Here is a 114,733-nt window from a genome sequence, read left to right on the forward strand (position 1 = left end):
GGATCGGCGACGAGCAGATCGGTGGGCTGATCCGCGGTGAGCGGATCGGGTGGGAACGGCTACGCGCGGCGATCGCGCAGGCCAAACCCCGATTGCCGCGTGATCACGGGCATCTGGCCGCACTGGACGCCTCGTATTCGTATCTGCGGCAGTTCACTCCGGCGGTGTTGTCGACGGTGCGGTTCGCCGGCGGGACCGCGGCGACGGAGTTGTTGATCGCGGTGCACATGCTGCGCGAGTTGAACGCGACCGGCGCCCGCAAGGTGCCTGAGCAGGCTCCGGCCGGGTTCGTGCCGACGAAGTGGCGCGGCTACCTCGACGAGGCCCGCAGATCCGGTAGCGCCACCGCGTATCGGCACTACTGGGAGCTGTGCGTGCTGCTCGGATTGCGGGACGGTCTGCGCAGCGGGGACGTGTTCGTGCCGGGATCACGCCGCTACGCCGACCCGGCCGCCTACCTGCTCACCTCGCAGCAGTGGGAGCCCCAGCGGGACGAGTTCTGCCGCCTGGTCGGCAAATCCGCCGACCCCGCCCAGGCCTTGGCCGCGGCGACCGACGAACTGCACACCGCGGTCGCCGAACTGGAGACGGTCCTCGCGGGTGGTGACGGGCCCGTGCGCCTCGACGAGGCCGGGGATCTGGTGATTTCGCCGTTGACCGCCGAGGACGTCCCGGCCGAGGCCGTTGCGTTGAAAGCCGAGCTCACGGAGATGTTGCCGTTCGCCCCGATCGTGTCGCTTCTCATCGAGCTGGACAAACGCACCGGCTACCTGGACTGCTTCACCCACGCGAGCGGGAAACAGGCCCGCACACCGGAACTCAAACGCAACCTCATCGCGGTGCTGCTCGCATACTCGACCAACCTCGGACTGACGCGGATGGGTGAGGCGTGCGGGATCTCCTACGACATCCTGGCCTGGACCTCGGAGTGGTATGTGCGCGAGGAGACACTGCGGGCGGCGAACCTGGCCATCATCGACTACCACCAACGCCTGCCGCTGACCACGGTGTTCGGCGCCGGAACCCTGTCCTCGAGTGACGGGCAGCGGTTCCCGACGCGAGGGAAGTCGATCACCGCCCGCGTCTTGAGCCGCTATTTCGCCAACGAGGGACTGTCGACCTACACCCACGTCACCGACCAGCACGCCACCTACGGCACGAAGATCATCGTCACCACCCGCCGCGAGGCCCACTACGTGCTCGATGAGATCCTGGGCAACGCCACCGATCTCCCGATCACCGAACACGCGACCGACACCCACGGCGTGACGCTCGTGAATTTCGGGTTGTTCGACCTGCTCGGGATGCAGCTCTCGCCCCGCATCCGGGACCTGGGCCGCATCACCCTCTACCGGCCGGGTCCGCGCGCCGAGGCCGAGGCCAGGTTCCCGCGCACGGGCCCGTTGATGACGCGCAAGCTGAACACCGAGTTGATCGCCGAGCACTGGGACGACCTGCTCCGGTTGGCGGGGTCGTTGAAGTTCGGGCACGCCACCGCCTCGCTGCTGGTCGGGAAGCTCTCGGCCTCGGGCCGCCAGAACTCGCTCGCCGCGGCGTTGAAGGAATACGGGGCGCTACGCAGGACGATCTACGCCGCGAAATACCTCGCCGACCCCGACTATCGGCGCAAGATCTCGCGTCAGCTGAACAGGGGCGAATCCCTGCACGCCCTGCGCCGCGACCTGCTCTACGCCCACGAGGGCATGATCCGCGCGCGCCACCTCGACGGGCAGACCGAGCAAGCCTGGTGCCTGACTCTGGCCACCAACGCCGTGATCGCCTGGACCACAGAGTATTACGGCCTCGCGGTGGAGCAGATGCGCCGCGAGGGCCGCCGCATCGACGACGACGTGCTGGCCCACATCTCCCCGGCGCACAGCGAGAACATCAATTTCTTCGGCGCGATCGAGGTCGACATCGACGCCGAACTCGCCGCACTCGGACCGACCGGATATCGGCCGTTACGGGTGCGAGACACCTTGTTCTGACCCCCGATTCGACGGTGCGGTGTGTCCCCCGCGGTCTTGGTGATCGTGGCGCGGTGGGGGTGGTTCACCGGTGGATGGGTGTGGTGGGTAGGACGTCGGTGTCGGTGGAGACGGTGCGCGCGGGTGGTGGGCGTCGTTGTCGGGTTCGTGGTCGTGGCGGCGGGTCGGGTTCGTAGACGGCGGGGATCTGGAGGGTGACCGGGTCGGTGACCGGTGTGGTTCGCACAAGGTCGACGGGGTCGGCGTTGCGGGGGTGGGCGTCGTCGAGGACGGGTTCGCCGAGGCCGACTTTCTGTTGGATGCGTTTCATCCAGGGTGGGGCCCACCAGCAGTCGTCGCCGAGGAGTTTCATGGTGGCCGGAACCAGGAGCATGCGCAGGACGGTGGCGTCGATGATCAGGGCCGCGATCATGCCGAAGGCGATGTACTGCATCATGACCAGGTCGGAGAAGGCGAACGCGCCGACGACGACGAGCAGGATCGCGGCGGCGGCGGTGATGATGCGTCCGGTGTGGGCGGTGCCGATGCGGACCGCTTCGGTGGTGGAGGCGCCCTGGGCGCGGGCTTCGACCATGCGGGAGAGCAGGAACACTTCGTAGTCGGTGGACAGGCCGTAGATGATGGCCATGATCACCACGAGCACGGGTGCGGTGATCGGTTGCGGGGTGAAGTTCAGCAGGGTCGCGCCGTGACCGTCGATGAATATCCAGGTCAGGATGCCGAGGGTGGAGCCCAGGCCCAGCGCGCTCATGAGCGCGGCCTTGATCGGCAGGACCAGGGAGCCGAAGGTCAGGAACATCAGCACCGTGGTGAGCAGGACGACCAGGGCCACCATCCACGGTATCCAGAACAGCAGCGCGTCGATGCTGTCCTTCTGCAGCGCGGGGACACCACCGACGAGCATGCGCACGGAATCGGGCTGTTCGAGGGCGCGCAGGTAGTCGATGGTGAGGCCTGCGTCGTCGGAGTCGGTGAGCGCGGCGGTGGTACGGAACACCTCGGCGTCGGTGGTCGAGCGCGAGGGGACGCCGAACGGTGCGGCCAGACCCGGCGCGGTGTTGGCTTGTTTCCACAGTGCTCCGATGGCGGCGGTGTCGGCGCCGCGGAACACCAGTTCGATCGGGTCGGATTTGCGCAGCGGGAACAGGTGGTCGAATTCCTGCTGCGCCAACCGTGTCGGGTTGTCCGGCGGCAGATACTTCTCGCTCAACCCGCCGAAGACCAGATTGCCGATGGGCAGGATCAACAACACCAGCCCGGCCACGATCGGGACCGCGACCTTGATCGGATGCCGCATCACCGCACGGGTGCTGCGTCCCCAGAATCCGTTCTCGACCTCGTCGGCGGATTTGGTCTTGCGGAAGCGTTTGATACCCAACAGGTCCACGCGCGGGCCGAGGACCGCCAGGATCGCGGGCAGGATCGTGATCGCGGTCAACGCGGCCATCGACACCGTCGCGATCGCGCCGTAGGCGATGGATTTCAGAAACCCTTGCGGGAACAGCAGCATGCCCCCGAGGCTGGCGATGATCATCGCCGCGGAGAAGACCACGGTGCGGCCCGCGGTCATGACCGTGCGGCGCACGGCGGCCGGGGTGTCGTAGCCCTCGGCGAGTTCTTCGCGGAAGCGGCTGACGATGAACAGTCCGTAGTCGATGGCCAGACCGAACCCGATCATCGAGACCACCGCGGAAACGAAGGAATTGACCTCGGTGAACTCGGTCAGCAATTTCACGATGCCGAACGCGCCGAACACCGTGAGCCCGCCCACGATCAACGGCAGCGACGCGGCGACGAGTCCGCCGAAGATGAAGAACAGCAGCACCCCGACCGCGGGGAAGGCCAGCAGTTCCATCCGGTGGATGTCGGAGGCGATGGTGTCGTTGAGCGCTCCGGCCACCGGCTGCAACCCGCCCACCCGCACGTCGACGCCGGGGATCGCGAAGGCGTCCTTCACCGCGCGGTAGTTGCGGACCATGGTGGTGTCGTCGTCGCCGCGGATCGCGATCGCGGCGAAAGCGTGCTTCAGATCCGCTGTCGCGACGCGTGATCCGCTGATCTTGCCGGTTTCGGTGCGCCAGTAGGCGGCATTGATCCCGGAGATCTGCTCCGGGAACCGCTTCGGCAGACTGTCGAGGCTTTCGACGACCTTGCCCGCGAACTCGGGGTCATCGACCGTTCTGCCTTCGGGGGCTGTGTAGAGGACCAGGACATCGCCCTCGTGGTTACGCCCGAACGCCGCGTCGGCCACCTGTGCGGCCTGCGAGGACTCCGCGGTCGGGTCGAACATGCCACCCGAACTCAGACGGTCGTCTAGTCCGGTCCCGTACCAGGCCAGCCCGAGCAACGCCGCGGCCACCATGCCGATGACCACGAACCGTACGCGTGAGACCAGAGCACCCCACCAGGCGAACACTCAGCCCACCACCCCACCACGGCGCGCACGTACCGATTGTCGAGCGCCCTCCCCTCGCGTGGTTCTCCCGATCCGCACCTGCTCGAAATCGCCTTCGTGCATGAGGCCGACATCCTTTCCACGTGGTGGTCCCACCCGATGTGCCTCACCGCCAACGGCCCCCACCAGCGCCGAGTTCCCCATACCAGCGATTCTCAGGAGAAAATAAGGCCCCCCACCCACGCGGAAGTTCGGGTCGAAAACGGTCGTTTATGACCCAGATCCGGCCCGCCGTTTCGTGTTCGCGAACCCGCAGGTCGCCGAGACCTCGAATCGGGTCAGAACTCGTGTGCGGAATCTATGAGACGAAACCGGACGTGTCGGCCCTTTATGGGACAGTTCCGGGCATGGCTCGGTTCGGATACGCGCGGGTCTCCACGCGCGGACAGAAAGACGACTCCCAGATCGATGCGCTCACCGCCGCCGGATGCGAAAAGATCTGGATCGACAAGGCATCCGGGAAACTGGCGCGCCGCCCGGAGTGGGACAAATGCTTCGACCACCTCCGTCGCGGTGACGAACTCGTCATCACCCGGCTCTCACGCCCGTTCCGATCGGTCCGGCACATGACCGAACTCGCCGCCGCCCTCGACGAACGCGGCATCGACCTGGTCGTACTCAAACAAGGCATCGACACCACCACCCCCGCCGGACGATTCCTGTTCCACGTCATCGCCGCCATGGACGAGATGACCGCCGACCTCATCAGCGAAGGCACCCTCGAAGGACTCGAATCCGCCCGCGCCCGCGGCCGCGTCGGCGGACGCCCTGCCGCGCTGATCGGGTTGCAGGTGATCAAAGCGCGAGAGATGTACGACGAAACCGACGACCACGGCAAACGCCGCTACACCGTCGCCCAGATCGCCGAAACCTTCAGCGTCTCCCGCAAAACCATCTACCGTCACCTCGACCGAGACCATCCATAACCATCCCCGGTGTTCTCGTCCGTCTCCGGACGGGCTTCTCCGACAGGAAAGTCCGGCGGCCGTCAACGATCCCTGATTGCACGACGTGGTTCAGGCTGTGAGCAGACGCAGGCCGAGATCTAGGGCATCGAGTCCGGCGAGGCCACGATTTCGCTCCGCCCACCGGCCCGAGGCGAGGTCATCGCCGAGGGTTCGCACCGCCCGCTGCTCGGCCTCTCGCCCGACCCGCGTCCAGGTCGACACCGCCCGGCGCACATGATCCTCCAGATACGCTTCGGGCCTGCGCCAGTACGCCTCGAACAAACCGTCGGTGCAGTCCCACGGAACAGGCACGGGCTCAGCGATGGCGCCGATCGCCTCGGTCATCGCGGCGATCGCAGGAAAGTCCGCGAGGAGATCACCGAACTCGGGCAGGTAGTCGCGGGTCAACCAGAACCGGTCCTGCCATCCGGGCTCGCACGCGTCGAAAGTGAGCACGACCACGCGGCGAGCCACGCGCCGCATCTCGCGCAGCCCACCGAACGGGTCACTCCAGTGGTGCACGGTGGACACCGCCATCGCCGCGTCGAAGGACCGGTCGGCGAACGGAAGGCTCTCGGCGCGGGCAGCCACACACGGCGCCGTGCCCGCGGGGCGTTGTGCTCGCATCACCGCCGACGGTTCCACCGCGGTCACGTCCCGGTCGGCCGGCTCGTAGGACCCGGTGCCCGCCCCGACGTTCAATACCGTCCGAGCGTCCCCGAGCGCTTCCCAGATCTGCGCGGCGATACGCGGGTCGGTTCGCCGCGTCGCGGTGTACGCGCCGCCGATCGTCTCGTACAACCGTGCGCCGATCATCTCCAACTGTTCCTCCGCGCTCACCCTGATTCCCTCCGCCCGTGCTCGGAGTTCTCTATCGATGGCAGCCACCATCGCATCGGTGCGCTCGCGCTGCTCCAACAACAGGCCACGCAGTCGACGCAGGTGCGCGACCGCGTCGATGGACGGGTCGTCGACCAGAACCGCGACCTCCCGCAGCCCGAAACCCAGGTGCCGGTAGGCGAGTACCTCACGCAGTCGTTCCACGTCGCTCGCCGAGTAGGCCCGATACCCGGCCGCGGTTCGCGCCGACGGCCGAACGAGCCCGATCTCGTCGTAGTGATGCAGTGTACGAACGCTCACACCCGCCAACTCGGCCACACGCCCCACGGTCAGATACTCCTCCACGGAACCGACTATGCAGCCTCACGCGACGTCAGGGTCAAGCACCTCGCAACCCGCCCCCGACCAACCAGCGTGAACCCCGAACCAACGGACTGAACAGCAATTACGTCAAACCTCGTTGGATTTTCGGCGAGTTCTACCGCGACCCCCTGAACTGCCATCATCGAGTGGCATGCCGGATCCCTGATGATGTCGGTGGCACGACGTAATGTGGTGCAGCTATGACGGATATCAGCATGCAGGTCGAGCACTTCGGTGGCTCCGGCCGCAATAAGAACGCACTGCCAGGAGAGCGGCCCGACCATCTTCCTATCGCCGCCAAGGTCTGGGACATTTCGGCCCAGTACGGCTACGGCTCGACGGGGAAGACGGTCATCGAGGCGCTCTACCAGGCGGTGAAGGATCTAGAGACCGAAGTCCAACAGCTACGCGCCTAATCACCGCGCGAATCCCGCGTCCAGCCGCCCCTCGGGACTGACTTCTCCGCTCGGGTCGGGGGAGCCGATCGTAGCCGCTGACCAGCAGATAGAGATAAAGCCTCCGCGAATCGCGGAGGCTTTATCTGCTATCGGGAAAAAGTTAAACCCGCCCCCAGAGGGAGCGGGTGGTATGGCTCGATCATGCCTCATACATCGCAACGATGCAAACACAGAACCCGAGATGTTCAGCACGGTTCACGAGGTCATCCAGCACATCAAGGAAGAACGGACGTCTCTACCAGGGTGAGGGCTTGGTGAGGTGGCCCACCGTGGCGGGCAGCTGAGCCGCTGTGTAGTCGGGCGCGGTGAACTGATACCACCAGTGGCCTCCGACGCCGTCGGAGGGAGCACCCGCCAGCTTGGCCGCGGGGTAGCCGCTGCCGGGGTGGATCGTGCCCACCGGGACGCGGCGCCGCGCTTCCCGAACCGGGAAGGCCAGATCGCTGTCGTTGCTGATGACCACCGCGGCGTCGACGGCGTTGGTCAGGATGTCGATGAGCAGATGCGAGGCCACGTTGACATCGGAGCCCTTCTCCTCCCGGCGGGCGATCGAGACCATGAACGTCGCGTTCGGGTCGTCGACCCCGTTGCCGTTCTTCACCATCAGCGGCCCTCCGGGACGAGCCAGCACCGGCGTCTTCCCTCCAGTCGCCAACGGCGCCCTGGCGACCCGGTACACGTAGTTGCCCAGCGACAGCTCGTCGATGGACTTGGCCTGCTGCAACGCCCGGATGTAGGTGTCCTGCTCATGCTGGCCGACAGGGTTGTCACGCCCGCTGATCCGCGCGGTGCAGTAGACCACCCGACTCACCGCCGCCCCGGACCAGCCGGACCGGGCCGCGACGACGTTGGTCGCGAGCCGGCGTAGATCCAGCCACCGCCAACCGGCGGTGCCACGGCCGCACTGGGTCCGCGCGCCGTAGTAGAGATTGAAGCCGTCGATGTAGACACCCACTCGCATGGAGAGCGACCCTACCGAGATGTCGGCGACCAGAATTCGAATGACGTGTCATTATAGAACACGTGTTCGATAGCGAGTGGACGCCGGAATACCAGGTCGACGGCGTCACCGTCGACGACCCGCTGCGCCTGTACCAGGTGCGCGGCGGCGGCTGGGTCTGGCCCTCGCCACGAGCCTGCCGCAACGGACACCCGCTCGGGGCGAACCGGGTCCTGGTCGGGGCGCACCCGTGCATGCACCTGCGCGACCAGTACGGGCGCGCCCACCACCGCACCCACGAATGCGTGGCCTGCGGCGCGGTCATCTACACACCGGTCACCCCGGACTGCGATCACCCCGGCATGACCGACTGACCACACGAGGGCAGGTGCCGCCGGGCTCGCCGCCGTCGCCCCGGGTGCCCGTAGACCACATACAGCGCGATCCGCGTCCGCGCGGCCGCCCACCGACCGGCCACATCCCCCGATGTCCCCTGCTCGCCCATGCCCGGTGATTCGGCGCCGCCCCGACGCGAGATCTCCTTCACCGGCCGCCGCGGGTGAGTCGGTGTCGGCGGCGGCGTTTCAGGTGTGCCTTTTCGGCGCGTATCGCCTGGAAGACCGGTGTGCCGGCTACGCGTTCGCAGCACACCCGCCGGGTGTGAGCGTGGGTGTGACTTCGACCCGGTCACGAAGGGGGTACAGGCCCGGGTACCCAGGGGTGCACCCCGCCCCCTGCCCCGGGGACCCCCTTGCCCTCCCACGGCCCCTCAAGTCGGCGATATTCGATCGCGTCGGGATGGTGCAAAGGTGTGTCGGGTTCGGTGTGGGCGCGCGGCGTTGGTGGAGACGGTGTCGACCGGGGGTACCTCGAAACCGTTGGCGCGCATATCGTCAGGTGATCCACTCTCATCTGCCCCTGGGGGACCATGATGCTCGACTTCGAACAGCGCTACGGACTCGTCATCGCCGATGTCGAGAAGCTCGGGCACGATCCCGACATCGGTCGGATCGCTGAACTGCGTGAGGAACTCGAACGCCTCGAGCAGGACGTGGCGCGCGCCCGCGACCTGGCCGCCGAGCGTCGTGCGGTCCTGCGTGAGACCGGCCATCACGCGCGGACTCTGCTCGACACCGCGGCCGATCGCGCGAAACGGGTCCGCGCCGAGCGGCGCGCTCACCGGGACCGTGAGATCCACGCGGTCCTGTACCCGACTGTCCTTGGTCCTGAATCCTCGTCTCTCGCCGACGTTGTCCGTGACTACGAGCGCGGTCTCCGGGAGACCGACACGTGGGGACGCTCTGCGCGGCCGGACCGCGGCCGAGAGCGGTAGAGCACCCCGCGTGGGCGTTTCAGGACCGTAGGCGGCGTATCGGTGCGACCAGTCGCGCCCATCGTGACTCGGGCGCGCTCGAAACGCCTGGTCCCTGGGTTGGGTCCGGTGGCCAGGCGTCTCGTGGGCTTCACGCACGAGGGTGTCCCAATCGAAATCCGGGTCGCCCGCCGCCATCCTGCGCAGCATCGCCAGCGAGGCCGTCTTACCGGTGGTCGCCCCGCCGAGCAGCATGTGCGCGCGGGTCCGCACCGCCGACAGGCCGCGCCTGACGTGCTCGGCGAGTTCCTCGTCGGGCATCCCTTGTGCCAGCGCTTCGAACAACCGCGCGTAGTCGCTCTCGCACCAGATCGTTCCCGCGCGTTCCCGCTCTGTCCCCATACTCGAATGATGCACGCCGGCAACGACATTCACGGGCGACAACGCGCGGAGTGAACACCCATGGAGCCGGATATTTTCCGGTTGATCCCCGGTTCCGCCTTATCCGGAGAAACTTCGATCTTGATAGACCGAAGATCGTCCGGAAATCAGCGGGTGCCCCGAGATGCGGAACAGCCCCCGGCGTTCGTGCGGCCGGGGGCTGTTCGATACTCGGTATTTCGGGGGCTACAGCAGGTCGGGGTAGAGCGACCAGTGCAGGGCGCCGCTGGGGATGGTGTAGCGCAGGAACGGGTGTCCGCAGTCGCAGCAACATCCGATATCCCACCTGCCGGTGGTGATGGTGGCGCTGGGGCGGGTGGCCTGGGCGAGTTTGAGGAAATGGCGGCGGCCGTGGGTGCGGCAGCCGGGGCCGAGGAGCTGTTCGGCTTCGGCCCGGTTGTCGGGGCAGCGGCCGAATCCGGCCGATCGGCGCATCAGCAGGAAAGCCGTGAGCTCGTCGCTGTCCAACAATGCCCGCATGAAATCCGGGTCGAAGACCGACGGGCGGGCCAGACGCGGATCGAGGCGCCGCATGTCGGGTTCGAGCGGGTCGGTGGTCGCGCCGACCCGCAGCGCGGCCTCCACCGCGACGTCGAGGAGGTGCCCCCATTCCAGGACGACGAAGGGGCGATTGGAGATATCGGATGTCATCGGATGTCCTCGATTCGGAGCAGGGCGTCGGCGGTGTGCACGGTGTGTCCGGATCTGCCGGTGCGGGGAGTCCAGTTGTTGAGCCGTTGGTATCCGCAGGCGCGCAGGAGGTTGTCGGCGGCGGTGATGTCGACCGGTGCGCTCGGATCGGTGTGGTCGAAGGTCAGCGATTCCCACCAGCCCTCGATGTCGCGGCCGACGATCGTGCCGTCGCCGTTCTCGCCTTCCCACGGGTCGGATTGGAACAGGTCGATCACCGGCCCGCCGTCCGCGTCTAGGCGCGCGCAGATGAAGACGTAGACGACTTCGTCGATGGTCACCGCTCGACCTCCGATCCCGTGCGGCGCATCGAATGCCGTGCCGGCGCGGGTGAGGACGGTTGCGCGGCCCGGTCCGCGCGGTTGGCGCACTTACCGCTGTTGCCGCGCGGGGCGCGGGCGTTGGCGACGGCGCGACGTTGAGCGTTCTGGTCGTCACGCTGGGTGACCGCGGCGTAGGTGCGTGCCTCCCACCGCGTTCTGCGTTCAGCGGCGGTGATCCCGAACTGTCCGGCTTGGCGGGCGTTGTCGTCGATCACCCGCCGCACTTTGAGTTTGGTGTCGCGGTCGATTCCGGCGTCGACGAGGGCCTGGCCGAGCCGATCACGCTTCTCGACGTAGCCCTTGCGCTCGTTCTCGACACCGGTGACGGCGCCACCGGCGACGACGTGGATGCTGTCCGCGATCGAGGACACCGCCCCTTTCACCGCCTGGACCGCTTCGCTGTCGACCGCGCTGCTGGCCTCGATCAGGTTCGTGACCTGTTCGCGGGTGGCCTTGGCCAGTTCCGCGCCGGGCTCGTATCCACGTTTGGCGTCGACCTCGGCTTTGCTGCGCTCGTCGACCCACATCACCTCGGGCAGCTGTGTTTCGTCGGCGATCCGGCCGGTGTCGATGTCGGTCAAGGTGGCGAGGATCTGGCGGCGTTCCAGATCGTGCAGGCCCTTGCCGGTCTCGGCGATCGTGAGCAGCTGCTCACGGCGGGTGGCCATGCGCTCGACGCGCTCACCGAAATCGTCGCCGACACCGACCAGCTCCAGTGGTCGGTCGTAGACGAAGTCGGCCTCGGCCAGATAGTCGGCCTCGCCGCGCTGTTCAGCGGCGTCCATCGCGTACAAGGCCAGTTCACCGCGGATGTGGTCGCGGTCGACGTAGCCGGGCCAGATATTGACGTCGAACGGGTGCCCGGCGACGATCGCGCGCCCGACCTCACGTGCCGCGTCCTGATCTTCGCCGGTCATGACCGAGATCTCCTCGGCGAGGATCGCTGCGGCGGCCTTCGCGGCGGCCTCGCTCCCGGTGGTCCTGGCATAGGCGAAGTGGTCCAACAGTTCCGGAACACGAGTGCGGGCTTCCACGCCGGGGTCGACCATGACCGGGGTATCGAGCAGGTCCACGCCCTCGACCTGCTCGCGCAGGTAGGCGAGGGTGAAATCGACGGCCGCCCGGTCGGTCTCGGACATGCGGACCTTGCCCAGCTCGGCGCGCAGATCCTCGTAGCGGTAAGGCTCTCTGTCGATGTAGACCTGCGCCTGGTCGCTGTCGAAGTACTGATCCGACCAGGTCGCCATGACCTCACCAACGGCGGTCTTGACGCCGTCGGGCAGCGCGGCGCCCGCGACGGCCTCGACCATCGCCATCTCGCGGACCCGCACCGCGCGGGCCTCGGCCTCGACCTGGGCCGTGTGACCGTCGAGCTCCGGATCGATGCTCACGCTCAGCTCGTCGACATCGACGCGCACACCCCACCAGGCCAACTCGGCGGTGAGCTCCTCGGCCTTGATCGCGGCCACCTCCGAGGCTTCGCGCCACGTCAGCGCCTTCGCGAGCTGGAGGGCCATCGCGTCGCGATTGCTCCCGACATCGACGCGCAGCGCTCGCTCGTCGCGGTCGAGCGCGGCCTCGACATCGGCGGCCAGGGCGTCGGCGGCCGCGAGACTGTGTCCGGCGGCGGCGTCCTCGGCGTCCAACAGCTCCTCACGCCGGTGACGGGCCTGGTTGACCGCGACCACGGCGTGCAGCTGCGCGACACGCTGGCCGTGCCCGAGTGCCGGGGTCACCGGATCCGCGGCCGTCACCGACATGTCGTCCTCGATGTCGATGACCACACCACGCGACCGGTACAGCGTCACGAGGTCGTCCAGGCGCTCGTCGGCGATCTCGAGTTCGCCATGCCAGCCCGAGGCCAACGCCAGCGCCGCAGCTTCGGTGCGCGGGCCCGCGCCGACCGGGTCCGGGCGCAGCGCCCGCTCGGCGGCGTCACGCTGGGCGGCGACGTAATCGAGGTCCCCGCCGCTGGTGGTCTGGTGGAAATCGATATCGCGGCGGATCCGATCACCTTCCTCGATCGCCGCCCTCGCGGCCGCCAGGTGATCGACCGGACCGGACCGGGTGTCGTCCAGGGCATCGCCGACATCGGCCCTACCAGCGCGGACCACCCGGTCCTCGGCCGCGATCGCGGCCTCCAGCCCGGCTTCGGTCTCAGCGATGCTCGCCATGATCGAGACATCGAACGCGCGATGGTCGACCACCGGTCGGTCCTCGCCCGCGATCGCGGCCTCCAGTCCGGCTTCGGTCGCGGCGATGCTCGCCACGATCGACTCACCGAGAAGGTTTCCCTGCTCGTCACGGGCGCGGATCGCGGCGCCGTCGGCGTCGTAGGCGCTGTTCATCCGGTCCTCGTCGAATGGCTGATTCATGCTGTCTTCTCCCTGAATGTTGTTGGGGGATGGGTGGTTTCCGGTCCAGGTAGGGCCGGGGTCGACCTCGACATCGAGGTCCGCGCGTGTGATGCCGTGGCGTTCGGCGGCGCGGGTCTGGTGCTCGCGGACCGCTTTGGCGACCGCGAGCAACTGAGCGGGAGTGGGGATGCCGTTTGGGTTTGGCCAAACGGGTGTCGTAGAGGTAGGCGGTGATCTCGCGGCCGTAGCGGCGCCGCGACATCCGCGCGACGGGTTCGTGCCCGCCGGGCGACAGGCCCACCGCCCGGAGTTGACGGCGGGTCTTCAGATGCGGGGGCGCGGCCATCCACGGATAGGTGTCGAGCTGCGGGGGGTGTACTGCGGTCATCGGATCGAGAAGCAGGTCAGAGGCCCTGGTCCGGGCCGCCCTTTCCCTTGTCCTTGCCGTTGCGGTTGTGGCCGTAGCGCATTCCGTCACCGGGGCTTGTGGTCCGCGGGCCGCGCTTGGGGGCTTGGGCGGCGGCCGCGGGCGGGGTGGCGAAGCTGGCGTCGGCGGCGACGCGTTCGGCGACCTGGTCCTCGTCGAGGCCCGCGGCGCGGAGCTTGGCGGCGAGTTGCTGCTGACGTTGGGGGCTGTCGTAGTCGACCGCGTCGGCGGCGCGGGCGATCACGACCGCTTCCCGGCGATCGGCCCACTTGCGGGTGGTGTCGGCGCCCGAGCGGTGCGCGGCGCGAGCGACCCCGCTGGTGCGGTCGAGGTGATCGCCCACCCTTGCCCGTACCTCCTGCGACACCCCGCCGGCTTCGAGGATCTGTTCCAGGTCACGGCGCTGTGTACGTTCCGCGGTGTAGGCGATGCGCTCCGAGCGGGCGATATCGACGGTGGCCACGGAGCGGTCGTCGGCGAACAGTTGCTCGGGCAGTTGTGTCTTGCCTGCCTCGATATCGTCGAGAACGGCTTTGATCTGGTCTTTTTCGAGGCTGTGCAGGCCCTCGCCGTTGGTGAGGGCTTCCTTGATGGCGGTGCGGTGCCCGGCGGCCTGTCTGCGCAGCGCCGCCGCGTCGGCGGCGGTGAAGGAATCGGCCTCGACCGCAGCGTGCTCGGCGGCCGGGGCGAGTTTCGCGTAGGCGTGCAGGTGTTCGCCCAGTTCGTCACGGTCGACGTGGGAAGGCCACATCCGGGGATACATCTTGGCGGGGTTGGCGCGGATCGCTTTGCCGCGTGCCCGCGCGGCGTCCTGGTCCTCGGGGGTCAGGACCGCGACCTCACGCGCGAGTTCTTCGCGGACTTTGTTGGTGGGCGCGCCTACCCGCAACTGCTCCTGGTAGGTCTCGAGCAGCCGATCGATACGCGGTTTGGCCTCCTCGCCCGGATCCACCAGCGGGCGCGGTGCGCGGGCGAGTTCCTCGGCCGCGGTGACCGTGGCGGGGTTGTCGAGTTCCTCGTCGCCGATCACGGCCGGGGCGCCGAAGTAGGTAGCGACGAACCGGATCTTGGCCTGCCCCTGCTCGGAAGCCTTCTTCTCCTTCAGTTTGCGGGTCAGCTCGGCGAGCTGGGCGGGTGTCGGGTCGGTGCGCCAGGACTGGATCGCCGCGTACAACTCGGCCTTGGCGGACTCGTCCAGGTCGATCTCGGCCGCGACGACCGAGATCATGTGGTCCTGGGTCTTGCGAGTGCGGGCGGCTTCGACGCGGGCCTGCTCGGCGGCCAGCAGATCCGCCAGAGCCGCGTCACCGTCGACGCCGACCTCACCGGTGCCTGGGTTGATCGCGATCCCGAAACGGTCGCGGATGTGGTGGGTCAGGTGCCCCATCTCGGAGGAGGCGACCTTGCTGGAGTCGGCCCAGGTCGCCGCGTCCGCGAGCGCGAACGCCAGCTCGGTGCGCGAGGCTTTGCCGTATCCGGCCTCGCGCAGTTTCCGTAGCCGGGTCTCGATCGCGGCACGTTCCGCTGCCAGGCGCTGTTGTTCGGCGACCCGGTTCTTGTGGTCCTCGTTGGCGTGGTACAGCGCGGCGGCCGCGCGCTGCTCGGCGACCTTGGTGGCCATCAACAGCATCTGCTGCATCAGCAGCTTGGAGAACGCCGACCACTCGCGGTGGATGTGGTCGACCTCGTCGGAATGGCCTATCGAGGGGGAATCGAAGTGCTGGAGCAAGGACTCGCCGGGCATGGGTAGGTCTCCTTCGGGAGGTACTGCGGTGGAGTGGGTTTCCGGATCGGGTGGCGGCTCGAACTCGACGTCGGGCGCGACGGCCACCGGCGGCGCCGGTCCGGGCGCGGCCTGGTGGTCGGGTACGGCGGCCAGGGCGCGGGTGTAGGGGTCCAGGTGCGGGATCGGTACCAGATCGGCGACCCGATGACCGGCGCCCAGATGGTCGGTGAGGTCCTTGCCTTCGGCGGCCCGCACCACCCGCACCCGTTCGACCAGGCCGTCCAGGGTGGCCATGACCCGGTCGGCGCGGTGATAGCCGGGAGCGTCGACGTCGGCGACGATCACCACCGTTCGCGCACCGCGCAGATGCTCGGCGTGTTCGGGTGACCACGCTGACGCGCCGCCCGCGTTGGTGGTCGCGACCAGACCGGCGTTCGCGGCGTTGATCGCGTCCTTCTCGCCCTCGACCAGGTAGATGGTTCGCCCGGCCTCGATCGCGTTGCGGACCTCGGGTGCCCGGAACGGGATCTTGTCGAAACCGGTGTGCTCCCAGCCGTTGTGGGCCGGGTTCCAGGCGCGTTGGGAGAACGCCTTGTCGCGGCCGCCTTCGAACTCGGCTTCCTTGCGGATGACCTCCCCGGCGACGGTGCCGTCGGCGCGCACGTAGGTGTAGGTGTCGGTGGCCTTCCACGGCGAGAGCTGTTCACCCAGCTCACGTTTGGGCTTCTTGGCCGGGATGCCCGCGGCGCGCAGGGCACGGTCCGAGCGCGATTCCTGCCGCACCGTCGGGCGTGCGAGCGGGCGGGCCCGCCCGGTGCCGCGCTGGATCGGGGTGTCGTAGAGGTCGCGCACCGTCAGCCCGATCGCTTCGAGCACCAGTTCGTCGTCACACCCGGCCTGACACCGCACCTTGGTTCGTTTGGCGTCGGCCAGGTACTTCACCGACAGCGACGGGGTGTGATGGCCGCCGTCGCCTTCGTGGATCGGGCAGCAGTACTTGGTCCATGTCCCGGCGGGGCGCCCGAACCCCACCACCTGTTCCAGCGCGCCCGTGACGCGCGCCCACGACCCCTGCTCCGGATCGCCTGCGGGCGCGGCCATTACGGGAACTCCCGCACGATGACCCGGCGCGGCTGCAACGATGCTGTCGGCAGGTGCAGGGAGGTGACCGTCGACGGGTCGGCTTGCGGGCGGTGGTCCTCGTCGAAGCCGTCGGGGAACTTGATGGCTTCGGGGATCTCGACCACCGGCAGCGCCTGCAGGCGGCGCTTGTGGCCGTCGCTGGGCGTGCAGTATTGGAACGGTCCCTTGTCGGGGTCCATGAGCTGTTCCATGGTCGGGACGGCGTGGTGCAGCCACCACACGCTCATCTCGACCCCGTCGCCCTGGCGCATCCGCTCGAAGGCCCGCCACAACGCGCCGAGGCGGGCGACGGCTTCGCCGTGGTCCCACCACATCGGGCACCAGCGCAGGTACCTCTCGCTGCCCTCCTTGACCACCTCACGCCGATACAGCTGCGCGAGGAACTGGGAGACGAACAGCTCCAGGTTGCGGTACTTGAGCTTCGCGACCGGGTCTTCCTCTGGCTGCGGTGCCACCGCTTCGACCGCAGCGCGGACCGCCGCCGCGCGCATCTCCTCGGCGATCGGGTCGGTGAGGACCTTGTCCAGCACGCCTTTGGCGATGAGCTTGGCGGCCTCACCGACCTGGGCGTCGATCGCCTTGCCGACCGCGCCCGACAGTTTCTCGGTCAGCTCGACCACATCGGGGATCTCCACCTCACCAGCGGCCGCGCCGGTTGTGGTGGTGGGGTTTTCGGTGGCGCTCATGCGGTCCTGCCTTCCTGACCGGTGGAGGACACGATCCGCAGCGCCGGGCGCCCGGTCGCGTACTGGTGGGATTCGGCGACCTTCGCCAGTTCGGCGGCGATCTGTGCGGCGTAGGGGCGGTCCATCCACGGCACGGTCTGCCCGAGAGTCGGCCGGTTTCCGGAGGTGAACACCACACACCGGCCGCGAGGCAGGGCCGCGAGATCCGACGGATGCAACGTGATCTCGGAAGTCCGAGACGTCGAGGACGACCGCGAATCCTTCGACCTCGACACCGACGTCGTCAGTTCGTAGTGCGGTCCGATCAACTCACTGCGCGCACGGAGGAAGGCTTCGTCGTCCAGGCCGCCGCCGATCACCTTGATGTTGGCCGCCGACCACAGCATCCTCATGCCGTCGACACCCCAGCAGCGCTCACCCTGAGCCCACGACTGCAAGATCGTCATCACGACCAGACCGCGAGAACCGAAGTGGGAGTACTGCTTGGGCAGGTCCCGCCAGCGCACGATGTTGGCGGCCTCGTCCAGCACGATCGTCAACGGCACCGGCACGCGGCCGCCGTGGCGCACGCCCTCGGCCTTGCCCGCGCCCGCGACCGCCGCGCACAACGCGGTCACCAACGGCCCCGCCGACGCGGGGCCTTCCTCGCTGAGCGGGTAGAGAGTGTCACGCGAACGCACGAAGTCGGCGACCTTGAACGCGGTACGCGGCGGCTCACCCTGCGTGGGCGGGCACACCCACCGCTGGATCGCGGAGAACCGCAGGCAGGCCGCCATCTTCTTCGCTGTCGAGAAGACGCCGCCCCTTTGCTTATCCGGGGCACCGTACTGGTCGCGCAGGCTCGCGGCCGCGAGGACGTATCCGGCGTTCTGCAGGATGTCGACCGGGGCGTCGTCCGACGATTTGGTCACCCACCGGAACACCTGCGTGATCGGCTTCTTCGCCACCGCGGCGGCCAGGATCAACCCTGTGAGCAGGGACTCGCCCTCCGGTTCGAAGAACGCGTCTCGCGCCGTCGACTCGTTGCCGGCCGAGAAATGCGCGGCCAGCTCCGCGGCGCGTTCCTCCGCGCCGTCGCCGCCGTCCTCGCCCAACACCCAATCGGCCGGATCCCAATACCACGAGCACGGCTCGGCGGCCACGCCTTGGGGATCGAACACCCACGCCCGGCGACCCTCGGTCGAACGCAGGACCCTGGTCGCGTCGACCACGTCACGCTTGTTCGAGGTGGCCACCACCGCGCCGACGGCCTCCATCACCGCCGGAATCACGCGACTGGTGGACTTGCCGGTACGCGGACCCCAGATATCGAGGTGCAGATCCTCATACGAGCCGTAGAGCGCCTGACCATCGGCGACCGACAACGCGATCAACACACCCGGCGCGTCACCCTCACCCAACTGCACCTTCAACGCGGCGGCCTTGGCCGCCACCGCCGCACGAGTCAGCGAGGCCAGATCCTTGCCCTTGGCCAGGAACTTCGCCTGCGAGTCGATCGCCTCACGCTTGATCCGGCCACGGTCACGGTAGAGCTCAGAACACTTGCGGCACGCGGCTTTCCACGCCCACACCGACCCCACCACCGTCACCGCCGAACCGAGGACCAGGGTGACCGCGCCACCGGTCGCGGCACCGGTCCAGTGCAGGTCACCGGTCGCGAGGTTGATCGCCATCGTCAACGGGTTGACCGACACGTCCTGATCGGGGCCACCGTAGAGGGCCTCACCGATCCGGATACTCGCCCCGACCCCCTCACCGACGCCGAACCCGGCCGCGGTGAGAATCGGGAACCGCCACGACTCGTCGAAATCCATACCGCCACCACGCGGCTGCTTCACACTGCGATCCATCACGCAGCTCCTTCCAGTCGAATGGGCCGCGCGGTACGGACGACCTCGGCCAACGCCGCCGCCGCTTCCTCACGCAGCGCCTTGCGCGGAGACACACCCCCACCGGTCAGCGGCGGCATCGGCACACCAGCGGTGATCGAGTACGACAACCGACCCGCCAGCACCTCCGGAATCGCCCAAGCCGCGCACGCCGCCAGGCGCGGGCATCCCGCGCAGATCGCCTTGGCTCGCGCGTCCGCGTCGGGCTTGCGGCGCGAGGGAAAGAACACATCCAGCGGCACACCCCGACACGCCCGATCCGGGAACGTCGTCGGATCCGGCAACACCGTGCCGCTCACCGCTGCTCACCCCCGACCGTCACCGTCGTCGGGATGGTGGGGCGGGCGCCGCAGAACGGCTCACACGGGCCGATCACCCGAGTCGTGGACGGAGACGTCGACCCCTCGCTCGACGGGAACATGGCCACCACCGCGACCAACACCGCCAAACCCGCCAGCACGACGGCCGCGACCAGCACAGCCATCCCACCGACCACGCCCGATACCGACGCCCCGCCCCCGACCGGGACATACACATCAACCACACGCTCACGCCTGCGGGCCATCACGCCGCCACCCCCACCGAACCAGCGACACCGCGGGCGACGGCCTGGTCGTGTTCGGCCAGCGCCGCACCCAGGCCCGCCCACAACACGCGAGCGTCCGAGATGTCCAGCGACAACACCGAACCCGTGTGATCGAGAGGAATCCGAATACGCGGCGCGTAGGAAGGATCACCGGCCACCGGAGACGGCGAATAGAACACCCCACCCACCGCCACCTCGGGCAACACGGTCAGAAACGACGCCGACATCACGACACCACCACCGGCAGCGCCGCGAACCCACGAGCTTCAGCCGCGGTCAACCCCAGCAGACCGGCCCACCGCTGCACCTCCGGCCGATCCGGAGCCACCGCGATCTTCATCGCCGCCCGAGCCTGCTCACGGGTCAGCGTGCGACCCGGCAGAAAATCCACCACCCACAAGTCCTGCCCGACGTAGTCCGCGTGATGAGCGGTCGCCTCACTGACCAGGTGCCCAGCGGCTTCAATGACGGCCGGGATGGTCGGAGATGCCGCGCGACGCCAGGTCGCGCGGTCCCATACGGAAGGAATGATCATGACAACTCCCCTGGTTGTAATAGAAGTACCTCTATTGCAACATCGGGGGTTATATTCGTCAATAGAACCAGATCTATTTTCCTGTGGGTGTGAAGATTCTGGTTATGGCTACTCTTATTGACCTACGGTGAGAGAGCCGGAGAGAAAGGAGACACGGCGAGATGGCCATCAGCGGTTACCGCGACCTGGCGGCGAGCCTTCGCACCTCGATCGAGGAGGGCGAGTATCCGCCGGGCTCGACACTGCCGAAGCAGGCGGATCTGGCCGCGCGCTACGAGGTCAACGTCAAGACGGTCCGACAGGCGGTCGGTCTGCTTGAGGCTGAGGGATTGGTGACGCCCATCCGGCGCCGCGGCACAGTTGTACGCGAGCGCCCGCCAATGCGGCGACTCGGTATAGGGCGGTACTCGAAAGCTAAGTGGAAGTACGGCGATACCGTCGCCTTCGTCGCCGATCGTGAAACCTCCGGCCGGGCCTGGAAGCTCACAGACCAGACGCAGACGGTGCGCCTCGTCGACGCGGACTCTGAAGTCGCCCACGCGTTCGGCATCGACCAGGCCGCGCCGGTCTACGAACGCGCGCGCCTCGTCAAGGACGGCGAGCAGCCGACCCACACTCTCACCAGCTACTACCTTCCTGAGCATGTCGAGGGGACGCCACTGGTCGATCCCACTCCTGGCCCGGCAGGCCGGGGCGGCGGGTTCGCGGTCTTGACCCTCCAGGGCTACGAGCCCGACCACATGAGCGAAACGATCTTCGCCCGAATGCCCACACCTGATGAGACCGAACTGCTCAACCTGCCCGCCGGTGAGCCGGTCATGGTGCTCATCCGGCAGACCTACACCGCCGACAACACCCTGATCGAGTTCGCGCGCGGCATACACGCGGCGTCCAGATTCGCCTGGACCTACGACTTCCAACTCCCCGACTAGAGAAGGAGACCCACATGCGCTCGACGACGTTGCCCGACGACCTCCGCGCGGCGGTAGAAATCCTCTGGGACTACAACCAACTTGACCACGAGGCCCGCCCGGTCGACCTCGGCGTCGGCCTGGGCAGCCACGACCTCGGCGTGGCAACCCACACCGCCGACCTCTACAACCAGGGCATCTTCCCGAAGATCGTCTTCACTGGAGCAAATGCCCCGACCACCGTCGAGCGGTTTCCACGCGGGGAGGCCGTGCACTATCGCGAGCACGCACTGGACCGTGGAGTGCCCGACAGCGCGATCTTGGTCGAGCCGAAAGCCACGAACACCGGCGACAACATCGACTTCACGCGGACCCTGCTGAAGGACTACGGCCTGCTCGACGGGATCCACTCGGTCATGCTGATCTCCCGGCCCTACCAGCAGCGGCGAAGCTACGCCATCTGCCGAAAACGCTGGCCCGAGGTGGAGGTGCTGTGCTCGTCGCTTCCGCTCCCTCTCAATGAGTACATCGCGGGCATCGGCGACGTAGACCGCGTGATCAACATGCTTGTCGGCGACACCCAACGCATCTGGGTCTACCCCGAAAAAGGCTGGGCCATCAGCCAAGACGTGCCCTATGACGTCCAACACGCGTACCGCCAGCTGGTCGAGGCGGGGTACACCAGCCGTCTCTTGGCGGCATGAACGAGAAATTCCGCTCCACCAGACCATTCGAGCTGGGATGTTGTATCTGGCAGGGAGACACCCAAATTGGGTGCCTCCCTCCCCGGCGTGTCGACTCTGCATCTGACGCGAAATGGACTAGTACTAATCGACATGGCTAGGACGCGCAAACTCCCGGTGACAAAACCTATTGGAACGAACCTGTCGTTCGAGGTGCTGGACGCCCTGGACGCTGCCGTCGCGGAGCGTGGGCTCAGCAAGCGAGCGCTGTTCGAGATCGCGCTGCGGCGCGAACTCGGGCTCCCGCCCTACCCCGGTGACAACGGACAGGAGGAGCTACCGATCTCAGCCTAACCGCGGAAATCCGCAGTCGAACGCGGAAAATACCCCATAACGAGCGAAGGCCCCCCAGTTGGCGCTGGGAGGCACTTCATGGCCCTCAAGGACCTACGCTTTGGCAAGCGGTTCTAAGGGTAGCAATACAGCGAATTCGCTTCAAAGGATCGCGGCCGATGTAGTCGGTCACGATTTCGAACGAGCAGACGCGTCGCTACCCTTCCCCGACAAAACCGCAGCTCCAGCGAGTGAGACTCCGGAGCTGATGTTCGCCGCGCTCGCGCCACTGTTGGCCGCGCGGCCGCGGATGCGCGTGTTGAATCCGCGTTCCAACACCTCGCAGCGCACTCGGAGCTTGACGCTGACGCGTCCGGCCTGGCCCGCTGCGGTGCCGATCTACGATCCGGCGCGGCTGACCACGATGCTCGCGCTGGACTTCGACTCCAAACGCCACGGCGCGCCCGCGGTCGAGCGGGATGTCGCCAAGATGACGGCCTGGCTGCGTGATTGCGGTGGCCGATGGATCAGCGACCACAATCCCGGTAACGGCGGCCGCCACGTCCTGGTGCTCCTGGCCCGAGGTGAGTCCTACCGGCGCGTGAACATCGAACCGGTGATGCGGCTGCTGGCCAACCGGCTGCCCACGCTGGACATCTCCCCGATGCTCAACGAGAAGACCGGCTACATCACCCCGCCCGGATCGGCGACGAAGGACGGCGGTTCCCGGCTGCTGGACGGCCCGCTCGCCGCCGCGATCGACGCGTGCGCCTCCCGGTCCGAGCCTGGTGTCATCGCGCGGCTGCGGCTGCTGCTGGGCGATTCCCTGCAAACCTCCCCCGCACCGGCCCCGACCGTCCTCGACACTGTTCCCGCCGACCTGTGGGAAGGCACGGGCACCGACGCTCGGCTGCGACCGGAATGGCAGCTACGCTCGGAGATCCCTTCCATCCCTACGGCTTTCGCCGTTCTGGGCGCCATGCCGAGCGACGGCCGGTACGGGAGCCGGACCGAAGGATGCCAGTCCGTGCTGGTCCACGCCGCGCTGCGCGGCATGTCCCTGACCGATGTACAGGCCCGCGTGTACTCCGCCGACGCCGACGCATGGAGCGGTCTGCGCGCCCGCTACGACAACGACGGGCACCGCGCGGCCGCGCATCTGCGCCATGACTGGAGCAACGCCTGCCACTGGACATCACGACATGTCCAGTTGTTGCGGTATCCCGGACACAGAGAACAAGTAGTGCGCACGCCCCCCGGGGGGACTGGAACGATCTCTGCTCGAGATACCCCGTACTCACGGTGGCTCACCTCGGCGACGAGCTGGGTACACGCGAGTTTCCCCGGGACGTCCTACCGGTGGACAGTGCTTACAGTGTTCCAAGCCCTCGCTTACGCCGCCTGGCTGACCAAAGACCGAGGCGGAGACGGAACACCACTGGTGGGGGTCGGTATCCGGTCACTGGCCCTGCACGCCGGGCTCATGCCGGAAACGACCGTGGCCGACGTGCTGGCCAGGATCCGGGACATGCCCGGCGCCCCCATCGACCGCGTACGCCAGGCCGCCGGGACGCTCGCAGATCTCTACTCCCTGGTCCCCGCAATGCGCCCCGATGCCCTCGACACCGCGATCGAACCCACCGACCTGTCCCGGGTGTGGATCGAGCCAGTCCACGACGCCTGGCGCGTCCTGGGACCACACCACCGCGCCGTCTACGAACTGATCACCCGCACCGGCCTACGCCGCCGCGCCGACCTTGCCGCGGCCGCACGCATCCCGACCAGCACCGCCGACGACACCCTTGCCGCACTCAAACGCGCCGGACTCATCGTCTCCACCGGGCGCGGCATCTACGGCCCCGGCGCCGTCGGCCTCGACGACATCGCCACCGCTCACGGCCTGCCCGCCGAACGGGCCCGGCGACTTGCCACCTACCTGCGCCAACGCCGCGAATGGCGCACCTGGCTCGAAATCCGCCACGGCGCAGTCCCCGACCCCGGCCCGATCGAACCCGCCGACCTCACCGCACCCTGGGATCTCGATACTGAACTCGACGAGGCCATCTGGACAGCCCAACTCGCCACAGGACCCCCAGACCCTCTCACCGCACATTCGATGCCCGAGGACGGCGATAGTGGCCCTGAGCGTGACGACGACGCGGTCGCGCTGGCGCTGCTGATCGCCGAACTCGGAGCCACACCCATCACCTCGAACTAGGGACGGCATCCCTGTGGTGGCGGATCTTTACCGCGGTAAAGACGAGGGAACCTGACAGCTGGATATCGCGCAAGAAATGCGTACTGACCCTCACCCCCTGAATAAGGCCGATGCGCTGTTCAGCGGCAGAATCGCCACTTAGGTGGCAAGTTCGCCGAAACCTACTCCTGTCGTATGACGTACCCGGCGATTTGGACATGCTGGGGCTATACGGCCCCACCGAGTGGCGGGGTTCCGGTGCCCTTCCGGGGCGAACACAGGAGTAAGTCGCATGAGCACACCGTTCGGCACCCCCAACACCCCGCAGCGGCCACAGAGTGATCATTGGATCGCGCTGTTGGTCGCGCTCGATCTGGCCGTTGTCGCGGGACTGCTCGATAGCTGGTCAGCGGCGGTGAGCGTGTTCGCCGCTGCGGTGAGCCTGTTCGCTGCCTATCGGGAGTCGCAGCTCTGATCCAGGCTTTCTGACCGCCGATACACCGCATCTCGGCCGATATCGGTGGTCAGGCAGCCTGTTGATGTCCGCTAGCGGAACATTCCGCGCGGATGCCAGACCCCCGAACTATCGCCGATCGGTGATCAGCTCGTCGGCGAGTTCGGCGAGCTGAGCGGGGGCGAGATAGTCCCGAAGCGCCTGAGCGAGCACGCCGGGATTGGGCTCGAAGCGCCGCAATGCCTTGGTGATGTGAGGTGCGCTCGCAGGCTGGGTCTTGGGGTCCCGGCGCGGGACAGCGGAGTCTTGCGGCTGATCCTGCTTGCCGCTGTCGCGCTCCTGGGCCGCCTGCCAGGCCGCGACCTGATCCTCGCGAGGTACCTGCGCGAGGCTGCGGGCGAGGCGTACCGCGAGTTCGCCCTCGCGCAGGGCGGTCTGCAACTCGGGTGCGAGTTTCAGCAGCGCGCGGCGCTGCGACACCCAGCCCTCGGTGCGGTTGAGGCGCCGCGCCGCTTCCCCGGCGGTCCCACACTCGGCGACTAGCCGGTCGACGGCTTCGGCTTCCTCGAGGACATCGAAGTCGCGGCGCCCGATGTTCTCATCGATCGCTGCGGTCAGCAGCGAGATTCGATCGTGGGCGACTTCGTCCTTGACGACGAACTCCAGCTCGGCGCACCCGTATTTCGCCGCGGCCGCCAGACGCCGGCAGCCGTTGATGACCACCCATCGCGCGGCGCCGACGTCTTCGGCGTCGTCCGGAAAGAGTGCGAGGTACGCGGCGCGGGTCACCACCAAGGCGGGCTGCAGTTGGTGCGTCTTGATCGACGCGAGGTCGGTCAGATCCCCGAGATCGCGGCGTGGGTTTCGCGGATTGGCGACCAGATCCTTCAGTACCGCCTTGGTGGGCGGCCCGGCCGGGCGCGGTGTTCTCTCGTCGACGGGGGAGTGCTCCCCGACCGCGCTAGCCAGTGAGGCCAAGCTGGTCCGTCGTCCCTTCGCCGGAGCCATCAGCGGCCACCGCCGACCTGCAGCTCGAGAGCGAGCTTGTAGAAGTCCTCGCGGGCCTGCATCGCCACCCGGTTCGCCGGATACTCGGTCACCGTCAACCCATCCGCCGAGGCGCGGGCATGGATCTTGTAGCGGCGGATCACCGTCTTCGCGAGCGGCCACTTGTTGGCACGCACGAACTCTTTCGTCTGATCCAGATCGGCCGTGCCGTCGCGGGGATCCCAGTTGTTGATCACCACCAGGTAGGGGATACCGCGCGGCTCGATGACCTTCCGGATCGTCTGCGCGGTCGGATCGAAACTGAGCGGCTCGGTCGTCATCGGCACCAGCACGAACTCGACCACATCCAACACCGCCCGCAACGCGTCCGCGGCCTCACCCCGCCCCAGCGGATCACCGCTCGTGCCGTCCTCGGACAGATCGATCCAGCCTGGTGTGTCGACATAGACGTGATCGATGCCCGGCAGATGCGGCAGTTTCCGCAGACCGTCGAGGTCGTCGTGGGCTTGGACGATATGGAACGGCAACTCGTTCAGGCGCGCCGCCCACCACACCGCCGAGCCCTGCGGGTCGATCGAGACCGCGGCTACCGGCGACGTCGCTTCCGGATCCCCCGACTCCCCACCCAGTACATCGGCGGTGACCGCCGCCAGATTCACGGTGATCGTCGACTTCCCGACCCCGCCCTTCTGGTTCATGACAGCAAAAGCTCGACCCATCTCACAACCTCCGTGCGCTTCGCCCCCAGATTCGCCCTGGGAACTACTTCGGATTCGGTCGCAGCATAAATGCCCACCCGCACTATCGCGCGGTCACCAGCGATAGACGCGCCGAAAGACGCGGTCTTTACCGCGGTAAAGACCCCCGGCCGTCGAGGCTGCACACACCGAAACCGTCGATGCCGCGATCAACGCCACCTCGACGCTGCAGGACACGCGCCGCTCACCAACGCGTCCTCAAGCAACCTCGCGTCCGCGAAACCAACGGACAGACTGCCTCGGCGCTTCCTGTGCGCTCCTCACGACCGGTACAGCTGCCACCTATCAGCCGAATCGGCCGGTACCAGCGCGCAACCGTCGAAAGCGAGACCTCACCCGGTGAGGCGGCCCATTCGCGGCGCGGATACGTCCGGTGAGCCGCCGTACGGGCATTAATGGCAATGGGTTCTATTTGCATTAATGAATACGTTTATCGTTTTAACGTAATTACATATATTTTTAACGTTGAAATGTAAAACGTTTTAGGATAGAATTGTGGTATGGACGAAGATTTCGAGCAGATCCCCGCCGATCGCGCCGCGACCGAGGTCGAATCCCAGCGGACGTGTCAGTTCCCGGTCGCTTGGGACGCCGAGATCGGCGATTTCGTGCGGGCGGGGCACCCGTTGCCGCCGGTCGAGGGGCGCGGTCGGCGCGCGGAGTACTGCGGGCAGGACCACGTCGACCCGGACGGGACCGTGCGTCGTCACGACCGGGCGACCGCGTTCCAGCGCAAACGCGACCTCAAGGCGGCGGCCGGGGTGGCGGGTGCGCGTCCGGAGCGGCCCGCCGGTCGGCCGGTGACTTCCGCGCGGTCGTCGCTGGCCGAGCTGTTGGCCCAGTTCCAGATGGTGGCCACCAACAGTCAGAAGGAATCCACGCGGCTGCTCGGGGAGGCTCAGCGGATCGTGGCCACCGCCGGTGACCCCGACTCCGCCGCCGCCGAGGTCGGTGCCGTCCGCCGCGACGCCGAGGCCCGGATCGCGGCCGCGAACGCCCGCGCCGAGGAAGCCGAGGCCGAAGCCGCGACCGCACGCCGGGAGCTGGCTCGCGCCGAGGAGGACAAAGCGCTGGCCGAAGGCGCGGCCGAGGACGCGCTCGCCGACCGCGACGCCCACCAGGCCGACGCCGAGGAAGCCCGCATCGAACTGGAGCGGGTGCGCAGCGAGTCGGCCGAGCGGATCCGCGCCGTGGAGGCACAATCACAGGCGGAGATCGCCGCGGCGACCCGGGCCGCCGCCGAGGCCGAAGGCGACCGCGACACCGCGATCGAGGCCCGCCGTCGCGCCGAGTCCGGCCTGGCCGCTGCCGAGCAGGCCGCCGCCGACGCCCGTACCGAAGCTGACCGGCTGCGCGGGGAGATCCGCGAGATCCGTGAACAGGCCCGCGCCGAGCGCGAGCAGCTGCGCGCCCAGGTCGATGAGATCCGCACCGAATCCGGCGCCCGTGCCGAGGCCGACCGCGAGGAGATCCGCGCCCTGCGTGAGGAACTGGCAACCAGCCGCGCCGAGGCCCGCGCCGACCGTGAAGCGCTGCGCGCCGACCACGTCGCGGAGATCGCCCGCATCCAGGACGCCCACGACACCCAGATCGCCACCCTGCGCGCCGCGCTCGACACCGCACGACGCACCACCGATGAGGAAGGCAACTGATGTTCCGCACGAAGAAGACCCCGCCCACCGCGCACCCGCCCAGCGGTGATGTCGCGGCCTTGGCCGAGCAGCTCTCCACCGCGCGCGGGCGGCTGGAACTGCTCGGCGGTGACGCGGCCGACGTCCTGGCCGAGGTCCCGTCCGAGGCCGAGCTCGCCGAGACACGCGAGCTGGCCGAATGGCGGCGCGCGCAGCTGCGCGAGGCCGACCGCGCGGAGTTGGCCTCCCAGCTCACCGCCGCGGCGAAGATCCGCGACGCCGAAGCCAAGATCCGCGACGCCGACATCCGCGACGCGGTCGGCGCCCGGATGGCGTTGGCCGATCAGCGCCGCGCTGACAGCCCCGCCTCGACGATCGCGGAACTGCGCCGCTACGGGCAGGGCTTCCGCTACGGCGGCGCGGTCGTCATCGCCATCGGCATGATCTGGTCGGCGGTCAACGTCCAACAGAACATCGCCCCCGGCGGTCCCGGTGACCCGATGTTCTGGGTGAGCTACATGGTCGAGGCGATGATCTCCGGACTGCTGGTCATGGTCGCGGTCGGCACCGCCAAACACCGCGAAGCCGCCGGGCTCGAACCGTCACCAGGGCTCAAGTGGGCCGAGTTCGGGCTCTTCGCGCTGACCTTCGTCCTCAACACCTACCCGTACCTGGCCGCGACCCACTGGTACCAGGCCAGCCTGCACGGCGTCGCTCCCGGGCTGATCGGCGGCGCGTTGTGGATCATGCACTACCTCGGCCGCGACAACACCCGCTCCCGCGAGATCGTCGCCCACCGTATCGGCGACGACCTCGCCACCCAACTCCCCGACCTGCGCGCCCTGCACACCCACACCGTGCGCACCGTCACCACGACGGCCCCGCAGGCGCCCGCTGTCGACCCGCTCGCCGAATTCGAGGCCGAGTTCGACCCCGCACTTACCGCACACCAGTCCACAAGTGCGGGCACTGGTGCGGGGGCGAGCGCGGCCCCGCACTCGCGGCCCCGCACCACGCGAGAGGAGTTGGACAGCACTCCCGTAGCGGACACAAGTGCGGGAAGTGCTGCCACCCCGCACCACGAAAGTGCGGGGGCCGACAACGCCCTCACCGAGGCCATCCCGCACCAGCCGACCGAGGACAGTGCGGCCCCCGCCGCACCGGTGACCGAGGAGGCCCCCGCACTAGCCAGCACCGAAACCAGCACCACCGCGACCAGCGAGGACACCGTCGAGGAGTCCGGTAGTGCGGGGGAAGTGCGGGAGGAAGTGCGGGCCGCTCGCGGGCCGCGTTCCCGCACCCCGCACCCCGCCCGCACCACTAGTGCGGGGGCAGTGACACCGGCGAGTGCGGGGCCACGCGCACAGACCGCACTCGCGCTCGCGACGCCCGAAAGTGCGGGCGATAGTGCGGGGGCCGAGAGCCAAGTGCGGGCCTCGCTGCTGCCCCTGGCCGAGCAAGTGCGGGGCCGTGGTGTCGGCGCACGGATGTCGATCGAGTCCGTGGTGCGGGTGCTGGAAGCCCTCGATCGCGGCGCCAGCGTCAACGGCGCGCACACCGCGACCGGTGTACACCGACGCACGGTCGAGCGGATCCGCGACACCGCCGCGGTTGTCATCGCCGAAGCCGCCGACGGTTCCGGTGGGCGCGTGATCGAGCTGCGCAAGCACGACCGGTAACACCACGGGTCGAACAGCGACGAGGACCCCGGCGGATCGTAGCCGCCGGGGTCCTCGTCTATCTGGTGACGTAGGCCCTGGAAGCACGAACTATCCAGGGATCACGCCACCCCGAACTCTACCCACGCGGCAGCCGCCAACAGCTTGCGGGACACCGAGCGCTGGGCGCTCGCGAACGAGGCGCTACCGGAACATTCCGCGCTGATCTTCTGCACCCTCGATCAGGAATACGGAGGGGGAGGTACGAAATCGATCGGCCAGCGTGTGCTGTCACCATGCACCACACGGGTCAGGTTCGTGCTGCCCAGTTTCGCGCCGGTCAGGTCCGCGTGGATCAGGTTCGCGCTGCCCAGGTCCGCGTGGATCAGGTTCGCGCCGTTCAGGTTCGCGCTGCCCAGGTTCGCGCCGGTCAGGTCCGCGTAGGTCAGGTTCGCGCTGCACAGTTTCGCGCCGGTCAAGTTCGCGCCGGTCAGTTTCGCGCTGCCCAGGTTCGCGCTGCCCAGGTTCGCGCCGGTCAGGTTCGCGTGGATCAGGTTCGCGCCGCCCAGTTTCACGCCAGTCAGGTCCGCCTCGCTCAGGTTCGCGCTGCTCAGGTTCGCGTGGCCCAGGTTCGCGTGGCCCAGGTTCGCACCGGTCAGGTTCGCGCGGGTCAGGTTCGCGTGGTCCAGGTTCGCGCCATTCATGATCACGTCTCTCAGGTACGCACCGTCCAAACAGAATCCGGCGAGATCGAGGTTGCCGAGATGGCATTCCGGAAGCGATATCTGATCCAAGCTGATGGCCGTGAACGCCCAGGACTTCGGGTCGTTGTCTGGACGGCGGCGGCGTTGAGTGAGGATGCCGACGATGGTTTGCCTGATTTCGCGTTCGGACAGGTCCGGATTCTTCGGATCGGTGGCGGCGAGGAAGGGGACACGTAGGTACCACTGGAGCAGGTTGATGCAGACCTGGCGTTCGTCGTCCTCGCCGAAGGCGTGCCAGTCGTCGGCAAGCGCGGTCAGCGCGTAGACCCCGGCCTGGCGGATCGCGGCGGATTCGTGGGCGATCTGCGTGGCCACCGCCGTGTAGCGGTCCCGCAACGCTGATTCCCGTGCACGGCGGGAGTCGTCGCGGTGCCGTTCGCGTTCTCGCTCCAGGTCGATCTGGTGTCGTTCGCGTTCTCGGGCCGTGTCGTCCTTGTGATGGATTTCGGCCTGGTCACGACTGTTTTGACCGTTGCGGTAGGCCAACACGCCCGCAGTGAGCGCACCGGCGCCAGCCAGGAACGTCGCCAGCGGTTGGGAGAACCCGTTGGCGATTCCGAACGCCGTTGCTCCGCCGCCCACCACGACCGCCAGACCCAGCCAGGTCGACCGTCGGCGCATCGACACCAGACCACGACCCGAACCCGTGGATGTATCCCCCTCAGACATAGGCAAGACCGTATCGGGGGGTCTAGGAACACCGCCGCGGAATGCTCCTGTAGCGCGCCCATGTCCGGCCGGGCCGCCGACAGCTACGTCCGATCCGGAGTCCGGTTATCCGGTCGGTGCGGTCTCGATCGGAAGGCGACTGCCGCCTTCCGATCCGCTACTCTGGGGTCATAAGAACAGGAGCAAGCTGGAATTTAGGTGCCCTATCGGGTACCCCACCCGTTCGGGTGGTCGCTGCGCTGGGCATGTTGGGAGGCTGCGGATGGCAGGGGAGTCGCCGGATCTGCGGGCGCGTGTACGGCGCGCGCGGCAGGCGAATGTGGCCGGTGGCCGCACGCGCCGGTGCGTGGTGAAGCTGACCGAGGACGAGCACGAGGACCTCACCGCGATGGCGGCGGCGGTGGGTATGACGGTGCCGCGGCTGTTGGTCGAGTCGACCTTCGAACGCGAAGGTGTGGAGGGTGGTCCGGGCGCGGTGGCCGCGGTGCGGGAGGCGTTGTTGGCGTTCGCGGATCTCGATACGGAACTTCGGCGGGTGGGCAACAACCTCAACCAGTTGACCCGCTACTCCCATCAGGAGCGAGACTTCGCCGAAGGTGTCGAGGTCGCGTTGGGTGCGGTGGTGCGGGTGTGTCTGCACCTGGACGAGGTCGCGCGCGCGATGGTGGGCAAGGGTCCGGCGGTGACGGAGTTGTCGATGCCCGATGTCGATCACCCTGTCCAAGCCGCCGGTGATGGTGATGTCGGTGGTGGGTGGGCCGACGCGGTCGATCCGGTCTGAGCGGGGTGGTGCGGCGATGATGCCGAATATCTCGAAGGGCGCCGACATGGTGGGCTTGGTGCGGTATCTGGCCGGTCCGGGCAAGTTCAACGAGCACGTGAATCAGCGGGTGATCGCCGGGGACATCGTGTCGGTGAGCGTGTTCGGTGGCCGGATCGACATGGAGCGCGGTGCGGAGTTGGGTCGGTTGTTGGACAGTTCGCGGATGACGGTGCTCAAGGGCGCGCCGGTGCTGGTGACTTCGTACAAGAAGGCCCGCGCGTTGATGGCCGAGGGGATGTCGAAGAAGGCCGCGTACGAGGCGGCGACGTCGGATGAGCACGTCTTCCACTGCTCGCTGGCGCTGGCCGCGGACGAGGGTGAACTCACTGATGAGAAGTGGTCGGCGGTCTCGCGAGACTTCTTGACCGAGATGGGGTTCATCGGCCGTGAGGACGGGACACCGGATGTGCGGTGGGCCGCGATCAGGCACGGGCTGTCGAAGAACGGCAACGACCACGTCCATCTCGCGCTGAGCGTGGTGCGTCCGGACGGGAGCCTGATCGACACTTACCGGGATCTGAAGCGGTCGCAGGCTGTGGCGAACATGCTCGAGCACAAGCACGGGTTGCGGGTTTTGTGGTCGCGGGAGGAGGGCGGGACCGAACGCGGAACCAAGCCCGGCGAGCGCCGATTGGCGGCCGAGCGGGGTTCACCGGCCACCGATCGGGAGCTGCTGGCGCGGGAGGTGCGCGCGCTCGCGGCGGTCGCCGATTCCGAGGCCGAGTTCGTCGATGGTTTGCGTGAGGCCGGGATCATGGTGAAACCGCGGTTCGCCAAGGGCGGGCACACGGTCACCGGATATTCCGTGCGGTACCTACCGTTCCGAGCGCAGGACACCGACGCCGAGCGGACCTCGCTGTGGTACGGCGGCGGATACCTGTCCAAGGACCTCACCTTGGCGGCGCTGCGGTCACGGTCCGGGTGGGAGACGACCCCGGAATCGCGGGACGCGGCGATGGTGCGGTGGCGCGCCACCATGACGACTCGGTCGGGGCGCTCGTACGCGCCGGATCCGGTGTCGGATCGTGAGGCGATCGCCCGGTTGGGGCAGTGGTCGGCCTACATGCGCACCATCCCCGACGGCGACCGCGACGCCTGGGCGAAGGCGGCGGGTGAGACCGCGGGGGTGTTCGCGGCCGCGAGTATGAGTACCGAGGCCCGTCCGGGTCCGCTGAATCAGCTCGCCCGTCAACTCGCGCGCGCGGCGCAAACTCCCGCGCATCAGCGTGATCCGCGCCCACGACGCAACAACTCCGATGTGCGGGCGGTGTCGCGGATGCTGCGCTCGATGACGTCGAAGACCGCCGGGGACATCGCGGTGGTCGAGGCGATGATCGATTGCCTGCTCACGGTCATGGACATGCTCTCGGCGACCGAACGCGCGAACGCCGCGGCGGCGATGGCCACCCAAGCGCGCCAAGCGTTGACCGAGATCCATTTACGCGCCGCCGGGGTCGACCCTAACCGCGAATACGTGACCGCGGTCGGATCACCGGGCTGGGCGGCTCACGCGCGGGCGAAGGTCGTCACCGACCGCCCCGCCGACAAGGTGCGTCAGGTCGAGAAGATCGAAACCGTTGCCGGACAGTGGGGACAGCGGCGCATCGCGCTGCAGATCCCCGGCGCCCGCGAGATCGACGAGTTCGGCCACATCATCGAACCCGCCGAACCGCAAGCACCCGCACACGCTGAGCCGGTACGCACCGATTCGACGCGGACCGAACCGGTGGCCGCCGCGGCCCCAGTGTTCGAGGAACCGGTGTCGCCGTTGCGGCGGTGGGCGGCCAAGGCCGCAGCCGAGCAGAGCGAGCTCTACACCAGATTGAGCAGATACCAACCCGATCCGGCCGAACCACACGAGCACGACGACACGACCGACACTGTCGACCAGACCCAGGAGACCGAGCAGGACTGGGAGAAGTTCATGCCCCCGCCCGGTCGCCGACCGGATCGTGGAACCGGACTCGAACGCTGACCAGCCGGTCTCAGAGCCCGTACCCGTGACCGGAACCGTGAGACGGTCCGCCACCGAGTCCCGGCCCGGGGTGGGGACCGGAGTCGAATCCGGTTCCCAGAGTGGGCCGTCGGCGGGCCTTGGTGACCGCGCGTCGTACTCGTGCGTCGCGGCGCTGCCCGGCGCCCGCTGCTGCGGGTTGGTTGTCGGCTTCGGCGCGGGCGTAGTCCTCGGCGGCACGGTCGAGGTCGGTGAGCTGATCTCGACGTTGGATCTCTGCGCGTGCGGCCCGCAGGAACGGGTCGTCGATCGCGGCGCGGACGGCGTTGTCGATCTGGCTGGCGCGGGCGGCGGCAAGCGCGTTGGTCGCGGCAGTGATCTCGGTGTCGCGGCCCTGCTGGTCGTCGGCGTCGGCGAGGATCTTCTCCCACGACGACCCCACCGGGGGTGGAGCGTCGAGACGTAACCGGTCGGCCTCGGCGCGGGCGGCGTCGAGTTCGCGTCGGGTCTGTTGGTGGGCGTGTTCGAGTGCGTCGATGTGGTCTTGTCGTTCGGCGCGGGCACGCCACCTGATGCGGTGGGTGGTGTCGAGTTCGTGTCGGGCCTGGGTGATCTCGTCGGCTTGGTCGCGGTAGGTGGCGCGCAGAGCGTCGAGGGCGGTGATGGCGGGTCGGGCGCGGCGGATCGCGGCCGCGTCGCGGTCGAGGCGCTGATGGCGTTCACGCACCGCGTCGAGGTCCTGTTCGGCGCGGCGGACGCTCAGGGCGGTGACCACACCGACGCCGCCGTCGGTGTGGGAGTGGAAGGGGCGGTGGGTGGTGATCTGGGCCAGTTGCGCGTCGCTCATGCGGCGTAGGTCGTCGGGGCGGGTGCCGCGTAGCCGCTCGCGGGCCCGCGCTAATGCCGCTTCCCGTTCCTGGTCGCGGGCCGTGACCGGTGGTGTCGGTGGTTCGGGCGCCGGTGTGGTCGGCGCGGTGTCGAGTTGCAGGACCGCACCGGGGAGTTCGCGTGGGGGTTCGGGTGTGGGGGTGTCGAGGGTTTCGGTCATGCGCCAGCGCAGCGCGGCCGCGGGTTGTTCGGCGGGCAGTTGCCGTTCGTCGTGGGCGGCGCGTACCGCGGCAGGGATGTCGAGGCCGGTGGTGTCGGCGGCGCGGGAGAACTCGCGGGCCAGGGTGGGCCAGTACGGATCCGCCGCGATCCGGGCATCGACGGTGTCGATCAGTGGTCGCCAGCGTCGGGTGTAGGCGTCGCGGTTCCCGACCCGGTCTGCGACGGCTCGGTCCAGGCGTTGTTGTTCGCGGCGTTGGGCGAGCGGGTACCGCGCCGGGCCGGTGGGTCGGCGGTCGAGATCCGGAACGCGGTGCGCGGCGCGCCAGATCGCGAGTCCGCCGGTCAACGCGGGATCGGCGCCGTGAATTCCGCGTGCCCACAACGGCACCCGGTCGCCGTCGGCGGTGCGGGTGTGGTCGGCGATGGTGGTGGCCATGGCGCGGATCTGTGCGGCGCGTGCCAGCAGGTGCTGGTGTTCGGTGTCGGGGAGTCCGGCGGGGATCGCGGGCAGCCACGGCAACGGAGGGTGCCCGCGCTGGGAGTGGCGTCCGGTCGCGTCGATACGCCAGTCGAGCACTGCGGCCGGGTCGGCGGCGGTGTCGAGTTCGCGCACCGCGACGGCGGCGGTGAGCGTCGCGAGCGGATCGTGGCCGGCGAGGTCGAGTAGCGCCAGGTGCGCGCGCAGCACCGGCCACGCTTCGGCGTCGGTGATGTCGGGGACGAGGCTCTCGGCGCGGGTGGCGTATTCGGCGAGACGGGCGGCGCCGACGCGGGTTTCGGCGAGATGGGTGACGGCGTGCTCGTATGACTCGACCGCGTCCGCGAGCAGCAGGTGCGGGTCCTCGGCGGCGCGTTCGGAGGTCGTGGCCGAGACCTGGGTGCCCTCCCGTGCGAGGACGCCGGTGAGCAGGTCGAGAGCGGTCGGCGGGTGGATCGCCTCATAGGTGTGGGCGGTGTGTTCGTAGACGGCGGTCGCGGTGCCCAGGTAGAGGTGGTTGCCGGTGCGGCCGCGGGTCAGCATCACATACAGCTGGGCGCGGGACTCGCGTCCGGTGAGTACTCCGTGGCAGCGGTCGACGGTGATGCCTTGGGCGGAGTCGATGGTGGTGGCGTAGCCGAGTCCGACGTGCGCGCGGACGTAGTCGGCGGGCAGGGTGACCCGGCGTCGGGAGCCGATGTGGGCGGCGGTGATCGCGCCGTCGGCGTGCACGGTCCGTACTTCCCACCGGTATCCGTTGCGGACGTAGTCGGTGTCGGAGATCCGCAGTTTGCGGTTGTTGAGCCGGGTCGCGATGACATCACCGACGCTGGCCGAATGCCCGTCGGCCAACAGGGTTTCGGGACCGAGGATCTCGCCGTGGCGTTCGGCGCGAGCGAGGCGTTCGGTGCGGGCAAGCGCGTTCAATTCCGAGACCAGGGCGCGGGTCGGGGCGAGCATCGCGGCGTCGTGGCCTCGAGCGTGGTCGGCGCGCCAGGCCCGGAACGCCGCGGCGACGTTCTCGGTGAGGGTGCCGACCCGCACACGGTGATGGTCGAAGTAGTAGGCGAGCCCGGCCGGATCACCCCCGCGCAGCGCCAGGCTCGCGGCGGCTTCGCCGGGATCGGCGAAACGCATCACCTTCGTCAACGTCGGCGCTTCGGTGGTTTCGACGATGTCGCGCACGATCCCGCCCGCGGCGACCGAGGACAGTTGCCGGTCGTCGCCGATCGCGCGGACCGTGGCACCGCGTTCGGTCAGGAATGTGATGGCGGCGTCGAGTGTGCGGGTGGAGACCTTCGCGGCCTCGTCGATGATGACCAACGTGCGTTCGTCGATGTCGGGGAGTCGTTCGGGGCTGTGTTCGGCGAGGGTGAGCAGCATGTCCACGGTGGCCGCGGGCACACCGGACTCACGGGCGAAAGTCGCCGCCGCCGAGGCGGTTGGCGCGATCCCGAACGCGTTGCCGCCCTGGGCGGTCCAGGCGTCGACCAGGACCCGCATGGCGGTGGTCTTGCCGGTCCCAGCCGGGGCGACCGCTGCCATGAACCGGCGCCCCGAAGTGGCGCAGGCGAGCACGAGTGCGCGTTGTCCGGGGTTGAGGGTGTGCCCGTTGGCGGCGTATTCGACCTCGGCCACCTCGATGGCGGCCGCTGGGATAGCGCGCCCACCGTCGAGTCGCGCGGCGGCCAGCAGGCGTTGTTCGGCGGCGACGATAGCGTGGGAGGTGTATTTGGTGGAGTGAGCGCGGGTGTAGATGCTGACGCCGTCGGAGCGGGTCAGCCCCGGCACGCGCGGCATCGGTTCGTCGTCGCGGCGGATCGACAACCCCTCACCGAGGGCGTAGGCGACGGTGTCGGGAAACATGTCGTCCCACGCGTTCGGGTCGATCCGGCCCCGCACCTTGCGCACGGCTTCGGCGCTGATGTGGTGGATCTGCCAGGTCGCCCGCTCCCGCGACACCGTCTCGACGACCTCGGCGGCGATGTCCTCGGCCTCCACAGGTTCGCGCCGCGGCGGCTCTTGGGAGAGCATCGCGCGGACCATGCCGTTCACCGCGGCCGCGCTCTTAAGGACGCGGCGGGCCTGCATCATCCAGTCGGTGCGTTGTTCGTCGCGGGTGCGCGCGTGGTGTTTGCCGCCGCGGGTGGACAGGGTCGCTTCCTCGTCCATGCGGTGCAGCTCCTTCGGCGACGGCTCGCGCCCGTGCCGAGCCTGGAAATCGGCGATCATCACGTCCTTGCGGGCCTGGATCTCCACATCGCGGGTCGACCACTCCACGGCCAGACGCTCGTCGAATCCCGCGAGTTCGCGGATCGGTCGTTTGTCGGCGTCCAGACCGTCGCGTTCGACGAAACGGATCCCGCCGAGCATGGTCTCGAGATGGTGTTCCAGGCGGGTGTTGTAGATCTCGGAGGCGGTGACGGCGTGCTGGTAGATCATCCGCCCGTCCAGGGCGCCCCACTCACCGGTCTTGCGGTGGACCTTGTTCGAGATCACCACGTGGGTATGCAAATCCGGATCACCCGCACGGGAATCGCGGTGGTCGAACATGGTGGCGATCAGGCCACCCACCTCCACCTGAGCCACGCCACCAGCCCCGATACGGGTGTAGGTCGCGTTCAACTCCAGGAAACCCAGCGCGTCGACGATCGAGGCCAAGTGGGCGGCCTCGATCGTCTCGGCCACCGGCCTCGGCGCCAGCGCCCACAGCGCCGACACCGACTTCACCGGCGAGAACGTCAGATCGAATCCGGCGATCCGCTTCGAGGACGGCCGCAACGCTTTCGCCACCCACGACGACAGCTCTTCCTCGTTGCGGTGTTCGTGGCCGTGCTCGGCGACGAACATCCGCTGCGCGACCTCGGTGGCGATGTACTCGCGGTCGGTCTCCGGAATCGGCGCATGCGCGTCGCGGCCGCGCTCGGCATTCCAGGCTTCGTAGGCGCGACGCTTCTCGGCGCGATAGGAGAACTCGTCGACCGACGGTTTGATGAACGGCATCCCGATACGGGCCTTGACCTTGATCGCGTGCGCCCGCGCCGTCCGCGCCGTGAAGCCCTCCGCGCGTTTGGCCGCGACCTCATCGGCGATCAGCTTCTCCGCGTTCGGGTGCAGGCCGCGCCCGAACAGCGCCCACATCTGCGATTCGGTGACCTCCTCGCCCTCGAAGATCGCGTCGAGGATCTCCTCACCGCCGGTGTCGAAGACGGTCAGATCCGCCAACCCCGAACCCCACCAGCGGCCGGGGGATTCTCCGCGTTCGGAATAGTAATCGGCCAGCGCCTGCTCACCGCGGTCGTTCGCGTCGTGAGTGGCGATATTGCGCACGTAGTACTCGTAGCCGTCGCCACTCGCGATTTTCGCCAGTGACATCACCCCAACCACCGTACCCCGCAGTCGGTTTCACTGCCCCGAACTCGGACTATCGACGGAAAAGCGACAATCCGGAACGGATGTGACCTGAGTGCAAGAGGTCTGCTGTAAATCTGTGAATAAGCAGGTGAGGGAGGGTGTGGAAGCGGTTGCGAGAGACGGCGAGTGGATATGTGGACAGGTATGGAGAGTGTAGTGGTGGTGGAATGTGAAGGCGTACAGAATGTGTGTGAAACAGGTTGGTGGATAGGTCAACTGGAATCGGTAGGGGAATGCGCTTCTGCTGCGCTCGACGCCGGTCGCGTCGTCGTGTGCCCGCATTCGGGCGTGCCGTTCGGGGTGTAGATGATCGCGTCACAGGCCCGACAGATGTGCGTGCGATGGTGACCCCTGATCGCCAGGCAGGCGGCCGCGCCGACCAGAACCCGGTTCGCCCCAAGACGGTGACCGTTCGGGCACATCCAGGGTGAAGGCTCGGCCCAACCACCGCCGGGAACCTGATACAGCCGCCCCGGCTCGACCCGCACACCCCGCAAGCGATACTCCGGAACCCACTGTTGTTCGCACATGCGTTCGAGTCTGACCGGTGAACAATGACGTGACAACAACATCCGGAATGTGTCGGCGCCTTCGACGCGCACCGGATGCCGGATACGCTTCACCTCACCGAGACGATGGCGATGCCGACCGGCGCGGCCGGGGGTGAAAGAGGGGGCGACCGTGGTGATGCCGCAGTACCGCTACGCCTGCGCCAAATGCGCGTACGGGTGGCACGACACCCCGTACTGCCCCGGCGACGTCGGCAAGCTGGCGTACTCGACCATGTCGATGATGGACGCGGAATACGAGATCCGCCGACTCGAGAAACAAGCGCGACAACGCCGCGGCGAGCCCGAACCCGTGCTCAGCCCGTGGCGGTTCCGCTGGTGGTGGATCCCGCTGGGCATCACCGTCTACATCGTCCTGCTCATCCTCATCTGACCCGCGAGGATTCCGGTTCCCGACACGGAATCGAGGTGGCGTCGCGCGTCGACGCACTGCTTCCGGCGCTCCATCCACGAACCCCGGACCGACCCCTCGACCGACGGGCGGCCGTGACCCTGGATTGCCCCCTGGGCTAGGGGGTGGCCTCGCTGGGTTGTGGGATGCCGAGGTGCTCGTAGAGTGCGGTGAGGTGGCCCTCCAGCGCGGTGACGCGGCCGCGTAGGGTCGCGACTTCCTCGTCGAGGGTCGGGGTCGGTGTGGGTGGGGTGCGCACGAAGCTGCCGACGCCGTGGTGGGTCTCGATCAAACCGGCTTGCTGGAGTTCGGTCACCGCGCGTGCCACGGTGTTCAGCGCGACACCCCACTGGTCCATGAGTTCGGCCTTAGTGGGGATCTGGTCGCCGGTCTTGTACTCGCCGCGCTCTATTCGTGCGCGCAGGTCGGCGACGATCTGCGCGTACCGGGGCTGGTTGCTCACCCGCCCAGTATAGGTAGACCACCAGTTGATCATGTCAACTGATTCACTCTTGATTCTGTCGATTGACCGTGGTGCACTTGAAGGGTGTTCGTCATCGAAAGGCAAGGGTCGCAATGAGTCTGCGCAGCACGGTCTACTTCGCCGGGTGGGGTGGTGATTCGTTGGGGTGGGAGCAGGTGCCCGGAGTGCAGGGGCGGATCGCGGCCAATCACAACGAGGTCGCCACCGCGGTGCACGCACTGAATTTCCCCGGCACCGAACATCTTCCGCCGGGGGATGTGAAGGACCTCGACCTGGCCGCCCTGCCCTACACCGAGTTGTTCTGGGCTTCGCCCGCGTGCCCGGCCTGGACCGATGCCCAAGGCACGAAACGCCATTTCGACACCTCGAACCAGTACACGATGTTCGACGAGGAACTCGGCCCGATCGAGGACCCCGCCCACGCTCGCTCACGCGCCCTGGTCGAGCAGATCCCGCGATACCTGCGGGCGATGGCCGCACGCGGGAACCCGGTGTTGGCCGGGGTGATGGAGAACGTCATCCAGTGCCGCCGCTGGGACGACTGGAAACGGTGGGTCCGTGAGATCGCCGATCTGGGCTACGGGGTGCGGTTGATCGCGTTGAACTCCGGGCATGTGCTGCCGCGTCGCTGCCTGCCCGTGCCTCAATCACGCGACAGGTTGTATTTCGCCTTTTGGCTGAAATCGTTGGGACGGCAACCGGACTGGGACAAGTGGCTGCGTCCGAGAGCGTGGTGCGCGTCGTGTGAGCGGACCGTGGCCGCGGTGCAGTCCTGGAAGAAGCCCGGCACCGATATGGGGCGCTACGGGATCCGGCACGGCCAGTACGTGTACCGGTGCCCGCACCGATCGTGCCGGGCCGCGATCGTCGAACCGGTCACCACCCCGGCCTCGGCCGCGATCGACTGGACCCTGCCACCGGGAGAACGGATCGCCGATCGTGTCGATCCTCTCGCCGAGGCGACCATGGACCGGATCCGTGTCGGCCTTACTCGGTTCGCGGGTGCGCCGATGTTGACCCCGGCCGGTGGCACCTGGCGCACCGAGGCGACCAGCCTGAGCACTCCGATGCCCGCGCGCACGACTCGCGAGTGCGACGGCCTGGTGATCCCGCCGCCGACGGCGGTGTTCCCGGCGCCGCGCCCGCTGCTGGTGCCCTACAACCGCACCGGCCGCGCGCACCCGGTCACCGACCCGTTGGGCACCTTGACCACCAAGGACCGTTACGCCCTGCTCGGGGTCGACCACACCCGCGCGGTCGGGCAGTGCACGTTCCGGATGCTCGCCGACACCGAGGTCCGCAACGGGATGGCGTTCCCGCCCACCTTCCGCCCGTTGGGCGACAAACGGACCCGGATACGCGGCTACGGCAACGCCGTCACCCCCGCCAGCGCCGAAGTCATCGGCTGCGCCCTGGTCGAGGCCGTCACCGGCGAACAGATCGAGCGGTGCGCGGCATGAGCGGGACGCGGGAGGATTCGACGCAGGCGATGGTGCGTGTGCTCGGGGTGCGCGCGTTGCTCACCCTCGCCCCCGATATCGCCGAATGCGCGCGGCGCCGTGCGGTCGGGCTCGTCGCGGTGACCGATCTGGAGTTGCTCGATGTGCTGATGGGACTGCCGCACGGGCTTCCCGTCGCCGAGGGCTGCCTCACCCGTCGGGAAACCAAGGTCCTGCGGCGCGCACCCCACGGGGTCCTCACCCGTATCGGCGGGTGCGTCGAGCGTTCGGTCGTGGCGCCGGTGCGGGTGCGGGCCGCGCTGGTCGCGGTGCCGAACTGGCGGTCCGGGCTGCGGGCTGCGGGCCGGTTCGCTCCTTTCTGCACCCGCACGATGCACCTGCCCACCACCCCGACCGACCTCGACGACGCCGTGAGCGCGGCCCGTTTCTACGGCATCGGGATCCACACCGACGACCGCGGCGACTTGCTGCCCCCCGAACCCCACCGGCCCCAGCGACACACCCCCGCCGGGTGGGGATTCCTCGAAACCGTCTACCAGCAGACAAGGACACAGCTGTGACCGCCATCGAATGGACCGACAGCACGTGGAACCCGGTCACCGGGTGCGACCGCATCAGCGCCGGATGCGACCACTGCTACGCCCTCACACTCGCCAAACGGCTCAAGGCGATGGGCTCGCCGAAATACCAGGCCGACGGCGACCCGCGCACCTCCGGACCCGGATTCGCGGTCACCACCCACCCCGAAGCCCTCGACATCCCGCGTCGCTGGCGCACCCCGCGCAGGGTGTTCGTGAACTCCATGTCCGATCTGTTCCACGCGAAGGTCCCCCTCGACTTCGTCGCGGCCGTGCTCGACGTCATCGCCGAGACCCCGCGCCATACCTACCAGGTGCTGACCAAGCGGCCCGGCCGCGCCCGCCGCCTGGCCGAGACCGGACGCATCGTGTTCCCGCCGAACCTGTGGCTGGGTACCAGCGTCGAGAACGGCGCGGTCACCGACCGCATCACCGACCTCATCGCCACACCCGGTGTGGCGGTGCGGTTCCTGTCGATCGAACCCATGCTCGGCCCGGTCGACCTGGACCGGTTCCTGTTCCCGAACCGGTGCCCGGACGGCTGCTCGTGCCGGTGGCCCGACGACGGGGACCGCAACGAATGCGCCTGCGGCGGCGCGTGCGCGGAATGGTCGCCGCGTCCGGCGATCGACTGGGTGATCGTGGGCGGCGAGTCCGGGCCGAACGCGCGCCCGATCAACCCGGACTGGGTGCGCGACCTGCGCGACCAGGTAACCGACGCGGGGGCGGCGTTCTTCTTCAAGCAGTGGGGCGGGCGCACCCCGAAAGCCGCCGGACGCGAACTCGACGGCCAGATCTGGGACCAGTTCCCGACCAGCGGCCGCGCGGCCTGAACGGTGGTGGCGGCCCCGATGTTCAAGCGGGAGAAGAGCGTCGCGCAACTGAGCCTGTTCGGCGCCGAGGATGTCCAGCCGTGCCACTGGCACCAGATCTGCGGGCAGTTCGTCCTGGCCGCGGGCCATCCCGCGTGCGCGGACTGCCGCCGCGAATTCGGGCCTCTGCTGCAACCCCTCGCCGCACCGACCATCCCGGCCGACCCCGACCCCGACATCGAGACGCCCGCGGCCGTCGAGGCGGGGTCCGATCAGACGCTGGCGCGGCTACGGGCGTTGCTACCGGGCACCACCGCACCGCCTACGGAAACCCCCGCCGAACAACGGCGCAATCAACGGTGCTGGCTGTGCGAGGAACGACGCACCTGCACACAGATCGGCGGGCGGTGGGAGTGCCGCGAATGCCAACTCGTCGAATAACCCACTCGAAAGGAACATTTCCGATGCCCCGGAACATGTCGGTCTCGCTCACCGAGAAACAGGTACGCGCCCGCACCAAGACCGTCACACGCCGCGCGGGGTGGCGGTTCCTGGAGCCGGGGACGCGGTTGATGTTGTGCCGCAAGGTCATGGGCCGCCGCAAGGACGAACCGTTGGTGCGCATCGTCGAGGTGGAGGAACGGGTCGGGCGTCTGCGCGACTGCGCGATCGTCGCCGGTGACCGGTCGACGCCCACTACGGGGTTCCATCCGGTCGACCCTCATCCGCCGCGCCGTATCGACCGCTGGTACGCCACGCACCGGTTCCCGCTGGCCGCGATCGTGGGCTACCGCGTGCACGAGTCCGCCGAACTCGCCCACGAGGACGGTTGGCTCAGCGACCACCTACCCATCACCACCGTCATCGATACCGCCGCACTCGACCCCGCCCACGGCGTACCGCTCGTCGGGCCCGGTGTGGTCGAGGCCCGCGCCGGCGCCCGCTGGTGGGCGCGGCGCTTCGCCCGGGGCACCGAGGCGATGGCCGTGATCGGCGAACCGCGACCCACCCTCGACCAGGTCACCCGATTCGAGCGGTCGCTGATCGCGGGGATACTGGCGCTGATCACCGAACCCCGCGCGGACTGGCCCGAGTACTCGACCCTGCGTCACGTGAGAGTCGGCGCCGACGAACCCGATCCGGTCCTGATCACCGCGCTCAACGCCGCGGGCATCGCCTCACCGGTCGGAGCGGTCTGGCTGCCCGGCCGAACCCGGATGCTGATCAACCCCGACCAGATCACCGTCCACCACATCGACGGCGCCACCGAGACGGTCGATACCCGCTCGGCCATCGACAGGTAGCCGCCTGTCCACCCCGGACGCGGGCGGGATCTCCGGAGGCAAGCCCTCCCCGCTGAGGGAGGGCGCGGTAGCCCTGTTCGAGGTGACCGGATCGGGTTCCGGCACATGCCGGGGGTTCGGGAACATCCGGGAGAAAAGTCACGCCAAGGAGTTGTCGCAGATAGCCGCCCACCATCTGCGGTAACTCCTTGGCGTCGGGCTCCGTTCACTAGTCGGACACCCCGAACAGCGCGAGGTCCAACGCGAGCGGGCCGAGGGATTCAGCCGGACATGAGCACGATCACGAACACCACGACAATGACAACGATGATGACGGTAGAGATGATCGCGATGATCGCGTCCTCAAGGTCGGCCTTCCTAGCTGCCTCCGGATCTATTCGGCGAAGGGCCTCTCGTTTCGCTATTCTTTCCGCTTCTTTGCGGGCGGCGCGCTTGCGCCTCTCCCGCTGCCACTGTTCTTGTTCCATTCTTTTAAATATCGACATTTCAGTCTTCCCCTGCGCAGTCGATGACACGAGTCCGGTTGTCACGGTGCCTCTCTCACCAGGATGGCAGTAGATGACGACCGACGTCCTCGACCGGCTGACCGCAGCCCGGGTGTCCGACCGGACCCGTTGTCCACCTGCCCGTCCTGGAGGTTGAGGAACATCGGCGCGGAATGTTCCGATAGCGCGCGCCGTTCGGTCTCTCTGGCAGGCCACAGCCACGCCCGGATCGGGCACTACCGCACATAGTTTCGCGGGTCGACCGTGAAGCGGGAGTCGGTTGCGTCAGATCGGCAGTCAGGTTGCCGCACATAGTGCGCGGCTATATGCGGCAACCCGCTAAGCGTGACTTTTGTCGCCGATGTTCCCGGACCCCCGTATCCCGCTCGACGCGCCGTGGTTGAGGTGATGTTCTTTCGCTATCCGTGGTGAAGGTGTCGCTACGCTGCGGGCCGCACATGTCAGTTCGATTCGGTCGGGAACTGCCCGCCACGGCGGGCCGAAAGGTGAATCACGGTGAAGAAATTCCGGGCTTCGATGCCTGTGGCGGTGGTCGCGGTCGCGGTCGCGACGATCCTCGGCGGCGCGCCCGCGCACGCCGACGTTCTGTCCGATCAGACCTTGGCAGCGCACAACAGCGCGCGCGCCAAGTACGGCGCCGGGCCACTGCAATGGTCGGCCCAGCTGTACCCGAACACCCAGCAATACGCCCAAGCGTGTGTGTTCGCGCACTCCAATTCCGGCGGGCAGTACGGCGAGAACCTCTACGTCTCCACGAACCCGAACGCCACCATCGCCTCGGCGGTCGACGCCTGGATGGCCGAGGCCGCGCAGTACGACTACGACAACCCCGGATTCTCCGCGGCCACCGGCCATTTCACCCAGGTCGTGTGGAAGAACACCACCCAGGTCGCGGTCGCGATCGCCAGTTGCCCCGCCGGCACCATCTTCCCGTCGAATGCGTCCAAATTCATCGTGGCCCGCTACACCCCGCCCGGCAACTATCAAGGCCAGTTCCCGCAGAACGTGGGACGGCCGGTGTGAGCCCGACCCCGTTCGGGCCTCGACACCGGTGACCGGTTCCAGCCGCCGCGCGAGATCCGCCCGAAATTCGGCCGATACCAGTCCCCGGGTACGTCCAGCGCACTCGTGGCTGGGGGTGGATTACCCCCTGGACCAGAGGGTGGTTTACCCCCTGGATTAGCGCGAGGGGGAAGACCAGGGGCTAGTCCTGGTGCTAGCCCAGGGGGTAATCCAGGGGCTAGGCCACCCCCGGAAACCCGCACTGACGTGCGGGTTGCTGTCCTGCCCCGTCCCTTTTCGTCGCAGGCTCCGAATTTTGAAGACCACCCCCACTCTGCGAGCACTCAATTGGGGGTGGTCTTCGAAACCAGGGACGGGGCAGGACAGCAAACAAGATCTCCAGGGGATCGGAACATGTTCGAGGAGAAGGAAAGTGCCAAGAGAAGGACACGCGAGTCGGTGGGTGGGTCGGGTAGGGTAGCGCGGCTCACCGTCGGTACGTGGGTGTCCGGCTCGCCGGGCGGCGTCGCGGCTATCGGCGTGCTCGCCCGACCTGCGCGATGTCCGGTTTTCGACGCGAAAATGAGGACCACACACGACGGTGGTGGCTCAGTCGCCGAGCACCAGCCGAGTCCGGATCCACACAGCCCGCTCCTGCTCCATCATCTCCTGCGCCGCCTCGGGGTCCATCCGGTCGGCGCGGCCGGTGATCACGACCAGGCCGCCGCCGTCGCGGTGACGCTGGGCGACCCGGTGTCGCCAGTCCGGGGCCGCTTCCAGTGCGCCGGTGTAGATCTCGCCGAGCCCGGCCGGACCGGTGATCCGCGCCGCGGTCATCGCGCGATCGAGAACGATCGACCAACCCGGCACCGGATCGGCGGCGAAGCCTAGATCCAGCATCGGCACCGCCCCGTGTCGGGTGACCGCCGCGGTCCAGGCGTCCGCGCTCACCAGCGCGCCGGATTCGGCGATCAGGGTCGCGCGCATTCGCGGTAGCAGGATCACCACCGGCTCGCCCACGATGACAGCGGTGTAGGTGGTGGCCTGCTCGATCTCCGGAACGGGGTGAGACACGGTCACCGACACTACATTTCACTTCCCGTGTCGGTGGGGCCTGCGCGCCGAGCGGACCCTGCCCGCCTGAGCGGGAAACGCGGTCGCGGCGAAACCCCGATCCCCGCCGCGACCGCGCCGTGTTCAGTGGAGATAGTTGCTGCGGACCTTGCCGTCTTCGAGGCTGATCACCCGCGTCTCGGGATATTTCTCCTCATGGCCGAGCGCGACCAACAGATCCTGCAGGATCTCCTGCCCCGACCTGGGGCCGAGGACCGAAAGATCGAAGGCGCAGGGGTTCTGCCGCGCGGTCAGAAATGTCACCCTGTTTGGTGATTCGAGCTTGATACGGATCACCGAGGCCGCGTTGAGATATCCCTGCCCGCCCCCGAGGTCTATGTAGGTCGCCATCGCGCGATGCTACGTCGACCCGAACACGATCCCCGGCCCGTCCGGTTTCGCCGCGCCGAGATCGGATTCGCGATGGCCGAGACCGGCCGGCCGACGGTATCGATCATCCCGTGGCGGGTCGTCGTCCCTCGGTCAGCGCGTCCCCGATCTCGATCGCCCGCGCACGGTACCGGTCTTTATCGAGGAACGCGACATCGAAACCCGGTGTGCGCTCACCGTCGAGGTGGCGTCGCGCCATCTCGAAATGCTGGGCGACATAGTTCGGATCCTGCATACGCCGATCGACTTCGTCGATGAGCGCGCGGATCGCGGCGGCGTGGTCGGCGCCGGTGACATGCCAGTCCTCCCCGGGATAGTAGGCGCGGACCGTGCCGTCGGCTTGATCGATGAACTCCGGTTTCTGGCTGACGTGCAGGACCGGGTCAGATCCGTCCCACGGGGCCTGGTGCATAGAAGGTCTCCCTCGAACCGTCGTCGTGAACCACGTAGCAGACGTACTGCATGCCAGGCTTAGCGCCCACGATCGGGCCGGTGTACACGCAGTTCACCGTGGTCGCGGTAGCGGTCCCGTTGGCTACGGTCGCCGGGGCCGCCAGCACCGCCCCGGACACGACCGCAGCCAACAAGGTTCGGATGACTCCGCTCATCCTCGGGTTCCTCTCGTCGGCGGTTCGAGCAGACATCGGGTTTGACGCGGCCGAGCCGTGATCGGTTCCACGACCCCGCGAAGAGGCGGCGTGTCGTCGGCGGATACCGGTGGGGTGTGAGCGCTATCGTTGTCGATGTAATGCCGCTGGCCTCGGGCCGGGCGTCTCTCCGCGAACGCGAGGAGGCCCCGCCATGACGCGGTGTCGATACCCGCACGGCCAGCCAGCGAACTCCCGACCTTTTCATTACAAGAGACCGGTTCCGTGTCGGTTGAACTGTCGACCTTTCGCTTACAAGGTGGGCAGTTCAACCGAGGAGCTGGCGCGATGAGCGAGTTCGCTGCGCTGGTCGGCGAGTGGAAATTGTTGAGCGGTGCCGCCGCCTTGCTGTTGGTGTTGTGGCACCACGGCCCGCTGTCGATCGCGGATGCCTGCGTACGCTTCTCGGCCATCTGGGCGATCCGGACAGCGCTGAGGACCGACGACGAGCGGAAGCGTGAGGCGGCGTTGAACATCCTCGAACTGACCGGCTCTCGCCAACGCGGAGAAGAACCTTCGCTTCCAGCCGACGAACAGCGGGCTACCGAGTACGAGAGCGCGGATTATCACCTCACGACGACGCAGGTCGGTGAAGACTTTTCACAACCTGTGAACTGGCGTCGGATCTGCATGGATATCGACGACGATCGAGTAGGAGAAGGTCTTGCGTAAGAACGTCAACGCGGCCCTCGTGAAGGGACACAGGCTCACTGATCTTGTACATGGTTCTCGCGCAAGACCTTTGGGTACCTCAACGCGCTCTTGTCGCCTGCTACGTGAGTATTCGCCACCGAAGTGACACGTGCGCGGGTGCGGAATTTGCGGAGGCGTCGGGTACGGTTCAACTCACTCCGGTTCGGACCCATGTTCGGCCCTGTTCGATCGCGACGCCCTCCCCTTCGCCGGGGAGGGCCTCGAACTCGCCGCCAAGTCGGCGGCAGGCCGCTTCGGCGGCAGCGATCGAAAGGCATCCGCTACATGGATGATGACCCGGAGCCGTCCGCGCCTCGCGAGGACGGCGGTACCACGCCCTGGACTTCGGTCACGATCACGGCGCTGGAACTGGTGCAGCTTCTTCTTCCCTTGGCGGGAGAAGCGACCAGCCCGGTAGCCATGATGGCCACCGGGCTGGTGCTGTGGTTACTGCGCACGATCGTAAACGGTTGGTAGCCCAAGTCGATCGGTAGCAGTTCCAGGTATGGGCCGGACGGGAGAACTCTCGTCCGGCCCTATCCGTATGCAGACCGCAACACATACTCGGTATGCAATGCGCGTGCTCGGACGGTACCACCTGCTTGTTCCCTCCAGGAACAAAGCCATCACCGATCGGCATCAGACCGATAAGTCTCCTCCGTGAATCTGACCAGCTCAGACCCGTTAAACCTGAGGTGCGCGTGACATTTGTGTCTGTCATTTAATTGGGCGACACCCCGCCCGTTCGCGCGAAGTTCGCCCGAACTACCGCAGATAATGGCATATTATCTGCGGTAGAATGCAAGTCTGGGTATGCGCGACCTCGCGCGACGACCCCACCGCACCGAGGCGACTCCGCGAATTATCTGCGGTAGATGCGAGTAGAGGATGGGAGATCCATTGATGTCGAGGGGTATAGGAACGGTCAACGTCGACAGGTTGATCGAGATCGAGGACCTGTTGTACGACAACGCGCTCACCCACACCGATCTGATCGACCGACTCGGCCACGCCGGGCTGACGGAGGTGGCGCGCGTCATCGAAGGACTGCGCGGCGACCCTCTCGATGATCCGAGCTGGGATGAATGAGCCGAGTCCGGTCCGCTCCCTACGGGCCGGGGTCCACCTCGACGACGCGGTCACCGCCTACCTGCGAACGGTCACCGCGGCCAACACCGCCCGCAGCTACCGCACCGCTCTGGCCGCACTCGTCGCCGAGTTCGGCGCCGACACCGACCCCGCGCTGCTGGACCCGGACCGGGTCGCGACCTGGTTCCGCACCCGATGGGACGCCGCGTCGGCGCAGACATTCAACGTGCGCCTGGCCGCCCTACGCGCCGCGGGCACCTACTGGCGCGAACAGGGCTGGCTCGTCGGCGATCCCCTCGTGCGGCTGCGGCCACGCTCGATCCCCGCCGACCGCAGCCGCGCGTTGACCCGCGCCGAGATCGCCGAGATCCTCGGCAGTAGCGCGGAACTGCGTGAACGGGTGCTGTGGCACATGCTCTACGAGACCGCCGCGCGCGCCGAGGAACTCCTCGGCCTCGACATCGACGATCTCGACACCGCGAACCGGTGCGCGAGGGTGCAGCGCAAGGGCGGCGCCTTCGATGTCGTCGCCTGGCAGACCGGCACCGCGCGGCTGCTGCCCCGACTGCTCACCGGACGCCGCACCGGGCCGGTGTTCCTCACCGAACGCCACGCCAAACCCCATGTCGCCACAGCCGATATCGACCCCGGCAGTCACCGGGCGCGGTTGTCGTACCGACGCGCGGCCGAACTGTTCGACCACCACACCGCGGGGATGTCGGGCGGGCCGTACGCGCTGCACCAGCTGCGCCACTCCCGCCTCACCCACGCCGCCGAGGACGGCGCGTCCACCCCGATGCTGATGACCCTGTCCGGGCACACCTCGGTACGGTCGCTGACGAAATACGCGCGCCCGTCGAAGGAGGCGCTGCTGGCCTGGCAGGCCGGGACCGACCCGGCCGCGCGACGACGGCGTTGATCGCCGAAGCGAAAGATCCTGTCGCAACGCGGAAGTGGTTCTCGACCGCTCACCTCCTGCGGCGCGGCCTGCGTCGATTCCCGTCATAATGCGGAGCGGGTGGGGTGACCGGTGGAGTCTGCGCGGACGGGATGCTCGGGCGGCGCCAGAGCATCGCCAGCACCCGTTGGGCGGCTTCGCGCTTGTTCGGATCGCGGGCGAACACCGCCGCCCAAACCAGCACGCACGGCAACACCACACCAGCCACCACAGCGACATCCGCGAGAGTGAAAGTCACGCTGACCACGAATGAGATCCCTTGCTCAGGGGATGATCTCACCGGAAGAACGATCTGAACGGGCACACGACCAACCGGCTCGACCATCCGATACATCGGATAGCGAACCGGGGTCCGACGAAGCCGACCGTCGCCCGGAGTGGCACGGTCCCCGTGCCGAGGTACTGCCTTTTCCTGGAGCGCGAACGCCCCAAGCGAAACGAAGCTCTGAGCTTCCAACCGCGATCGCTCACAGCCGCAGAACTTCGAAACCCCGAACCGGCAATGCTCAGCAAAGCGCTACCGGCGTATTGCATCTCGATCGTAGCTCGTCGATGGCACGCGGAACAGGAGCGGCGGCGCACTCGGTGCCCTTCGCGGCAGCGAGATGGGGCGCGCCGTCCAGCGCGCGCTGTGTGCGGCATCGTGCTCACGGCGCGGACAGTGATATGAATGCACTTGCATTTGCAAGGACATATGCAAGAACATTCAGCCCTCGAGGTGTCAGGATTGAGGCATGAACGTAGAGCATTGGAGCGAGCCTCAAGAGCTGGACGGAACGTGCGGCGGTCCGATTCTCGGAGACGTGCCCACCGTTCTACGGCGGATGCTGGGTTTGCGACTACAGCAGCTACGTAGGGAACGGGGGCTGACTCAACAGCAGGTCGGAGAAAGGATTTGGGCTTCGGGATCGAAGATCAGCCGGATGGAGTCCGGCATGGGCGGGCTCGATCAGCGCGACGTGCTCGGGCTGCTGAAGTTCTACGGAGTCACCGATGTGGTCGAGCACGACAAGTACTTGGCGTTGATACGGCTCGGCGAGCAGCCTGGTTGGTGGCACCGCGACAGCGATTTGCTGCCCAAGGGGTTCGAACTGCTCAGCCTGGAGTCGGCCGCGCGAACGATCCGATGCTACGAGCCTGCGGTGATTCCGGAGCTGTTGCAGACCCCTGAATACGCCAGGGCGACATTGCGGTTGAGGTATCCGCATCGTTCGAAGGCCGAAATCGAGCAGTCGCTCGCGGTCCGACTGCAACGGCAGCGGATCCTGCACGGCGAGAACCCGCCGTATCTGTGGACGCTGATAGAGGAGAGCGCCTTGCGTAAGCAGATCGGGGGGATCGCCGTGTGGCGCGAGCAGATCGATCGGCTTCGGCAGGCGATCGAGTCTGAGCACATCATCGTGCAGATCGTGGGCAAGCAGGTATGCGGTCCCGCTATCGCCGGTGGCGGGTTCGTCTACCTGCGCTTCATCGAACGACTGTTGCCGGATGTCGTGTGTGTGTCGCAGCCGACGAGCACGCTGTACCTGGAGGGGTATACCGATATCCGCTCCTACCTGACCATCGCTGACCGGCTCGCCGTCGAGGCCATGCGTCCCGGTGAAACCGCGGAACGACTTCGCGCGCTGTGTTGAAGAGCGAAGCGAGTTCCTCGGCATCTCTTCGAATAGACCGAGCATGCTCAGAGGCGACCCGCTGCGGTGTGGCCGAGGATCGCCGGACTCCGGAGGTGCCTGTCCGCGCGAGTCGCGACGACACGCGGTGATGAACGGAAGTGGTCTAGGTCACCACAACGTGCACCTGGTCGGAAGAACCCTCGAGTAACTTACGGTCGCTCAGCATACCGTCAGCATCTTTCGTGCGGCGTTTGGTGACCGAGGGGTGCTCCACGCGTGAAGAGCGGGGGATGATTCCCAAAACATCAGGTCTGAAAGGGGATTGATATGACCCGCCGCCCCGAAAACTCTGCCAGGAGCCAAGGCGGCGGGCCATACATAGGTCGGACACGGGAGAACCCGGATCCATTCAGTTACTCGTGCAGAGTAGCCGCCTTTGGACCACTTGTGAGACACATCACATCGAATCGGGGGTGAGGTATGTATCGCCCCGATCGCGCGAGGGTCTCGGTTCTATTGCCCAAACGAAGATCAACAGCAAGAATCCCAGCTGAAGGCAACTTCACGCTTCGCTCAGACCCGCAACTTTGCCAGGAGCCAGGGGTCTGTCCAGCGGAGCACAACTGGGTAATAGGTCGGATACGAGCAGAGGGAGAACCTCTTCAATGCCAAGAAAACCGCACAGCCATGCCTTCGGCCCGCGCCAAGCCGGCGCCGTGTTCACGTTGGTGGTTGCGTCCGCGGCTGATCAGGTCGTTACGAGCGTCCCCGGTCTTCACCTCAACCCTGCGGTGCAGTGGTTATTGCAGAACGGCGGAGTGTGGGGTGCCATCGGCTGGGTCACCGGTGAGTTGGTTCTGTACGCGATGGACGCACGCTACGAGCGGTCCCGCGACGAACCCGACGGCTCGGGGCGCGTGAGCGGCTCGGGCGAACCGCCCGCCACCAGCTCGGATCGGCCGGACGACGATCGTTCGCGGCGTCGGCGTGACGAAGACGACGAAGGTGTCCCCGCTCGTGGGCCTCGCAGACTCTGAGATAACGGATCCACTCATGGGCGAGGACGTCGCATATCAGGCGTTCTTCAAAGAGCACAGAGACGATGTGCTCGTCTTCGTCCAACGCCGCAGGGCGGCCTACAACGCCAACGCCGACGCTGTCGTCGATGTCGGCGAGGTGGTGCAGGAAACGATGTTGGCCGCCCTCGAGGACTGGCCGAGAGTTCGTGCTCTCGGCCAGCCCGGCAGCTGGCTGCGTCGGATCGCCAACAACAAACTGATCGATCAGATCCGACGCGCGACCAAACGCAAGGACATCGACATCCCGTTCGAGGAACTGCAGACCGACCGGGACCCCAGCCCTCCGAGCGGACTGGAATTGGTGTTGGCCCGCGATACTCTCGTTGAAGCGCTGGCGAAGCTGTCCCCGACCCAGCGCGAGATCCTCGACGCGACCATGAGCGGGCTGAGCGTGCACGAGATCGCCGGGCAGATGGGAGTATCGCTCGACGCGGTGTACAAGAACCGCAACCGCGCGCGCCAGATGATCCGCGAGCTCCAGCAACGCTCACACAGCGTGGACGAAACCCCGCTCACCCCGGCGGAGCGCTCCCGCGAACGCGCCCAGGACCGCACCCGCCGCAGCCTCGATACCACCCTCGGCGCCTACGCCGACGAACAACTCGCGCAGCGCTACCCCGAACTCTCGGCCACCTTCGGGCAGCAGCAGATCATCGCCGAGCGCGATCGCCACATCCGACTCTTCGAGCGACTGCTCGAAGAACGCGCACACGCCCTCGGCGACAACCACCCCGACACCGTCTCCGTGCGCGGTGTCCTGGCCCACGCCCTACACGCCGCCGGGCGCCACGACGATGCCGTGCCGCTGCTCGAACAGGCGCTGCGGGACCGAGAACGTGCACACGGATCCACCCACAACAACACCACGGCGATCCGTATCGAACTGGCCGAGGCATTGAGCGCGACGAAACGCCACACCGCGGCCGCGGCGCTGTACGAGCAGATCCACCTCGACCAGAAACGATTCCTCGGCACCTACCATCCCCACACTCTGAGAACTCGCCGACGGCTGGCCGAGGCATACCGCGGCGCCGGTGAGACCTCGCTCGCGATCGCCCACTTCACCCAAGCCCTTGCCGATCACAAACGCATACTCGGCCACTCCCACGACGACACCTTGCGGGTGCGCGCCCAACTCGCTGCCGTCCTGCACACCGACATGCAATACGAGCGCGCCGTACCTCTGCTCGAAGCGGTCCACCGCGACCGCACCCGCAAATTCGGCCCCCACCACCGCTGCACCATCGAAGCGCACAAGCGGCTGGTCGCCGCGCTCACCGAATCTGTCGCCGAATCACTGTACGAGGCGGGCGATTACGAGCGCGCCATCCCTGTGTTCGAGCAGATATTCGCCGGCGGCGAACGACGACTCGGCGCCAACCAGTACCCGGACCTTCGACGCCATTTCGCCGATGCCCTCGAGAAACGGGACCGCCTCCCCGAAGCCCTCATCCACTACACCGAGCTGCGCGATCTGTACCTGGACAAGCACGGTCCCGACCACGACAAAACCCTCAGCAGCCGCCAAGCCGTCGCTCGTGTCCTGATGAAATCCCATGAACTCGAACGCGCGATCACCGAGCGTCAGATGGTCGTCGACGCCTACCGCCGCGTCCACCACTGGTGGCCCACCACCGAGATGTCGGCCCGACTGGACCTGTACAAAGCCCTCATCATCTATCGCGGCATCAGCGAGCAGCGCGAGTACGTGCCGAACGAACAAATGTGGCCCACACAGACCTCGTCTTCCACACCACGACTACCGCGACCCACCCGAAACGCCCGCCGCCCTGCCCGACCGCCCGATATCGCGGCCGAGGCCGCGTAGGGGATCGCACTCTCGACCCAGCACGTCGTTACTGTCAGCGGGACCGCGTGAATTCTCAGGCGGTGCGGCGTGGCGGGATCGAGGCCAGGGCTCGCATGGCGTCGGCGCGGGAGATGGGTTGATCGTCGGACAGAGCGGCCAGCTCGATAGCGGCCCAGTCCCGCAGGAGTTCCGACCAGGTGACGCCGCGGGCTTCGGCTTCGGCGCGGATGCGTTGATGCAGCTCCAGCGGCATACGCAGGGAACGGACCACCATCACCTCCTCGGCCTCGGATTCGGCAAGTACGGGCGGCGCCTCGTCGGCGGGCACGTCCTCCCAGGTCAGGTCAGGGTTGTCCATCAGTGCCTCGACCTGGTCAGGTGTCGGTACCGGATAATGCTGTTCGGTCATCGGCGGGTCTCCTCCCACTGTTGGAACTCAGCCGACTCGACGGCGGTCAACTCCCGCGCCGAGGCGATATGCCATTGCCAGTCCGACACCTGGTAGACACCTACCTTCAGCGCTCTACCGGCGTTCGTGCGACCCCATATGGTCAGGATGGACGCCCCGGTGCCGTCGCGGCCGCGGCGCGGCCACCGTGGACGTTTCCCGGTCAGCACCTGCATCACCTCCCACGGCTCGATGCCGCGCAGACGATCCAGAGCCCAGTCCGGCCAGTCGTAACCCACAACTTCGCATAATACGCGCGTCATACGCGATGTCGGTGCTTCCGACGTCGATCGATGGGGCCCGCACCTCCGGTCGGGCATCCATGTCGGTCCGTCGTGTCACACTCGCGGCGTAACCGTCCGGCCAAAAGGGGAAAACGTATGGCCGCTACCGATGACCGGCCCGAGGTGCGCCTGGTCGCGCACTGCCGCCGCTGCCACGGCTGGCTGCTCTCCCCGCGCTCGGTTGCCGAAGGAATCGGACCGACCTGCGCGATCCGCGAACGCGCCGAACTGCGCGCCGCTGAATCGTCAGCGCTGACCCTGTTCGACATTGCGGCCTGAAGGAACACAGGTCGGTAGTTCGAGACAGATTTCGCGACCCCGCGAGCTGGGAGTTCCTCAGCGACAGCTGACCCGGCCGACTTGGTCCTGAAACCTTGGAATCGAGACATGTGTGGTATGCGACCGCTGTAGACCGCGTAGGACAGATATATCGCGAGTCGACATACCAGCTCAGATCAGTGTCTAATAACGACATACCAGCTAGATTGGTATGCATGGCAGATGAGATACGGATGACGCCGACCACGGTGGTCCTGTTGCGCAGATTCCTCGAAGACGTCGGCAACCCGTTGTTCGGGTTCGAGGCGGTACGTGAGTTCAAGCTCTCGAGCGGCTCGGTCTACCCGACTCTCGCCCGCTTGGAGAAGGCGGGATGGATAGAGGGGCACCTCGAAGACATCGATCCGAAGGTGGAACTGCGTAGGCAACGGCGGTACTACACCATGACACCAAAGGGCGCGGTGGAAGCTACTCGGGCGATGGACCGGTTCACCGCTCGTTACCAGTTGCCTTCATGGACTTCGGGATTGCGCCCTGCCACTGGCAATGCGCTGTCACGGTTGGTTCCTGCCTGGGGAATAGGGCGATCAGCACTTGGCGGTGCGCAGTGAACATCGTGCTGACGGGCCTGCTGACATTCTTGGGATTTCTCACCGTGTTCGGCGTGTATGTGATCAGCAAGGTCATTGCGCATCTGGTAGGTGAGGAGGTGGAGGGCCGTATCAACCAACTCGGCTTCGGGCTGCTGCGCCTGGTGTGTCGTAGGCTGCCCGAGGATCTGCGGGAGGTCTACTACGAGTTCTGGGCGGCCGATCTGGAGGAGTACTACCACAACGCAGAAGAACGCCCGCTGACCAGGTTGTTCTGGTCACTGCGCTTTCCGATTCCGCTGTTGTTCACCGGTCGTGTCTTTGCTCGAATCCAGGATCCGAAATCCTTCGAACCGTCGCAGTCGTGGAGGCGACGCATCTCCTCGGGCGTTGCGATGGGATCGGCGCTCATCCTCGATCGGATAATGCCGAAATCGCGCACACAGTTCGTGGCGAACATCGCGGTCGCACTGTTGGCTGGCTTGTTCTTACCGGCGGTATTGAAGATGTCGGTGGTGGCTTCGGTGCCCGTAGGTCTGGCGACCGGAGGCTACTTGAGCCTGGCCTGGAGCTACTACCGCGCATACGCCAAACTGGATGAACCTGTCGGATCCCCAGAGCACACTGTCGCTATGAGCAGTGAACTAGTACTGGGTCCACCAGACACCCAATCCGACCAGGGAGTGCTTGAAGGGGTCGCGGTATGGGAAGCGAACATGTACACCGCACGCGACAACGGTGATGCGGCGATGATCGCGGCGGCAACGGAATCGTTTCGTAGATTCTGCGGGGAAGCACAGCGTCGTGAGCTGCCGTTTAATGCCCGCAGCTCCGATGCCGAGTTCTGAGTCGCTGATGCGAGCAGCGCTGACCCCCCGACACGCGGCGACGGAAGACATTGCCGCATCGCCAAATTGCTTCGTGCCAGGGCCGCAGTCGCCGGATGGGCGCGACCAGTAGCGCCCATCGCGATTCGGACACGACCGAAACGCCCGGCTCCTCAGGTGGGGCCGGTGGCCAGGCGCCGTGGCTTCGGTGACCAGTGCCCAATGCCCTCGGCGACCGATCGTGGCGAGAGCAGCCAACCGTGGCAGCGGCGGCGCAGTGCGCGACCAGGCGCACCTCGGGCTGGTCATCGGTAGCGGCCATCGTTTTTCCCCTTTTGGCCGGACGGTTACACCGCGAGTGTGGCGCACCGCGGGGTGATCGTCGGCCATGCCACTCCTCCGGCCGGGGGCAGGTACGTCGTGAGTGTGGCACGCCGAACCGACACAGGTCGGTCCGCGCGGATCCAGACGGTGAGCCCCGGTGGCCATGATCAAACGATCACACGCTTACATCGGTGCCCTCGATCGTCTGGGAGTGTGCCGTAAACCGTGCGCTGGCAGGAGGATTCGCGAACAATCGGTGTATGGGCCGCTTTGCCCGACGCCGATGCCCGGTCTGCCGTGTACTGCTCTCCCGTGATGCTCATCCTCGGCGTCGCTACTGTGGCCCGGCGTGTGTGGCTCGCGCGTACCGGGCGCGTCGGCGCCTCGCCCACACCACGACCGCGCATGGAATCCTCTGTCCCGGGTGTGGTCGGCGATTCCAGCCCGGCACCGATGGCCTGCGCGCGGATGCCCGCCATTGCTCGTCGACCTGCCGCCAGCGCGCGCACCGTGGTCGTGAAAAAAGTTCGTGATCATGACGGTAGCCGTGACACTGTCACGGCTACCGTCATGATCAGCGCAAATGCTGTCGGTACCGCTGCCCACACTGGGTCGGAATCTTATTTCTCGAACCCATAGGGGGAGTATCGATGTCGGCCCGCGCCTGGCTGGAACGTGCGATCGTGCCAGGAACCACGGACAAGACCGCGTTGTATGTCTACCTGCCGGAACAGGAGTACCTGGCCCGGCGCTGGCTCAGGCAGGTCCTGGGCCCACGCGTGAAACTCGCGCGCGTCGAGCACCGCGGCGTCGAGGTCTGGAAACTGAATGCCGATCACCTGCTCACCCTGGCCGGATCGGTGGCGAACGCCTACGGGCCCACCAAGATGCGACTCGAGGTCCTGCACACCCGCACATGCGACAGCAGATGCCAGGACGCGACGGAGACCAGGGCGTGGGAGTGCGTGTGCTCGTGCGGTGGTGAGTTCCACGGCAACAACGGGTCCCGTAACGACTGGTATCCGGTCGGGCGGACCACCCTCGTGCGTCACGACAAGACCCGCATCGATCAGCTGATCATCACCGACGGCCAACTTGAGACCCTCAGAAAGGTCCCCCGACCGGCGCGGCCCGCTCCTATCGTCCTCACCCCGCCACCACGAACACCCCACCCCGTCCCGGTCACGCCGCCTACGACCACCCCCGCGCGTCCGACCAGGACCGTGGTTCCCGCTCCGGCTCCTACCCAAGCCTGGTTCGACGATCTCCAACGCGGCCCCGCCGCCGGTTCGCCACCCGGACCCGCCGGTCCACCGCCGGTTCCAGCCCCGATACCGAGGCGCAAGCCGGTGACGGGGTCGATGATGATCGCGGCTGTGCTGCTGCTGGCCGCCGTGGTCGGCGGGATCTGGCTGCTCGCCGACCAGCACCCCTCGACATCTCAACAGGTCATCGACCAGGAAACCATCGAACCCGCCCCGCCACCACAGGAACCGGTCGAGCCGCCGCCCTCACCGGTTCAAGCTGTCACCCCGCCCCCACGGCTCCCCGCTGGCTGCTTTCCCTTTCAAGCTGGCTGCTGACCTGACGCCTCCGGCACGCCCCGCAGCGGGGAGTCTCTCGATCGGTTCTGCCGCGATAGCGAACGGTCCTCAGTTCCCTCTGTGAACCCTCGCGGCAGTCAGATGTTCAGTGCTGCTGCCAGTGGCGTTGCACCCGCAGTTGGTGGCCTGGCAGGACATCTACCGATCCGAGGGGGTGGAATCGTAGCGGCCCAACTCTGGAGGTGGACAGCGTATGGTGCTGAAATGCGGAGTTCGGACGCACACCTTAGGTTTCATCCGATGGTGTGGCGCCTCGTTGTGGGGGTCGCCAGCACCGGTATCGGGATGCTGGCCGGGGCCGTATTCGGAGCCCTCGCCTTCGGCCGGGGCACCCTCGGCGCCGAGATCACCGTCATCTCGGCTGTCCTCGGAACGGTCGCTTTGTCCGCCATCGGTGCACGACACAGCAGCGCGGTCATGCCGCTGAAGTCGTATCGGGCGCGGGCGGTGCTGCCTCATCGGGCGGCGGAGAACCCTTCTCATTGCTCGCGGCGAGCGACTTGAAACGACTCACCGCCTTCAGCGCGTAACGGCCTAGTGTGACCGACCCGAGAACCGTACTCGCGCTACCACCGAGAACCCCCAACCCCACCGCCATGTGGAACGGCAGGCCCGCGACGTACACCGCCGCCGCGATCCCCGCCGCGAAGACAGCGAAGGCCACGCCCGCCACCAGTAGCACCAGGACCAGGGTCGACCGCAGCAACTTGACCAGGTTCATGTAGTAGGGGTGGGTCTCGCCGGTTGTCGCGCGCGTCAGCTGCCGATCCACGAGATCGATCACGCTGTCCGGCGTCTGGCTGATCCGCGGTGTCGTCGCCACCGTGTCAGCGCGCGGCCGGGACACCCTCGTCGGGATGTCCGGCGGATGCTGGCCAGGCACGTCGGCGGGAACAGCTGACGAGGGAGCACCTGCTCCTCTGTCACGGTGGCCACCGCGTCGCCGTCTGCCGGGCGACGAAGTCCTGGTCTCGGATTCGGGCATAAAAACCAGAAAGCCCCGATGCACCAGCACCGGGGTAGGACCCAATTTGTCAGCAAACTAGCAGAAGGCACCGACACGAAACGCCCCGCAACCCGAGGTTCCACACTGACTTCTGGGTAACAGACGTGAGAGTCAAGGCTCTGAACAGGCAATTAAGACTAAAATGTGAAATACATCACAATGCGTGAAAACCTTGGTGAAGTGTTCGTTGTCAACGGACATCGGGAACTGTCCGCTGGCATTCGTCGGCGCGCCCGGAGTGATCAGACATGCCCATCCAACGCCACCATCTCGGTCGTGCGTCCTGCTCCGCTCGGGTTGATCGTTCGCGACATAGCGGCAACCCAGCCCCATTTACCGCACCCTCGTCGTGGGCTACCTGTTCGGCGCCCACCGCGGCAAGAAGAACCACACCTAGCCGACTGGTCAGTGGTCAACCGGCGAGGCTGTCGCAGCCTCGCCGGTTTGTGGTGGTGGTCCCTGTCCACTTCCCCGATGTCGTGCCGCTCGGGCTATCTCGATGGTCAGGCAGCCCGCTCCGAGATATCGAACAGCGTCAACGTCTGTTCGGATCCCGCGCGTTGTTCGGCGCGTTCACGCATCGCGCAGGTCGGCCCGATGCCCTCGGCGACCGATCGGGGCGAGAGCAGCCAACCGTGACAGCGGCGGCAGTGCGCGACCAAGCGCACCGTGGGGCGATCGTCGTCGGCCATAGCGCTCCTCCGGCCAGGGCGGGTACATCGTGAGTGTGGCACGCCGAACCGACACAAGGATTCGAGACATTCCGACCGGGGGATTCGTCGGTACCGCGCGGTAGCTCTCGGTGCCTGTCTCGAATCCTTGGCTATGAGACGGCATCTCGATGTCGGAGCCCCTCGTGGCACTGTCGGAGGTGCATGAAAGATTGAGCCTGTCGAAATTGAGCGTTTAGGAGGGTGTAGAGGTGGGTAACAGCGGCTTCAGGATCAACAAGCAGGGCATTCGCAACATGGCGCGCGAGATCGAACGGGAGTTCGCGAAGAACCCGATCCGCGTGCCGGTCGAAACCGAGTACGACGGTGTCTATCCCGCTGTCGGATCGGTAACCAACTACCACGGCCCAGTTGTCACGGTCACCGGCGATAACGCACAAATCGCGTGGGACAACGACACCGTGAATCAGGGCCAGAACCGCAGCGAACAGATCGCTCCCGGCTACGAGCAGTTGGCGGCAACCCTCGCCGAACTGCTGGCCAGCCTGCCCTCGCTTCCTCTCGATGACGACGACGAAGCCGAGGTACGCACAAACGTCGACACCGTGCTCGCCGAAGTGGTCGAAGAAGAGCCGAACCAAGGTCGCATCAAGCGCGGTCTGACAATGATCAAGGGATTGCTCTCACCCATCGCCACCAGCGCCATCGAGGCTGCGAGCGAGGAAAGCGCCGAGATCGCCCGCACCGTCATCCAGGACCTGGGCTCCTCCCTCCCGTTCTGAGCACTGGCAACGAACGCTCTGGCCGCCGGTAGGCACCAAGGAAACGGGCGTCATCGACGGTCAGAATTCCGCCGCGCCCTCTTCCTCTCCCTGCTGATTCGTGTCCTCGCTACCACGCGCTCCTACTTCAACCGGGACATGGCCGCGTACAAGACCGCTATGAACAGCGGGTGCTATCCGCTGGACCGCACCTTCTACACCGCACCCCGCTGATCGAATAGCCCGTCTCGTCTCATCCACTGCCCCGGATAGTGGGGCCATACCTGTGGACTACTGGCTGGTAGGAGGCGGGGTCGCGCACAATCGTGCGATGGCCGGGAGGGTGAGCGCGGTTCGCGCACAGGCACGTACGACCCCAACCACCGCGCTGCGCGCGCGGCTGAGCAGGGAGTCCCGCGCGGCGATCGGGCGCCGCGCGGGACGGATCCGGTTGCTGCCTGCGGTCCTGCTCGCCCTGACCGCGGGGCTCGGGGTGGCGGCCGCCGCGTACGGGTTCCTGCGCTGGATCACCCCGGTCGACGCGAGCAAGGCCGCCGCCGAGATCGACGTCACCCGCGTCGCGTTGACCGTCGTCGCCGGAGTCGGTGGCGTCGTCGCCCTGGTCATCGCCTACCGGCGCCAGCGCGACCTGGAGCAGTCCCGGTTCGTCGAACGCTTCGGCGCCGCGGCCGCGCAGCTCGGTGCGACCGATGTCGCGGTCCGCATCGCGGGGGTGTACGCGATGGCCGGTGTCGCCGACGAATCCGAGGGCCTGCGCCGCCAGCAGTGCATCGACGTGCTGTGCGGGTACCTGCGCCTGCCCTATGACGCAGAACACGGCGCCAGTGGTCGTACAAAACTCGTGGTCAAGGCCCCCCGTGTCGAGCGCGGTCGAGTTCGCGGGGAGACCGAGGAGCACGTCGAGTACCGGCAGAACGACCGCGAGGTCCGCGCCACCATCGTCCGCGTCATCGCCGACCACCTGCGGCCGAAAGCCGAGTACAGCTGGTCGACAAGTAATTTCGACTTCCGAACTGCCCACCTCGAAGACGTCGATCTCAGCGACACCACATTCTCCGGTGACGCCTTGTTCGACGGGGCGACTTTCTCCGGTGACGCCTTGTTCGAAGGAGCGACTTTCTCCGGTGACGCCTTGTTCGAAGGAGCGACTTTCTCCGGTGGCGCCGGGTTCGGCAGGGCGACTTTCTCCGGCTACGCCTGGTTCGTCGGGGCGACTTTCTCCGGTGACGCCAGGTTCGTCGGGGCGACTTTCTCCGGTGGCGCCGGGTTCGGCAGGGCGACTTTCTCCGGTGGCGCCGGGTTCGGCGGGGCGACTTTCTCCGGCGGCGCCGTGTTCGATGAGGCGACCTTCTCCGGCGGCGTCGGTTTCTTGAGGGTGGATTTCGGTGCCGAGACCGTCAGTTTCGCCAGCCCGAAGCAGTGGGGTCCTCCGGCACCGAGGTTCGATTGGGGGCAGGATGTCAGCCAGAAGCCCGTCAACGTCGAACCGCAGGACTGGCCGCCCACCTCGGCGTCGGCCTCGTAGCCACTCGGGGAGCGTCGTTCTCCGACTGCTATTTCCCGGGAAGAGGGATGTGACCGGTCGTACGTCGAGCGAATCGATGATGCGTCGGCAAGGGAACGTGCCGTCCGGGATTCCCCACCTTGCCCCAGATAACGGGCTGTTATCCGGGGTAACATCGGAACCGTCCTGCGGCGACACCGTCGCGACACGACGTGAAGCGGCCCCGTTATCCGGGGCAAGCACCGACGAGGGGAATCCGATGGCCGCCACCGTGACCCGACTGCGCACCACACCGGCGCGCACCCTGCGCACCGCCGCCGACGCGTACCTCGACACCATCGCCTCGCCGAATACCCGCCGCGCCTACGGCATCGCCATCGTCAAGACCGTCGACGCCCTCGACGGCCGCGGCGAGGACGGGCCGATCGGGCACAGCCGCGCCCTGGACACGGTCGACGACGCCGAGGTCGGCGCCGCGCTCGAAACCCTGTGGGGCAGTGCGGCGGTCAACACCTGGAACGCGCGCCGCGCCGCGGTCGCGAAATGGCTGTCCTGGTGCGCCGAACAAGGCTGGACCGCACCGAAGGTGCCCGCCTCGGCCGGACGCTCGACCCCGCCGGACTCCGACACCCCCGTCCGCTCACGCACCGCGATCGACCGACTCATCGGCCGCCGCGACATCCACGTCCGCGAGAAGACCCTGTGGCGGATGCTCTACGAAACCTGCGCCCGCACCGAAGAACTCCTCCAGCTCAACATCGAAGACCTCGACCTCACGGGCCGCAGCGCGGCCGTGAAGTCCAAGGGCGCCAAACCCCGCACCCGCCGACGCGGCGCCACCCACCACGAGCACGTCCTGCAGAACGTGTACTGGGACGCGGGCACCGCCCGCCTGCTGCCCCGGCTGCTGCGCGACCGCACCCGCGGGCCGGTGTTCGTGGGCCACCGGCGTCCCGGGCCCGGGAAATACCTCGGCGACCGGGACCTGTGCCCCGACACCGGCCTGGCCCGGCTGTCCTACGACCAGGCCCGCGACCTCCTCGACGCCGCCACCGCCACCGACGGCACCGGAACCGGCTGGGATCTCCACGAACTCCGGCACTCGGGCCTCACCCACCTCGGAGAATCCGGGGCGAGCCTGCTCGAACTCATGGCCAAGTCGAGGCACCGCAAACCTGAGAACCTGCGCCGCTACTTCAAACCGTCCCCGCAAGCGATGCGCGATCTCACCGCGCTGCTAGGCCCTGGGGCAGACCGGCGTCGCTGACCGTCAACCACCCCACCGGGAGAGTTGTTTCGCTGAGCAGCAGTTCTGGCTGTCGAATTGCAGCCTTTCGAGGGTCAACTCCCTGCGGAAGGCCACTGCGGTGACACGGGCGCGAACCCTCTCGGCCAGATAGTCTGGCCTCCGATGAGGCCAGACCAGCGGGTCGCCGGGGTGGCCGAGACCTGCACCATCCAGCAGTTGATCGCCGAGCCTCGCGCCGGTATCACCAACCATCCATCCAGGTGTCCTGCCGATTACGCGATCCACGGTCGTGCAAACTGAACAGCCATGACGCAGCCTGGACCAACGCTCTCTGAACAACTCCGAGATAAATCCTGGGATGGCGCGCTACACGCATTCGCGACCTCGGCCATCTTCAGCCGCCGGTCCAACGCACTCGACCGCCGCTTGAAGTTGTTGAACTTCTCCACTCTCGCTCCTCCTGTCGCCGTGGGCGGCATCGCTCTCGCTGGCATCAAGGACCAGGGCTGGTTCTTGCTGATCATGAGTGTGGTCACTGTGCCTATCGCGATCGCGAGCCTCTGGGCAGTCATCGCCGCATGGCAGAAATCGGAAGCCGCCGCCGTGCAATCCGAGGTAGCCAACCTCGAAATTCACGACGAGTACCTGGCACTGGCTGAGCGTCCCCCCACCGACGAGGCCGAGTTCCAACGCCGGTTCGATCTGGTGGCCACCCGGGATCAAGCTCAGCGCAACCGCGACCTCGGCGAGAACGTCGCTGGCCGAGAAAAGAGATTTGGCATGCGAGCGGCGTTGCGGCAACGAGGAAAGAAGTGCGTCGACTGTAATTTGGTCCCGACCAGCATGAAACCGACGAAATGTGGAGTGTGTGGTGACTTCCCCAAACGGTGGCAGCGCTAGCCGCGTCGCCCGTGTTCTTCTCGGCTACACCCGCCTGAGCTCCAGCGAACAGAACGACTTCATCTCACAACTGAACGACTACATCCAGGCCAACCCGCAGCAACAACTGACCAAGGCGAACGGCTTCTCGTACACGGCGACCCGAATGAATGTCGGGCCTACCGGATCGAACTGCACCTGCTGCGGAAAATAGATCGGCACCCGAGCTGTGGATGGCTGGTCACCGGACTGTCAGTGTCTGGTGACCAGCTCGCAGCACAATCCCGGGCCAGCCGCGATGACAAGCTGCCCCATCCTCAGCTGGCCACCGGTTATCCCCACTGTCGGATAACAGCCCATTGTCTGCGGTAACTCCTTAGCGCCGGATCGGGCGGAAATGCTCCTCGACCCCCTACTCGGGCCCGGACACCAACCGGCGCTGACCAGCGGCTACGCCATATCCGTTGATTTTTCAGCGGTCCGGAACCCCGATGAGCTGGATGCGGAGTGGCAGCCGACCACCGGCGCCGCGCAGGTCCGCGCCATGATCGCCGACCGGCTCGCCCGTAGCCGCTTGTACTCCTACGAGCAGGCCGACGAGGTCGGCCAGGTACTGGCGGGGATGCCGATCGAGCTGCCGGAGCGTTTCGCCGCGCCGCATAACTTGCGATCTGGCCGCTGAACAGGGGGCAGGTAGGGGCGCCCCCGGTACTGATGTCGCCGTGCTAACGCCGTACCTCCCGGGGGCGGAGAAAAATTCTTCGATGGGGGTGGAGATCTCAGGGGTACTGGTCGTAGATACAGGTGAGGCCGCTCATTCCCTGCGGTCTCGCGGCCCGTGGCGGGCCGCATCTTCCTGTTGCGGCAGGCCGGATGCGGGTCGGCCCGGCGCAGTGAAGTGTGGAGGTAGACATCGATGTTGGTCACTTGCCATCGTCGACGTGCAACCAGCAGGACGGCAACCCCGGTACGGAAGGGCTGCCTCTGATGACCCGCAGAGCGGAGTTCGAGAGATTCAGTCGTGAGACGACCAAACCTCTCCTCAGATACACACTCTGGCGATGCGGCAATGAAAGACTGGCCGAGGACCTTCTTCAAGAAGCCTTTCTGAAATTGTGGAAAGGTCAGGGTCCGTTAAAAATAAGCCACATGTACACTATCTTGAATAGTGTCTTCTATGACTATTTGAGAAAACTCGGCCGTCAACCTCCGGGTAGCTATGTCGGAGACTTCGCGGGTATAGAGCCCATCGAAGTTGAAAATTTGGTTCTCGAAGGCGACTACGAGGTACGTGAGGCGATCTGGAGCCTGTCTGCCGTACAGCAGACGGTTGTCTACCTGCGTTATTACCAGGAAATGACGCCGGACGATATCGCGAAGGAAATCGGATATCAACCGGACCAGGTGAGTAGGTACTTGTATCGCGCCCACGCGAAACTTCAGAAGAAGCTGAGCAGACATGCGAAGAATCGGACGAAGAAGCGTCGGGCCACTATGTAGGCGGGAAGGGACCCGTGGACGTTGAAAAGCGCCTTGCCGCGGATGCCCGAGCCCTTGACGAACAGGTCGCACGTATAGATATCGACCGTGTCGTACAGGGAATCATGGCAGCCGTTGACGCCCTCGACGACTCCGACGACCCAGCCTCCAACCAAGAATCGGGCACGGCGCCCATTTTGAACGGACGCCGTGCCCGCCTTGGGCTCGCACAGACGAGCCGGAGCGTGAATCGAATTTGGGGTAGTAAATAGCCGTAGGGCTGATGATCCAGAAAGGTAAACCCCTGCTCCTGTGAGTGCCCGTACGTACTCTATGCAGCAGCTAAATGACTTATCGCCACTCTGAACGAGCCGGAATACAGGGAATCGGGTAGCAGCGCCGCTGCTCCTGTACAGCAGTAGACAACGGAGAACAACAAAACCGGAAATCGCATGATGGAATGCAGAAAACGTTTCCGCGAGCACATGTTCGAACTGTTCGAAATGTCATATGACCACGATACGAAAGGAATGTCATGATGCTGTCCGAAGCATCCTTGATCATGGCGGCGATCTGCCTCGTCATTGCCTGGCTCGCTGCACCCGTTACGGTGTTCCTCCGAGCCGCAGTCGCCGCGCTGGCATCTGCGGAGGGAGAAGCCCCGGTCAGGAGGAAGCCCCACCTGATCAGCCGAGGCTGGTCCAGGAGGCAACTGGCCCCTGCATTGCTCGCCTGAGTAGGTTGCGTCTACTCAGTTGACGATGTGGTGCTGTAATTATGACGAGAGGGCCTGAGGTCTGATCACGTCAGTGGAATAGAAGATGGCCGGGTGCTGAAGCACCCGGCCATCTTTTTCTATATCACCCCCATTTCCTGCAACTTCACGAACACCTTGGGGCCGAGGAGAGCCACGCTGGCCGCTCCCGTTCCACTCGCCCAGATCAGTCGCAGAACTTTGTAAGCGTCAGCACGTTGTCGAGCATCCGGGCACGAAATTGCCACATGCGCCGAATATGCAACGAGGGAGCCGACGAAAATGACGTAACCGACGATGAACCACACCGACATTGCTCGGCCTTTCGAAAGTAGCGTCGCAATGAATTACGTCCGTCGGCGAGAGAATCTCCACCCCCGACCGAAGCTACACCGACAACAACGGGCATCGCGCGGATGTTTTCCAACATCTACAGCGCGTATCCGGGGTCGAGACTGCTCGACGGCCCCTACGAAACCACTGCCCGACACCGGCCTGGCGCGGCTGTCCTACGACCAGGCCCGCGACCTCCTCGACGTCGCCACCGCCACCGAAGGCCCGGGTACCGGCTGGGATCTGCACGAACTGCGGCATTCGGGCCTGACCCACCTCGGGGAGTCCGGTGCGAGCCTGCTCGAACTCATGGCCAAGTCGCGGCACCGCAAACCCGAGAACCTGCGCCGCTACTTCAAACCGAGCCCGCAGGCCATGCGCGACCTCACCTCACTGCTCGGGCCGAGAGCCGACCGCCACCGCTGACCAGTGGTTACCCGAACTTCGTTGTTTCTGCCAGTCAGGAACCCCCGCCGCACCCGCGAATGCCACACCTGCGGTGCGGTGATCTACACCCCGCTCACCCTGAAGGGGTCGCGGTAGAACTCGCCGAAAATCCAACGAGGTTTGGTGATCTTCGCTGATAGCGGGGGTGGTCGGGTTGTTCGGGATGCGGGGTTGGGTGGGCGCTGCTTGGGTGGGTGGCGGCGAGGGTTTGTTCGGTGTGGGTGGAGGCTGGGTTTTCGATGGCGACGCGGGTTTTCGCGGATGAGGAGTTGGCGCGTCTGCGTGAGTTCCCGGAGATCGGTCGGGAGGAGTTGTTCCGGTTCTTCACGTTGACTTCGGCGGATGTGGCGTTCGTGGCTCCGCAGGGGCGTGGGGCGGGTGTGCGGTTGGGGTTGGCGGTGATTTTGTGCAGTTTGCCGTGGTTGGGGTTTGTTCCGGACAGGGTCGCCGACGCGCCGCCGGTGGCGGTGGCGCGGTTGGCTGGCCAGTTGAATGTCGATGTGGCGCAGTTGCGTTCGTATGGCCGTCGCGCGCAGACCCGTAGTGAGCATGTGCGGTTGGTCGCGCAGTATCTGGGTTGGCGGGCGGCGGGGGCGATGGAGCTGAAGGAGTTGGACGAGTTCCTGCTGGCGCGAGCGTTGGAGCACGATTCCCCGACGCTGTTGTTCCGGTTGGGGTGTGAGTACCTGATCTCGGCGCGGGTGATCCGGCCGGGCCCGGTGACGCTGGTGGAGCGGGTCGCCCACGCTCGGGCCCAGGCTCAAGCCGAGACCTACGACCGGCTCGCCCACGAGTTCACTGCCGAGCGGTGTGCGCAGTTGGATGGGTTGCTGGTCAACGACGCCTCGATCGGGATGTCGCGGTTGCGCTGGCTTGCGACCGGGCCGGTGGAGGCGTCGGCGTCGGCGGTGCGCGCGGAGGTGGACAAGCTGGAGTTTCTGCGCGGGATCGGCGCCGAGGAGTTGGATATGTCGGTGCTGCCCGCGGAGCGGCGCCGGTTCCTGGCCACGATGGGGCGCCGGTTGACCGGCCAGGCCCTCGAACGGCGTGATCCGCAGCGGCGGTATCCGATCTTGTTGACGGTGTTGGCGCAGTCGGGCACCGATGTGCTCGATGAGGTGGTGGGGTTGTTCGATCAGGCGATCTCGGCGAAATTCGGTGCCGCCGAACGCCGTATGCAACAGGAACTGGCCGAGCGCGGCAAGACCGGCGAGGACCGCCAGGGGTTGCTGGACGATCTTCTGGCGATCGTCACCGATCTCGGGATCGGCGACGAGCAGATCGGTGGGCTGATCCGCGGTGAGCGGATCGGGTGGGAACGGCTACGCGCGGCGATCGCGCAGGCCAAACCCCGATTGCCGCGTGATCACGGGCATCTGGCCGCACTGGATGGGTCGTATTCGTATCTGCGGCAGTTCACTCCAGCGGTGTTGTCGACGGTGCGGTTCGCGGGTGGGACCGCGGCGACGGAGTTGTTGATCGCGGTGCACATGCTGCGTGAGTTGAACGCGACCGGCGCCCGCAAGGTCCCCGAGCAGGCTCCGGCCGGGTTCGTGCCGACGAGGTGGCGCGGCTACCTCGAGGAGGCCCGCAAATCCGGTAGCGCCACCGCGTATCGGCACTACTGGGAGCTGTGCGTGCTGCTCGGGTTGCGGGACGGTCTGCGCAGCGGGGACGTGTTCGTGCCCGGCTCACGTCGCTACGCCGACCCGGCCGCCTACCTGCTCACCTCGCAGCAGTGGGAACCGCAGCGGGGCGAGTTCTGCCGTCTGGTCGGCAAATCCGCCGACCCCGCCCAGGCCCTGGCCGCGGCGACCGACGAACTGCACACCGCGGTCGCCGAGTTGGAGGCCGTCCTTGCCGGCGGTGACGGCCCGGTGCGCCTGGACGAGGCCGGGGATCTGGTGATCTCGCCGTTGACCGCCGAGGACGTCCCGGCCGAGGCAATCGCGTTGAAAGCCGAGCTCACCGAAATGTTGCCGTTCGCCCCGAACGTGTCGCTTCTCATCGAGCTGGACAAACGCACCGGCTACCTGGACTGCTTCACCCACGCGAGCGGTAAACAGGCCCGCACTCCGGAATTGAAACGTAACCTGATCGCGGTGCTGCTCGCGTACTCGACCAACCTCGGACTCACGAGGATGGGTGAGGCGTGCGGGATCTCCTACGACATCCTGGCCTGGACCTCGGAGTGGTATGTGCGCGAGGAAACGCTGCGGGCGGCGAACCTGGCCATCATCGACTACCACCAACGCCTGCCGCTGACCACGGTGTTCGGCGCCGGAACACTGTCCTGCTCCGACGGGCAGCGCTTCCCGACACGAGGCAAGTCGATCACCGCCCGCGCGCTGAGCCGCTATTTCGCCAACGAGGGACTGTCGACCTACACCCACGTCACCGACCAGCACGCCACCTACGGCACGAAGATCATCGTCACCACCCGCCGCGAGGCCCACTACGTGCTCGACGAGATCCTGGGCAACGCCACCGATCTCCCGATCACCGAGCACGCGACCGACACCCACGGGGTCACGCTGGTGAATTTCGGGTTGTTCGACCTGCTCGGGATGCAGCTCTCGCCCCGCATCCGGGACCTGGGCCGCATCACCCTCTACCGGCCGGGCCCGCGCGCCGACGCCGAGACCAAGTTCCCGCGCACGGGGCCGCTGATGACGCGCAAACTGAACATGGAACTGATCGCCGAACACTGGGACGACCTGCTCAGGTTGGCGGGGTCGTTGAAGTTCGGGCACGCCACCGCTTCACTGCTGGTCGGGAAACTCTCGGCGTCGGGCCGCCAGAACGCCCTGGCAGCGGCGCTCAAGGAGTACGGGGCGCTACGACGCACGATCTACGCCGCGAAATACCTCGCCGACCCGGACTATCGGCGCAAGATCTCCCGACAACTCAACAAGGGCGAATCCCTGCACGCCCTGCGCCGCGACCTGCTCTACGCCCACGAAGGCATGATCCGCGCGCGCCACCTCGACGGGCAGACCGAACAAGCCTGGTGCCTCACCCTGGCCACCAACGCCGTGATCGCCTGGACCACAGAATATTACGGTCTCGCCGTGGAACAGATGCGCCGGACCGGGCGCCGAATCGATGACGATGTGCTCGCCCATATCAGTCCGGCCCACAGCGAGAACATCAATTTCTTCGGCGCGATCGAAGTCGACATCGACGCCGAACTAGCTCAACTCGGCCCAACGGGCTATCGGCCGCTGCGGGTGCGCGACACTCTGTTCTGACCACCCCGGCCTCTTGCCCAGACAGCTGCGAACAAGCCGCCTGCCTTTCAGGCCAAGTCAGTTCTTGCAGATAAGGGTTGACCGACCGAATTTCGGGCGGATATGTCGCAGTCGGCCGAAAACCGCAGACTGTGTCAGCGGTAGGCAGCACCGGAATGTCAGTGAGGCTCTCGGGGGCCTGCGGTGGTTTGACGTATGCGGCAGGAACGCCACCGTGTTCAACCTAGGGTTGTGGGTGTGAAACGAATTGCCGCCCTTGGCCTTGCGTTGATGACACTCTCCTTCGGCGGGCCCGCCTCGGCCGTGCCCGCCCCACCGCCGCAACTGACACCCGGGCCTCAGGTCTACAGCGGCTACGGAGCCGCCGCACCCTCGTTCACCACCATCACCGCCCACTGGACACATCCCGAGGTGATCTGCCCGCCCGCCATCTCCGGAGTCCTGGGCGGCGTCACCAACACCATTGTCACCGGCTCGTCGATGCTGAAGATCCCCGGCCTGCTCGCGATCCCCGAAGCCGCCATCAACACCCTTGTCATCCCGCACATGGGTGCCTGGATCGGCATGGTCGGCACCAACGAATCCAACCAGCGCACCCTCATCCAAACCGGCACCGGCGCGCTCTGCGTCGACGGCGTCGCCCACCACACCGCGTTCTTCGCCGCCCCGTCCTTCGGCGACCAATCCGGACTTCCTGTCCCGGACCCCGGCACCCCCGGAACCACGTGGGACGACCCACCCATCTATCCCGGCGACGACCTCACCGCCACCATCACCTGGGACGGGCAATCCACCTACCGGCTCACTCTCGCCGACACCACCCAGGGCTGGAACTACGGCGCCACCTACCACAGCCCGGTGACCCCCACCGGTGCCCTGGCCGTCGTGGAGGCCATCCCCTACAACGTGCCCGGCTTCAGTCCCGTCACCTTCACCGACGTCGCCGCGGACGGGAAACCTCTCGACACCTACGACGTCCGGCCACTGGCGATCGATGGACCACGCATCAATCCCACCCCCCTGACCGGGACATCGTTCACCGTCCCATCACCCTGACCACCGGTGTGATTGCAGCACCCCGCCCTCCGACATAAGAAATCACGCGCATCGCGCCTGGGGCTGTTGCATCTGGGACAGAAACGAACGTTTCTGTCCCAGATCCGGCCCACCGCCACGTGTTCGCGAACCCGCAGGTCGTCGGACTCTCAATCCGGGTCAGAACTCGTGTGCGGAATCTATGACACGAAACCGGACATGTCGACCCTTTGTGGAACAGTTCCGGGCATGGCACGGTTCGGATCGACGCGCTCACCGCGGCGGGGTGCGAGAAGATCTGGGTCGACAAGGCATCCGGGAAGCTGGCGCGGCGCCCGGAGTGGGACAAATGCTTCGAGCATCTATGCCGCAGCGACGAACTCGTCATCACGCGGCTCTCGCGGCCGTTCCGGTCGGTGCGGCACATGACCGAGCTCGCCGCCCAGCTCGACGAGCGGGGTATCGATCTGGTCGTGTTGAAGCAGGGCATTGATACCACCACCCCGGCGGGCCGGTTCCTGTTCCATGTCATCGCCGCGATGGACGAGATGACCGCCGACCTGATCAGCGAGGGCACCTTGGAAGGACTCGAATCCGCTCGTTCCCGTGGCCGGGTCGGCGGGCGTCCGGCGGCGCTGACCAGGTTGCAGGTGATCAAGGCTCGCGAGATGTACGACGAAACCGACGAACACGGCAAACGCCGCTACACCGTCGCCCAGATCGCCGAAACCTTCGGCGTCTCACGCAAAACCATCTACAGACACCTCAACCGCGATCACCCCTAAACAGCAGCTACGGCCATACCCGCCCGAAATTCGGCCAGTCGGCGACCCCCTGACCAGCTACTCAACGAACTTCGATGGATTTTCGGCGAAAGCTGCGGGGACCCCACGACGCGAGATCCCGCACGGGAGCGAATCTTTACCGGAGTCGATCCCTATACGGGAGTGAAGTCGCGAGCCGCGATGTAGGTCGGACGCCGCGCGGGCGCCGCATACGGCTCGGCGAGCGCGTTCTCGACGCTGTTGAACACCAGGAAGATGTTCGAACGCGGGAACGGGGTGATGTTGTTCGACGAGCCGTGCATGATGTTGGAGTCGAACAGCAGCGCCGACCCGGCGCGTCCGGTGAACTGCACGATGCCGTGCTGATTGGCCAACTCCGCGATATCGGCCTGGCTCGGCACCCCGATCTCCTGCTCCTGCAACGACTCCCGGTAGTGCTCGGCGGGAGTGCTGCCGGGGCAGCCGACGAAGCTGCGATGCGAGCCCGGCATCACCATCAACGAACCGTTGACAGGGTAGTTGTCGGTCAACGCGATCGACAGACTCACCGCGCGCGGGCTCGGCATCCCGTCCTCGGCGTGCCAGGTCTCGAAATCGGAATGCCAGTAGAAGCCGCCGCCGCGGAATCCGGGCATGTAGTTGATGCGCGTCTGGTGCAGATACACCTGCGAACCGAGCAGCTGCCGCGCCAGTCCGACGACCCTGGTCTCGCGCACCAGATCCGCGACCGCGGCGCTGAGCCGATGCACCTCGAAGATCGAGCGCACCCGCCGCGAGGACTTCTCCACGATGACGCGGTCGTCCTCGGCCAGGTCGGGATCGGCGGCGAGGCGGCCGATCTCGGCGCCGAAGTCGGCGACCTCGGTGGGGGTCAGCAGATCCTCGACGGCGGCGAAACCGTCGGCGTCGAATCCGGACAACGCCGGATGGGTCACCGTGCCCCACACGGCGGGATCGGTGCGCCCGATGCGGCGCCCCGCTCCCCCGGTGCGGGTGGGATAGCGGTCGGACAGGTCGGGGATGTGCTTGGTCACCATCGGCGTCATCCGACCGGAGCGGCGATCAGCGGGTAGACGCCATCGCTGTCGTGGACCTCCTGACCGGTGACCGGCGGATTGAACACACACATCATCCGCATGCGGGTGCGCGCGATCAGGCGGTGGCGTTCGTGCCCGTCGAGCAGATACATCGACCCCGGCGCCAGCGGGTAGGCGACATCGTTGTCGAGGTCGTGCAGGGTGCCTTCGCCCTCGACCAGCCACACCGCCTCGACGTGGTTGAGGTAGTGGAAGACGTGTTCGCTGCCCGCGTCGATGGTGGTCTCGTGGAAGGAGAACCCGACGCGGTCGCCGCCGAGCACGATGCGCTTGCTGCGCCACCCCTTGCCCGCCACGTCACGTTCGGTGCCGGTGATCTCGGCGGTGGTTCGTACGATCATGCGCGTTCGCCTCCGTTTCCGGCGCCGCGGTGGTGCAGCCTGCCCCAGCCGGTGCACACGGTGTCGATGGCGCCCGTCAGTACCTGTAGTCCCCGGTCGATCTCGTCGTCGGTGACGGTCAGCGGCGGCAGCAACTTGACCACCTCGTCGCTGGAACCGGAGGTCTCGACCAGCAGGCCGCGTTCGAAGGCGACCTGGCAGATCTTGCCCGCCTGCGACGGGTCGTCGAAGGCGAGGCCCTGTACGAGTCCGCGGCCGCGGGTGGTGATGCCGGGGAAATGTCCGGCGGCCTCGCCGAGCACGGCGGCGATGCGCTCGCCCTTGGCTTCGGTGGCTTTCTGGAGGGTGTCGTCGGCCCAGTAGTGCTGCAGCGCGGCGTGCGCGGTCACGAAGGCCGGGTTGTTGCCGCGGAAGGTGCCGTTGTGCTCGCCGGGGGACCACTGGTCGAGTTCGGGCTTGAACAGCACCAGCGCCATCGGCAGTCCGTAGCCGCCGATGGACTTGGACAGGGTCACGATGTCGGGGGTGATGCCCGCGATCTCGAAGGAGAAGAACGGGCCGGTGCGCCCGCAGCCCATCTGCACGTCGTCGACGATCAGCAGGATCTCGCGCTCGGCGCACAGGTCGGCGAGGTGGCGCAGCCATTCCACGCGCGCCACGTTCACCCCGCCCTCGCCCTGCACGGTCTCCACGATCACCGCGGCGGGCCGGTCGAAACCGGAGGAGGTGTCGTCCAGGACGCGTTCCATCCACTGGAAGTCGGCGGTGGTGTTGTCGAAGTAGCCGTCGTAGGGCATGTGGGCGGCGTGCACCAGCGGCACACCGGCGCCCGCGCGTTTGGCCGCGTTGCCGGTCACCGACAGCGCGCCGAGGGTCATGCCGTGGAAGGCGTTGGTGAAGCTGAGCACGGTTTCGCGGCCGGTGATCTTGCGCGCCAGTTTCAGCGCGGCCTCCACCGCGTTGGCGCCCGTCGGGCCGGGGAACTGGACCTTGTAGTCCAGCCCGCGCGGGGTGAAGACGGTGTCACGCAGGGTTTCGAGCAGCCTGCGTTTGGCCGCGGTGGACATGTCGAGGCCGTGGGTGATGCCGTCGCCCGCGATGTAGTCCAGCAGGGGCTGTTTGAGCACGGGGTTGTTGTGGCCGTAGTTCAGGGCGCCCGCGCCCGCGAAGAAGTCCAGGTAGTCCTTGCCTTCCTCGTCGCGCAGCCAGCTGCCCTTGGCGGTGGTGAACACCGTCGGCCAGGCCCGGCAGTAGCCACGCACATTCGATTCCATCTCGTCGAACACGGTGGTGTCGGCGTCGATCATCGGAGTTCCTCCTGAACTTTCGGTGCGATGCGATAGAGGTCTTCTGCGGCGTGGTCGTCGGGGAACGCGCCGGGTCCGAACAGCGGGCGCCGGGTCATCTCGGCGCCGCGTCGACGCGCCACGGCGTCGAACATGCCGATCGAGGCCGGGTTGTCCGGTGCGATCGTGGTCTCGAGCGTGGTGGCGCCGTCGGCGGCGACGGCGTCCATCAGGCCCGAGATCAGCGCGGCGCCGGTGCCACGGCCGCGTTGGCCGCGATCGACGGCGACCTGCCAGACGAACACCGTGTCGGGGCGGTCCGGTCGCAGGTAACCGATGACGAAACCCACCACTCGGCCCTCGACCTCGGCGACCAGCGAGGTGGCCGCGAAATCACGACACCACAGCACATAGGCGTAACTCGAATTGACGTCGAGCACGCGGGAATCCTTCGCGATCCGCCAAATCCGCGCTCCGTCGCCGACCCGTGGGGACCGCAGCGCGGTGGCGACGTTCCGCCCGGATTCCCGCCGCGCCGAATCGACCTTCTCCGTGGACACAGTTGGTGCAGACATACAACTCCCAGGTCGGGTATTGCCGTTCTCATCCAGATTTGCCCGGTTACATTGAGGTGAACTGGTCGAACATATTGCGGTTCTATTACGAACGGATCACATGCGCTGCCCGGAGCGCTATTCGTGTGACGCGTACGACGTTTGAAACGGAATCCGCGGGGAAACTACCGTTGCAGGTCGAGTCGATATCCGAGACCGCGAACGGTGACGACGAGATTCGGCGAGGAAGGATCGCGCTCGATTTTGGTTCGCAAACGACGCATATGGACGTCGACTATGCGCTCGTCACCGAAAAACCCTTCGTCCCACACTCTTTCGAGCAGGACAGTGCGCGACAACACCCGCCCCGGGGTTTCCGCGAGTTCGCACAGCAACCGGAATTCGGTGATCGTGAGTCGGATTTCCTCCGAACCGCGGCGCACTGCGCCGCCGTCGCGGTCCAGAATCAACGTCGATTCCGGACCGGATTCGAGGACGAGTTCTCGCGCGGCCGATTCACGCTCCGCGGTGAGGCGCGCGCGGCGGCGCAGCGCACGCATGCGCGCGGAGATCTCCTTGATTTCGAAAGGTTTGGTGACGTAATCGTCGGCGCCCGCTTCCAATGCGGCGACGACATCGTGAGTATCGTCACGTGCACTGATCACGATAATGGGTACGTCGTGATCGCGACGAATTTCTCGAATACAATCGAAACCGTCCATATCGCCGAGCATCAATTCGACGATCATGACATCGGGCACACCCGAATCCCGCAGCCTCGCCAGCACGTCCTCGCCCTCGCGCGCCTCGCTGACGTCGTAGCCCTCGCCCTCCATCGCCGCACGCAACGCGCCACGGACTTCCGCGTCCTCGTCCACGATCATCAGATTGACCGGCATGACCGCACCTCGCTGCGCACTCGAGACCTCTATCCCTAGCAGACACGCGGACGCGCGAGGGCGTGCGGAGAATCGCATTACCACCACCGACGCGACAATCCGCCTTCCAGCAACTTGCCAAGCCACCGAATACCCCGACCTGCCGCGAGGTAAACGCCGGGTTTCCACGCAGGTTGATATCGCACGCACCGGGGACGGACACGACACCGCCCCCGCGTGTGCACGCGGGGGCGGTGTCCGAGCTATCCGATGGCGTACTCATGTCGGTGCGGCTCACCTCAGGTCCGGGGGACTCTCCAGGCGATTGAAGTTGCTGCGGCTGCCGTCGGCGCGATTGTCCTGATAGCGGAACTCCAGGCCGCGCTCGTCGAAGGTGGCGAACCACTCCTCCCAGTCCACCGGGCGCAGCACCGCGCCGCCGTAACCGGGGAAGTCGAAACGCAGCACCTCGAGCCTGCCGTCGTATTCGCTGCCAGGCATGGTGGCCGGGCGCGCGCCACGCTGCTCGGCCCAACGCCGGATCACCTCGTGATCACGGGTCACGTGGGTGGGCACCGTGCGCGGTGAACTCTCGACGATTTGTCGTCTCTCACCTGCCGCGTCGAGATCCTGGCTGGTGGGCAGCGACCGTGCGCGGCCCGCTCCGATGTACGGATGGCGGGTGCTCGGTCGTCGCTGATAAGTCATGACGACCCTCCCTGAGCCCTTGAACGACGGCCCTTCGAACGACGGAATTCCGGTTGAATACTGCGTACCCGATGGATCTCGCGCACAAACGCGAGGATCACTGTGAGCTGCGCCCCTCTTCGCCGGTTCACCGGAGCGCCCTCTTCGCCGGTTCACCGGCCGGCACCCTCATCGCCGGTTCACCGGGCCGCGATCGGGTACCCGCCGACGATGATGGCAATGCGAAGTTCCGTCACCGGCCCGACTGATCGACCGGAACCGGTGTCGTCACTACCGAATCCGCCCGACCCGGCGCCCCCCGGCCCCACGCCCGATCCCGTTCCACCGCAACCGGAACCATCGCCGATACCGCCGGTGCCCGCACCCGATCCGCCGCCGGATCCCGCACACCCGCCGACGCCGGACCCGCTGCCGCCGATACCCGGTCCCGCGCCGAACCCCGATCCGCTGCCGCCGGTGCCCGGCCCCGAACCGATCGACCCCGTTCCACTGCAACCGCGCTGAACTCCGCCATCACCGTCCGTCGGTGGCGGCGCGGGCCCAGCAGAACTCGATCACCGTCGGGTAGCCGCCCGTGAACCGGTCGTGATCGGCGCGTTCGATCCGCACCGACTCGGTCAGCGTCCGCAGGATGTGATAGCCGAACCCGGCCTCGGCCGAGACGGTGTCCGAGGCCGCGACCGAGGTCACGCGCACCCGCATGCGGCCGGGCTCGTAGCTGAAACGGCATTCCAGCTCGGTGTCATCGGCCGCGTCGAGCACCAGCGAGGTCGCCACCTCGTCCAGGGCCAGCCTGATGTCGGTCACCTCGTCGAGCGCGAAATCGGCGATGAGGGAGATCGTCTCGGCCAGTGCGCGCACCATGATCAACTGATCCAGCCGGGCGGGTACCCGCACCCCGACCGTGGTCGTGTCCGTCGCCGATCGCGACAACCGCTCCCCCATGAACCCATCACCACCTTGTCTCGCGCCGCCGTGCGGGCGCTGCCGCGACGGCAGCCGAACTCCGGGACCGCGACGTTGTTCTGCCGGCGGCGTACCCGACGCCGCGGACCCGAAACCCGCCGCCCCCACCGCACCGACCGTGTGTTCGGGCGCGCGGCGGGTTGTTTGCGGCCAGCCCGACCCGGGCATATCCGCCACATGCCGGACACGGCTCGGGACCGGCCGCAACAGAACGGAGTCTCCCGTGAAGATCGCGATGGTTTCCGCGCACGCAAGCCCGCTCGTCGAACCGGGCGGATCCGCGACCGGCGGACGCAACGTGCACGTCGCGGCGCTCTCGGCGGCCCTGGTGCGCGCCGGACACCAGGTCACCGTGTACACCCGCCGCGACGACCCGCACATCCGCACCGAGGTGGCGACCCGTGAGGGCTATCTGGTGGTGCACGTGCCCGCGGGGCCCGCCGCGCCGCTGCCGCGCGATCAGATCCTGCCGCACCTCGGCGAATTCGGCACCTTCCTGCAGCGGCACTGGAGTATGCATCCGGCCGACCTCGTGCACGCCCACTACTGGATGTCGGCGCTGGCCGCCGAGCTCGCGGCGCGCGCGCACCGGCTGCCGGTGCTGGTGTCCTTCCACGGTCTCGGCACCGTCGCGCGCCGCCACCACGGCCTGGCCGACACCAGTCCGCGTTCGCGTATCCGGTTCGAACGGCTCATCGCGCTGCGCGCCGCCCACGTCCTTGCCGCCAGTTCCGACGAGGCCGCCGAACTCGCCCGCATGGGCGTGCCGCGCTTCCGCACCTCGGTCGTGCCGGGCGGGGTCGACCCCGTCGCCTTCGCTCCCACCGGCGGCGCGGCCGCGCGCGGCGCCCGATACCGGCTGGTGTCGGTGGGAAGGCTGTTGCGGCGCAAGGGATTCGACGTCGGCGTGCGGGCGCTGGCCGAGTTGCCCGACACCGAACTGGTGATCGCGGGCGGCGCGGTGGGCGACGACATAGACGACGACGGCGAAGGCAGGCGGCTGCGCCGTATCGCCGGCGAGCACGGCGTCGCCGACCGGTTCCGTATTCTGGGCCCGGTCTCCCACGTCGGGATGGCGCGGCTGTACCGGTCCGCGGACGTGGTGCTGTGCACGCCGTGGTTCGAACCGTTCGGGCTGGTGCCGCTCGAGGCGATGGCCTGCCGCAGGCCGGTGGTGGCCACCGCGGTGGGCGGGCTGCGCGACACCGTCGTGGACGGCGTCACCGGGCGACTGGTGTACACACCCGACCCGCACGAGGTGGCGCGCGCGGTGCGGCCACTGCTGGCCGACGCCACCCTGCGCGAGACCTGGGGCGCGGCCGCCGACGACCGCGCCCGCGACGGCTACAACTGGGACAAGGTCGCCGCGGCCACCCTGCACGCCTACCGCAGGATCGCACCCCAGTGTGACGCGGCCGCGCTGTCGACCCGCTGAGCTGCGCCGATACCGGCCGTTGGTGACTGATTGGTTCCTCGTTGGTCACCGGCCCGACGCTGTGTGCAACCCACCGACACCAGCACACAGGGGAACCGACCATGAAACTCGCGACCACCGCCACCGCCGCCGTACTCGCCCTCGCCGCCACCGCCGCGGTGTTCACCGCCCCGGCCGCGGTCGCAGCGCCCTACACCAACTGCGACGTCGACCAGGCCGCGCTGGCGCTGCGCGGCGAGGAGAGCACCGTCTTCGAGCAGATCAACAAGATGCGCGCCGACGCCGGGCTCAAAGCGGTCACCCACACCGAGACCATGGCACGCCCGGCCGAATGGGCGAGCAACGACAGCGCCGAGCGCGGCACCTCGCCCGCCGATCACGTCGACACCCTCGGCCGCGACATCAAGACCCGCTTCGCCCAGTGCGGCGTGCCGACCGACGCGCCGAAGATCGCCGAGATCAACTTCTTCGGCACCGAGGTGGCGCCCGCCGACGCCATGCGGTTCTGGTCCAACTCCCCCGGACACCGCGCCATCATCCTCGACGGCGACCTCACCGACGTCGGCGTGTCGGTGATCTACCAGGGCGACCGCCGCCACTGGACGGTCACCTTCGCAAAGGGCAAAGCCGCCGCGCCCGCCGCCACCGTGACCCGCCAGAACCTGACCGGCGCCCAGCACCAGGCCGAATTCGACAGCCTGGTCGCCCAGGGCTACCGCATCAGCGACATCACCGCCACCAGCGGCTCCGACCCCCGCTACAGCAGCACCTGGGTGCGCAACGACGGCCGCGCCTGGCAGGCCCGCCACGGCCTCGACTCGCGCACCTACCAGTCCGAGTTCGACAAACTGCTCGCCCAGGGCTACCGACTGACCCTGGTGCGCGGCTACGAGGTCGACGGCGCCTCGCGTTTCGTCGGCATCTGGGAGAAGAACGACGGGCGCGCGTGGCAGGCCCGCCACGACATCACCGTGCAGGCCTTCGACAGCACCGCGGGACAGCTCGCCGGTGAAGGCTACCGGCTGGTCCACCAGCACCGGTACACGGTGAATGGGCAGACCTTCGTCGCCGCCATCTGGAACAAGTAACAGCTCGAGACCGGCCGCGGCCCCCGCAGCGGGGGCCGCGGCTTCGTCGTGCGCGGTGATTGCGATCGCCGTGCGCGGGTATCGCGGCCGGTGAGACCGGATGTACCCATGTCACCGACGAGGAGGCCACAGTGACCGAGGAGAACTTTCCCGACCACGCCCGCACCACGCGCACCCACGCGGGTGAATCCATCGAGGACACCCGCAACTGGCCGGGGATCGTGCTCGCGGCACTGGGCATCGTCGCTGTCGGCGCGACGCTCACCGCCTCCGGATACGGCTACGAGGGCTGGGCGATCATCGGCGGCATCGTCGCCGCGGTGTGTCTGATCGCCGGGGTGTCGCTGCTGTGGGCCGAACACCGGCGGGTGCGCCGCGGCGTGGACGGTCGACTCTTCGACGACCGAGGCCACTGAATCCGGTGACGCCGATTGCGGCGTGCGTGAGGGGGTATTGCCTCCGGTGACCCGCCGCACCGGTGCGGGGCCCGTGTCGGCAGCGCGAGGACGCGCCCGCGGGTGCGCACAATCCGGGCGGCAGCGGGCGCGAGCCGATTCCGAGCCCGAAACCCCTTCACCACCAGGAGAATTCGATGATCGTGAGGACAACGGTCGCCGTGGGCGTCGCCGCGCTGGCAGTGCTCGCCACCGGCTGCGACGAAGCGGAGAAAGCGATCAACAAGGGCGGGGACACCCCGTGCAGCGACTACCTCGGCCAAAGTCCGGACGACCGGCGGGTGACGGTCACCAAATTCCTGGAGCAGGACCGCACCGGCTCCGAGCCGAGCGCGCAGACCGTGGACGGGTCCATGGCCGCGATCCAGGTCATGTGCGCGGCGCAGGCCAACCCCGAAACACCCATCCGCGAAGCGGACCTGACCGGGATCGTGATCCCCCGATGAGCACGCGACCCACCGCCGTCACCCTGATCCTGCGAGCCCGCGGACTCGACGGGCTGCTCACCGCGCTGCCCGCGTTGCGCGCGGTCCGCGCCGCTCGACCGCACCACCGGCTGGTGCTCGCGGCGCCGGGCTGGCTGCGGCCCATCGTGGAACTCACCGGCTGCGTCGACGGCCTGCACGCCACCCACATGCTCGGTGACCTGCGCTGGAACGCGCCACCGCCGACCTCGGCGATCAACCTGCACGACGCGGGCCCCGACAGCATCACCGACCTGCTCGGCACCGACCCCGAACAGCTCATCAGCTACAAGCACCCGGACTTCCCGTACATGCGCGGCCCGACCTGGCCCGCGCATGTACACGACACGGTGCGCTGGTGTCGCCTGCTCGAATCCGCAGGCATCCCCGCCGATCCCACCGACTACGCGATCGCGCCGCCGGTGGAAGCGCTCGGGCTGCGCAGCCACATCGTGATCCATCCCGGCGCGCCCGCCGCGCGCCGCTGGCCCGCCGAACGCTTCGCCCGCGTCGCCGCAGCCCTCATCGACACCGGCTACCCGATCCTGGTCACCGGCGACGCCGCCGAAGTCGGATTGGCGCACGCGGTCGCCGAAGCCGCGGGCCTGCCGCGCCGCTGTGTCGTCGCCGGTGAGCTGACCGTGCGCCAGTTGGCCGCGACGATCGCGGGCGCCGCGCTGCTGGTGGCGGGCGACACCGGCGTCGGGCATCTGGCCACCGCGTTCGGGACGCATTCGGTGCTGGTGTTCGGCCCGGCCTCGCCCGACCGCGCCGCGCCGCCGCCGCACCGCGACGCCAACACCGCGCTGTGGGCGGGCCGCGTCGGCGACATCGACGCACTCGATCCGGATCCCGGTCTGCTGCTCGTCACCGAGGACCAGGTGATCCACGCCGCGCGCCGCCAACTCGAGGCGACCCGACGCGAAACGGTCATGGTGGCCGACGCGGGCTGAACGCGTCAGCGCGGGCGGGTCGACAGGGTGATCGTGGTCCACGCGCCCAGATGGATCCGGTCGCCGCTGCGCAACCGCACCGCGTCACCGGGGCGGATCAGTTCGTCGCTGTCGTTGAGGCTGGTGCCGTTGGTGGAGCCGAGGTCGGTGATGGTCAGCGCCGTCGGTGTCAGGCGCAGCATCGCGTGCGCGCGCGACACCCCCGCGTCGGCTGGCGCGAGACCCAGGTCGATATCGGGCGTGACCCCTTGGGAGACACTGCGTTTGCCGATGAGGATCTCCGCGCCGCCCAGCACGATCCGCCGCTCGGGCACATAGGCCGGGAATTCGACCCGGTCGGCGTCGGGGCCCTCGCGCGCCAGGACCCGCTCGTAGAAGGCGCGGTCGGCGGCGATGGCGGCGATCCAGTCGACGCCGCCGGTCGGGGCGAACCCGCCGGTCTCGGCGAAACCGGGTGAGACCACCGTCGACTCCGCCGCGCGCCCGCCGGACCCGCCGCTGTCGCTATCGGGTCCCGCGCCGTTCGACGGGAGGACGCCCAACGCCGAATCATGACCGCACGCCTCGCAGAACCGTCCGCCGCTCGGCCGCCCGCACGCCGGGCACGCCGACGGCGGCCCCGCGACGCCCGGGTCCGCGCCACTCATCGGCGACCCGCAGACATCGCAGTAGTCGCTCGCCTGCGACCGGTGGCCGTCCGGGCAGATATGCATGTTCACCCCTGTCCGCGAACTCGTTTCGTCTTCGTGGAACGCGCGTCGAGCGCCATGGCCGCCGCGGCGTCCACCGAACGGCGCAGCCGCACCGTGCCGTCGCGCTCGTCCACCTCGACCACACCGCGCAACAGTTTCGCCGTGCCCTCGTTGCCCGACTCCGCGGCCAGCTCCACCGCGCGGCGCAACTTGGCGGTGGCGGTCTCCACGTCACCGGAACTGCGCGCCGCCAAACCCTCCTGCACCGCCTGAGCCAGTTCGGCCTGACCGGTGTAATGCGCGACCCGCCTGCTGATCCGGGCCGACAGCGCGGACTCGGTGGTCCACACCGCGCGCACCAGACCCTGGCCGACGACCTGTTCTCCCGCCACCACGCTCACCCTGGCCGCGAGCTTCTCCCGCCCCGGCGCGGCGGGCTCCACCCGCACCTGCACGTGGTAGTCGCGCTCCTCCGCGCCCCAAGCGCCCAGCGGGTACTCCCCGACCTGCGCGCCCGACTCACGCCTGCGCGCGGTGAGATCCTCGATGGCGGGCGCGACCTGCTTCACGAAACGCACGCCGCCGCCCGCGGGCGTCCACACCCGCAAGGTCAGCTCCGGGATCGCCTTGGCCATCGACGAGCGCGCCATCGCCGCGAAATCCTCGGCGAGGCGCGCCGGATCGGCGACGATGTCGACGGTGCCGTGCAGCGCCGAGGCGATCGAACGCAGTTCCTCGACCCGCCAGTCGGTGCCGACGCCGCGGCAGTCGCAGGTGAACGCGCCCTCGGACTGCGCGATCTCCGCGGCCAGGGTCGCCGGGTCCTCGTGTTCGTTCTTGCCGTCGGTGAGCAGGATCGCGTGCACCATCGCGCCCTGATGTTTCCACGCCAGCTGACGCGCCAGACCCAGCCAGGTGCCCATCGCGGTGCCGCCGTTGGGCCGCAACGCGTCCAGCGCCCGACGCGCCTCGAGACGGGTCGCCGGATTCGCGGGCACCGACGGCACCTCGGTGGGATAGACCAGCTTCGCCAGGGACGTGCCCGCCACGATCGCGAAACGGGTGCCGTCGGGCAGCACGTCCAGCGCGGCCAGCGTCGCGGTGCGGGCGCCGTCGAACTTGCGGTAGCTGCCCATCGACCCCGAACAGTCGACGATCAGGATCTCCACCCGCTCCGTGGCCGGTTCGGCCGCCACGAAACCGGCGCCGGTGGTGACCGTGACCACCGCGTCGACCACGCCCGCGCCGTCGGCCAGGTACTCGTTCTGATCGACGGCGACAGACACGCCGCCCTCTGCCACCGCGCTCACTGTCGCACTCCCGGCTGATCGGATCGCGGGACCGGAGCCACCGCGACGGTGATGTTGTCGCTGCCGCCACGGCGGACCGCGAAATCGGCCAGCGCGCGCGCCGCCTCGGCCGCGTCCGCGCCGCGGATCAACTCGGCCAGACCCTCCGGATCCGGCCGATAGTTCCACAGGCCGTCCGAACACAGCAGCAGCGTGCCTGGCCCGCCGGTGCGGAACGTGCGAACGCAGCTGTCCGACCACGGTTTCGGGCCGGAATCCGCGCCGAGCCAGCGCAGCAAGGTGTGGGCGCGCGGATCCTTCATGGCCGCCTGTTCGTCCATCGCGCCCGCGTCCACCAGGGCCTGGGCGTAGGAATCGTCGGTGGTCAGGCGCTGGGAGGCCAGTGCCCGCGACGCCGCCGAGGGCGGTTCGTCGCCGCGTAGCCAATAGGCGCGGCTGTCGCCGACATTGGCGACGGTGATCTCCACGGCGTCGCCGCCGTATCCGAGCACGATCGCCGACACGTAGGTGCACGAGGGCGCGTGACCTTCCACCACCGCGACCTCGCGGACCGCGCTCGCCGCCGCCGCCAGACCCGCGAACGACGCCTCCGCCGCGCTGCGGCCCTCGCTCAGCGCGTTCAGGCACGCCTCGACACCGGCGCGCGAGGCCGCGCCCGATGCGGCCTGCGGGTCCTCCGAGGTCGACACGCCGTCGCTGACCGCGATCACGGTGATCGCGGGCGCGCCGTCGGGACCGTCGAGCACCGCCGCGGCCACCGAATCCTCGTTGCGCGCGTGCGACAGGCCGCGGTCGGTCACCACGCACACCGCGCCCAGGTCGGCGTCGAACCGGTCGGGCTGCGGGCGCAACTGGCCGCAGCCGTCGCAGTAGCCGTCGTGGTCGAAGCTGCCGCCGCAGCCCTCGCAGCGCGCGACCGAGCGGTCCTCGCGCGGCAGCGCGACCCGGCGCGCGCCGAGTTCGCGCCCGCACGACTCACAGAACCGGTCGGCGGCGTGCACGCCGGCATCGCAACCTGGACAACGGATTCCGGCCGTCACGTGATGGGCGGCGGGGGTTTCGGGACTTGCGGTCGGATGCACGTCGGTACTTTCGGCGGGAGTCGGAGCGGGAAGGGTGCGCTGACGGTCGGTGCGACGCGCCCACGGCGGTCGACCGATCTCGAGGGTCGGATCGTCGGGTGCGCCGTAGCCGTCGCGGCGCGCGCCGGTCACAGTCTTGTCCTCGGGCGGACGGCGTTGGCGCGGTCCACCAGATCGATGCGGGTCCACAGATCCTCGGTTTCCCTGGCCAGGTCGCGGTAACAGCGTTCCAGACCCGTCCGCACACCCGCGACGTCGAAACCGGCGTCGAGCAGCGGCTCGGTCCCGGTCGGGCGACCGCCCGCCGCCAGCCACGACAACGCCGCCTCCAACACCCGCATCCGCACCTGCGCGTCGCGGCGCTTGGAATCGATGCGCAAGCGCCGCACCCGGTCACCGGCCTCGCGCAGCACCCGCTCGTCCAACCGGTCGGGGCCGCGACCGGCCAGGATCGTGTCCACCGCCGACAGCCGCGCCTGCGTGTGCTGCGCCGAGGACGCCTCCACCGCGTCCAGGACCGTCACCGCCTCCGCGCGTGCGCCCGCGGCCGCGCGCAGGCGCGCCAGACCGAAAGCGGCGCTGACGAATCCGTGATCGGTGCGCCACACCGTCGCGTAGAGGCCGGTGGCGCGCACCGAGGCATCGGTGTCGGCCTCGGATTCCGCGACCGCGGCCAACGCCAGTTTCGGTGCGGGCTCACCGGGCAGCGCGTGATACACCGACTCCAATTCCGTGCGCGCCGAGGCCAGGTCGCCGCGCAGGAAATGCGCCTGTCCCCGGTACCAGGCCGATCGCCAATCCCCGGGCACGGCGTCGGCCGACGAGTCGAGGCGGCGCAGCGCGTCGTCGGGATCGCCGACCTCGAGCGCGGCGCGCACCAGCCGCAACGGAATCTCCACCGATTCCCCGCGCGCGGTCACCACCGCGCGCATCCCGGCACTCAGCGCGGGTTCCAGTTCCGCGGGCGAGGATCCGGTCGTGCTCGCCAGCAGCGCCGCGCCCGGATCGGACGGGTCGACCAGCGGCACCGGCAGCGCGGCCACCACGTCGGCGGGTGTGAGCGCCGCGTCGACGCCGAACACCGCGCGCGGCGGACCGAACAGCGCCGACATGCCCGCGCGCGGTGCGCCGTCCTCGGCCGAGAGCACCTCGCGCAGCACGCCGGTCAACTGGTCGGCCATCTCCTCGGTGGAGCCGAAACGCGCGTCCGGATCGGGGTCGGTGGCGCGCAGCAACAGCCGATACAGCGAATCGTGGGTCGCGAGCAGCGGTTCGGCGCTCGGCTGCGGCATCGGTCCGAAATGCCCGTCGTGCTCGGGGATGCGCATCATCAGCACCGCGAGAGTGCGCCCAACGGTGTAGATGTCGGTGGCCACGGTCGGGCCGGTGCGCGCGATCTCGGGCGCCTGATAGCCGATGGTCCCGTAGATGGGGCTGTCCTCGTCGTCCATGGCGATCACCGCGCCGAGGTCGATGAGTTTGAGCTGTTCGTCGGTCTGCATGACGTTGTCGGGCTTGAAATCGCAGTAGGCAAGGCCGAGCGAATGCAGGTAGCCCAGGGCGGGCAGCATCTCCAGGACGTAGGCGATGGCGCGAGCGGGCGGCAGGTGGCCGCCCTCGGTGTCGCGGTGGCCGCGCAGGATCTGTTTGAGCGAGGTGCCGCCCACGTATTCCATGACGATGTAGCCCACCGCGACACCGTCGGCGCCGAGGTGTTCGACGAAGTTGAAGATCTTGACGATGCTCGGATGCTCGACCTCGGCCAGGAAGCGCCGTTCGGCCAGCGCCGCCGCCATCGCGTCGAGGTCACCGGAATTGAGCAGGCCTTTCAGCACCACCCACCGGTTGCCGACATTGCGGTCGATGGCCAGATAGATCCAGCCGAGGCCGCCGTGGGCCAGGCAGCCCGCCACCTCGTACTGGCCGCCGACCACATCGCCCGCGGCGAGGGTCGGCGCGAAGGAATATCGGGTGCCGCAATGCGGGCAGAACCCCGTCACGCGTCCCGGTTCGCCGCCGCGCCCGCGCCCCACCGGCCGTTCGCACTTGCCGCAGAAGCGTTTCGACTCCGCTACCCGCGGGTCGGTGAGGATCGCCGAGACCGGGTCGACGCGCGGCACCCTCGGCACGTCGACCATGCCCGCGCCCAGGCGACCGCGGCCGCTCGAGCGCGAGGACGAGGAACGTCCGGTGCGCGCCGAGCGGCTCGACCCGCGCGTGCCCGCGGTGGCGGCGGTGTTCATCGCGACCGTGCCGGTGGGCGGCGCGGATACCGGAGCCGCGCCGCAGGTGTCGCAGTATCCGTCGACGACCGTGCCCGCGCAGCCGGGTTCCGCGCACGGCGGCGCCACGCTCGGGTTCGACGTCGCCGTACCCTGAGTCGCTGGATCGGCGGTCGCCGAACTCGCAGCCGCAAAAGTCGGCGACACCGGACTCGCGGTCATCGGACCCGGAGTCGTGGGGCTCGGCGTCGCTCGACTCGCGGTCGTCGGATACGAGGTCGCTGAGCTCGAAGTCGCCGAGCTCGCGGTCGTCGGACCGAAGGACGTCACCGTGACGGTCGCGGCGGCAGCCGGTGCGGTGCCGCAGACCGTGCAATAACCGTCCTCGACGGTCCCACCGCACCCCGGTTCGGCGCAGATCATGGTTTCCTCCCCGACTTCTCCCCGACGACACGCTGATAATCGGCGACCGCGCGGGTCACCGCCGCCAGATCGCACGGCCGCCGCGCCGCCAACTCCTCGGCCAGCCGCGCCGCCGCCAGCACCTCATGATCCTCGACCACGCCCAGTCTCGCCGCCTTGGCCCGGTACGCCGCCAACCGACCGCGCAGTTCCGCGCGACGATCCAGCAGACCCTGCAACAGTTCGGTGGCCGCCGCGACCCGCGCCGACGCCTCGTCGATCGCCGCCTGCGCCGCCATCAGCTCACCCACCGCGCCCGCCGCCAACGCGTCCACACGCGCTACGAGTCCCGCGTCGAGGATCTCGCGCGGCGGCAGCGGCCCGGTGCTGATCTTCGCCTCGACCTCGGCGCGCACCCGGTCGTGGTGTTCGGCGCTCGCACGCACCGTCTCCCACCCCGCGCGGGCCCGTGCGAGCGCGGCGGGCCAGTCGGCGCGGATCGCCGCCGCGCGCGCCAACGCCCCCGCCCGGCTCTTCAGCATCGCGTCGAGTCCGGCGACCCGTGCGTCGATCTCCTCCGGCGTCAACGCCAGCGGGTCGGTCGCCGAGCGCCGCAGCAGATCCGCGATCCCGGCTTGGACCTCGGCGAGTTCACCCGCGAGCGCGCCCGCCGCGTCGACCCGGTCCTGGATCGGTACGAGCCCCGACATGATCCTGGTGTTCACCGCGTCGACGGCGTCCAGGAATTCCGCCACCCGAGGGAAACCGGACCGCATCCGGTGCACCGTCTCGGCCGGGCCCGCCGTCAGCACCTGTTCGCTCGGGCCGGTCAGCGAGCGCAGCGCCATCGGGATCGGGGTGCGCGACACCTCGATGCCCTCGCGCAGCAACCTGGTCAACTCGACGCGCGCGGCGTCGTCGACGCGGGCGCGGACCCCGCGCACGGTGCGCGCGGCCTCCAGGATCGTGCGCAGCCGGGTGTGGTCCTGCCACATCGACTCCAGCGCCTCGCGCACCGGAACCCACGCCCGTTCGGTGACCCCGGTCGGCGGGAAACGCCGGATCAGCGTCAGGCCCGGATGGCGGTCCAACTCCAGCAGCGTCGCGGTGATGCGCTCGAATTCCTCGGAGCGGAAACGCAACTCGCCGTCGATCTGGGCGAGGGTGAGCATCCTCGGGTCCGCCTCGCTCATCCGCGCCTCGCTCGCGGGCTCAATCGCTGTACCGCGGATTCGGCGGCGCGCCGGGACCGAGCACGCCGAGATGGCGGTCGTAGATCCGCTGCCAGGTGCCGTCGGCGCGGATGCGTTCGAGCACCCCGTTGACGAAACGGACCAGCTGCGGATTGTTCTTGGCGACGCCGACCGCATAGGCCCCCGATCCGATGGATTCTCCGACCACCGACAGATTACGATCCTGGGCGACCAGGCCGAACAGGATCGGGTCGTCGCCACTGACCGCGTCGACCGAACCCTGTTGCAGCGCGGCCAGGCAGTCGGTCCAGTTCGTCACCCCGAACACCGCGACGCGGGTGGGCAGGGCGAACAGCGGGCCCGCCGACGTGGTGCCCTTGGCCACGCAGACCCGTTTGCCCTTCAGATCGTCCTTGGAGCGGATCGTGGAGTTCGTCGGCACCAGGATGCGCTGCCCCGACCGGAAATAGACCGTCGAGAAGTCGACGTCCTGGCGGCGCTGACAGGTCGCGGAGAAGGTGCGCACCACCAGGTCGACCTGATTCTCCCGCAGCGCGGTCAGCCGTTCGGCCGCGGTCACCGAACGCAACTCGATGCGCGCCGGGTCGCCGAACACCGCGCGCGCGATCTCACGCGCGATATCGATGTCGAACCCTTCGAGTTGACCGGTGGACGGATCGCGGAACCCGAACAGGTAGGTGTTCTGGTCGACGCCGACCCGCACCCGGCCGCGTTCGGCGATCGCCGCCATCGGCGTGCCCGCCGGCATCGCGCCCGGCGAGGGCAGCGGGCCCGGACGCAGACTCGCCTCGGCGTCGCAGTCCTCCTCCGACTGCGGCGGCTCCTTGATCTCCGCGAACTCGTGCGGTGTCGGCGCCACCGCGGGCACCGCCGCCGGATCCGGCGCCGACACCCCCGCGCCGCAGCCCGCGACGAGCGTCAGACAGAGCGCCGCCAGCGCGTGCCGTATCGCCCTGTGGTTCACAGAAACTCCTTCAACCGCGGCCACAGCCCCACCACGACCGCGACCGCCGCGACCGACATGAGCAGCAGCGTCACCATCGGACTCCAGCTCAACGCGTCACCGGCGTCGTCGACCCGCTCGCGCAGATCCGCGCGCACGGCGGTCAGGTCGGCGCCGATCGCGGTGTCGACGGCCACGAAACGCGTCGCCGAACTCGTCGCGTCGGTGCCGATCGCCTGGCGTAGCGCGGCGTTGTAGTCGGCCGCCCGGTACGCCGCGACCTGGGTGCGGTGCCCTTCGACCCACATCCCGAGTTCGGCGGCGGCCGGGGAGCCGGTGTCGAGCATGGCGCGCAGATCACCGACGTGTTCGGCGTAGCTCTGCTCGCCCTGGGCGATGTCGCCGCGCACGATCAACTGCAAGGTCTCGTCGGTGCGGGCCTGCTGCGCCAGAATCCGTGCCCGCGCGAGGGTTTCGAATCGCCTGCTCGGACCGGAGTCGTCGTTGTCGAGCGCGGCCGCCGCGATCGCGCCCGAGGCCAGAATCCACAGCAGCGCCGCCAGCGCCGCGCCCGCCGCGACCAGCAGACCCGGATTGGCCCACCGGTTCGTGCGCCGCACCAACAGCCACGACCCCAGCGCGCACGCCAGCAGCGCCAGCGCGAGCAACGCTACCGTCGTGCCCGGCACCGCCGCGATGTCGCGCTGGTCGGCGCGGACCGCGGCGAACCGGTCGCCGCTGAGCGCCTCGGCGTTCTTCAACAGCGAATCCCGCATGAGCGCCGACGCTTCGCGCAGATAGGCCGAACCGACCGGAAACCCCTGCCGGTTGTTGGCGCGCGCCGTTTCCACCAGCCCGGTGTAGGCGGGCAGATCGGCGGCGATCCTGGCCACGATCTGCCCGGTGCGTTCGTCGGAGGCGCCGACGGTGGCGTCGGCGAGCGCGGCCGCGGCGTCGGCGAGGGCCTGCTGGTAGCGGGCGCGCACCTGCGGGCTCTCGATGCCGCCGGACAGGAACGCCTCGGCCGCGGCCGCGTCGGCCGCCGAGAGCGCGACGTACAGGCGTTGCGCGGCGAAGGCGACCGGTTCGGTGTGGGCGAGTACGCGCTCGTGCCGAGACACCTTGGCGCCGAGTTGGTCGGCGCCGGTGATGCCGGCGAGCAGACACAGCGTCACCGTCACGACCGCGAGCGCGATCAGCAGTCCCGGCGTGGTGGCGGCGAAGCGCCGCAACCACACCGCGCCGTTGCGCGTGGTCGCCGGTAGGCGAGGTCCCACACCGTCCCCCTTCGATCACCCGGCGGAGTCTCCGCCCGCGATAGTACGGGACGTGTTTTCACCGTGTGCGTCACCGCATCCGCTGCCACGATGAACGTCGGGACAACTGCCGCGCAACAGCTCGGTCGAGATCGGTCCTCAGTTGAGATCGGTCATGGACTTGCCGACATCGGCGAGGGTCATCGGCGCGCCGTAGTCCTTCTGGAATCGGTAGTGCCGCACGCCGCACCGGTACAGCGACGTTCCGGTGCCGAGGTCGACCGGGACCCATCCGGCGGGTGTGGCGCGTTCGACGTTGAAGCAGTGGACCGGCTCTTCTCGGTCGGACAGGTCGACGGGGGCCTGCAATCCGCCACCGGTCCAGGCGGTTTCGGCGACGGCGTGCTCGTAGAGGCAGCGGCGGGTGAGGTGGTCGCCGCACTCGGCCGCCGAACGGGCGAACAGCAGCCACGCCGAGATCGAACGCACCTGGGGCAGCGACATTTCGGCGTCGGGCGCGTACCGGGCGAACATGTCCTGGAACTGGCGCAGCGCGGGCACGCTGTCGGCCTTCTCGAAGGGGGCGACGCCGTAGAGGTCGATCACGTTGTTCTGGAATTCGATCGAGCGTCCCGCGGCCTTCAGGAAGGACTCGGTGTAGTTGTTGTTCTTGGCGTCGATCCAGTCCGGGCGGTATCCGATCGCGGTCAGTGCCTCTTCGAGTTTCGGCAATTGCGCCGGTTCGCCGTTGAAGATCAGTCCGCGCACCTGCTTGTCCTTGATCGCGTACGCGTAGGGCGTCCAGTCGGCCACGCCCGCGATGGGATACCGGTCGCGGTAGACGACGGTGGCGCCGAGGGATTCGAGGCTCTCCTGCGCCTTGTCGGCGAAGACCTTGGTGATCGGGGAGTCGCCGTCGACCATGCCGATGGCGGATTTCGACTCCGGGTAGCCCTCCTCGACCAGCCACTGCCGGAATCCGGTTTCCAGATCGTGGCGGGGCAGCGCCGTCGGTGCCGCGCTGACCTCGAGATCGGCCGCGATACTTCCCGGTTGGGCGATCTGGGCGGGAAAGCTCGGCAGCAGGCACGACAACCGGTCCTTGACACCGAGTGAGTCCAGTCCGGCCATCCCGCCGACGATGGCGAAGTCGTCGCGACAGGATTCGCGCATGCGCTGACGGACCTCGGTGAGCCGGGTGTCGCGGATGTTCAACCGGATCTCGCGTCCCGCGATGCCGCCGTGCTCGTTGCACCACTTCGCGAAAACCTCGGACGCGTCGACGTATTCGGTGTTCTTGGTGAATCCGAGGTCGGTGAAGACGCCGACGGTGATCGCGTCCGCGGTCACGCCTCGAGCCGAGGACTCGGTCGGCGCGCCTTTTCCGCACACCGGGCCGAGGTCCCCGAAAGCGGCGGGGACCGAGGAACCCGGCTCACCGTGGCTCCCCTCTTCCGGTCCCGATCCCTGCCTGGCGCAGCCTGCCAGCAGTACCAGCGCGAGGGCGATCAGCAGCACCGGTCTCGATTTCGTTCTCACTGTTGTCCTCTTCCTCGAGGTGGCATCCGCGACGGAACGCCCATGCAATAGTCACAGTCTCGCAACTATCGGATCGAGAGTCTACGTCAAAGTAGAACCTGATTCTGCAAGTTGCGGGAAAGGGATTCACAGTGGAAGTCTCGACACATCCGCAGTTCACGAACCGATACGAAAGGGCGTTGCCGTGACCACATCGAACCCGTCACCGGACGACGGCGCCGACGCCCCGCTCGCGGCGTGGGCCCAGCGCGCGGCCGAGCGGTCGCCGTCGGTGCGGCGTTCGCGTGCTCGCAGCGTCGAACAGGCCACGGTCATCGTCGCCGCCGCCCGCCGACTCGTGCTGGCCGAGGGCAAGGCCTTCACCACCCAGGAGGTCTCGAAGGAAGCGGGCATCGCGCTACAGACCCTCTACCGACACTTCCCCAGCAAGGATCAACTGCTGCTCGCGGTGTTCGAGGACGTCATCGCCGAAGCGGCCGCCCTGCTCAGCGAGGCCGCGCGCGATCTGCCCGATCCGGTTCAGCGCCTGCGCTTCTTCCTGGTGAGCGTCCTACAGGCGGTGCACGTCACCGGAACGCCCTTCGCCTCCGCCGAGCACTGGCGGCTCTATCAGCTGTTCCCCACGGAAATGGAACAGGCGACCCGGCCCGTGGTCGATCTGTTCGAACAGGAACTGCGCCAAGCGGCCTCGGCCGGTCAACTGCGCCCGAGCGATCCCGCGGCCGACGCCTGGCTGGCCGTCAAACTCGTGATGTCGGTGTTCCACCACTACGCCTTCGCCCCCGGCGAGGACATCGGCGACATGTCCGAGCGGCTCTGGTCGTTCTGCCTCGCCGCGTTCGGAGGATCGTCGGTGTCCAGGACGCCGACCGTCGAGACCGGAGCGCGCTGAGCTCGAGCGCGCGCTAGACGCGCGGTCCGGCGCCGAAGGCGGCCAGGCAGAACGACCACAGCTGTTCGGCGACGGCGCCCGCGTCCCGCGACGGCGTGAACGCGTAGTGGTGGAACACCGACATCACCAGCTTCATCGTCAGCCACGCGTCGGTCGCCGGATCGTTGGGATGCAGCAGCCCCGCGGCGGCGGCCTCGCGCAACTCGTGTTCGATCAGATCCGCGAAGGGCTGATTGGCCTGGCGCATCTCCGCCGGGAACAGCTCGTGCAGTCGCCAGTGTTCGGCGGTGACGAAGCGGGAACCGACGCCGTCGTGCACGCCGAGGGAACGCAGCACGCCGACGATGTAGTACCGCAGCCGCTCGACCGGATCGGGAAGGGCGCTCGCCGCCGCTTCGAGCTCGGCGGCACGTTCGGCGATGACGTCCTCGAACACCGCGAGCAGCAGTTGGTCCTTGCCCGCGAAATGTCGGTAGAAGGTCTGCAGGGCGATGCCCGCTTCCTTGGACAACTCCTGGGTGGTGAGCGCCGCGCCTTCGGTCTGCAGCAGTCGACGCGCGGCAGCCACGATCGCCCCCGCCTGCTCCACGCTGCGGGCGCGCGATCGCCGCACCGCGCGGGAGCGGTCGGCGGCGCGATCGGCCCACGGCGGGGTGTGCGCGCGCACGTCGCCTTCGGCCGACGGATCCGGCATGGTCGCCACGGGTGTCCCCTTCCTTGGAGCTGATCGTCTCCCCGGTCCGAGTGTCTGCCGAGATCAACATTTCTCGGTCCCCGCGTTCGCCGCAAGTTAGAGAGTGATATTCTCGAATTCGGTAGAGTCACTCTCCAAGATATGCGAGAGTCGGACTCACACTTTCAGCGGCCTCGTCTCGACCACAAGCGTCCCGCGCGCCGCGGGACATGGAGTCAACTATGCGCGTCGTTCCCCCCGCCCTCGCTCAGCACTACGAGTCCGAAGGGTGGTGGACCCGTGAGACCCTCGGCGAACTGCTGGCCCGCGGCCTGCGCGCCGCGCCGGACGCCCGCTTGCGCGTGCACTCGCAGGCCCGGCCGTGGTCGGGAACCTTCCGCGAGGTCGAAACCACCGCACGGCGCCTGGCCGCCGGACTGCGCGCCCGCGGCGTCGGCGCGGGCGACGTGATCGCCTTCCAACTGCCCAACTGGATGGAGGCCGCCGCCACCTTCTGGGCCTCGACCTTCCTCGGCGCGGTGGTGGTGCCCATCGTGCACATCTACGGCCGCACCGAGGTCGGACGCATCCTCGACGCCGCGTCACCGCGCGTCTTCGTCACCGCCGAGCGATTCGGCTCCCTGGAGTACGACCCCGCCACCTATTCGCGGGTCCCCGTCGTCGGGATCGTCGGCGGCCCCGACCCCGCCACCGACTTCACGCGACTGCTCGCACCCGAGCCCTACCCCGGCGTCGCCGCGACCGATCCGGCCGCCGCGGCGCTCATCGCGTTCACCTCGGGCACCACCCGCGCCCCGAAAGGCGTGGTGCACAGTCACCAGACCCTCGCCTGCGAAGCCAGGCAACTCGCGAGCCGACGCCCCGCCGACCTCGGCGCGCAACTGAGCGCCGCACCGGTCGGCCATTTCATCGGCATGGTGAGCGCCTTCCTCCTGCCGGTCATGGACGGCGCGGGCATCGACCTGATCGACGTGTGGAACCCGGAACGGGTGCTGGCCCTGATGGTCGAATACGACCTCACCGTCTCCGGCGGGGTCCCCTACTACATGACCAGCCTGATCGACCACCCCCACTTCACCGACAACCACCTGCGCCGGATGAAATACGCGGGCATGGGCGGCGCTCCGGTGCCCAGCGCCGTCACCGAACGGCTCACGGCGCTGGGACTGCTGGTCTCGCGGTCCTACGGCAGCACCGAACACCCCTCGATCACCGCGTGCTCCTACGACGAACCACCGGCCAAACGCCTGCACACCGACGGCGATCCACAACCCGGCGTGGAGATCCGCCTCGACGCGGGCGGCGAAATCCTCAGCCGCGGACCGGATCTGTGCCTGGGCTACACCGACGACGACCTCACCGCCGCCATGTTCGACGACGACGGGTGGTATCACACCGGCGACATCGGAGTCCTCGACGAGGACGGCTTCCTGACCATCACCGACCGCACCGCCGATCTCATCATCCGCGGCGGCGAGAACATCAGCGCCATGGAAGTCGAGGAAGTACTGACGACCATGCCCGCGGTCGCCGAAGCCGTCGCCGTCGCCGCCCCGGACGCCCGCCTGGGCGAACAGGTCGCCGCGGTACTTCGCCTGCACACCGACGCCGTCGCACCCACGATCGAGGACCTGCGCGCCCACTTCGCCGAAGCGGGCCTGGCCAAACAGAAATGGCCCGAACAGATCCACGTGGTCGCCGACTTCCCCCGCACCCCCAGCGGCAAGGTGCAGAAGTTCCGCGTGCGCGACAGCCTGCGCGAAACCTGAGACGCGAACGGCGACCGCGATTCCCGCCGTTCGTGTCGGCCGACGGCGCGGACCGAATCGTTGCAGGCCACGACGGTCGGGAGGTCGGTGTCGGTGTCGGTGGAGTCGACTACTGTGGCGAGCACTCGAGCGATATCGGCGGGACGAGGGAGAACCTGTTGTACCAGGGTGGGTGCCTGTGCGGGAATCTGCGTTACCGGGCCGACGCGCCCGCGATCTGGCCACACCTGTGTTCGTGTGAACACTGTCAGCGTCTCGGCGGGACACCGGTCATGGCGTGGGTGGGATTTCCCGCCGATATCTTGATCTGGACCGGACCGGGCGGTGAACCCACCTGGTACGAGACCTACCCTCGGATCGCGCGTGGATTCTGTTCGATCTGCGGATCGACCGTGGCCGCCAAGGGCGACGCGCCGGAATCGGTCGGGGTGACCATGATGTCGTTGGACGACCACAGCGATCTGACGCCGCTGCACCAGTCTTTCGCGGACAACGCCGTCGCGTGGCTACCGCCGATCGAAACCGTCGACGACGGCGGTTGATCCGCGGGTCGACACCCCCACGTTCCGAGCCCGATCGCGCGCGTCGGCGGGCGGCGACGCGCGCTCAAGGCGGGTAGCGGGAACTCGGGTGCGGTCAGCCGAAGCGGACGTGGATCTCGGTGGCTCCGCGTTCGTACATGCCGATGAAGCGGGGTGGTTCGGTGTCGGGGTCAAGGCGTAGGTTCGGCAGGCGGTCCAGCAGGGCGTTGACGCCGGTGGTGATCTCCGCGCGGGCCAGATGCATGCCGAGACAGGCGTGTGCGCCACTGCCGAAGCCGAACGACGGACGCGGTTTGCGGGTGATGTCGTACTCGTCGGGCAGTTCCCAGCGGGCCGGATCCCGGTTGGCGGCGCCGAGACACAGGTGCACGACCGCGCCTTCGGGCAGCGCCACACCGTGGAAGTCGCTGTCGCGGGTGACATATCGGGAGAACATCGGGTCGGTCGGCAGCCAGCGCACCGCCTCGTCCACCGCGGGACGCAGCAGGGTGCGGTCGGCCTCGACCGCGGCGAGGACATCGGGGCGTTGCAGCAGGGCGGTGAGCACGATCCCCATCTGCTTCCAAGTCGTGCCGGAACCCGCGGTCAGCAACAGGATCGCGAAGGAATAGATCTCGGCGTCGGTGAGCCGCTGCGGTTTTCCGTCCTCCCCGGTGAGCTCGGCCGCGACCAGCACACTGATCAGGTCGTCGCGCGGATGCTCGCGGCGCGCGGCCACGATCGGCGCCAGCTTGTCGACCAGCGCACGCGGATCGCGCAGCGCCGCACGGATATCCAGGGCCTCCGACACCGGAACGCCGAAGCTGCCGGTGATGGTGAGCACCGGGATGGCCGCGCAGAAGTCGACATTGAGTTCGGCGCGGCCGTCGCCGACGAAACCGTCGATGAGCTGCGCGACGGTCTCGGCGATCCAGTTGCGGATCCACCAGGCCGCCTTGGCGGGCATGAAGGAGGGTTGCACCAGCGTGCGGTAGCGGCGATGCTGGGCCCCGCCCATGGACAGCATGCTGTTGAGCGGGTTCAGGTCGCCGGTGTTGGGGTCCACCGGGACCGGCGATGAGGCGAAGATCTCCGGATTGCGGTAGGCGGTGTCGCAGGCGGCGAAGCTGAACGCGGAGTAGTGCGGCCGATCCGGGAAGGGCAGCCCGGCGAAATAGGCGGGCTGGTCGTAGCCGGTGAGTTCGTGGACGACGCCGGGATGCACCTCGGCCCGCTCGCGCAGGCGATGCCAGGCGGGGTAGGGGTCGCCGTCGTAGCAGCCGCCCGAGAGCGCCATGTGCGGGCCGCGCAGGTCGAACAATTCGCGCACGCGGTCGCGGTCCAGGGAGGGGGGCGGACTAGTCGATGTCATCGGCGTCTTATTTCGCGACATAGCCGCCGTCCACCGGGAACAGGACGCCGGTGATGTTGACGGCGCGATCCGAGACCAGGAACACCGCGGCCTCCGCGCAGTCCCGCGCGGTGATCGCCCGCCCGAGCGGATGATTGGCGGCGGTGCTCGCCGCGGCGCGCGCCACCGTCTGCGGGTCCTCGCCCATCCCGCCCGCGGCCATGAAACCGGTGAACGGCATACCCGCCGGACACAGCGCGTTGGCGCGGATGTCGAACGGCGCGCCCTCGATCGCGACCGCGCGGGTCAGCTGGTGCACCGCCCCTTTGGTCGCCCCGTACACCGAACCGCCCCACGCGACCAACCCCGCCACCGAACCGGTGTTGAGGATGACACCGCCGCCGCCCTGTCGCTTGAACCGCAGCACCGCGTGTTTGCAGCCGTAGAACACCCCGCCCAGATTGACCGCGACCAGGGCCGCGAAATCCTCGGCGGTGTGGTCCTCGAGCGCGGAGCCGAGCCGCGGGGTTGGTATCCCGACATTGTTGAACACGATGTCGACGCGTCCGAACCGGTCGGCGGCCAGCTCGATCGCCGCCGCCACCTCCGATTCGCGGGCCACATCGCAGGCCACCGCGACCGCGGTGCCGCCGACGGCCTCGACGCGCCGCACCGTTTCCTCGGCGCGCCCGGCATCGATGTCGGCGCACACGACGTGCGCGCCCTCCTCGGCGAAGCGCAACGCCGAAGCGGCACCCACCCCGGACCCGGCGCCGGTGATCACCGCGCTCTTGTCTTTCAACAGCACTGCTCATACTCCCTGATCGTGGCTGACAGCGTCTTCGAGCAGCCGCAACGCACCGGTCGGGCAATTCGCGACAGCCATCCTGATATCGGTCAGCGCGTCGGCGGGCGGGTCGAGGAATTCGGCCTGCCCGCCGCTGTCGATACGAAAGCTGCCCGGCGCGTAGCCGCGGCAGACCTCACACCCCGAACAGACCTCCCGGTCCACATCGACAGTCCAGCGCGGCATCTCACACCCCCGCGAGGACCGGCGGTTCGGCGGGGGTGAAACGGTAGAGCCGCTCGGCGTTGCCGCGCAGGATCTTGTACTGGGTCCGCGGCGGCAGGTGCCCGATGAGTTCGCGCACCACGGTGATGCAGTTCGGCCAAGTCGAATCCGAATGCGGGTAATCGGTTTCGCACATGATGTTGTCGGCGCCGAGTTCGGCGATGCTCGCGATGCCGTGCGCGTCCTCGATGAAGCAGCCGTAGATGTGGTCGCGGAAGGTGGCCCGGACATCGAGGGTGTCGAGGTCGACGTTGCGGCTGACTTCGTGTTCGCCGAACTTCATGCCCTTCTTCACCCAGTGCCGCTGCTTGTCGAGCACTTGCTCGGCGCGTTCGAGGAAGTACGGCATCCAGCCGATCTCCCCCTCCGACAGCGCGATCTTCAGCTTGGGGTAACGCTGGAACATGCCGCTGAACAGCCACGACAGCATCGCGCCCGAGGTGCGGGTCGCGCCCCAGGCCAGGTTGGCCAGGAACGGCGCGTCGGGGGCGATCTGCGGCACCGTCGAGGACGAGCCGACGTGCATCGAGACGACCATCTCGAGATCGTTGGCCGCGGCCATCACCGGATCCCAGTAGCCGCCCGCGTCGTGGATGGTCGGAAGCCCCAGCGGCGCCGGGTTCTCCGAGAACGCGAAGGTGGTCGCGCCCATGCCCGCGCAGCGTTCGAGTTCGGTCACCGCGAGGGCCGGATCCCACATCGGGATCAGCACCAGCGGGATGTAGCGACCCGGCGCGGCGGCGCACCACTCCTCGATCATCCAGTCGTTGTAGGCGCGCAGGCACACCAGCCCGAACTCCCGGTCACTGGCCTCCATGAACAACTGCCCGCAGAACCTCGTCACTGTCGGGAAGCACAGCGAGGCCAGGATTCCGGCGCGGTCCATGTCCTCGAGGCGCGCCTTCGCGTCGTAGCAGCCGGGGCGCATCTCGCTGTAGGACAGCGATTTCGGGCTGAACTCCTCCTTGGACTTGCCCGCCACCGCCGACAGTCCCGAACTGGGGAATCGTTTGCCGTCGTAGACCCACGCGTCCATGCCCTTGTCGTCGACCTCGATGTGCGGCGCGCGATCCCGGTCGGCGCGCGGCACCCGGTCCACCCACAGGTTCGCGGGTTCGAGGATGTGGTCGTCGACCGAGATGAGCCAGTCCAGGTTGGGCTCGGAAGCGGACATCGAAACTCCTTGCGGTTGCGTCGAGGTCATCGCGGTTCATCGATGACCAGGTGGTCGAATTTCAGGAAAGCGCGGACACCGGTGTCATCGCGCTCGGGTCCGTGGCAGGCGGGCCAGGACTTTCACCAGGGCGCCGCCCGCGTGAAAGCGGGGATCGAGAACTCCTCGGTGACGTCTTCGAAGGCGACTCGAACGCGCAGGCCATGCCGCATTGGGGTGGTCGGTCCGTCGAGCAGCCTGCCGATCACGCGCAGCTCGGTCTGCTCGTCGAGTTCGACGTCGACCAGCGAGTACGGGACGTCCTCGCCGAAACCGAGCAGTGTGGCGCGGCGGATCACGGTCCACGACCGCACGGTGCCGCGTCCGCTGACCGGTTCGAAGACGAACTCCGGCGTCGAGCAGCGGCAATGCGGGCAGATCGGGCCGGGGGCCACCGTGAACATCGCGCAGTGTCCGCACCGGGCGAGCGCGAGAACGTGGCGGCGGGCCGCGGCCCAGTACGGAGCGGACAGTTCGTCGGGGACGGGAAGCGGCCGAGCGGTCACCAGAACACCTCGCTGTGCGTGCGGATCACGACCCGGATGTGGCCACCCACTCCACACCTCCCGACTCGCTAGAATCTGACTTCGCCAATATTAGAACGTAGTTTCCCATTTAGGTAGATCGATATTCTAGATAAGGCTGAAATCCGCTATAACTGAGCCTCGCGCGGCGTTCGAGGCACCCGTTCCTCGGGCCGGATCGGTTCGCCGCGTGAGCGTCCCGCACCCGTCCCGGTACCGAAACGCCACGGCGGACAGACCCGCAGATCCGTCCGCCGTAGGCCATCACCTCGACCGCGCCCGCTCCCCCGACGAACACGCAACCGGCCTCACGCCCCCAGCGCGGCCTCCACCTGCGAGCATTCGCCCGGTTGCTGCTCGGGCGGGGTGGTCCCGTTGTTCGGAATCGCCGAAGCGCAAGCGCGAGAGATCATTTCGACGCCGTCGCGGCGAGTGAGGAAGCGCTGGTCCACCGAATCGCGAACCGCGTCGATCACGCGCGCGACATAGTCGGCGTGCGTCGGATACAACTCGCGAAGCCGTTGCGGGGAGAACGGCGTCGTGGTGCCCGCGGCGACGCACAGGCTTCCGTCGTAGGCCGCCACCGGAACCGTCATCGGCGGCAGCCGCAGTCCGCCGATGGCGTTGTCGTCGCCGTCGCGAGCCAGGGCCCATGGGACGCCGAGCAGCTCCACGACATCGATCCCGCCGAGTTCGGGGCTGATCGCGTTCATCAACACGCCGAGACCGTCGCGCACCGCGGGCCCCGGCTCGGGAACGACGGATCCGCCGGTGAATCGCAGCGGCGGGGGCTGCGGCGCGGGGACACCCGTGGACGCCCAGGTCTGCACGGCGGCGATCGCCGCGTCGACCACGTACCTGCGCGGGAACTGGTTGTTCCCCGCGCAGGTCAGCGAGGCGCCAGGGCCCTGCGTTCCGTAGTCCCCGTTGCCGACTTCCGCGACCTCCTGCTCGGCCCGGCCGTGCGCGGGCGCGCCGAGCAGACTGTGCGCCGCCCAGTTCGTGACCTCGGCGATGAACCAATGATCGGTATGCGCCGCGCCCGCGACCGACCAGGTCGCGTGGTTGGGGGCGAGCACGTGCTCGGGACGGGCCGACTCCTCGCTCCACACCGTGACCGTCGGCACCCGGTAGGCGCGCGGCTTCTCGGTGTGGCCGTCGGCGTCGATCACGAACCCGTCGAAAACGCGGGTGGCGGCGTCGGCGCCGGACAGGATGTAGTTGTCCAACGCGATCGCCGACTGCGATTCGCCGACCGCGATGATCTGCCGCGCGGTGAGACCGCCCAGCGGCGCCGTCGCGACGGGACGGCGCACCACCTGCGCGACCTGGGAGAAGATGTCGTCGGCGTAGATGTCGCCGGGGTGGGTCAGCGTGCCGTAGCGCGCGGGATCGGTGCCGCGCAGCGACGTGGGCACGCAGACCCCGCCCGCCACGTCCGGCGTGCCCGACAGTCCCATGCCGCACACCCCGGCCTGCTGGGCGGTCACGTGCACGAAGGCGTCACCGGACTCGAAGATCTGACGGTAGGACCACACCAGTTCCACCGACGCGTCGATCTGTCCCGTGACATTTCCCCACTCCTGCACCACATTGCCGCTGAACCGCGCCGGGTCGGTCGGCCGGTACACCATGATGCGCGTGCTGTACGGCGCGGGCGGGGCGGCCGTCCGATAGGCGCGCGCGGTGCCGGAGACGAGGTATTCGGTGACGCTGTAACCGTATTCGTCGAGCACGAACGGTGCGACGAACTGCGGATGCCCGCGCCCGCCCGTCACCGGTCCGACGACCACCGGATCGGCCGCGTTCCCTGCGGCGGGTACGGCGTGAGCGACCGTGGGCTGCGTCGCGACCACCGATCCGATCAGGCAGCCGAGCGCCGCCACCGTCGCGGTGAACACACCTCCGCCCGGACGTGCTGTTCGCAACCATCGCATGCGCCGTCGGTCGCCCGCGCGCGTCGTTCGCGCCGGGGACGTGGCATGGACACGAGTACGCGCCATCGACACTCTTCTCTCGAATAGAATGACATTCTAGGTTCGGACAGAATGTCATTCTCGTATCGAAAGGGCAAGGCCGTCAGCGGGATCCGTCGGCGCGGCCGCGCGCGCTCCGCCGACGTCGATTCGGCGCTGCGGGCGGCCCGTTCGGAGCCGCGCGGTCGCGAGGTCAGCGCACCGGCTCGAACCCCGGGGTCGGGCCGGTGCGGGCACGTCGACTCACGACGATCGGTCCTCGAATCCGGCACGGCGTCGTCACGGCACCGCACCGCGGTCGGCGAGCAAACGGGCCGGGTGCATCCCGTCGACCGTGCCCATGAACGGCGGATGGATGCTGTAGCCGAGCATGCGCCGGATGTCCTCGGACACCGCGCGCGCGGTGTCGCGGCCGGTGGAAAGACCGAAGGCCTCCTGCGGGCGCAGCCACGGCTCGCAGTACTGGGCGGTCACCGCCAGCCGGGCCCGATCGGTGCGATTGGCGCCCGCCCCGTGCCACAGCGTGCCGAGGAAGAACACGCACGAACCGGGCGACATCGCCGCGGGCACGCGGAGATCGGAATCCGCGGTGCCGCGCCGATCGCCCCACAGGTGACTGCCGGGCAGCACGACGGTCGCGCCGTTGGCCTCGGTGAAATCGTCCACGGCCCACACCGTCGCCGCGCTGAGCGCGGGGCGCGGGCGCGGCACCGGATAGAAACCGTCGTCGTGGTGCGGCAGTTGGGCGCGTTCGCCGGGCAGGACGTTGATGGCCTGGAGTTGGGACAGCAGATAGTTGGGCAACAGCAGCCGGTCGAGCAGCGCGAGCACGCGCGGATGGTCGACCAGGCGGTCGCAGTCGCGGGTTCGTTCGAGCAGGCTGTAGACCCGTTGTGTCCGTTCGCCTTCGAAGGTGTTGCGGCCCGTGCGGTGCAGCAGCGGCGTGATCGCGGCGCGCGCCCGCTCGATTTCCCCGGCGGAGAGCAGGTCTCGCAGAATCACGTAGCCGTCGCGGTGCAGGGCCGCGAGATCCGCGTCGACGACCTCCGGGTCCACGGCGTCACCGGCACTCGCGGTGGCGCGATGGCGGCGCGCGAGATCGGTGTGCAGTTCGGCGATTTCGGTGATCTCGGGGACGGTGGATGGCGGGTTGTCGGATTCCACGGTGTGCCTCCTCGGCTACCTCTTGTGTGACCACGTGTCGGACCGCCCATTCCATTGTGTCCTGTCGCGCGAGCGCGCGGCGAGGTTCGCGCACCGCATACCAGCGGTCGTCTCGGCGTGTCACGCTCTCGGCACGCCGACACGAAAGTTCGTCGTTTCACACCGTTGGCGCCGCTCGCGTTGATAGGTTGCGCCAAGCCGTCTGGTACACGTTCGATCGGAATGCGACTTCATGCTCGACTGGGATCTTCGCCGCAACACCTCCAGCGTTCACGACCTCGTCGGGCTGGCGCGGGAGCGCGGAATATCGGCGCGGGCGTGCCTGGCGGGCAGCTCGGTGACCCCGGAGGCGGCGGCCGCCGCGTCGGCGGAGATCACCGCGCGCCAGGAACTGCGGGTGGTCACCAACCTCGTGCGCGAGTGCGGCGAACCCGGACTCGGCGCGATCGCGGGTGCGCGCACTCGGCTCTCGGCCGCCGGGCCGTGGGGTCTGGCGATGCTCAGCAGCCCGACGGTGCGCGAGATGATCGAGGTGGCGCGCCGCTACCTCGACACCACCGTGGTCTTCGGCAAGCTCACCTTCGAGGAATCCGGCGATGAGGCCAGGCTGCGCCTCGACGACGCCGAGGCGCCCGCGCAGGTACGCGCCTTCCTCGCCGAACGCGCGCTTGCCGGTTTCGGGCCGATCGGTCGCGACCTGTTCGGCGCCGCGATCCCCATGGCCCGCGTCGAATTCCGGCACGGCGCACCGCCCGACACCGCACGTCACCGCGAGATCTACGGCGTGACACCGCTGTTCGACGCCGAGGCGACCGTCGCGGTCTTCGATCGGCGCACGGTGGACCGCCCGCTGCCGCGCCCGAGCGAGCGGGCGCGCGCGGCCTGCGAGCAGTTGTGCCGCGACCTGCTCGCGCGCCACCACGCCCGCGACGGCATGGCCGCGACCGTGCGGGATCTGCTGGTGCGCGAGCCCGGCGCCATACCGGACCAGATCGCGGTCGCCACCGCGCTGTTCATGAGTCCGCGCACCCTGTCGCGGCGGTTGAACCAGGAAGGGACCTCGTTCCGCGCACTGCTCGACGAGGTGCGCCAGACACTGTCGGAGGTGCTGCTCACCCACACCGACATGACGACCGAACAATTGGCGGCGCGCCTGGGTTACGCCGAGGCCGCCTCGTTCATCCGTGCCTTCCGTCGGTGGAACGACTGCCCGCCCCAGGAGTACCGCACGCGCGCCTGCGAGCGGTCGGCGCGGCCGGTCGGCGCGAACTGACATCGTCCCAGACGCGGCCGTTATCGCTCGGGGCACAGCCGCGTCGATTGATAGACAATGCTGTTCGTGAACGTTATGGTCGACCCATGACGACCTTCGACGGCAAGAGCTGCCTGGTCACCGGCGCCGCGGGCGGCCTCGGCCGCGCGCTGGCCTTCGCCGCCGCCGCCAAAGGCGCCGCACTCGTGCTCACCGACATCGACGCCGACAACCTCGCGCGCACCACGAGCGAACTGCGCGCCGACGGCCACACCGTGCACCTCGCCGAAGCGTTCGACATCAGCGACCACGACGCCGTCGCCGCCTTCGCCACCCGCACCCACGCCGAACTCGACAGCGTCGACATCGTCATGAACGTCGCGGGCATCGCCACCTGGGGCGCCGTCGAACGCCTCACCCACCGACAGTGGCGGCGCACCATCGACATCGACCTCATGGGCCCCATCCACATCATCGAGGAATTCCTGCCGCGCACCATCGCCGCGGGCCGCGGCGGCCACCTGGTTAACGTGTCCTCGGCGGCGGGCCTGTTCGGCCTGCCGTGGCACGCCCCCTACAGCGCGGGCAAATTCGGCCTGCGCGGCGTCTCCGAAGTCCTGCGCTTCGACCTGCGCAGGCACCGCATCGGCGTCAGCCTGGTCTGCCCCGGCGCCATGGCCACCCCCATGGTCGACAGCGTCGAGGTCGCGGGCATCGACCGCGACGGCACCACCTTCCAATCCGCGATCACCCGCTTCCGCCGCCACGCCGTCACCCCGGAAGCGGCCGCGCGCACCGTGATCCGCGCGGTCGAACGCGACAAGTACATGGTCTTCACCTCCCCCGACATCCACGTCGGCTACCTCGCCCAACGCTACTTCCCACCCTCCTACACCCTCGCGATGCACATCATGAACTGGGGCTTCCACCGCGCGTTCCGCGGCGAATTCGCGCGGTAGGGATGCCGCCGCGCGCCGAGATCGACGAGTCCACACGGTCACGCGCACTCGAGCCGGACCGCAACCGCGATCGCGCACGAGTGATCAGCGACCCCGACGGTGTCCGGCCGGACGTGCCGACCTCATAGGCGATCCCGCGGTCGCGGCGGTCGTCGGCCAGGCGCGGTCGTCGACCGCGAGCCACGGTTCGTCGACCGCGCGGGCGAGGGTCGTGCCGGTGAAGCCGCGGACGTCGCGGTAGAGGTGGGGCTGGTCCGCGTAACCGCTTTCGGCCGCCACACGCGCGGGCGACTCGCCGCGAACCAGCCGATGCACGGCGTGGTCGAAACGCACCAGCATCGCGGCGCGCTTGGGTGTCAGACCGATCCGGTCGCCGAAGCGTGACCACAGCCGTTGACGGCTCCACCCGACATCGGCGGCGAGATCCTCCACCCGAAGCGCACCCCGACCGAGGACGATCTGGCGCCAGGCCGAGGCGACTTCGGGGTCGGTCCGGGGGGCGTCGCGCAACCGTGCCGACAATGTCGTGGCGATCAACGCGAATCGTCGGCCCCAGTCCGGGCTTTCGTGCAGGCGTTCACGCAGGCGCGCGGCGTCGCGACCCCACAGATCGTCGAGTTCGACTATCCCGCCGCGCAATTCGCCGGGCGGGCAGCCGAGGACCGCACGTGCGACCAGCGGTGACAAGCGGAGCTGGACACACTCGATGGCACGCACCCGCACCGGCGCCGCGCTGTCCGCGAGTCCGAGAACCAGGCTGCCCGAATACGTTCGACCTGCCGCGTCACTGATGTCGAAGCACCGGTCACCGAATTCGACGACCACCGTGACGGCCGGATGCGGAACCGCGCGCAGCCGCTGTGGGCCGTCACCGCCGATGCGGAATCCGGCCATGTCGATGCCGGGCAGCGCGGACGCTCGCGCCGGACGGGCGATCTCCCAGGGCACGACCCGATCATATGCGCGGTTCCCGTTCCCGCGCCTCGGCCGACATTTGTTCAAGACGCGGCCCGTGCTCGTCCGAGAACGTGGTGGTCTCACCGATCGAAGGGAACCACTCATGCGTGAGACCACCGACGTACCGGCTCGGCGTCGCCGCACCCGCCTGCTGATCGCCGCCGTTTCGGCCGTCCTGTGCGCGGGCCACGCCACCGAAGTCGCGACCGCGGCGCCGAACCACGCACAGGAGCACACGGTGCACCTCGCGGACGGAGACATCCACGTCGTGACCGAGGGGCCGCCCGACGCGAGCGCGGTGGTCCTCGTGCACGGCTCGGCCGGATCGACCGCATGGTGGGATCCGGTGCTTCCCTGGTTGACCGACCGCTACGTGGTACGGATCGACCTGCTCGGCCACGGCGGATCAGCCAAGCCGGACAACGGATACAGTATCGCCGAACAGGCCCGAAGGGTCGGCGAGGTACTCGACCACCTCGATATCCGCCACGCCGTCTTCGCCGGGCATTCCAGCGGCGGCTACGTGATCACCGCACTGGCCGAGCAGCGCCGCGAACTGGTGACCGCGATCGCGCTGATCGGCACCGGCCCACGACTGGACGCGTTCACCGACAACGGCCCGGCGGGCACCTTGTTGCTCATCCCGGCGATAGGACAACCCCTGTGGCCGCTGCTCCCCGACGCCGCCATTCGCGGCTCCCTGAGCAGCGCGTTCACACCCGGCGTGGAAATCCCCCAGCGAATCGTCACCGACGTTCGCGCCATGACATACCGCAGCCTCACCGCGACATCCGACGCCTCGGACGTCTACCTGCGGGAACGACCCGAACCGGACCGGCTCGTCGATCTCGGGTTGCCGACCACGGTGATCTACGGCACCTCGGATCGACGATGGCGACCGTCGTCCTTCCAGGACTACAGCCGGATCCCCGACGTTCGGATCGAGACCGTCGACTGCGGCCACACACCCATGATCGAGAAACCCGACGCCACCGGCACGCTGTTGCGCGACTTCGTCGAAAAGCACTAGACCATAACAATTCTCGCATCGACGGCGTGACCTGTGCCGGGTAACGCGACGGGCCGCCCGCGGGGCGGCTGCCCGCCGACGGCCCTACCGCACCCGCGGTCAGACGTAGGTGAAGGGCAGTGCGTTGCTGAGGCCGTCCAGCTCCACCTTGACGGTGACATCCACGGTGCCTGTCCCCGTCGGGGAGATGGCCGTGATCTGGGTGTCGGAGTCGATGGTGAACGTGGTGGCCTGCGTGCCGAAGCGCACGGTCAGCGGACCGACATTGCTGAATCCGGAACCGGTGATCACCACGGTGCTGAAGGTCGTCGCCGGGCCGGTGTTGGGGGTGAGGGTGGTGAGGACAGCTGCCATTGCTCGACTCCATGTCGAAATAGTGGAAAAAGGTTATCTCGCAACGGATGTCGATAATAATCGGCAACCGCTACATCTCCAGTAAGCCTCCGGTGACGATGTTCCGGCAAGGGATCCGCAGTCCGTTTTCGTCCGTTCTTCCACAGCGCCGGTGCGCACCGCTGACGCGGATGGTGACAGCGTCCAGGGACCCGCCGACGCGGGATGCGCGCACAGGAACGCGGAGGTGTTTGCCGTCGCCGCAACCGGGCATATCGCTGATACCAGCACAATCTGCCCCGGCGGGCGGGTCGTCACCCTTCGACGCGCGTGGGCGCGGCGGATGCGAAATTCGCGCGACAGCGCGGCTTTTCCCGACGACTGCCCGACCGGCGTCATCGATTTCAGGAGTCGATATGAGAACCTACGCTACCGGCCGTCGACGAGTCAGCGGCTCGAGAACTTCCAGTCTGATCGGGGTCATCGTGCTCGTCTGGCTCCTGATCGGCGTCGTCGCGGGCGCCCAACGCGACTACTACGACTCCGCGCCCACCAACTGCGCGAGCACCGGAACCATCGCGCTCACCATCATCGCCGGACCGCTCAACTACCTCGGCGCCAACCCCAAGGCCGACTGCAACGTCGAGGTTCCCCAGCCCAGCGAGTAGTCCATCGCGAAATCCCCTGTCGTGCCCGAAAAACTGGACACGACAGGGGATTTCGGCGGTCCTACTGCGGCATCTCCCCGACCGTCACGTTCGTGTCGATGAGACCGAACATCTCGCCCTGCGGTGCGGCGACGATCGCCATGCGGCCCGCGGGCGAATCCGAGGCGGGCATCAGCACCGTCGCGCCGAGTTCGGATGCGCGTGACAGTCCGGCATCGACGTCGTCGAACTGGAACCAGGTGAGCCAGTAGCTCGGCATCGGGTCGGCGGGCATCAGGGTGTCGTCGTTCATCCCGCCCGCGGGCTCGCTGCCGCCGCGCGGGGTGAACGTCGCGTAGATCATGGACTCGCCGTCGCCCATATCGGTGTAGGTGTAGCCGAAGACGTCGGCGTAGAAGCGTTTCGCGGCGTCGAACTGCCTGGTGTGCAGTTCATTCCAGCAGTAGGCGCCGTGCTCGTTGTAGACCGCGGCGCCGTTGTGCGCGCGGGCCTGCCACACCGCGAAGGCCGCGCCCGCGGCGTCGGCGCCGACGAACATGCGTCCGGCGTCCATCACGTCGAACGGCGGCACCAGCATCTGCCCGCCCGCGGCGGTGACCTTCGCGGCCGTGGCGTCGGCGTCGGCGACCGCCAGGTAGGTGGTCCACACCGAAGGCATCCCGGCCTGCGGCTTGGGGCCGATGCCCGCCACCGCCGCCCCGCCCTTCATACCCATCAGATATCCGCCGGAATCCCCGTCACCGTCCTCGACGGTCCAGCCGAACAGGTCGGCGTAGAAATGTCCCGCCTTCTCGGGATCGTCCACCTGACAGTCCACCCAACATGGCGTGCCTTCGGGCCATGGTGTGTCACGAATGGGCATAACGTCTCCGTTCCGTGTCGTCGGGGTACCCATCGCCGCTGGTCCGACAGCGATTGATCCTCGCAACCTCGCGGTCCGACCACCGGAATTCGACCCCAACCGTCTCACGAGCGACCCCCGAATCCGTGGAACGATGCGTCGGAGATTCTCGCCATGTCGGAAATCCCGCGGATCGCGCCGACCCGGACGGCTACCTCGCCACCCGCGAACCGGAGTCCGGTGTGGAACCGATGCCGCGGTCATCGAGCCGTTCCGCTCGATGACCTGTAGGAGTGGTCAGGCTCGGTGCAGCAGCGCGCGGGCGCTGAGAACCGGTGTCAGGTCGATCGCGAGTTGTTGGATCGTCTCGGCGGCGCAGCGGCGGTTGTCGCCGACTCCTCCGGTCGCGCCGCGTTTGGCCCAACCGACCACGTAGAGGCCGTCGAGGGGTTCGCCGGTCTCGAGGGACAGGACGCGGCCGCGGTCGTTGGGCACCCTGCCGTCCGGGCCCACCGGCAGGTCGTCGAACTTCTCGGTGGTGAATCCGGCGGCGCAGATCACCGTGTCGGCGGTGAAGTCGCGGCCCGAGGCGGTGACAACGCGGGGTGTGCCGTCGACCGTTTCCTCGATGCCGGTCACATTCCGGTCGAAGGACAGCACCACGCGCATGTCGCCGTCGGGTTCGCGGCGAGGATCGTGGTCGAGGGCGTCGGCGGTGTGCAGCGCGAGGATTTCGCGGAGCACGGGATCGCGCAGGCGGTCGGCGGTGATGGCGCCCGCGTTGTCGGCCCGCAGATCGACCCCCGCGGTGTCCTGGAGTTCGTAGAAGGCGGCGGGTGTGAAGGACGCGCGCTCGACGGGCGAACGCGACAGCACGATCAATTCGGTCACCCTGTCCCGCAGCGGGACTCGAAGGTTGCGCCGGGCCAGGTAGCGCACCGCGTCCAGCGCCACGTTGCCCGCGCCGATGATCACGCAGCGCGGCCCGAACCGGTGGGCGGCGAAGCGCGCGGAGCCGGTGTTGTCGGCGACCAGCAGATCCACCGCCTGGTATACACCGTGCGGATACGGGTCGCCGGACCCGATCCGGCGCGGCTGTGACGCGCCACAAGCGAGCACGACAGCGTCGAACGCGTTGCGCACCTGCGCCAGTGACAGTTCGGCGCCGATCGCGGTGTCGAGGATCAACTCCACGCGGTCGTCGTCGAGCGGCTTGTCGTACAGGGCGATCATCTCCCGGATCTCGGGATGGTCGCGCGAGACGCCGCGGTGCAGCAGTCCGCCGACATGGTCGTACTGCTCGAACAGCGTCACCCGCGCCGATCCGGAACGTTTCAGCAACTCGCGCAACGCGTACATCGCGGACGGGCCGGAACCGATGATCGCGACTCGCGGCGGGGCGCTCGGGGTGCCGAGCGGCAGTTCCGACAGCGGATTCAGCAACGGCGGATGGAAATCCGGAGTTCCGTCGAAGTAGTCGGCGTTCCGGGCGATGAATCGCTGTTCTTCGGCGGTCACCGCCGCGGCGGGCTTAATGGCGGCGGCCGGGCACACTTCCACGCATGCGGTGCAATCGATACATGATCTCGGATCGATGTGCAGGGTTTCGGCGGAATCGAATCCGGGCGAGCCGGGCAGGGGGTGAATACAGTTCTGCGGGCACACCGAAACGCACGACGCGTCCTTGCAACAGTGGCCGAGGATGATATGGGTCATGGTGTCTCGTCACTACAGGAGATGGGATCTGCGATAGATCCAGCGCGTCGGCCGGTTCAGCAGACCTTCTCTGCTCAGGAATTCGATGAATGGTTCCGCAGCGCGCCGGAACATCATTCGGTGATGTTCGTTCTCGCCGATATCGGACTTCACGGTGTCCCAATCCAGGCCGACGTCCTCGTAGACCGTCGGGTTGATCAGACTTTTGGCGATGAGATGGGTGCCGATGGCGATCACGAACATGCTGGTCGCGCGTCGGGCCCGCGAGGCATTGGCGAGCCGGTCACGCAGTTTCCGGCGCGCGAAGACCATGTGCCGCGATTCCTCGACGACATGGATGTAGGCGGTCTTGCGGATGGCTTCGGCCACGTCGGCGGTGGTCATCCAGTCGCGCTGCATGACGTCGAACATCTCTTCGCCCGCCAGGATGATCCCGTAGGCGAGTTCCTCCCAGGCGAAGGTGCGGAACAGCCAGCCGAACATCGTCATCATGCGGTCGCGCGAGTAGAAATCTACGCCGAGCGAGGCGATGGCGTTCACGAACATCAGCGAATGCATGTTCTCGTCGGCGCATTCGTTGAGCAGGAACTTCACGTCGGGCCGCGCGGGCGAGGCGCTGTGATTCTGCCGGAGCAGCGCTACCTGCAACCCCAGTTCCAGCCATATTCCGATGCCGAGGAAATGGGCGACCTCGTGCCGGGTCAGCCGCATGCGGTCCGACTCGGACATCGAGTGCCAGGTGGACGTGCCGAACAAGGGCGACCACTGCGGACTCATTCCGTATCGATGCTCCGCGTCCGATTCGTCGTCCAGCGATAAATCGCGCGGATCGAACGACAGTCGACCGGCGGATTCCAACAGGGATTCGAACAGGGTGCCGACTCCGGACTCTGTCACGTGACCTCACTCCTCGTCTAGCTCCGATGGATACGAATTTCGTCTCCATCGATGGCGTGATGACCCGAGGAATTACTCGAGTCGCCGTGCCGTGGG

General features: G+C 67.8%; 111 protein-coding genes. 55 read left to right on the top strand and 56 right to left on the bottom strand.

Going from position 1 to position 114,733, the window contains the following annotated elements; genetic code table 11:
* A partial coding sequence (locus IT779_RS29060; RefSeq protein ID WP_196152649.1) for a Tn3 family transposase occupies window positions 1-1,988 on the top strand: 1,988 nt, incomplete at its 5' end.
* A gap of 64 nt (window positions 1,989-2,052) precedes the next feature.
* Here IT779_RS29060 and IT779_RS29065 read toward each other — a convergent pair.
* Window positions 2,053-4,404: an MMPL family transporter gene (locus IT779_RS29065; RefSeq protein WP_196152650.1), complete on the bottom strand. Its 2,352-nt coding sequence runs from the start codon at window positions 4,402-4,404 to the stop codon at window positions 2,053-2,055.
* A gap of 386 nt (window positions 4,405-4,790) precedes the next feature.
* Here IT779_RS29065 and IT779_RS29070 point away from each other — a divergent pair, with 386 nt between their 5' ends.
* Window positions 4,791-5,369 (top strand): recombinase family protein, encoded by a 579-nt coding sequence (locus IT779_RS29070; RefSeq protein WP_196152651.1) that lies wholly within the window; start codon window positions 4,791-4,793, stop codon window positions 5,367-5,369.
* Between the two features lie 90 nt (window positions 5,370-5,459).
* Here IT779_RS29070 and IT779_RS29075 read toward each other — a convergent pair whose 3' ends face one another.
* A complete protein-coding gene (locus tag IT779_RS29075) occupies window positions 5,460-6,575 on the bottom strand; it encodes a MerR family transcriptional regulator (protein ID WP_332839023.1) in 1,116 nt (371 codons plus the stop codon).
* A gap of 218 nt (window positions 6,576-6,793) precedes the next feature.
* Between IT779_RS29075 and IT779_RS29080 the strand changes: the two genes are divergently transcribed.
* Complete coding sequence (locus IT779_RS29080; protein ID WP_232542219.1) at window positions 6,794-7,009, top strand: hypothetical protein; 216 nt, start codon at window positions 6,794-6,796, stop codon at window positions 7,007-7,009.
* Between the two features lie 277 nt (window positions 7,010-7,286).
* Here the strand turns inward: IT779_RS29080 and IT779_RS29085 are convergent, their stop codons facing one another.
* Window positions 7,287-8,012 carry an NYN domain-containing protein gene (locus IT779_RS29085; RefSeq protein WP_196152652.1) on the bottom strand — a complete coding sequence of 242 codons (726 nt, stop codon included), beginning with the start codon at window positions 8,010-8,012 and terminating at the stop codon, window positions 7,287-7,289.
* Window positions 8,013-8,074: 62 nt separating this feature from the next.
* Here IT779_RS29085 and IT779_RS29090 point away from each other — a divergent pair, with 62 nt between their 5' ends.
* Window positions 8,075-8,365 carry a hypothetical protein gene (locus IT779_RS29090; RefSeq protein WP_196152653.1) on the top strand — a complete coding sequence of 97 codons (291 nt, stop codon included), beginning with the start codon at window positions 8,075-8,077 and terminating at the stop codon, window positions 8,363-8,365.
* 395 nt (window positions 8,366-8,760) lie between these two features.
* Here the strand turns inward: IT779_RS29090 and IT779_RS29095 are convergent, their stop codons facing one another.
* The 11 genes from IT779_RS29095 to IT779_RS29145 all read right to left on the bottom strand — a co-directional run bounded on the left by IT779_RS29095 (window position 8,761) and on the right by IT779_RS29145 (window position 20,106).
* Entirely contained in the window at window positions 8,761-9,705 is a 945-nt protein-coding gene (locus IT779_RS29095; RefSeq protein ID WP_196152654.1) for a hypothetical protein, read from the bottom strand.
* A 225-nt stretch (window positions 9,706-9,930) separates the two neighbouring features.
* On the bottom strand, window positions 9,931-10,395 hold the full coding sequence (locus IT779_RS29100; RefSeq protein ID WP_196152655.1) for a hypothetical protein: 465 nt from the start codon (window positions 10,393-10,395) through the stop codon (window positions 9,931-9,933).
* Complete coding sequence (locus IT779_RS29105; protein WP_196152656.1) at window positions 10,392-10,715, bottom strand: hypothetical protein; 324 nt, start codon at window positions 10,713-10,715, stop codon at window positions 10,392-10,394. The genes IT779_RS29100 and IT779_RS29105 overlap by 4 nt, the downstream gene beginning before the upstream one ends.
* Entirely contained in the window at window positions 10,712-13,132 is a 2,421-nt protein-coding gene (locus tag IT779_RS29110) for a hypothetical protein (protein WP_196152657.1), read from the bottom strand. Before IT779_RS29110 ends, IT779_RS29105 begins: the two co-directional genes overlap by 4 nt.
* A 386-nt stretch (window positions 13,133-13,518) precedes the next feature.
* Window positions 13,519-16,368, bottom strand: coding sequence for a toprim domain-containing protein (locus IT779_RS29115; protein WP_196152658.1), 2,850 nt, complete (start codon window positions 16,366-16,368; stop codon window positions 13,519-13,521).
* The gene (locus tag IT779_RS29120; protein WP_196152659.1) at window positions 16,368-17,096 is read right to left on the bottom strand and encodes a DUF4913 domain-containing protein; all 729 of its coding nucleotides are present in this window, start codon (window positions 17,094-17,096) and stop codon (window positions 16,368-16,370) included. Before IT779_RS29120 ends, IT779_RS29115 begins: the two co-directional genes overlap by 1 nt.
* Entirely contained in the window at window positions 17,093-18,946 is a 1,854-nt protein-coding gene (locus tag IT779_RS29125) for a type IV secretory system conjugative DNA transfer family protein (protein ID WP_232542220.1), read from the bottom strand. Before IT779_RS29125 ends, IT779_RS29120 begins: the two co-directional genes overlap by 4 nt.
* Window positions 18,946-19,284, bottom strand: a complete 339-nt coding sequence (locus IT779_RS29130; RefSeq protein ID WP_196152660.1) for a WhiB family transcriptional regulator — start codon at window positions 19,282-19,284, stop codon at window positions 18,946-18,948. The genes IT779_RS29125 and IT779_RS29130 overlap by 1 nt, the downstream gene beginning before the upstream one ends.
* Entirely contained in the window at window positions 19,281-19,529 is a 249-nt protein-coding gene (locus IT779_RS29135) for a hypothetical protein (protein ID WP_332839024.1), read from the bottom strand. Before IT779_RS29135 ends, IT779_RS29130 begins: the two co-directional genes overlap by 4 nt.
* A 20-nt stretch (window positions 19,530-19,549) precedes the next feature.
* Window positions 19,550-19,798 (bottom strand): hypothetical protein, encoded by a 249-nt coding sequence (locus tag IT779_RS29140; RefSeq protein WP_196152662.1) that lies wholly within the window; start codon window positions 19,796-19,798, stop codon window positions 19,550-19,552.
* The gene (locus IT779_RS29145; RefSeq protein WP_196152663.1) at window positions 19,798-20,106 is read right to left on the bottom strand and encodes a hypothetical protein; all 309 of its coding nucleotides are present in this window, start codon (window positions 20,104-20,106) and stop codon (window positions 19,798-19,800) included. Before IT779_RS29145 ends, IT779_RS29140 begins: the two co-directional genes overlap by 1 nt.
* Window positions 20,107-20,267: 161 nt before the next feature.
* Between IT779_RS29145 and IT779_RS29150 the strand changes: the two genes are divergently transcribed.
* The 5 genes from IT779_RS29150 to IT779_RS29170 all read left to right on the top strand — a co-directional run bounded on the left by IT779_RS29150 (window position 20,268) and on the right by IT779_RS29170 (window position 24,705).
* Entirely contained in the window at window positions 20,268-21,038 is a 771-nt protein-coding gene (locus tag IT779_RS29150) for a GntR family transcriptional regulator (protein ID WP_196152664.1), read from the top strand.
* Between the two features lie 14 nt (window positions 21,039-21,052).
* Window positions 21,053-21,721: a YdcF family protein gene (locus IT779_RS29155; protein WP_196152665.1), complete on the top strand. Its 669-nt coding sequence runs from the start codon at window positions 21,053-21,055 to the stop codon at window positions 21,719-21,721.
* 156 nt (window positions 21,722-21,877) lie between these two features.
* Complete coding sequence (locus IT779_RS29160; protein ID WP_196152666.1) at window positions 21,878-22,054, top strand: hypothetical protein; 177 nt, start codon at window positions 21,878-21,880, stop codon at window positions 22,052-22,054.
* 247 nt (window positions 22,055-22,301) lie between these two features.
* The gene (locus tag IT779_RS29165; RefSeq protein ID WP_196152667.1) at window positions 22,302-24,251 is read left to right on the top strand and encodes a hypothetical protein; all 1,950 of its coding nucleotides are present in this window, start codon (window positions 22,302-22,304) and stop codon (window positions 24,249-24,251) included.
* A 271-nt stretch (window positions 24,252-24,522) separates the two neighbouring features.
* Window positions 24,523-24,705: a hypothetical protein gene (locus tag IT779_RS29170; RefSeq protein ID WP_196152668.1), complete on the top strand. Its 183-nt coding sequence runs from the start codon at window positions 24,523-24,525 to the stop codon at window positions 24,703-24,705.
* Between the two features lie 108 nt (window positions 24,706-24,813).
* Here the strand turns inward: IT779_RS29170 and IT779_RS29175 are convergent, their stop codons facing one another.
* On the bottom strand, window positions 24,814-25,692 hold the full coding sequence (locus IT779_RS29175) for a ParB/RepB/Spo0J family partition protein (RefSeq protein ID WP_196152669.1): 879 nt from the start codon (window positions 25,690-25,692) through the stop codon (window positions 24,814-24,816).
* Complete coding sequence (locus IT779_RS29180) at window positions 25,692-26,390, bottom strand: ParA family protein (RefSeq protein WP_232542221.1); 699 nt, start codon at window positions 26,388-26,390, stop codon at window positions 25,692-25,694. The genes IT779_RS29175 and IT779_RS29180 overlap by 1 nt, the downstream gene beginning before the upstream one ends.
* Window positions 26,391-26,950: 560 nt before the next feature.
* Here IT779_RS29180 and IT779_RS29185 point away from each other — a divergent pair.
* Window positions 26,951-28,102 (top strand): coiled-coil domain-containing protein, encoded by a 1,152-nt coding sequence (locus IT779_RS29185; protein WP_196152671.1) that lies wholly within the window; start codon window positions 26,951-26,953, stop codon window positions 28,100-28,102.
* Complete coding sequence (locus IT779_RS29190) at window positions 28,102-29,760, top strand: hypothetical protein (protein ID WP_196152672.1); 1,659 nt, start codon at window positions 28,102-28,104, stop codon at window positions 29,758-29,760. Before IT779_RS29185 ends, IT779_RS29190 begins: the two co-directional genes overlap by 1 nt.
* 221 nt (window positions 29,761-29,981) lie before the next feature.
* Here IT779_RS29190 and IT779_RS29195 read toward each other — a convergent pair whose 3' ends face one another.
* Window positions 29,982-31,172, bottom strand: a complete 1,191-nt coding sequence (locus tag IT779_RS29195; RefSeq protein ID WP_196152673.1) for a pentapeptide repeat-containing protein — start codon at window positions 31,170-31,172, stop codon at window positions 29,982-29,984.
* Window positions 31,173-31,434: 262 nt separating this feature from the next.
* Between IT779_RS29195 and IT779_RS29200 the strand changes: the two genes are divergently transcribed.
* Entirely contained in the window at window positions 31,435-31,953 is a 519-nt protein-coding gene (locus IT779_RS29200) for a plasmid mobilization protein (RefSeq protein WP_196152674.1), read from the top strand.
* On the top strand, window positions 31,877-33,970 hold the full coding sequence (locus tag IT779_RS29205; protein ID WP_232542222.1) for a relaxase/mobilization nuclease domain-containing protein: 2,094 nt from the start codon (window positions 31,877-31,879) through the stop codon (window positions 33,968-33,970). Before IT779_RS29200 ends, IT779_RS29205 begins: the two co-directional genes overlap by 77 nt.
* A 10-nt stretch (window positions 33,971-33,980) precedes the next feature.
* Here the strand turns inward: IT779_RS29205 and mobF are convergent, their stop codons facing one another.
* Window positions 33,981-38,852, bottom strand: coding sequence for a MobF family relaxase (gene mobF / locus IT779_RS29210; RefSeq protein WP_196152676.1), 4,872 nt, complete (start codon window positions 38,850-38,852; stop codon window positions 33,981-33,983).
* Window positions 38,853-39,572: 720 nt separating this feature from the next.
* On the opposite strand from mobF, the gene IT779_RS29215 reads away from it, so the two are divergent.
* The gene (locus IT779_RS29215) at window positions 39,573-39,833 is read left to right on the top strand and encodes a hypothetical protein (protein WP_196152677.1); all 261 of its coding nucleotides are present in this window, start codon (window positions 39,573-39,575) and stop codon (window positions 39,831-39,833) included.
* Between the two features lie 136 nt (window positions 39,834-39,969).
* Here the strand turns inward: IT779_RS29215 and IT779_RS29220 are convergent, their stop codons facing one another.
* The gene (locus IT779_RS29220; protein ID WP_196152678.1) at window positions 39,970-40,314 is read right to left on the bottom strand and encodes a GntR family transcriptional regulator; all 345 of its coding nucleotides are present in this window, start codon (window positions 40,312-40,314) and stop codon (window positions 39,970-39,972) included.
* Between the two features lie 113 nt (window positions 40,315-40,427).
* Between IT779_RS29220 and IT779_RS29225 the strand changes: the two genes are divergently transcribed.
* Genes IT779_RS29225 through IT779_RS29240 form a run of 5 tightly spaced genes read left to right on the top strand, consistent with a single transcriptional unit; the run spans window position 40,428 to window position 44,489 of the window.
* Window positions 40,428-41,795, top strand: coding sequence for a DNA cytosine methyltransferase (locus IT779_RS29225; protein WP_196152679.1), 1,368 nt, complete (start codon window positions 40,428-40,430; stop codon window positions 41,793-41,795).
* Window positions 41,792-42,355, top strand: coding sequence for a helix-turn-helix domain-containing protein (locus IT779_RS38170; RefSeq protein ID WP_232542224.1), 564 nt, complete (start codon window positions 41,792-41,794; stop codon window positions 42,353-42,355). The genes IT779_RS29225 and IT779_RS38170 overlap by 4 nt, the downstream gene beginning before the upstream one ends.
* The gene (locus IT779_RS38175) at window positions 42,352-43,206 is read left to right on the top strand and encodes a phage Gp37/Gp68 family protein (RefSeq protein ID WP_332839025.1); all 855 of its coding nucleotides are present in this window, start codon (window positions 42,352-42,354) and stop codon (window positions 43,204-43,206) included. The genes IT779_RS38170 and IT779_RS38175 overlap by 4 nt, the downstream gene beginning before the upstream one ends.
* A gap of 18 nt (window positions 43,207-43,224) precedes the next feature.
* On the top strand, window positions 43,225-43,626 hold the full coding sequence (locus tag IT779_RS29235) for a hypothetical protein (RefSeq protein ID WP_196152840.1): 402 nt from the start codon (window positions 43,225-43,227) through the stop codon (window positions 43,624-43,626).
* 23 nt (window positions 43,627-43,649) lie between these two features.
* Complete coding sequence (locus IT779_RS29240; RefSeq protein ID WP_196152681.1) at window positions 43,650-44,489, top strand: hypothetical protein; 840 nt, start codon at window positions 43,650-43,652, stop codon at window positions 44,487-44,489.
* 260 nt (window positions 44,490-44,749) lie between these two features.
* Here the strand turns inward: IT779_RS29240 and IT779_RS29245 are convergent, their stop codons facing one another.
* The gene (locus IT779_RS29245) at window positions 44,750-44,956 is read right to left on the bottom strand and encodes a hypothetical protein (protein WP_196152682.1); all 207 of its coding nucleotides are present in this window, start codon (window positions 44,954-44,956) and stop codon (window positions 44,750-44,752) included.
* 534 nt (window positions 44,957-45,490) lie between these two features.
* Here IT779_RS29245 and IT779_RS29250 point away from each other — a divergent pair.
* Window positions 45,491-46,018: a CAP family protein gene (locus IT779_RS29250; RefSeq protein WP_196152683.1), complete on the top strand. Its 528-nt coding sequence runs from the start codon at window positions 45,491-45,493 to the stop codon at window positions 46,016-46,018.
* 588 nt (window positions 46,019-46,606) lie between these two features.
* Here IT779_RS29250 and IT779_RS29255 read toward each other — a convergent pair.
* The 3 genes from IT779_RS29255 to IT779_RS29265 form a co-directional block, all read right to left on the bottom strand.
* Entirely contained in the window at window positions 46,607-47,071 is a 465-nt protein-coding gene (locus IT779_RS29255; protein WP_196152684.1) for a hypothetical protein, read from the bottom strand.
* A gap of 123 nt (window positions 47,072-47,194) precedes the next feature.
* Entirely contained in the window at window positions 47,195-47,461 is a 267-nt protein-coding gene (locus IT779_RS29260) for a hypothetical protein (RefSeq protein WP_196152685.1), read from the bottom strand.
* A gap of 103 nt (window positions 47,462-47,564) precedes the next feature.
* Window positions 47,565-47,912: a hypothetical protein gene (locus IT779_RS29265; protein ID WP_196152686.1), complete on the bottom strand. Its 348-nt coding sequence runs from the start codon at window positions 47,910-47,912 to the stop codon at window positions 47,565-47,567.
* 80 nt (window positions 47,913-47,992) lie between these two features.
* Between IT779_RS29265 and IT779_RS29270 the strand changes: the two genes are divergently transcribed.
* The 5 genes from IT779_RS29270 to IT779_RS29290 all read left to right on the top strand — a co-directional run bounded on the left by IT779_RS29270 (window position 47,993) and on the right by IT779_RS29290 (window position 50,848).
* Entirely contained in the window at window positions 47,993-48,169 is a 177-nt protein-coding gene (locus tag IT779_RS29270; RefSeq protein ID WP_196152687.1) for a hypothetical protein, read from the top strand.
* A gap of 266 nt (window positions 48,170-48,435) precedes the next feature.
* Complete coding sequence (locus IT779_RS29275; RefSeq protein ID WP_196152688.1) at window positions 48,436-48,819, top strand: hypothetical protein; 384 nt, start codon at window positions 48,436-48,438, stop codon at window positions 48,817-48,819.
* A 306-nt stretch (window positions 48,820-49,125) separates the two neighbouring features.
* Window positions 49,126-49,317 (top strand): hypothetical protein, encoded by a 192-nt coding sequence (locus IT779_RS29280; RefSeq protein ID WP_196152689.1) that lies wholly within the window; start codon window positions 49,126-49,128, stop codon window positions 49,315-49,317.
* Between the two features lie 426 nt (window positions 49,318-49,743).
* Window positions 49,744-49,929, top strand: coding sequence for a hypothetical protein (locus IT779_RS29285; protein ID WP_196152690.1), 186 nt, complete (start codon window positions 49,744-49,746; stop codon window positions 49,927-49,929).
* The gene (locus tag IT779_RS29290; RefSeq protein WP_196152691.1) at window positions 49,922-50,848 is read left to right on the top strand and encodes a tyrosine-type recombinase/integrase; all 927 of its coding nucleotides are present in this window, start codon (window positions 49,922-49,924) and stop codon (window positions 50,846-50,848) included. Before IT779_RS29285 ends, IT779_RS29290 begins: the two co-directional genes overlap by 8 nt.
* 49 nt (window positions 50,849-50,897) lie before the next feature.
* Here the strand turns inward: IT779_RS29290 and IT779_RS29295 are convergent, their stop codons facing one another.
* Window positions 50,898-51,134 carry a hypothetical protein gene (locus tag IT779_RS29295; RefSeq protein WP_196152692.1) on the bottom strand — a complete coding sequence of 79 codons (237 nt, stop codon included), beginning with the start codon at window positions 51,132-51,134 and terminating at the stop codon, window positions 50,898-50,900.
* 577 nt (window positions 51,135-51,711) lie between these two features.
* On the opposite strand from IT779_RS29295, the gene IT779_RS29300 reads away from it, so the two are divergent.
* The gene (locus IT779_RS29300) at window positions 51,712-52,521 is read left to right on the top strand and encodes a helix-turn-helix domain-containing protein (protein WP_232542236.1); all 810 of its coding nucleotides are present in this window, start codon (window positions 51,712-51,714) and stop codon (window positions 52,519-52,521) included.
* 1,035 nt (window positions 52,522-53,556) lie between these two features.
* Complete coding sequence (locus IT779_RS29305) at window positions 53,557-55,410, top strand: sigma-70 family RNA polymerase sigma factor (protein ID WP_196152694.1); 1,854 nt, start codon at window positions 53,557-53,559, stop codon at window positions 55,408-55,410.
* 55 nt (window positions 55,411-55,465) lie between these two features.
* Here IT779_RS29305 and IT779_RS29310 read toward each other — a convergent pair whose 3' ends face one another.
* Both IT779_RS29310 and IT779_RS29315 read right to left on the bottom strand, forming a co-directional pair.
* Window positions 55,466-55,801 carry a hypothetical protein gene (locus IT779_RS29310; RefSeq protein ID WP_196152695.1) on the bottom strand — a complete coding sequence of 112 codons (336 nt, stop codon included), beginning with the start codon at window positions 55,799-55,801 and terminating at the stop codon, window positions 55,466-55,468.
* A complete protein-coding gene (locus IT779_RS29315) occupies window positions 55,798-56,079 on the bottom strand; it encodes a hypothetical protein (RefSeq protein ID WP_196152696.1) in 282 nt (93 codons plus the stop codon). Before IT779_RS29315 ends, IT779_RS29310 begins: the two co-directional genes overlap by 4 nt.
* Before the next feature lie 141 nt (window positions 56,080-56,220).
* Between IT779_RS29315 and IT779_RS29320 the strand changes: the two genes are divergently transcribed.
* From IT779_RS29320 to IT779_RS29335, 4 genes are all read left to right on the top strand, one after another.
* Window positions 56,221-56,403, top strand: a complete 183-nt coding sequence (locus IT779_RS29320) for a DUF6011 domain-containing protein (RefSeq protein ID WP_196152697.1) — start codon at window positions 56,221-56,223, stop codon at window positions 56,401-56,403.
* Between the two features lie 215 nt (window positions 56,404-56,618).
* Entirely contained in the window at window positions 56,619-57,014 is a 396-nt protein-coding gene (locus IT779_RS29325; protein ID WP_196152698.1) for a PadR family transcriptional regulator, read from the top strand.
* The gene (locus IT779_RS29330) at window positions 57,011-57,841 is read left to right on the top strand and encodes a hypothetical protein (RefSeq protein WP_196152699.1); all 831 of its coding nucleotides are present in this window, start codon (window positions 57,011-57,013) and stop codon (window positions 57,839-57,841) included. Before IT779_RS29325 ends, IT779_RS29330 begins: the two co-directional genes overlap by 4 nt.
* A 986-nt stretch (window positions 57,842-58,827) precedes the next feature.
* Window positions 58,828-59,727 (top strand): hypothetical protein, encoded by a 900-nt coding sequence (locus IT779_RS29335; RefSeq protein WP_196152700.1) that lies wholly within the window; start codon window positions 58,828-58,830, stop codon window positions 59,725-59,727.
* 436 nt (window positions 59,728-60,163) lie between these two features.
* On the opposite strand, the gene IT779_RS29340 is transcribed toward IT779_RS29335, so the two are convergent.
* Window positions 60,164-60,571 (bottom strand): hypothetical protein, encoded by a 408-nt coding sequence (locus tag IT779_RS29340; protein ID WP_196152701.1) that lies wholly within the window; start codon window positions 60,569-60,571, stop codon window positions 60,164-60,166.
* Between the two features lie 686 nt (window positions 60,572-61,257).
* On the bottom strand, window positions 61,258-61,446 hold the full coding sequence (locus tag IT779_RS29345; protein WP_196152702.1) for a DUF6011 domain-containing protein: 189 nt from the start codon (window positions 61,444-61,446) through the stop codon (window positions 61,258-61,260).
* A gap of 230 nt (window positions 61,447-61,676) precedes the next feature.
* Here IT779_RS29345 and IT779_RS29350 point away from each other — a divergent pair, with 230 nt between their 5' ends.
* From IT779_RS29350 to IT779_RS29395, 10 genes are all read left to right on the top strand, one after another.
* Window positions 61,677-62,207, top strand: a complete 531-nt coding sequence (locus tag IT779_RS29350) for a hypothetical protein (RefSeq protein WP_332839026.1) — start codon at window positions 61,677-61,679, stop codon at window positions 62,205-62,207.
* A gap of 310 nt (window positions 62,208-62,517) precedes the next feature.
* Complete coding sequence (locus tag IT779_RS29355; protein WP_196152703.1) at window positions 62,518-63,732, top strand: pentapeptide repeat-containing protein; 1,215 nt, start codon at window positions 62,518-62,520, stop codon at window positions 63,730-63,732.
* Between the two features lie 238 nt (window positions 63,733-63,970).
* Window positions 63,971-64,978, top strand: coding sequence for a tyrosine-type recombinase/integrase (locus tag IT779_RS29360; RefSeq protein WP_196152704.1), 1,008 nt, complete (start codon window positions 63,971-63,973; stop codon window positions 64,976-64,978).
* Between the two features lie 288 nt (window positions 64,979-65,266).
* Window positions 65,267-65,860: a mobilome CxxCx(11)CxxC protein gene (locus IT779_RS29365; protein WP_196152705.1), complete on the top strand. Its 594-nt coding sequence runs from the start codon at window positions 65,267-65,269 to the stop codon at window positions 65,858-65,860.
* Window positions 65,861-66,236: 376 nt separating this feature from the next.
* Window positions 66,237-66,521: a hypothetical protein gene (locus tag IT779_RS29370; protein WP_196152706.1), complete on the top strand. Its 285-nt coding sequence runs from the start codon at window positions 66,237-66,239 to the stop codon at window positions 66,519-66,521.
* Window positions 66,522-66,739: 218 nt separating this feature from the next.
* Window positions 66,740-67,339 (top strand): RNA polymerase sigma factor, encoded by a 600-nt coding sequence (locus IT779_RS29375; protein ID WP_196152707.1) that lies wholly within the window; start codon window positions 66,740-66,742, stop codon window positions 67,337-67,339.
* A 1,075-nt stretch (window positions 67,340-68,414) separates the two neighbouring features.
* A complete protein-coding gene (locus tag IT779_RS29380) occupies window positions 68,415-68,831 on the top strand; it encodes a site-specific integrase (protein ID WP_232542225.1) in 417 nt (138 codons plus the stop codon).
* A 260-nt stretch (window positions 68,832-69,091) separates the two neighbouring features.
* A complete protein-coding gene (locus IT779_RS29385; RefSeq protein ID WP_196152708.1) occupies window positions 69,092-72,103 on the top strand; it encodes a Tn3 family transposase in 3,012 nt (1,003 codons plus the stop codon).
* Between the two features lie 237 nt (window positions 72,104-72,340).
* Window positions 72,341-73,159 carry a G1 family glutamic endopeptidase gene (locus IT779_RS29390; RefSeq protein WP_196152709.1) on the top strand — a complete coding sequence of 273 codons (819 nt, stop codon included), beginning with the start codon at window positions 72,341-72,343 and terminating at the stop codon, window positions 73,157-73,159.
* A gap of 209 nt (window positions 73,160-73,368) precedes the next feature.
* Window positions 73,369-73,923 carry a recombinase family protein gene (locus IT779_RS29395; RefSeq protein WP_196152710.1) on the top strand — a complete coding sequence of 185 codons (555 nt, stop codon included), beginning with the start codon at window positions 73,369-73,371 and terminating at the stop codon, window positions 73,921-73,923.
* Window positions 73,924-74,075: 152 nt separating this feature from the next.
* Here the strand turns inward: IT779_RS29395 and thpD are convergent, their stop codons facing one another.
* From thpD to IT779_RS29430, 7 genes are all read right to left on the bottom strand, one after another.
* Window positions 74,076-74,969 (bottom strand): ectoine hydroxylase, encoded by an 894-nt coding sequence (gene thpD / locus IT779_RS29400; protein WP_198429077.1) that lies wholly within the window; start codon window positions 74,967-74,969, stop codon window positions 74,076-74,078.
* A complete protein-coding gene (locus IT779_RS29405) occupies window positions 74,966-75,361 on the bottom strand; it encodes an ectoine synthase (protein WP_196152712.1) in 396 nt (131 codons plus the stop codon). The genes thpD and IT779_RS29405 overlap by 4 nt, the downstream gene beginning before the upstream one ends.
* Window positions 75,358-76,668, bottom strand: a complete 1,311-nt coding sequence (gene ectB, locus IT779_RS29410) for a diaminobutyrate--2-oxoglutarate transaminase (RefSeq protein WP_196152713.1) — start codon at window positions 76,666-76,668, stop codon at window positions 75,358-75,360. The genes IT779_RS29405 and ectB overlap by 4 nt, the downstream gene beginning before the upstream one ends.
* Window positions 76,665-77,222 carry a diaminobutyrate acetyltransferase gene (gene ectA, locus IT779_RS29415; RefSeq protein ID WP_196152714.1) on the bottom strand — a complete coding sequence of 186 codons (558 nt, stop codon included), beginning with the start codon at window positions 77,220-77,222 and terminating at the stop codon, window positions 76,665-76,667. The genes ectB and ectA overlap by 4 nt, the downstream gene beginning before the upstream one ends.
* 164 nt (window positions 77,223-77,386) lie before the next feature.
* A complete protein-coding gene (locus IT779_RS29420) occupies window positions 77,387-78,100 on the bottom strand; it encodes a response regulator transcription factor (protein ID WP_196152715.1) in 714 nt (237 codons plus the stop codon).
* Window positions 78,101-78,373: 273 nt separating this feature from the next.
* On the bottom strand, window positions 78,374-78,787 hold the full coding sequence (locus IT779_RS29425) for a hypothetical protein (RefSeq protein WP_198429078.1): 414 nt from the start codon (window positions 78,785-78,787) through the stop codon (window positions 78,374-78,376).
* Between the two features lie 513 nt (window positions 78,788-79,300).
* Window positions 79,301-79,732, bottom strand: a complete 432-nt coding sequence (locus IT779_RS29430; RefSeq protein ID WP_196152716.1) for an ATP-binding protein — start codon at window positions 79,730-79,732, stop codon at window positions 79,301-79,303.
* 244 nt (window positions 79,733-79,976) lie between these two features.
* Here IT779_RS29430 and IT779_RS29435 point away from each other — a divergent pair, with 244 nt between their 5' ends.
* The 5 genes from IT779_RS29435 (at window position 79,977) to IT779_RS29455 (ending at window position 84,148) form a co-directional block, all read left to right on the top strand.
* The gene (locus IT779_RS29435) at window positions 79,977-81,188 is read left to right on the top strand and encodes a glycosyltransferase (protein ID WP_196152717.1); all 1,212 of its coding nucleotides are present in this window, start codon (window positions 79,977-79,979) and stop codon (window positions 81,186-81,188) included.
* Between the two features lie 101 nt (window positions 81,189-81,289).
* Window positions 81,290-82,276, top strand: coding sequence for a CAP domain-containing protein (locus tag IT779_RS29440; RefSeq protein ID WP_196152718.1), 987 nt, complete (start codon window positions 81,290-81,292; stop codon window positions 82,274-82,276).
* 131 nt (window positions 82,277-82,407) lie between these two features.
* Window positions 82,408-82,692, top strand: a complete 285-nt coding sequence (locus IT779_RS29445) for a hypothetical protein (RefSeq protein ID WP_196152719.1) — start codon at window positions 82,408-82,410, stop codon at window positions 82,690-82,692.
* 176 nt (window positions 82,693-82,868) lie between these two features.
* Window positions 82,869-83,177 carry a hypothetical protein gene (locus IT779_RS29450; RefSeq protein WP_196152720.1) on the top strand — a complete coding sequence of 103 codons (309 nt, stop codon included), beginning with the start codon at window positions 82,869-82,871 and terminating at the stop codon, window positions 83,175-83,177.
* Window positions 83,174-84,148, top strand: coding sequence for a glycosyltransferase family 9 protein (locus IT779_RS29455; RefSeq protein ID WP_196152721.1), 975 nt, complete (start codon window positions 83,174-83,176; stop codon window positions 84,146-84,148). Before IT779_RS29450 ends, IT779_RS29455 begins: the two co-directional genes overlap by 4 nt.
* Window positions 84,149-84,153: 5 nt before the next feature.
* Here the strand turns inward: IT779_RS29455 and IT779_RS29460 are convergent, their stop codons facing one another.
* From IT779_RS29460 to IT779_RS29475, 4 genes are all read right to left on the bottom strand, one after another.
* Window positions 84,154-84,690 (bottom strand): FHA domain-containing protein, encoded by a 537-nt coding sequence (locus tag IT779_RS29460; RefSeq protein ID WP_232542226.1) that lies wholly within the window; start codon window positions 84,688-84,690, stop codon window positions 84,154-84,156.
* A gap of 173 nt (window positions 84,691-84,863) precedes the next feature.
* Window positions 84,864-86,150, bottom strand: a complete 1,287-nt coding sequence (locus IT779_RS29465; RefSeq protein WP_196152723.1) for a VWA domain-containing protein — start codon at window positions 86,148-86,150, stop codon at window positions 84,864-84,866.
* Window positions 86,147-87,364, bottom strand: coding sequence for a protein phosphatase 2C domain-containing protein (locus IT779_RS29470; RefSeq protein ID WP_196152724.1), 1,218 nt, complete (start codon window positions 87,362-87,364; stop codon window positions 86,147-86,149). Before IT779_RS29470 ends, IT779_RS29465 begins: the two co-directional genes overlap by 4 nt.
* Entirely contained in the window at window positions 87,361-89,370 is a 2,010-nt protein-coding gene (locus IT779_RS29475) for a tetratricopeptide repeat protein (protein WP_456299696.1), read from the bottom strand. Before IT779_RS29475 ends, IT779_RS29470 begins: the two co-directional genes overlap by 4 nt.
* On the opposite strand from IT779_RS29475, the gene IT779_RS38180 reads away from it, so the two are divergent.
* Window positions 89,369-89,611 carry a hypothetical protein gene (locus IT779_RS38180; protein ID WP_232542251.1) on the top strand — a complete coding sequence of 81 codons (243 nt, stop codon included), beginning with the start codon at window positions 89,369-89,371 and terminating at the stop codon, window positions 89,609-89,611. The two genes, IT779_RS29475 and IT779_RS38180, sit on opposite strands and share 2 nt — an antisense overlap.
* Before the next feature lie 78 nt (window positions 89,612-89,689).
* On the top strand, window positions 89,690-89,833 hold the full coding sequence (locus IT779_RS29480; protein WP_196152726.1) for a hypothetical protein: 144 nt from the start codon (window positions 89,690-89,692) through the stop codon (window positions 89,831-89,833).
* Window positions 89,834-89,873: 40 nt separating this feature from the next.
* Here the strand turns inward: IT779_RS29480 and IT779_RS29485 are convergent, their stop codons facing one another.
* The 4 genes from IT779_RS29485 to IT779_RS29500 form a co-directional block, all read right to left on the bottom strand.
* Window positions 89,874-91,049 (bottom strand): hypothetical protein, encoded by a 1,176-nt coding sequence (locus IT779_RS29485; RefSeq protein WP_196152727.1) that lies wholly within the window; start codon window positions 91,047-91,049, stop codon window positions 89,874-89,876.
* 19 nt (window positions 91,050-91,068) lie between these two features.
* Complete coding sequence (locus IT779_RS29490) at window positions 91,069-92,034, bottom strand: glutamate ABC transporter substrate-binding protein (protein WP_196152728.1); 966 nt, start codon at window positions 92,032-92,034, stop codon at window positions 91,069-91,071.
* A complete protein-coding gene (locus IT779_RS29495; protein ID WP_332839027.1) occupies window positions 92,031-93,290 on the bottom strand; it encodes a hypothetical protein in 1,260 nt (419 codons plus the stop codon). The genes IT779_RS29490 and IT779_RS29495 overlap by 4 nt, the downstream gene beginning before the upstream one ends.
* A 138-nt stretch (window positions 93,291-93,428) precedes the next feature.
* Window positions 93,429-94,808: an ABC transporter substrate-binding protein gene (locus tag IT779_RS29500; protein ID WP_332839028.1), complete on the bottom strand. Its 1,380-nt coding sequence runs from the start codon at window positions 94,806-94,808 to the stop codon at window positions 93,429-93,431.
* Window positions 94,809-94,992: 184 nt separating this feature from the next.
* Between IT779_RS29500 and IT779_RS38590 the strand changes: the two genes are divergently transcribed.
* Window positions 94,993-95,700, top strand: coding sequence for a TetR/AcrR family transcriptional regulator (locus tag IT779_RS38590; RefSeq protein ID WP_196152729.1), 708 nt, complete (start codon window positions 94,993-94,995; stop codon window positions 95,698-95,700).
* A 13-nt stretch (window positions 95,701-95,713) separates the two neighbouring features.
* Here the strand turns inward: IT779_RS38590 and IT779_RS29510 are convergent, their stop codons facing one another.
* A complete protein-coding gene (locus tag IT779_RS29510) occupies window positions 95,714-96,394 on the bottom strand; it encodes a TetR/AcrR family transcriptional regulator (protein WP_196152831.1) in 681 nt (226 codons plus the stop codon).
* 221 nt (window positions 96,395-96,615) lie between these two features.
* Between IT779_RS29510 and IT779_RS29515 the strand changes: the two genes are divergently transcribed.
* A complete protein-coding gene (locus IT779_RS29515; RefSeq protein WP_196152730.1) occupies window positions 96,616-98,163 on the top strand; it encodes an AMP-binding protein in 1,548 nt (515 codons plus the stop codon).
* Entirely contained in the window at window positions 98,067-98,705 is a 639-nt protein-coding gene (locus IT779_RS38595; RefSeq protein ID WP_196152731.1) for a GFA family protein, read from the top strand. Before IT779_RS29515 ends, IT779_RS38595 begins: the two co-directional genes overlap by 97 nt.
* 94 nt (window positions 98,706-98,799) lie before the next feature.
* Here the strand turns inward: IT779_RS38595 and IT779_RS29525 are convergent, their stop codons facing one another.
* The 7 genes from IT779_RS29525 to IT779_RS29555 all read right to left on the bottom strand — a co-directional run bounded on the left by IT779_RS29525 (window position 98,800) and on the right by IT779_RS29555 (window position 105,948).
* Entirely contained in the window at window positions 98,800-100,056 is a 1,257-nt protein-coding gene (locus tag IT779_RS29525) for a cytochrome P450 (RefSeq protein ID WP_196152732.1), read from the bottom strand.
* A gap of 7 nt (window positions 100,057-100,063) precedes the next feature.
* Window positions 100,064-100,843: an SDR family NAD(P)-dependent oxidoreductase gene (locus tag IT779_RS29530; RefSeq protein ID WP_196152733.1), complete on the bottom strand. Its 780-nt coding sequence runs from the start codon at window positions 100,841-100,843 to the stop codon at window positions 100,064-100,066.
* A 3-nt stretch (window positions 100,844-100,846) separates the two neighbouring features.
* Complete coding sequence (locus IT779_RS29535; protein WP_196152734.1) at window positions 100,847-101,068, bottom strand: ferredoxin; 222 nt, start codon at window positions 101,066-101,068, stop codon at window positions 100,847-100,849.
* Between the two features lies 1 nt (window position 101,069).
* The gene (locus tag IT779_RS29540) at window positions 101,070-102,281 is read right to left on the bottom strand and encodes an amidohydrolase family protein (RefSeq protein WP_196152735.1); all 1,212 of its coding nucleotides are present in this window, start codon (window positions 102,279-102,281) and stop codon (window positions 101,070-101,072) included.
* Between the two features lie 122 nt (window positions 102,282-102,403).
* Window positions 102,404-102,826 (bottom strand): Zn-ribbon domain-containing OB-fold protein, encoded by a 423-nt coding sequence (locus IT779_RS29545; protein ID WP_196152736.1) that lies wholly within the window; start codon window positions 102,824-102,826, stop codon window positions 102,404-102,406.
* A gap of 326 nt (window positions 102,827-103,152) precedes the next feature.
* Complete coding sequence (locus IT779_RS29550; protein WP_196152737.1) at window positions 103,153-104,745, bottom strand: alpha/beta hydrolase domain-containing protein; 1,593 nt, start codon at window positions 104,743-104,745, stop codon at window positions 103,153-103,155.
* Window positions 104,746-105,099: 354 nt separating this feature from the next.
* Window positions 105,100-105,948, bottom strand: coding sequence for a phytanoyl-CoA dioxygenase family protein (locus IT779_RS29555; protein ID WP_332839033.1), 849 nt, complete (start codon window positions 105,946-105,948; stop codon window positions 105,100-105,102).
* Window positions 105,949-106,216: 268 nt separating this feature from the next.
* On the opposite strand from IT779_RS29555, the gene IT779_RS29560 reads away from it, so the two are divergent.
* Window positions 106,217-107,257, top strand: coding sequence for an AraC family transcriptional regulator (locus tag IT779_RS29560; RefSeq protein ID WP_196152739.1), 1,041 nt, complete (start codon window positions 106,217-106,219; stop codon window positions 107,255-107,257).
* A gap of 86 nt (window positions 107,258-107,343) precedes the next feature.
* Complete coding sequence (locus tag IT779_RS29565; RefSeq protein WP_196152740.1) at window positions 107,344-108,195, top strand: SDR family oxidoreductase; 852 nt, start codon at window positions 107,344-107,346, stop codon at window positions 108,193-108,195.
* Between the two features lie 84 nt (window positions 108,196-108,279).
* Here IT779_RS29565 and IT779_RS29570 read toward each other — a convergent pair whose 3' ends face one another.
* On the bottom strand, window positions 108,280-109,143 hold the full coding sequence (locus IT779_RS29570; protein WP_332839029.1) for a helix-turn-helix domain-containing protein: 864 nt from the start codon (window positions 109,141-109,143) through the stop codon (window positions 108,280-108,282).
* 112 nt (window positions 109,144-109,255) lie between these two features.
* On the opposite strand from IT779_RS29570, the gene IT779_RS29575 reads away from it, so the two are divergent.
* Entirely contained in the window at window positions 109,256-110,182 is a 927-nt protein-coding gene (locus IT779_RS29575; protein WP_196152741.1) for an alpha/beta fold hydrolase, read from the top strand.
* Window positions 110,183-110,281: 99 nt separating this feature from the next.
* Here the strand turns inward: IT779_RS29575 and IT779_RS29580 are convergent, their stop codons facing one another.
* The gene (locus IT779_RS29580) at window positions 110,282-110,536 is read right to left on the bottom strand and encodes an IPT/TIG domain-containing protein (RefSeq protein WP_196152742.1); all 255 of its coding nucleotides are present in this window, start codon (window positions 110,534-110,536) and stop codon (window positions 110,282-110,284) included.
* A 395-nt stretch (window positions 110,537-110,931) separates the two neighbouring features.
* On the opposite strand from IT779_RS29580, the gene IT779_RS29585 reads away from it, so the two are divergent.
* Window positions 110,932-111,183, top strand: a complete 252-nt coding sequence (locus IT779_RS29585) for a hypothetical protein (protein ID WP_196152743.1) — start codon at window positions 110,932-110,934, stop codon at window positions 111,181-111,183.
* A 61-nt stretch (window positions 111,184-111,244) separates the two neighbouring features.
* Here IT779_RS29585 and IT779_RS29590 read toward each other — a convergent pair whose 3' ends face one another.
* From IT779_RS29590 to IT779_RS29600, 3 genes are all read right to left on the bottom strand, one after another.
* Complete coding sequence (locus tag IT779_RS29590; RefSeq protein WP_196152744.1) at window positions 111,245-112,045, bottom strand: VOC family protein; 801 nt, start codon at window positions 112,043-112,045, stop codon at window positions 111,245-111,247.
* Between the two features lie 276 nt (window positions 112,046-112,321).
* Complete coding sequence (locus IT779_RS29595; RefSeq protein ID WP_196152745.1) at window positions 112,322-113,740, bottom strand: FAD-dependent oxidoreductase; 1,419 nt, start codon at window positions 113,738-113,740, stop codon at window positions 112,322-112,324.
* A 12-nt stretch (window positions 113,741-113,752) separates the two neighbouring features.
* Window positions 113,753-114,637 carry an AurF N-oxygenase family protein gene (locus IT779_RS29600; protein ID WP_196152746.1) on the bottom strand — a complete coding sequence of 295 codons (885 nt, stop codon included), beginning with the start codon at window positions 114,635-114,637 and terminating at the stop codon, window positions 113,753-113,755.
* Between the last annotated feature and the right edge of the window lie 96 nt (window positions 114,638-114,733).

Source organism: Nocardia bovistercoris (assembly GCF_015674855.1).
Taxonomy (GTDB): Bacteria; Actinomycetota; Actinomycetes; order Mycobacteriales; family Mycobacteriaceae; genus Nocardia; species Nocardia bovistercoris.

Bases quoted from the DNA above. Each gene is read 5' to 3' on its own strand.
- IT779_RS29305 (WP_196152694.1), top strand. From the start codon at position 53,557: ATGGGCGAGGACGTCGCATATCAGGCGTTCTTCAAAGAGCACAGAGAC.
- IT779_RS29175 (WP_196152669.1), bottom strand. From the start codon at position 25,692: ATGGCTCCGGCGAAGGGACGACGGACCAGCTTGGCCTCACTGGCTAGC.
- IT779_RS29385 (WP_196152708.1), top strand. From the start codon at position 69,092: ATGGCGACGCGGGTTTTCGCGGATGAGGAGTTGGCGCGTCTGCGTGAG.
- IT779_RS29100 (WP_196152655.1), bottom strand. From the start codon at position 10,395: ATGACATCCGATATCTCCAATCGCCCCTTCGTCGTCCTGGAATGGGGG.
- IT779_RS29155 (WP_196152665.1), top strand. From the start codon at position 21,053: ATGCGCTCGACGACGTTGCCCGACGACCTCCGCGCGGCGGTAGAAATC.
- IT779_RS29070 (WP_196152651.1), top strand. From the start codon at position 4,791: ATGGCTCGGTTCGGATACGCGCGGGTCTCCACGCGCGGACAGAAAGAC.
- IT779_RS29300 (WP_232542236.1), top strand. From the start codon at position 51,712: ATGCTGGGTTTGCGACTACAGCAGCTACGTAGGGAACGGGGGCTGACT.
- IT779_RS29510 (WP_196152831.1), bottom strand. From the start codon at position 96,394: ATGCCGGATCCGTCGGCCGAAGGCGACGTGCGCGCGCACACCCCGCCG.
- IT779_RS29485 (WP_196152727.1), bottom strand. From the start codon at position 91,049: ATGAGCGAGGCGGACCCGAGGATGCTCACCCTCGCCCAGATCGACGGC.
- IT779_RS29360 (WP_196152704.1), top strand. From the start codon at position 63,971: ATGGCCGCCACCGTGACCCGACTGCGCACCACACCGGCGCGCACCCTG.
- IT779_RS29310 (WP_196152695.1), bottom strand. From the start codon at position 55,801: ATGACCGAACAGCATTATCCGGTACCGACACCTGACCAGGTCGAGGCA.
- IT779_RS29200 (WP_196152674.1), top strand. From the start codon at position 31,435: ATGGCAGGGGAGTCGCCGGATCTGCGGGCGCGTGTACGGCGCGCGCGG.
- IT779_RS29245 (WP_196152682.1), bottom strand. From the start codon at position 44,956: ATGGAACAAGAACAGTGGCAGCGGGAGAGGCGCAAGCGCGCCGCCCGC.
- IT779_RS29575 (WP_196152741.1), top strand. From the start codon at position 109,256: ATGCGTGAGACCACCGACGTACCGGCTCGGCGTCGCCGCACCCGCCTG.
- IT779_RS29535 (WP_196152734.1), bottom strand. From the start codon at position 101,068: ATGCCGCGCTGGACTGTCGATGTGGACCGGGAGGTCTGTTCGGGGTGT.
- IT779_RS29370 (WP_196152706.1), top strand. From the start codon at position 66,237: ATGCTCCTCGACCCCCTACTCGGGCCCGGACACCAACCGGCGCTGACC.
- IT779_RS29165 (WP_196152667.1), top strand. From the start codon at position 22,302: ATGTTCGCCGCGCTCGCGCCACTGTTGGCCGCGCGGCCGCGGATGCGC.
- IT779_RS29240 (WP_196152681.1), top strand. From the start codon at position 43,650: ATGCCCCGGAACATGTCGGTCTCGCTCACCGAGAAACAGGTACGCGCC.
- IT779_RS29120 (WP_196152659.1), bottom strand. From the start codon at position 17,096: ATGAGCGCCACCGAAAACCCCACCACCACAACCGGCGCGGCCGCTGGT.
- IT779_RS29180 (WP_232542221.1), bottom strand. From the start codon at position 26,390: ATGAACCAGAAGGGCGGGGTCGGGAAGTCGACGATCACCGTGAATCTG.
- IT779_RS29080 (WP_232542219.1), top strand. From the start codon at position 6,794: ATGACGGATATCAGCATGCAGGTCGAGCACTTCGGTGGCTCCGGCCGC.
- IT779_RS29585 (WP_196152743.1), top strand. From the start codon at position 110,932: ATGAGAACCTACGCTACCGGCCGTCGACGAGTCAGCGGCTCGAGAACT.
- IT779_RS29525 (WP_196152732.1), bottom strand. From the start codon at position 100,056: ATGACATCGACTAGTCCGCCCCCCTCCCTGGACCGCGACCGCGTGCGC.
- IT779_RS29345 (WP_196152702.1), bottom strand. From the start codon at position 61,446: ATGGCCGACGACGATCGCCCCACGGTGCGCTTGGTCGCGCACTGCCGC.
- IT779_RS29420 (WP_196152715.1), bottom strand. From the start codon at position 78,100: ATGCCGGTCAATCTGATGATCGTGGACGAGGACGCGGAAGTCCGTGGC.
- IT779_RS38595 (WP_196152731.1), top strand. From the start codon at position 98,067: ATGGCCCGAACAGATCCACGTGGTCGCCGACTTCCCCCGCACCCCCAG.
- IT779_RS29265 (WP_196152686.1), bottom strand. From the start codon at position 47,912: ATGCACCAGGCCCCGTGGGACGGATCTGACCCGGTCCTGCACGTCAGC.
- IT779_RS29515 (WP_196152730.1), top strand. From the start codon at position 96,616: ATGCGCGTCGTTCCCCCCGCCCTCGCTCAGCACTACGAGTCCGAAGGG.
- IT779_RS29190 (WP_196152672.1), top strand. From the start codon at position 28,102: ATGTTCCGCACGAAGAAGACCCCGCCCACCGCGCACCCGCCCAGCGGT.
- IT779_RS29560 (WP_196152739.1), top strand. From the start codon at position 106,217: ATGCTCGACTGGGATCTTCGCCGCAACACCTCCAGCGTTCACGACCTC.
- IT779_RS29455 (WP_196152721.1), top strand. From the start codon at position 83,174: ATGAGCACGCGACCCACCGCCGTCACCCTGATCCTGCGAGCCCGCGGA.
- IT779_RS29225 (WP_196152679.1), top strand. From the start codon at position 40,428: ATGAGTCTGCGCAGCACGGTCTACTTCGCCGGGTGGGGTGGTGATTCG.
- IT779_RS29590 (WP_196152744.1), bottom strand. From the start codon at position 112,045: ATGCCCATTCGTGACACACCATGGCCCGAAGGCACGCCATGTTGGGTG.
- IT779_RS29260 (WP_196152685.1), bottom strand. From the start codon at position 47,461: ATGGCGACCTACATAGACCTCGGGGGCGGGCAGGGATATCTCAACGCG.
- IT779_RS29280 (WP_196152689.1), top strand. From the start codon at position 49,126: ATGGATGATGACCCGGAGCCGTCCGCGCCTCGCGAGGACGGCGGTACC.
- IT779_RS29430 (WP_196152716.1), bottom strand. From the start codon at position 79,732: ATGGGGGAGCGGTTGTCGCGATCGGCGACGGACACGACCACGGTCGGG.
- IT779_RS29275 (WP_196152688.1), top strand. From the start codon at position 48,436: ATGAGCGAGTTCGCTGCGCTGGTCGGCGAGTGGAAATTGTTGAGCGGT.
- IT779_RS29095 (WP_196152654.1), bottom strand. From the start codon at position 9,705: ATGGGGACAGAGCGGGAACGCGCGGGAACGATCTGGTGCGAGAGCGAC.
- ectB (WP_196152713.1), bottom strand. From the start codon at position 76,668: ATGATCGACGCCGACACCACCGTGTTCGACGAGATGGAATCGAATGTG.
- IT779_RS29425 (WP_198429078.1), bottom strand. From the start codon at position 78,787: ATGACTTATCAGCGACGACCGAGCACCCGCCATCCGTACATCGGAGCG.
- thpD (WP_198429077.1), bottom strand. From the start codon at position 74,969: ATGACGCCGATGGTGACCAAGCACATCCCCGACCTGTCCGACCGCTAT.
- IT779_RS29365 (WP_196152705.1), top strand. From the start codon at position 65,267: ATGACGCAGCCTGGACCAACGCTCTCTGAACAACTCCGAGATAAATCC.
- IT779_RS29085 (WP_196152652.1), bottom strand. From the start codon at position 8,012: ATGCGAGTGGGTGTCTACATCGACGGCTTCAATCTCTACTACGGCGCG.
- IT779_RS29150 (WP_196152664.1), top strand. From the start codon at position 20,268: ATGGCCATCAGCGGTTACCGCGACCTGGCGGCGAGCCTTCGCACCTCG.
- IT779_RS29440 (WP_196152718.1), top strand. From the start codon at position 81,290: ATGAAACTCGCGACCACCGCCACCGCCGCCGTACTCGCCCTCGCCGCC.
- IT779_RS29355 (WP_196152703.1), top strand. From the start codon at position 62,518: ATGGCCGGGAGGGTGAGCGCGGTTCGCGCACAGGCACGTACGACCCCA.
- IT779_RS38180 (WP_232542251.1), top strand. From the start codon at position 89,369: ATGCCCGCGCCCAGGCGACCGCGGCCGCTCGAGCGCGAGGACGAGGAA.
- IT779_RS38170 (WP_232542224.1), top strand. From the start codon at position 41,792: ATGAGCGGGACGCGGGAGGATTCGACGCAGGCGATGGTGCGTGTGCTC.
- IT779_RS29285 (WP_196152690.1), top strand. From the start codon at position 49,744: ATGTCGAGGGGTATAGGAACGGTCAACGTCGACAGGTTGATCGAGATC.
- IT779_RS29580 (WP_196152742.1), bottom strand. From the start codon at position 110,536: ATGGCAGCTGTCCTCACCACCCTCACCCCCAACACCGGCCCGGCGACG.
- IT779_RS29110 (WP_196152657.1), bottom strand. From the start codon at position 13,132: ATGAATCAGCCATTCGACGAGGACCGGATGAACAGCGCCTACGACGCC.
- IT779_RS29125 (WP_232542220.1), bottom strand. From the start codon at position 18,946: ATGGATCGCAGTGTGAAGCAGCCGCGTGGTGGCGGTATGGATTTCGAC.
- IT779_RS29170 (WP_196152668.1), top strand. From the start codon at position 24,523: ATGAGCACACCGTTCGGCACCCCCAACACCCCGCAGCGGCCACAGAGT.
- IT779_RS29320 (WP_196152697.1), top strand. From the start codon at position 56,221: ATGGCCGCTACCGATGACCGGCCCGAGGTGCGCCTGGTCGCGCACTGC.
- mobF (WP_196152676.1), bottom strand. From the start codon at position 38,852: ATGTCACTGGCGAAAATCGCGAGTGGCGACGGCTACGAGTACTACGTG.
- IT779_RS29565 (WP_196152740.1), top strand. From the start codon at position 107,344: ATGACGACCTTCGACGGCAAGAGCTGCCTGGTCACCGGCGCCGCGGGC.
- IT779_RS29235 (WP_196152840.1), top strand. From the start codon at position 43,225: ATGTTCAAGCGGGAGAAGAGCGTCGCGCAACTGAGCCTGTTCGGCGCC.
- ectA (WP_196152714.1), bottom strand. From the start codon at position 77,222: ATGTCTGCACCAACTGTGTCCACGGAGAAGGTCGATTCGGCGCGGCGG.
- IT779_RS29185 (WP_196152671.1), top strand. From the start codon at position 26,951: ATGGACGAAGATTTCGAGCAGATCCCCGCCGATCGCGCCGCGACCGAG.
- IT779_RS29475 (WP_456299696.1), bottom strand. From the start codon at position 89,370: ATGGTCGACGTGCCGAGGGTGCCGCGCGTCGACCCGGTCTCGGCGATC.
- IT779_RS29595 (WP_196152745.1), bottom strand. From the start codon at position 113,740: ATGACCCATATCATCCTCGGCCACTGTTGCAAGGACGCGTCGTGCGTT.
- IT779_RS29380 (WP_232542225.1), top strand. From the start codon at position 68,415: ATGAATTACGTCCGTCGGCGAGAGAATCTCCACCCCCGACCGAAGCTA.
- IT779_RS29115 (WP_196152658.1), bottom strand. From the start codon at position 16,368: ATGGCCGCGCCCGCAGGCGATCCGGAGCAGGGGTCGTGGGCGCGCGTC.
- IT779_RS29290 (WP_196152691.1), top strand. From the start codon at position 49,922: ATGAATGAGCCGAGTCCGGTCCGCTCCCTACGGGCCGGGGTCCACCTC.
- IT779_RS29205 (WP_232542222.1), top strand. From the start codon at position 31,877: ATGTCGATCACCCTGTCCAAGCCGCCGGTGATGGTGATGTCGGTGGTG.
- IT779_RS29140 (WP_196152662.1), bottom strand. From the start codon at position 19,798: ATGTCGGCGTCGTTTCTGACCGTGTTGCCCGAGGTGGCGGTGGGTGGG.
- IT779_RS29405 (WP_196152712.1), bottom strand. From the start codon at position 75,361: ATGATCGTACGAACCACCGCCGAGATCACCGGCACCGAACGTGACGTG.
- IT779_RS29325 (WP_196152698.1), top strand. From the start codon at position 56,619: ATGGCAGATGAGATACGGATGACGCCGACCACGGTGGTCCTGTTGCGC.
- IT779_RS29195 (WP_196152673.1), bottom strand. From the start codon at position 31,172: ATGTCTGAGGGGGATACATCCACGGGTTCGGGTCGTGGTCTGGTGTCG.
- IT779_RS29450 (WP_196152720.1), top strand. From the start codon at position 82,869: ATGATCGTGAGGACAACGGTCGCCGTGGGCGTCGCCGCGCTGGCAGTG.
- IT779_RS29145 (WP_196152663.1), bottom strand. From the start codon at position 20,106: ATGATCATTCCTTCCGTATGGGACCGCGCGACCTGGCGTCGCGCGGCA.
- IT779_RS29540 (WP_196152735.1), bottom strand. From the start codon at position 102,281: ATGTCCGCTTCCGAGCCCAACCTGGACTGGCTCATCTCGGTCGACGAC.